Source organism: Streptomyces sp. MAI_2237, from assembly GCF_054189285.1.
This window is the reverse complement of record NZ_JAJPGQ010000001.1, coordinates 910613-1024842: the sequence shown is the minus strand read 5'-3', so window position 1 is coordinate 1024842 and position 114230 is coordinate 910613. Positions and strand designations below refer to the sequence as shown.

The following is a 114230-nucleotide window of genomic DNA, read 5'->3' as shown; positions in this document are numbered from 1 at the left end:
GTGCCCTCCATCTCCACCGGGTTCTGCGTGGCCACCACCATGAAGGGGCTCGGCAGCTCGTAGGTCTGCCCGTCGATGGTGACCTGGCGCTCCTCCATGGACTCCAGCAGCGCGGACTGGGTCTTGGGCGAGGCGCGGTTGATCTCGTCGCCGATCACGATCTGCGCGAAGATCGCTCCGGGCTTGAACTCGAAGTCGCGGCGCTGCTGGTCCCAGATCGACACGCCCGTGATGTCCGAGGGCAGCAGGTCCGGGGTGAACTGGATGCGCCGCACGGAACAGTCGATGGACCTCGCCAGTGCCTTGGCGAGCATGGTCTTGCCCACGCCGGGGACGTCCTCGATCAGAAGATGTCCCTCGGCGAGCAGTACGGTCAGCGAAAGCCGTACGACCTCGGGCTTGCCCTCGATCACTCCTTCCACCGAACTGCGGACGCGCTCCACAGTGGCAGTCAGATCACTAAGGCTCGCTCGATCGTCATAGGTCGTCACCCGGCCCTCCTCGGCCCGTTCTTTCATGGGCCGATGCTCAGCTGCTCGCCCCGGCCCACCCCGAATCACGGACACCACGCGGGAAACGTCCCGCGCGGCGCCACACCCCGCATTCTTGCTGCCGTTACCGATTCGTGTCACTCGACTGTGGACAAGTGGCCGCGATATGTCGGGTTTTACGGTGCTTGGGCTCCAGCATGCGCGCGTTGCGCGAGGAACGAGAAGGGCCGGGGACCGATCACGCAGGGTCGATCTCGCGCAGCAGGCCGGTCCTCACGTCGAAGACGAAGCCGCGCACGTCGTCGGTGTGCAGCAGGAACGGCGAGGTGCGCACCCGCTGCATGGACTGGCGGACGTCCTGGTCGACGTCGGCGAAGGCCTCCGCCGCCCAGGCGGGGCGCTGGCCGACCTCCTCCTCCAGCTCGGTGCGGAAGTCCTCGGTGATCGTCTCCATGCCGCAGCCGGTGTGGTGGATGAGGACGATGCTGCGGGTGCCGAGCTTGCGCTGGCTGATGGTGAGGGAGCGGATCACGTCGTCGGTGACCACGCCGCCGGCGTTGCGGATCGTGTGGCAGTCGCCGAGCTGCAGACCCAGCGCCTTGTGCAGGTCGATACGGGCGTCCATGCAGGCCACGACCGCCACGTGCAGCACGGGACGGGCGTCCATCCCGGGGTCGGTGAACGCCTCGGCGTAGTGTTCGTTCGCCTCGACCAGGCGGTCGGTGACCGTGCCGCCTCGTATGGCGCCTTCGGTTTCGGTGGAAACGGATGCGGAAGTCGTCATACTCATGACGTTACTGGTCACCGCCGATCTGGTCTGCGGGTGGGAGAGGGAAAAGAGCGTCATCACGGTCCTCGTGTGAGGTAACCCACACAGGTGGCGGGCGGAAAGCCGTACGGGTGATTTTCCCCGATATGCCGCTTCACATGCACCTCGGGGCGCGACGCGCAGGCCGGTTGATTGACCGCGAGACACCGTGGACTAAAGTGACGCGAAGCGGGAGGCGAGGCTCTCCCTGCTGGACTGACATCCCGGAGACCCGGCGATTTTCCGGGCTCTCCCCACGTGCGCGGCGCGTACGTACGGCTCGGCCTCCTCCCGCTCACGGCCGGCTGACGCTTCCGGCGCCGGCAGGCCTCCCCTTCACGAGCGGGCGGGGACCCGGCGGTGCGTATCGCCCAGCCGGATCTGAGAGGGCCCCTTGAGCGAGAGTCGACACGTCCCGGTGATGCTCCAGCGGTGCCTGGACCTGCTGGCGCCCGCGCTGGAGCGGCCGGGAGCGGTGGTCGTCGACTGCACCCTCGGACTCGGCGGTCACAGCGAGGCTCTTCTGCGGCGCTTCCCGGAGGCCCGGCTCGTCGCCCTCGACCGCGACAAGGAAGCGCTGCGCCTGTCCGGCGAGCGGCTCGCGCCCTTCGGCGAGCGCGCCACCCTGGTGCACGCCGTCTACGACGAACTGCCCGGCGTGCTGGACCGGCTCGGCATCGCGCGCGTGCAGGGCGTGCTGTTCGATCTCGGCGTCTCCTCCATGCAGCTCGACGAGGCCGGCCGCGGCTTCGCCTACGCCCAGGACGCCCCCCTCGACATGCGCATGGACCAGACGACCGGCATCAGCGCCGCCGAGGTCCTCAACACCTACCCGCCCGGCGAACTCGTCCGGATTCTGCGCGCGTACGGCGAGGAGAAGCAGGCCAAGCGGATCGTGTCCGCCATCGTGCGCGAGCGCGAGAAGGAGCCGTTCGACAACAGCGCACGGCTCGTCGAGCTCATCCGGGACGCCCTGCCGCAGGCCGCCAAGCGCACCGGCGGCAACCCGGCCAAGCGGACCTTCCAGGCCCTGCGGATCGAGGTCAACGGTGAGCTGTCCGTGCTGGAACGGGCGATCCCGGCCGCGGTGAAGGCGCTCGCCGTCGGCGGGCGGATCGCCGTGCTGTCGTACCACTCGCTGGAGGACCGGCTGGTCAAGCAGGTCTTCGCGGCCGGTGCGGCCACCACCGCGCCGCCCGGGCTGCCGGTGGTCCCCGAGCGGTACCAGCCCCGGCTCAAGCTGCTCACGCGCGGTGCCGAACTTCCCACCGAGGAAGAGGTCGCCGAGAACCGGCGTGCGGCACCGGCGCGGCTGCGCGGGGCCGAGCGCATCAGGGAGGACGCCGAACAATGAGGGGCGTGAGTGAGTTGGGAAACCGTACTCACTGGAGGCCGAGTGAGTAGGAAACCCGAACTGAGGGGGCGGGCCGCTCGTCTCGCCCGGCTCTTCCCCGGCCCGGGAAGCTCCGGGCAGGCGGCCCGCACGCCCTTCGTGCTCCTCGTCGTGCTTCTCCTCGGCGGCGGTCTGATCGGGCTGCTGGTGCTGAACTCCGCGCTCAGCGAGGGCTCGTTCAAGCAGGACGACCTGCAGAGGGACACCAAGAACCTCACCGACGAGGAACAGGCGCTCCAGCGGGACATCGACGCCTACTCCGCGCCCGACGCCCTCCAGCGCCGCGCCAGGGAGCTCGGCATGGTCCCCGGCGGCGACCCCGCCTTCCTCGGCCCCGACGGCAAGGTCAAGGGCGTCCCCTCGGCCGCCGCCCAGCGGTCCGCCGCCCAGATCCCGCTGGTCCTGCGCCCGCCGGAGGCCGTCGCCCAGTCGCCCGCCGACACCGTCCCGCAGGCCGGCACCCCCACGGCCTCCCTGACCCCCACGACCCCCGGCAGGTGACGGAAGTGTCCGACAGGGAACCGCCGCGCCGCCGCGTGCCCGGCCCCGCGCGTCCCGTCCGCCCCGCCGCCGGCCGGCAGCGCCCGGGCCCCGGCGCCCGCCCGGCGGCCCGCCGCCCCGCACCGGCCCGCCCGGCCGCCCCCAAGCCGCTGCGCCTGGGCAGCCCCCGTCCCCGGCTGCGCTTGGTCGGCCTGGCCCTCGCCCTCGTCCTGATCGCCTTCGTCGTACGGCTGTTGCAGGTCCAGGCCGTGGACGCGAGCACCTACGCCGCCCAGGCCGACCAGAACCGCTACGTCGGCCAGGTCCTGCCCGCCGAGCGCGGCGGCATCACCGACCGTGCCGGCGTGGCGCTCGCGACCAGCGTGGACGCCTACGACATCACCGCCGACCCCACGATGTTCACCCGCGAGCAGCTGAAGATCGACGACGGTCCCGAGCAGGCGGCCGCGCTGCTCGCGCCCATCCTCGGCGTGGACCAGGACACCCTGGTCAACAAGCTCCGGCCGAAGAACAAGGCGCTGCGCTACACCCTGCTCGCCCAGCGGCAGACGCCGCAGGTGTGGACGCAGATCAAGGACCTGAAGGCCGCGCTGGCGAAGAAGTCGGACACCGCCGACGTGCTGGCCGGCGTCCTCTCCACCCCCAGCAGCAAGCGGGTCTACCCCAACGGCGCCCTCGCCGCCGGGATACTGGGCTGGGTCAACGCCGACGGCAAGGGCGGCGGCGGCATCGAGCAGGAGCTCAACAAGGAAATGTCCGGCAAGGACGGCAAGATCCGCTACGCCCAGTCCGGCGGACGGCTGGTCCCCACCGCGGGCTCCACGGAGACCCCCGCCGTGCCCGGCAGCGACGTCGAGCTCACCATCGACCGCGACATCCAGTGGGCGGCCCAGAGCGCCATCAGCGAGCAGGTGAAGAAGTCCGGGGCGGACCGCGGTTACGTGATAGTGCAGGACACCCGCACCGGCGAGATCCTCGCGATGGCCAACTCGCCCGGCTTCGACCCCAACGACCTGTCCAAGGCGAACCCGAACGCCCTGCACAACTGGGCCGTCGAGGACGCCTACGAGCCCGGCTCCACCGCCAAGATCATGTCGATGGCCGCCGTGCTGCAGGAGAACGTGGCCACGCCGCTGACGCACGTCGTCGTGCCCAACCGGCTGCACCGCGGCGACCGCCTCTTCAAGGACGACATCGACCACAAGACCTGGGACCTCACGCTCAACGGCGTCCTCGCCAAGTCCAGCAACATCGGCACCATCCTGGCCACCGGCCAGCTCGGCAAGACGCAGGCCGAGGCCAACAGGGTCCTCTACAAGTACCTGCGCGGCTTCGGCCTCGGCAACTACAGCGGACTGGACTTCCCCGGCGAGACCAAGGGCATCCTCGCCCCGCCCGACAAGTGGTCGACCTCGCAGCAGTACACGATTCCTTTCGGCCAGGGCATGTCGCTCAACGCGCTTCAGGCGGCGTCGGTCTACTCGACGATCGCCAACGGCGGCGTCCGCGTCGCCCCCACCCTCGTACGCGGCACCAAGGGACCCGACGGACGGTTCGTACCGGCCGCGAAGCCCCGGAAGACAAGGGTCGTGAGCGCGAAGACGGCGAAGACGCTCGCCCAGATGCTGGAGTCGGTCGTGGACGACCAGGAGGGAACGGGCGCCAAGGCGCGCATCCCCGGCTACCGGGTGGCGGGCAAGACGGGTACGGCCAACCGCGTGGATCCGGCCACCGGCAAGTACCGCGGATACACGTCCTCGTTCGCCGGCTTCGCCCCTGCGGACAACCCGCGCGTGACCGTCTACTGCGCCATCCAGAACGCCACCAAGGGCAACTACTTCGGCGGCCAGATCTGCGGCCCCATCTTCAAGGAGGTGATGGAGTTCGCACTGAAGACCCTCCAGGTCCCGCCCACGGGCGCCCAGCCCGCGCGCCTGCCCGTCACCTTCACTCCCTGATCAGCGCAACCAGTCAGGAACGCTCCGTGACCATGATCACTCCCGACTCCGGCAAGCCGGACACCCCCCGCCCCTCGCTTCGCCCGCAGGCGGGTACGCCCGGTACGCTCACCGCCGTGCCACACGCTGATCAGTCCCAAACCACCCAGAAGGGCGTTTCCGTGACATACCCGGGGCCGCCACGACCGGTTCAGGTCTCCGCCACACCACTGACGGAACTCGCCGATCAGCTGGGTGCCGCCGCGCCGCAGAGCACCGCCGAGGTCACGGGCATCACCCATGACTCGCGTGCCGTCCGCCCCGGCGACCTGTACGCCGCCCTGCCGGGCGCCCGCCTGCACGGCGCCGACTTCGTGACCCAGGCCGCGGGCCTCGGCGCGGTCGCGGTGCTCACGGACCCGACCGGAGCCGAGCGCGCCGCCGCCACGGGCCTGCCGGTCCTGACCGTCGACGACCCGCGGGCCCTGATGGGCGAGCTGGCGGCGACGATCTACGGCCACCCGGGCCGGGACCTGCTCCAGATCGGCATCACCGGCACCTCCGGCAAGACCACCACCGCCTACCTCGTCGAGGGTGGTCTGAAGACCAAGAACAACACCGGCCTGATCGGCACGGTGGAGACGCGCATCGGCGACGAGCGCATCAAGTCCGAGCGCACCACCCCCGAAGCCACCGACCTGCAGGCCCTGTTCGCCGTGATGCGCGAGCGCGGGGTCGAGGCGGTCGCCATGGAGGTCTCCAGCCACGCGCTGGTCCTCGGCCGGGTCGACGGCTGCGTCTTCGACATCGGCGTGTTCACCAACCTCAGCCCGGAACACATGGAGTTCCACTCCGACATGGAGGACTACTTCCGGGCCAAGGCGCAGCTGTTCACGCCCCGCCGCAGCAGGCTCGGCGTGGTCAACGTCGACGACGAGTACGGCCGCCGGCTGACCAGGGAGGCCACCGTCCCGGTCGTCACCTACTCCGCCGAGGGCCACCCGGACGCCGACTGGCGGGCCGAGGACGTCCGGATCGGCCCGATGGACTCGACGTTCACCGTCGTCGGCCCCGCGGGCGAGCGGATCGAGGCCACCTCGCCCCTGCCGGGCGGGTTCAACGTGGCCAACACCCTCGCCGCGATCGCCGCCCTCGCCGCGGCCGGCCTCGACCCGCAGGCCGCCGCCGACGGCATCGCCGCCGTGCCGGGCGTGCCGGGCCGGCTGGAGCGCGTGGACGCCGGACAGCCGTATCTCGCGGTCGTCGACTACGCCCACAAGACGGACGCCGTCGAATCGGTCCTGCGCGCCCTGCGCAAGGTCACCGAGGGCAGGCTGCACGTCGTGCTCGGCTGCGGCGGCGACCGCGACAAGACCAAGCGGGCGCCGATGGGCGCCGCCGCGGCCCGCCTCGCCGACACCGCCGTACTGACCTCCGACAACCCCCGCTCCGAGGACCCCCTCGCCATCCTTGCAACCATGCTCGAGGGCGCCGCGTCCGTACCAGCACACGAACGCGGTGAGGTGCAGGTCTTCGAGGACCGGGCCGCCGCGATCGCCGCAGCCGTCGCCCGCGCGCAGCCCGGTGACACCGTGCTCGTCGCGGGCAAGGGCCACGAGCAGGGCCAGGACATCGCCGGTGTGGTCCGTCCCTTCGACGACCGCCAGGTGCTTCGAGAAGCCATCCAGCAGACCCAGGGATGAACTTGTGATCGCCCTCTCTCTCGCCGAGATCGCAGAAGTCGTCGGCGGGCAGACGCACGACATACCGGATCCGGCCGTCCAGGTCACCGCTCCGGTCGTCCGGGACTCCCGCCAGGTGGAGCCCGGCAGCCTGTTCGTCGCCTTCGTCGGCGAACGCGTCGACGGCCACGACTACGCCCGGCAGGTCGTGGAGGCGGGCGCGGTCGCCGTCCTCGCGTCCCGGCCCGTCGGCGTCCCCGCGATCGTCGTCGACGACGTCCAGAGCGCCCTCGGCGCCCTCGCGCGGCATGTCGTACGACGGCTCGGCGCGACCCTCGTGGCCCTCACCGGCTCGGCGGGCAAGACCAGCACCAAGGACCTGATCGCCCAGGTCCTCCAGCGCAAGGCGCCGACGGTGTTCACGCCCGGCTCGCTCAACAACGAGATCGGCCTGCCGCTCACCGCCCTGTCCGCCACCGAGGAGACGAAGTTCCTCGTGCTGGAGATGGGCGCCCGCGGCATCGGCCACATCCGCTACCTCACCGAGCTGACCCCGCCGCGGATCGGCCTCGTGCTCAACGTCGGCAGCGCCCACATCGGGGAGTTCGGCGGACGCGAGCAGATCGCGCAGGCCAAGGGCGAACTCGTGGAGGCCCTGCCGGAGGACGGCGCCGCGATCCTCAACGCGGACGACCCCTTCGTACGGGCCATGGCGTCCCGCACGAAGGCCAGGGTGGTCTTCTTCGGTGAGAGCGACGAAGCGGACGTACGCGCCGAGAACGTGCGACTCACGGACACGGGACAGCCCGCGTTCAGGCTCCACACACCCTCCGGTGCAAGCGACGTGACCATGCGCCTGTACGGTGAGCACCACGTGTCGAACGCGCTCGCCGCGGCCGCCGTCGCCCATGAGCTGGGCATGTCCGCGGAAGAGATCGCCACCGCGCTCTCCGAGGCGGACTCCCTCTCCCGCTGGCGTATGGAGGTCACCGAGCGACCGGACGGCGTGACCATCGTCAACGACGCCTACAACGCGAACCCCGAGTCCATGCGAGCCGCCCTGCGCGCGCTCGCGGCCATGGGCAAAGGACGCCGGACCTGGGCGGTGCTCGGCAAGATGGCCGAGCTCGGGGACGAGGCGCTCGCCGAGCACGACGCGGTCGGACGGCTCGCCGTCCGGCTCAATGTCGGCAAGCTCGTCGCGGTCGGGGGCAGGGAAGCGTCCTGGCTGCAACTGGGCGCATATAACGAGGGTTCGTGGGGTGAGGAGTCGGTGCACGTGTCCGACGCACAGGCGGCGATCGACCTGTTGCGCAGCGAGTTGCGCCCGGGGGACGTCGTGCTCGTGAAGGCGTCCCGGTCGGTGGGGCTCGAGAGCGTGGCGCAGGCGCTGCTCGAGACCGGTGCCGCGGGTGGGGCTGATGCCCGATGATGAAGCAGATCCTGTTCTCGGGCGTCATCGGTCTCTTTCTGACGCTGGTCGGCACCCCGCTGCTGATCAAGCTGCTGGCGCGCAAGGGCTACGGCCAGTACATCCGTGACGACGGCCCGCGCGAGCACGCCAGCAAGCGCGGTACGCCGACGATGGGCGGTATCGCCTTCATCCTGGCCACCGTCGCCGCCTACTTCCTGTCCAAGGTGATCACCGGTCAGCCGCCCACCTACTCGGGCCTGTTGGTGCTCGGCCTGATGTGCGGCATGGGTCTGGTCGGCTTCCTGGACGACTACATCAAGATCGTCAAGCGGCGTTCGCTGGGCCTGCGGGCCAAGGCGAAGATGGCCGGCCAGCTCATCGTCGGCATCAGCTTCGCGGTGCTCGCGCTGCAGTTCTCCGACGCCCGCGGCAACACCCCGGCGTCCACCAAGCTGTCGTTCATCACGGACTTCGGCTGGACCATCGGCCCGGTGCTGTTCGTGGTCTGGGCGCTGTTCATGATCCTCGCGATGTCGAACGGCGTGAACCTGACGGACGGTCTGGACGGCCTGGCCACCGGCGCCTCCGTGCTCGTCTTCGGTGCCTACACCTTCATCGGCGTCTGGCAGTTCCAGGAGTCCTGCGCCAACGCGCAGACCCTCACCAACCCGGGCGCCTGCTACGAGGTGCGCGACCCGCTGGACCTCGCGGTCATCGCCTCCGCGCTGATGGGCGCCTGTCTCGGCTTCCTGTGGTGGAACACCTCGCCGGCCAAGATCTTCATGGGCGACACCGGTTCGCTCGCCCTCGGCGGTGTCCTGACCGGTCTGGCCATCTGCTCCCGCACGGAGCTGCTGGTTGCCATCATGGGCGGTCTGTTCGTCCTCATCACCATGTCGGTCGTCATCCAGGTCGGCTCCTTCCGGCTCACCGGCAAGCGCGTCTTCCGGATGGCGCCCCTGCAGCACCACTTCGAACTCAAGGGCTGGTCCGAGGTCCTGGTCGTGGTCCGCTTCTGGATCATCCAGGGCATCTGCGTCATCGTCGGACTGGGCCTCTTCTACGCGGGATGGGCAGCGGACAAGTGACCTCCTCGGTGCCTGAAGGATCCTCGGAGTTCCAGGGCAAGCACGTCACCGTCGCCGGGCTCGGCGTCTCCGGCATCCCGGCGGCCAAGGTGCTGCACGCGCGCGGCGCGATCGTCACGGTCGTCAACGACGGCGACGACGCACGCGCGCGGGAACAGGCCGCCGAACTCGAGGCGCTGGGCGTCACCGTGCGCCTCGGCGACGGCGCGACCCTGCCCGAGGGCACCGAACTGGTCGTCACCGCGCCCGGCTGGAAGCCGGACAAGCCGCTGTTCGAGGCGGCCCGCGCGGCCGGCGTCGACATCTGGGGCGACGTCGAACTCGCCTGGCGGCTCAGGGGCCCCGACGCGGCCCCCTGGCTCGCCGTCACCGGCACCAACGGCAAGACCACCACCGTGCAGATGCTGGCGTCGATCCTGAAGGCGGCGGGCCTGCGCACGGCGGCCGTCGGCAACATCGGCGTCTCGCTGCTGGACGCGGTGCTCGGCGAGGAGCGGTACGACGTCCTGGCCGTGGAGTTGTCGAGCTACCAGCTCCACTGGGCGCCGTCCCTGCGGGCCCACTCGGCGGCGGTGCTCAACCTCGCCCCCGACCACCTCGACTGGCACGGCTCGATGGAGGCGTACGCGCGCGACAAGGGCCGCATCTACGAGAGCAATCGGGTCGCCTGCGTCTACAACGTCGCCGACAAGGCCACCGAGGACCTGGTCCGCGAGGCCGACGTCGAGGAGGGCTGCCGGGCGATCGGCTTCACCCTCGGCACCCCCGGACCCTCCCAACTCGGCGTCGTCGAAGGCATCCTGGTCGACCGCGCCTTCGTGGAGAACCGGCACAAGAACGCCCAGGAGCTCGCCGAGGTCTCCGACGTGAACCCGCCGGCCCCGCACAACATCGCCAACGCCCTTGCGGCGGCGGCCCTCGCGCGCGCCTTCGGGGTGCCCGCCAAGGCCGTACGCGACGGCCTGAGGAACTTCACGCCGGACGCGCACCGCATCGCGCACGTGGCCGACGTCGACGGGGTCGCCTACGTGGACGACTCCAAGGCCACCAACACGCACGCCGCGGAAGCCTCGTTGGCGGCCTACGAGTCCATCGTGTGGATCGCGGGCGGGCTCGCCAAGGGCGCGACCTTCGACGAGCTGGTCGCCAAGTCGGCAAAGCGACTTCGCGGCGCCGTGCTCATCGGCGCGGACCGCGCTCTCATCCGCGAAGCGCTCGCGCGACACGCGCCGGAAGTGCCCGTCGTCGACCTCGACCGGACCGACACTGGTGCGATGCTCGCGGCTGTCCAGGAGGCGAAGCGGCTCGCGGCCGAAGGCGACACGGTGCTGCTGGCCCCCGCCTGTGCCTCGATGGACATGTTCGCCAACTACAACAAGCGCGGTGACGCGTTCGCGGAGGCGGTTCGCGAACTCGGCGCCTGACCGACGTAGCGGAGGCGTCTGATGCCCAGTAGCCGTACCGGACGGCCGCCCGTGCAACGGGCCGTCCGACGCCCCGCCGGTCCCCGGCCGCCCCGCGACAACCCGGTGCTGCGCGCGTACCTCAACGCCAAGCGCGCCTGGGACCGGCCGCTGACCGCCTACTACCTGATCGCCGGCGGCAGTTTCCTGATCACCGTGCTCGGTCTGGTGATGGTCTACTCGGCCTCCCAGATCACCGCGCTGCAGATGTCCCTGCCGGGCTCCTACTTCTTCCGCAAGCAGCTCCTCGCGGCCGTCATCGGCGGCGTCCTGCTGCTGGTCGCCTCCCGGATGCCGGTCAAGCTGCACCGCGCGCTGGCCTATCCGATCCTCGCGGGCGCCGTCTTCCTGATGGCCCTGGTGCAGGTGCCGGGGATAGGGATGTCGGTCAACGGCAACCAGAACTGGATCTCGCTCGGCGGCTCCTTCCAGATCCAGCCCAGCGAGTTCGGCAAGCTCGCCCTGGTCCTGTGGAGCGCCGACCTGCTGGCCCGCAAGCAGGACAAGAACCTGCTCAACCAGTGGAAGCACATGCTGGTGCCACTCGTGCCCGTCGCCTTTCTGCTGCTCGGCCTGATCATGCTCGGCGGCGACATGGGTACGGCGATCATCCTCACGGCGATCCTGTTCGGCCTGCTGTGGCTGGCCGGGGCGCCCACCCGCCTCTTCGTCGGCGTGCTGTCGGTCGCCGCCACCCTCGGTGTGATCCTGATCAAGACCAGCCCCAACCGCATGGCCCGCCTGGCCTGCATCGGCGCCACGGAACCCAAGTCCGGGGTCGCCGACTGCTGGCAGGCCGTGCACGGGATCTACGCGCTCGCATCCGGCGGAATCTTCGGTTCCGGGCTCGGTGCGAGTGTGGAGAAATGGGGGCAACTCCCCGAGGCGCACACGGACTTCATCTTCGCCGTCACCGGTGAGGAACTGGGCCTGGCGGGGACGCTGTCGGTACTCGCCCTCTTCGCGGCTCTAGGCTATGCGGGTATCCGCGTGGCCGGACGCACGGAGGACCCCTTCGTCAGGTATGCCGCGGGAGGCGTGACCACCTGGATCACCGCTCAGGCGGTGATCAACATCGGTGCGGTGCTCGGCCTGCTGCCGATCGCCGGAGTCCCCCTCCCGCTGTTCTCCTACGGGGGATCCGCCCTGCTGCCGACCATGTTCGCCATCGGGCTGCTGATCGCGTTCGCGCGTGACGAGCCCGCTGCGCGGGCGGCGCTTTCCTTGCGGCAACCCCGCTTTGGTAGAAAGCGGGCGGGAGGCGCCGTGCGGGACCGGGGGCCTCGGAGATGGAACACGATGCGACGGCGTGCCTCGGCGGCGCGTTCGTCCGGAGAGCGGTGAATTTCGGTGCATGTCGTACTCGCCGGTGGGGGGACCGCCGGCCACATCGAGCCCGCGCTCGCCCTCGCGGACGCCCTGCGCAGGCAGGACCCGACCGTGGGGATCACGGCCCTGGGCACGGAGCGCGGCCTGGAGACCAAGCTCGTACCACAGCGGGGCTACGAGCTGGCGCTGATCCCCGCCGTACCCCTGCCGCGCAAGCCCACCCCCGAGCTGATCACCGTTCCGGGCCGGCTGCGCGGCACGATCAAGGCGACCGAGCAGATCCTCGAGCGCACCAAGGCGGACGCCGTGGTCGGCTTCGGCGGGTACGTCGCGCTGCCCGGCTACCTCGCCGCCAAGCGCCTCGGCGTGCCGATCGTGATCCACGAGGCCAACGCCCGCCCCGGCCTGGCCAACAAGATCGGGTCCCGGTACGCCGCCCAGGTGGCCGTCGCCACCCCGGACAGCAAGCTGCGCAACTCCCGCTACATCGGGATCCCGCTGCGCCACACCATCGCCACCCTGGACCGGGCCGCGGCCCGGCCCGAGGCTCGGCACATGTTCGGCCTCGACCCCAACCTGCCCACCCTGCTGGTCTCCGGCGGCTCGCAGGGCGCCCGCCGCCTCAACGAGGTCGTCCAGCAGGTCGCGCCGTGGCTGCAGCAGGCCGGCATCCAGATCCTGCACGCGGTCGGCCCGAAGAACGAACTGCCGCAGGTGCAGCAGATGCCAGGGATGCCCCCCTACATCCCGGTAAGTTACCTGGACCGGATGGACCTCGCGTACGCCGCTGCCGACATGATGCTCTGCCGCGCGGGCGCGATGACCGTCGCCGAACTCTCCGCCGTCGGGCTCCCGGCCGCCTACGTCCCGCTGCCCATCGGCAACGGCGAACAGCGGCTGAACGCCCAGCCGGTGGTCAAGGCCGGCGGTGGACTGCTGGTCGACGACGCGGAGCTGACGCCCGACTGGGTGCGGGCGAACGTCCTGCCCGTGCTCGCCGACCCGCACCGGCTGTACGAGATGTCCCGCGCCGCGGCCGAGTTCGGCCGCCGGGACGCCGACGACCTGCTCGTCGGCATGGTGTACGAGGCGATCGCCGCCCACCGTGCACAGCACTAGGACCGCATGAGCGAAGGGCAGGGAGCGTGGCCGGACCGACCACCGCCGAGCGTGGTGAACGTCAGCAGGAGTCGTCCGGCCCGCCCCTTGCCCGGCGGTTGAGGCGACTGAAGCCGCCCCGCGTTCGTACGATCATCATTCTTGCCGTGGTGCTGGTTCTTCTCGGCGCGGGCACCGTCTGGGTGTTGTACGGCTCCTCGTGGACCCGCGTGGAGCGGGTGTCCGTCTCCGGCACCCAGGTCCTGACGCCCACGCAGGTGCGCGAGGCGGCCGAGGTCCCCGTCGGGGCGCCGCTGATCTCCGTCGACACCGGCGGGATCGAGGCGAGGCTGCGCGCGAAACTGCCGCGGATCCACACGGTGGACGTGGTCCGTTCCTGGCCCCACGGAATCGGCCTGAAAGTGGTTGAGCGCACTCCGGTTCTGATTGTCCAAAAGGGCGGAAAGTTCGTCGAAGTGGACGATGAAGGTGTCCGTTTCGCCACGGTTTCCCGGGCACCGAAAAGCGTGCCGGCACTGGAATTGAGGCTCGCCCGGGGTTCCGCCGCCGCGAGCCTGCGGCGCTTCGGCGAGGCCCGTCTGGTGCGTGAGGCGGTGCGCGTCGCCGACGCCGTTCCGGCGGCCGTGGCACGCGAGACCGCGACCGTCGAAGTGCGTTCCTACGACGACATCCTGCTGCTGTTGAGCGGGGGCCGGACCGTGGCGTGGGGGAGTTCCGAGAGGGGCGCCCTGAAGGCCCGTACGCTCACCGCTCTCATGAAAGCGGCTCCGGATGCGCGGCACTTCGACGTCTCCGTTCCCACCGCCCCGGCGTCATCGGGGAGTTGACGCACATCCGCGCAGGCCAGCACCCTGGTTGGGCAGCGCTATGGCTGATCACATAGGGTGAAAAGAAAAACGGGAGGTTCGGCGTGTTCGTTGAACGTGCGCCACTTGTCGACTTAGTGTCCTGTTCGGAAGACTCCAGCGAACAGTCACACTGGTAACCCTAAACTTCAACGTTAGGGTTCGGGTCGGCGCTATGGACCGTCCCAATCGGCATCAGTCGTCGGATCGCACTCACCCGCGAAACGGCGACACGTAACTCGAGGCGAGAGGCCTTCGACGTGGCAGCACCGCAGAACTACCTCGCAGTCATCAAAGTCATCGGTGTCGGCGGCGGTGGTGTCAATGCCATCAACCGGATGATCGAGGTCGGTCTCAAGGGCGTCGAGTTCATCGCCATCAACACCGACGCGCAGGCGCTGTTGATGAGCGACGCCGACGTCAAGCTCGACGTCGGTCGCGAACTCACCCGCGGACTCGGCGCCGGAGCCAACCCGGCCGTCGGCCGCAAGGCCGCCGAGGACCACCGCGAGGAGATCGAGGAGGTCCTCAAGGGGGCCGACATGGTCTTCGTGACCGCCGGTGAAGGCGGCGGCACCGGCACCGGCGGCGCGCCCGTCGTCGCCAACATCGCCCGCTCCCTGGGCGCCCTCACCATCGGCGTGGTCACCCGCCCGTTCACCTTCGAGGGACGGCGCCGGGCCAACCAGGCCGAGGACGGCATCGCCGAACTCCGCGAAGAGGTCGACACCCTCATCGTCATCCCGAACGACCGGCTGCTGTCCATCTCGGACCGCCAGGTCTCGGTGCTCGACGCCTTCAAGTCGGCCGACCAGGTCCTGCTCTCCGGTGTCCAGGGCATCACCGACCTCATCACCACCCCCGGCCTCATCAACCTCGACTTCGCCGACGTCAAGTCGGTCATGTCCGAGGCCGGTTCGGCCCTCATGGGCATCGGCTCGGCCCGCGGCGACGACCGCGCGGTGGCCGCGGCCGAGATGGCCATCTCCTCGCCGCTGCTGGAGGCGTCCATCGACGGCGCCCGCGGTGTGCTGCTCTCCATCTCCGGCGGAAGCGATCTCGGCCTGTTCGAGATCAACGAGGCCGCCCAGCTGGTGAGCGAGGCCGCCCACCCCGAGGCCAACATCATCTTCGGCGCGGTCATCGACGACGCGCTCGGCGACGAGGTCCGGGTCACCGTGATCGCGGCCGGCTTCGACGGCGGCCAGCCGCCGGCCCGCCGGGAGACCGTCATGGGCTCGTCCTCGTCCTCCGCCCGCCGCGAGGAGCCCACTCCGGTACGGCAGCCCGAGTCCCGCCCGAGCTTCGGCTCGCTCGGCAGTGTCACGCCGAAGGAGGACCCGGAGCCCGCTCCCGAGCCGGTCGCCGACCTCCCGGTCGCCCCGCCGGTCCCGCCGTCGCGGTCGTACACCGACAGCGCCGCCGAGGAGCTGGACGTACCGGACTTCCTCAAGTGATCCTTCTGACGTGACAAAGCAGCGCGACACCGTGAGCGGCGCGCACTTCGCCTTCACCGACCGGTGGGGCGGGGTGAGCGCCGTTCCGTACGAGGAGCTCAACCTCGGCGGAGCGGTCGGCGACGACCCCGACGCCGTACGCACCAACCGGGAGCTGGCGGCGGGGTCCCTCGGCCTCGACCCGGCGAACGTGGTCTGGATGAACCAGGTGCACGGTGCGGAGGTGGCCGTGGTCGACGGACCGTGGGGCGACAGCCCCGTGCCCGAGGTCGACGCGATCGTCACCACGCGGCGCGGACTCGCCCTCGCCGTCCTCACCGCCGACTGCACGCCCGTTCTGCTCGCCGACCCGGTCGCCGGGGTCGTCGCCGCGGCGCACGCGGGCCGGCCCGGCATGGTCGCCGGTGTCGTCCCGGCCGCGCTACGCGCGATGACCGAACTCGGCGCCGACCCCGCCCGGATCGTCGCCCGCACCGGACCCGCCGTCTGCGGCCGGTGCTACGAGGTGCCCGAGCAGATGCGCGCCGAGGTGGCCGCGGTCGAGCCGGCGGCGTACGCCGAGACGAGCTGGGGCACGCCCGCGGTCGACGTGACCGCCGGAGTGCACGCGCAGCTCGACCGGCTCGGGGTGCGCGACCGGTGGCAGTCACCGGCGTGCACGCGGGAGTCGGCCGATCACTTCTCGTACCGACGCGACCGCACCACGGGGCGACTCGCGGGATATGTCTGGCTGGACTGAGGGACATGACGGACCGTAAGGACGAACTCGCCGCGAACCTGGCGAAGGTGGAGCGTCGTATCGCCGACGCCTGCGCGGCCGCCGGCCGGGCGCGGGACGAGGTGACCCTGATCGTGGTCACCAAGACCTACCCGGCGAGTGATGTGCGGATCCTGGCGGAGCTCGGCGTGCGGCACGTCGCCGAGAACCGGGACCAGGACGCCGCCCCCAAGGCCGCCGCCTGCTCGGATCTGCCGTTGACTTGGCACTTTGTTGGCCAGTTGCAGACCAACAAGGTTCGATCCGTGGTCGGTTATGCCGATATGGTGCAGTCCGTCGACCGCGCCCGGCTGGTGACCGCACTGTCCCGGGAGGCGGAGCGGCAGGGGCGGGAACTGGGCTGTCTGATCCAGGTCGCCCTGGACGCGGGGGAGAGCGGGCGCGGGGAGCGCGGGGGTGTGGGACCGGGCGGAACAGAAGAGTTGGGCGATCTCGTGGCGCGGGCGCCCGGGCTGCGGCTGGCGGGTCTGATGACCGTCGCGCCGCTCACCGGACCTTACGCGGGACGCGAACAGGCGGCGTTCGAGCGGTTGATGGATTTGTCGACCGACCTGCGCCGGGCCCATCCGGCTGCGAACATGGTCTCGGCAGGAATGAGCGCGGACCTCGAGCAGGCCGTGGCGGCCGGAGCGACACATGTACGCGTCGGCACCGCGGTACTCGGAGTCCGCGCACGGCTCGGGTAACGTCGCCAGGAAGTCGGACCACAGCAGAAAATATGGTCAATGCCGCCGAAAGGCGGGCACAACGGCCTCGTGGATCGCGGGCACTTGGCAGTCGTCAGTCGATCCACCACAGAGCGGAGGACTCAGAGCATGGCCGGCGCGATGCGCAAGATGGCGGTCTACCTCGGCCTCGTGGAGGACGATGGGTACGACGGCAGGGGATTCGACCCCGATGACGACTTCGAGCCCGAACTCGACCCCGAACCGGAGCGCGATCACCGACGGCACGAGCCGTCGCACCAGTCTCACGCCGCACATCAGTCCCAAAGGGACGAAGAGGTGCGAATCGTGCAGCCCTCCGTGCCGCGTGAACCGGTCGCCCGTTCCGCTTCGCTACCCGCGGAATCCGGCCGTCCGGCGCGCATCGCGCCCGTGGCGTCCATCACACAAGAACGCGCAAGTCTGGAGAAGAACGTACCGGTGATCATGCCCAAGGTCGTGTCCGAACGAGAGCCTTACCGGATCACCACGCTTCACCCGCGGACCTACAACGAGGCCCGTACCATCGGGGAACACTTCCGTGAGGGCACCCCGGTGATCATGAATCTGACTGAGATGGATGACACAGACGCGAAGCGACTTGTCGACTTTGCGGCCGGTTTGGTGTTTGGTCTTCACGGCAGCATCGAGCGGGTGACGCAGAAGGTGTTCCTGTTGTCGCCTGCTAACGTCGATGTCACGGCGGAGGACAAGGCCCGTATCGCAGAGGGCGGGTTCTTCAACCAGAGCTGAGACGCACGACCGGAAACAGCAGTACGAGCAGTACCCAGCAGCACGGAAACAGGGGAGAGGGAAGCACCAGCAATGAGCGTGGTCCTGCAGGTCATTTACATCGCGCTGATGTGCTTCCTGATCGTGCTCATCTTCCGGTTGGTCATGGACTACGTCTTCCAGTTCGCCCGCTCATGGCAGCCCGGCAAGGCGATGGTGGTCGTTCTGGAGGCCACCTACACTGTCACCGACCCACCGCTCAAGCTTCTGCGGCGGTTCATCCCGCCGCTGCGCCTCGGGGGCGTGGCGCTCGACCTGTCCTTCTTCGTACTGATGATCATCGTCTACATCCTGATCTCGATCGTGAGCCGGCTGTGACCGATGTGACCTACCGTCTTGCCGAATGCCGACGACTACGTTGAGGTGAAGAGATGCCGTTGACCCCCGAGGACGTGCGGAACAAGCAGTTCACGACCGTCCGCCTCCGAGAAGGCTATGACGAGGACGAGGTCGATGCCTTCCTCGACGAGGTCGAAGCCGAACTGACCCGCCTGCTCCGCGAGAACGAGGACCTGCGCGCCAAACTGGCCGCGGCGACGCGTGCTGCTGCCCAGAACCAGCAGAACATGCGCAAGCCCCCGGAGGGTCCCGGCGGTCCGCAGGACCAGCAGCAGGGCGGTATGCCCCAGCAGGGCGGCATGCCTCAGCAGGGCGGTATGCCTCAGCAGGGAATGCGAGGCCCGGGTGCCCCGGTGCCGGCCGGCATATCGGGCCCGCCGCAGCAGCAGATGGGTGGCCCCATGGGTGGTCCGCCCCAGCTGCCGAGCGGTGCGCCGCAGCTGCCCGCCGGTCCCGGCGGACAGGGCGGCCCGCAGGGTCCGGGCCCGATGGGCCAGGGTCCGATGGGTCAGGGCCCCATGGGTCAGGGCCAGATGGGTCAGGGCCCCATGGGTCAGGGCCAGATGGGCGGCCCCATGGGCCAGCCCCCCATGCAGCAGCAGATGGGTGGCCCGATGGGCGGCCCCATGGGCGGTCCGATGGGCGGCCCCGGTCAGGGCCCCGGTGGCGACAGCGCCGCGCGTGTCCTGTCGCTGGCCCAGCAGACCGCCGACCAGGCGATCGCCGAGGCCCGTTCCGAGGCCAACAAGATCGTCGGCGAGGCGCGTTCGCGTGCCGAGGGCCTCGAGCGTGACGCCCGTGCCAAGGCCGACGCGCTGGAGCGGGACGCGCAGGAGAAGCACCGCGTCGCGATGGGCTCCCTGGAGTCCGCCCGCGCCACGCTGGAGCGCAAGGTCGAGGACCTGCGCGGCTTCGAGCGCGAGTACCGGACGCGTCTGAAGTCGTACCTGGAGTCGCAGCTGCGTCAGCTGGAGACCCAGGCCGACGACTCCCTCGCCCCGCCGCGCACTCCGGCCACGGCCTCTCTCCCGCCGTCCCCGGCGCCCTCCATGGCACCGGCCGGCGCGAGCGCCCCGTCCTACGGCGGCAACCAGAGCATGGGCGGTGCGCCGAGCCCCGCTGCCCCGTCCTACGGCGGCCAGCAGCAGATGTCCCCGGCGATGACCCAGCCGATGGCTCCGGTCCGCCCGCAGGGCCCGTCCCCGATGGGTCAGGCGCCGTCGCCGATGCGCGGCTTCCTGATCGACGAGGACGACAACTGACGGCCGCGGCACGGTGAGTAGTACGCCGTAGGCGTCGGCAGCGTTCAAAAGGGGCGAGCCCCGGACTCCGGTCCGGGGCTCGCCCCTTTTACGCGGGTTGACTCGTCCGAGCGAAAGGGGCGCGGGGAGCCGAGTGATCGGCTCCCCGCGCCCCTTCGGCCGCCGTCGGCGAGGATCACACCTTCCGGAGGCGGAACGTCAGGGACAGCCCCTCGTCGGTGAAGGCGGAGCCGTACGTGTCGTCCGCCTCACCCTGCCCGAAGTCCGTGGCCAGGACCTCGTCGGCGATCAGACCCGTGTGCTCGCTCAGCGCCGCGACGACCGCGGGGTCCGTGGACGTCCAGCGCAGGGCGATCCGGTCGGCCACGTCCAGCCCGCTGTTCTTGCGGGCCTCCTGGATCAGCCGGATCGCGTCACGTGCCAGACCCGCCTGCCGCAGCTCCTCGGTGATCTCCAGGTCGAGGGCCACCGTCGCACCGGAGTCGGACGCCACCGACCAGCCCTCGCGCGGGGTCTCGGTGATGATCACCTCGTCGGGGGCGAGCGAGATCGTCTCGCCGTCGACCTCCACCGACGCCGTGCCCTCGCGCAGAGCCAGCGACAGCGCGGCCGCGTCCGCGTTCGCGACGGCCTTGGCCACGTCCTGCACCCGCTTGCCGAACCGCTTGCCCAGCGCCCGGAAGTTGGCCTTCGCGGTGGTGTCCACCAGCGAACCGCCGACCTCGGACAGCGACGCCAGCGAGGAGACGTTCAGCTCCTCGGTGATCTGGGCGTGCAGCTCGGTGTCGAGGGACTCGAACCCGGCCGCCGCGACCAGCGCCCGCGACAGCGGCTGGCGCGTCTTGACGCCCGACTCCGCGCGCGTGGCGCGGCCGAGCTCGACCAGCCGCCGGACGAGCAGCATCTGCTTCGACAGCTCGGGGTCGATCGCCGTCAGGTCCGCCTCGGGCCAGGAGGCCAGGTGCACCGACTCCGGCGCGCCCGGGGTCACCGGCACGACCAGGTCCTGCCAGACGCGCTCGGTGATGAACGGCGTCAGCGGGGCCATCAGCTTGGTGACCGTCTCCACGACCTCGTGCAGGGTGCGCAGCGCCGCCTTGTCGCCCTGCCAGAAGCGGCGGCGCGAGCGGCGGACGTACCAGTTGGACAGGTCGTCGACGAACGCCGACAGGAGCTTGCCGGCGCGCTGGGTGTCGTAGGCCTCCAGAGCCTGGGTCACCTGGTCGGTCAGCGCGTGCAGTTCGGACAGCAGCCAGCGGTCCAGGACGGGGCGGTCGGCCGGGGCCGGGTCCGCCTCACTGGGCGCCCAGTCGGAGGTGCGGGCGTACAGGGCCTGGAAGGCGACCGTGTTCCAGTAGGTGAGGAGCGTCTTGCGGACGACCTCCTGGATGGTGCCGTGGCCCACACGCCGCGCGGTCCACGGCGAGCCGCCCGCCGCCATGAACCAGCGCACGGCGTCCGCGCCGTGCTGGTCCATCAGCGGGATCGGCTGCAGGATGTTGCCCAGGTGCTTGGACATCTTGCGGCCGTCCTCGGCCAGGATGTGACCGAGGCAGACGACGTTCTCGTACGACGACTTGTCGAAGACCAGCGTGCCGATGGCCATGAGGGTGTAGAACCACCCGCGGGTCTGGTCGATGGCCTCGGAGATGAACTGCGCCGGGTAACGGCTCTCGAACAACTCCTTGTTCTTGTACGGGTAGCCCCACTGCGCGAACGGCATGGACCCTGAGTCGTACCAGGCGTCGATGACCTCGGGCACGCGCGTGGCCGTCTTGCTGCACGTGGGGCAGGCGAAGGCGACGTCGTCGATGTACGGGCGGTGCGGGTCCAGTTCGGACTGGTCGGTGCCGGTCAGCTCGGTGAGCTCGGCGCGGGAGCCGACGACCGTGAGGTGGTCGTCCTCGCAGCGCCAGATCGGCAGCGGGGTGCCCCAGTAGCGGTTGCGGGACAGGGCCCAGTCGATGTTGTTGTTCAGCCAGTCGCCGTATCGGCCGTGCTTGACGGTGTCCGGGAACCAGTTGGTGTTCTCGTTCTCCTGCAGGAGCCGGTCCTTGATGGCGGTGGTGCGGATGTACCAGGACGGCTGCGCGTAGTAGAGGAGCGCGGTGTGGCAGCGCCAGCAGTGCGGGTAGCTGTGCTCGTACGGGATGTGCTTGAAGAGGAGGCCGCGCTGCTGGAGGTCCTCGGTGAGCTTTTCGTCCGCCTTCTTGAAGAAGACGCCGCCGACGAGCGGGACGTCCTCCTCGAAGGTGCCGTCCGGGCGGACCGGGTTCACCACGGGCAGGCCGTAGGCGCGGCAGACCTTGAGGTCGTCCTCACCGAAGGCGGGGGACTGGTGGACCAGACCCGTGCCGTCCTCGGTCGTGACGTACTCCGCGTTGACCACGTAGTGCGCCGGCTCCGGGAACTCCACGAGCTCGAAAGGACGTTGATACGTCCAGCGCTCCATCTCGGCGCCGGTGAAGGACCGGCCGGTTGTCTCCCAGCCCTCGCCGAGGGCCTTCTCGACGAGCGGCTCGGCGACGACGAGCTTCTCCTCGCCGTTCGTTGCGACGACGTAGGTGACGTCGGGGTGGGCGGCGACGGCCGTGTTGGACACCAGGGTCCAGGGGGTCGTCGTCCACACCAGGAGCGCGGCCTCGCCGGCGAGCGGACCGGAGGTGAGCGGGAAACGGACGTACACGGACGGGTCGACGACCGTCTCGTAGCCCTGCGCCAGTTCGTGGTCCGACAGGCCGGTGCCGCAGCGCGGGCACCAGGGGGCGACGCGGTGGTCCTGGACCAGCAGGCCCTTGTCGAAGATCGTCTTCAGCGACCACCAGACCGATTCGATGTACTCGGGGTCCATCGTGCGGTAGGCGTCGTCCAGGTCGACCCAGTAGCCCATGCGGGTCGTCAGCTCGGTGAAGGCGTCGGTGTGGCGGGTCACCGACTCGCGGCACTTGGCGTTGAACTCGGCGATGCCGTACTTCTCGATGTCCGGCTTGCCGCTGAAGCCCAGCTCCTTCTCGACCGCGAGCTCCACGGGCAGGCCGTGGCAGTCCCAGCCGGCCTTGCGGGCCACGTGGTGGCCGCGCATGGTGCGGAACCGGGGGAAGACGTCCTTGAAGACGCGGGCCTCGATGTGGTGGGCGCCGGGCATGCCGTTGGCGGTGGGCGGGCCCTCGTAGAACACCCACTCGGGGCGGCCCTCGGACTGCTCCAGGGTCTTGGCGAAGATCTTCTGCTCGCGCCAGAAGTCGAGCACGGCGTGCTCGAGGGCGGGCAGGTCGACCTGGGCGGGCACCTGGCGGTACGTCGGCGTTGTCATCAGCGAGCTTCCTCCGGCGGACTTGCTGCCTTCCGTCCGGAGGGACGAGAGCCGAATGCTTCCCTACGCCGGTTTCGGCGCGCTCCCGCGGTACCACCCTCCTTGGCCCGCCGGCGCGGGGTATGCGCCGATGAGCCCCCTCATTGGGGTCGCGATGCCGGTTCTACGGCCGCGGCTGCGGCTTTCTTCCGGCGGCTCCGGGGTGATCTTCACGTCGCGCTCGCCCCCGGGCTTCCACCGTCCCCGGGTCGCTCTGGGCTGCGTACGCCGCTACTCGTCCCCATCCACGCTTTTCGCTCCGCCCAGTGTACGGCGCCGCGCGGACAGCGGCCGACCGGTTTTCGCAGCCCTGGTGACAGGGGTGCCGGGGGAGCGGAGATGACCCGAATGGAGCGGTACGCCTGTTCGCATTCCGGGACGCACGGTCCGGCGGATTATGCCGCGAGGAGGTGGGCACAACGGATGCAGGCTCGCGGAGCGGCATGCGCGAGCCGGGCGAATCGGGCGGTGTGCCCCGTTGCCGCGGGACTCAAGTCGATTTATCGTCCCAGCACGATTCGCGTGCAAGATCACAATATGTGAAGGGGCCGCGGCCATGGTGGCGAAGAAGACCGCCGTACAGCATTCGGCGCCCGGCAGGTCCACACAGGCCCCGGGCGGTGCGGCCAAGGATGTGAGCGGGAAGAAGAGCGCGCGGGGCGGGGCCGGCGAGCGCGCGGGCGGGGCGGCGAAGGCGGAGCAGAGCGCGGAGCCGGTGAAGAGGGTGCGGGGGGCCACTGCGGCGAAGGGTTCCGGGCCGCCACCGGAGGCCGAGCCGGCGCCCACGGGCAAGCCCACGAGCAAGCGGGCCGCGGGGAAGGCCACGGGGGCCGCGAAGGCTGCGGGAGCCGCGAAGACGGCGGGTGCCGCTAAGGCGACGGGAGCTGCGAAGACGGCGGGCGCTGCCAGGACCGCGGGGGCCGCGAAGGCGGCGGTCGCTAAGTCGGGGGCCAGGACGGCGGCGGTCGGTAAGGCGGACACCCCGAAAGCTGCGGGTACCGCGAAGGCGGCGCCCGGTGAGGCCGGTGCCGGTCGGTCGGGGGTGGGTAGGAAGGCCGCCGGGAGGAAGCCGGCGGCCAAGAAGGCCGTGCCGAAGAAGGAGACGGCGACGAAAGCGGTGGCCGGGGAGGCGGCCGGCAAGGGCGCCGCCGAGAAGGCCGCTCCGCCGAAGCGAGCCGCCAAGAGGACGGCGGCGCGTGCGGGAGGGGGCGCCGGGAAGGCGGCGGCCCCCGCGAGTGCGGGCGAGAAGAACGAGAGCACGGCCAAGAAGGCGGGCGCGGCGCAGGCCGCGGAGCAGACGGGAGCCACGACAGTGGTTGCGAAGAAGACTCCTGGCACGGCCACGGCGGCGAAGAGCGCCGTACCCAAGGCACGCCTCGCCGCGGCGGTGGAGCCGGGCGAGCTGGCGGTACGCCCCGGAGAGGACCCCTGGACGACGGAGGAGGTCGAGGAGGCGCGCGCCGAGCTGCAGTCCGAGCAGCAGCGGCTGAGCGACGAGATCTCCTCCTCCGAGGCCGCCCTGCAGGGCCTGATGCGGGACTCCGGGGACGGCGCCGGCGACGACCAGGCGGACACCGGCACGAAGAACATCACACGCGAGCACGAGATGGCGCTCGCCGCCAACGCGCGCGAGATGCTCACGCAGACCGAGCACGCCCTGCAGCGGCTGGACTCGGGCACGTACGGCCTGTGCGAGAACTGCGGCAACCCGATCGGCAAGGCCCGCATGCAGGCCTTCCCGCGGGCCACCCTGTGCGTGGAGTGCAAGCAGAAGCAGGAACGCCGGTACTGAGTGCTCACGCGCGCGTGTCGTACCCTCGTCCTCAGTCAGGTACCTAGGTCGAGGGACTCACGTGGCAGAGGCGGAGCGCATCATCGGTACGCCGGATACCCCAGAGGCGGCGGGGTCCGCATCGCGGCAGGACACGGTCGCGCGCCCCGAGGGCAGGCGCAGGATCGCCGTGCTGTTCGCGGTCGCCGCCTTCGCCTACCTCCTCGACCTCGGCAGCAAGCTGCTCGTGGTCGCCAAGCTGGAGCATCACGCCCCGATCGAGGTCGTCGGGGACTGGCTGAAGCTGGAGGCGATCCGCAACGCGGGCGCGGCCTTCGGTTTCGGGGAGGCCTTCACCGTGATCTTCACGGTGATCGCGGCGGCGGTGATCGTGGTGATCGTCCGCCTCGCCCGCAAGCTCTACAGCCTGCCCTGGGCGATCGCGCTCGGCCTGCTGCTCGGCGGTGCGCTGGGCAACCTCACCGACCGGATCTTCCGCTCGCCGGGCGTCTTCGAGGGTGCCGTCGTCGACTTCATCGCGCCCAAGGGCTTCGCCGTCTTCAACCTGGCCGACTCGGCGATCGTCTGCGGCGGTGTGCTGATCGTGCTCCTGTCCTTCCGGGGCCTCGACCCGGACGGCACCGTCCACAAGGACTGAGCCCCGGTTTTCCACAGGCACGGTCGGGGCGGCCGGCGGTGTCCGGCATACTCGACGGGTGAGCACGATTCCCGAGATCCGAACCCTGCCCGTGCCCGACGGCCTGGAGGGCGAGCGCGTCGACGCCGCCATCTCCCGCATGTTCGGCTTCTCCCGCACCAAGGCGGCCGAGCTCGCCGCGGCGGGAAAGGTCATGGTCGACGGATCGGTGGTCGGGAAGTCGGAGCGGGTGCACGGCGGCGCCTGGCTCGAGGTCGAGATGCCGCAGGCGCCCGCGCCCGTGCAGGTCGTCGCGGAGCCCGTCGAGGGCATGGAGATCGTGCACGACGACGACGACGTGGTGGTGATCGTCAAGCCGGTGGGCGTGGCCGCGCACCCGTCGCCGGGCTGGACCGGGCCGACGGTCATCGGGGGCCTCGCCGCGGCCGGCTACCGCATCTCCACATCCGGCGCCGCCGAGCGCCAGGGCATCGTGCACCGCCTCGACGTCGGCACCTCCGGTCTGATGGTCGTCGCCAAGTCCGAGTACGCGTACACCTCGCTCAAGCGCCAGTTCAAGGAACGCACGGTCGACAAGCGTTACCACACGCTCGTGCAGGGCCACCCGGACCCGACCAGCGGCACCATCGACGCGCCCATCGGCCGCCACCCCCAGCACGACTACAAGTGGGCGGTCACAGCCGAGGGCAAGCCCTCCGTGACCCACTACGACCTCATCGAGGCGTTCCGCTCCGCCTCCCTGCTCGACGTGAAGCTGGAGACCGGCCGCACCCACCAGATCCGGGTCCACATGGCCGCCCACCGCCACCCCTGCGTCGGCGACCTCACCTACGGCGCCGACCCGACCCTGGCGAAGCGGCTGCACCTGACGCGGCAGTGGCTGCACGCCGTCCGGCTCGGCTTCGAGCACCCCGGCGACGGACAGTGGGTGGAGTTCTCCAGCGACTACCCGGCCGACCTGCAGAAGGCGCTGGACCAGGTCCGCGAGGAGACCTACGGATGAGCGGCACGCCCGCGTACGCGGTGCGCGTCGCCGAGGACCCCGCCGACCTGGAGGCCTGCTTCGCCGTCCGCAAGGAGGTCTTCGTCGGCGAGCAGGGCGTGCCCGAGGACATCGAGTACGACGCGTACGACGCCGTGGCCGTACACGTGCTGGCCGTGCGGGAGGACGGGTTCACGCTCGGCACCGGGCGGCTGCTGCACGGGGAGGCGGCCGCGGCCAAGGTCGGCGGCGACCTGTCCGTGGGGTCGCTGGGGCGGCTCGCGGTCGCCCGGGAGGCGCGCGGCCTGGGAATCGGCGTCGCGCTGGTCCGGGCCATCGAGGACGCGGCCCGCGCGCGGGGGCTGACGGCCGTGGACCTGCACGCGCAGACGCACGCCCTGGGGTTCTACGAGCGCCTCGGGTACGAGGCGTACGGGCCGGAGTACCTGGAGGCGGGCATCGCGCACCGGGCGATGCGGCGCGCTCTGTAGCAGGGGGCCGAAAGCGCAGGTCGGGTCGGCGTCGTGGCAGGCTGGAGGTCTGCCCGTCGGACGTCGATCTTCCGGAGCGCTGACCGTGGATCAGTTGGCCCTGCTGTTCGTGCTGTTGCTCGGGGCCGTGCTGAGCGTGCCGGTGGGGGACCGGTTCGGGCTGCCCGCGCCGGTCCTGATGACCCTGCTCGGGATCGTCCTCGCCGTCGCCGACTTCGTGCCCGACGTCAATGTCCCGCCGGATCTGATCCTGCCCCTGCTGCTGCCCCCGTTGCTGTACGCGGCCGTGCGGCGGACCTCGTGGCGGCAGTTCGCGGCGAACATCCGGCCGATCTTCCTGCTGGCGGTGGCGCTGGTCTTCGTCACCACCGTGTGCGTGGCCGCGGTCGCGCACGCCGTCGTGCCGGGGCTGCCCGTCGCCGCCGCCGTCGCCCTGGGCGCCCTGGTCGCGCCGCCCGACCCGGTCGCCGCCACGGCGGTCGCGGGCCAGCTCGGGCTGCCGCGCCGGCTGGTGTCCATCCTGGAGGGCGAGGGCCTGTTCAACGACGTGACGGCGATCGTGCTGTACCACGTGGCGGTGGCCGCCGCCGTCAGCGGGGAGTTCCACGCGGGGCGGGCCGCGCTCGACCTCGTGCTGTCCGCCGTGGTCGCGGTCGCGGTGGGCGTGGCCCTGGGCTGGGGCGCCAACCGGCTCCTCGACCTGCTGGGCGACGCGACCCTGCAGGTCGGCCTGACGCTGCTGGTGCCGTACGCCTCGTACGTCCTGGCCGAGGAGATGCACGGCTCCGGCGTGCTCGCCGTGCTGACCACCGCGCTGTTCCTCGCCGAGTACGCCACCGACCCCGACGACGTGATGACACGGCTCGCCGGGCACACCTTCTGGGACATCGTCGACACGCTCGTCACGGGCGTCGCCTTCGGGCTGATCGGCCTGGAGCTGCACAACGCCATCCGGACGGCGTCCGGGCGGTGGGGCGAGCTACTGGCCTGGTCGGCGTTGATCCTCGGCGTGGTCGTCCTGGTCCGCCTGGTGTACCTGCTGCCTGCGACCTGGCTGACCCAGCGGCTGCACGCCAAGCGGGACCACGACGAGGACATCCCGGCGGGCTGGCGGGAGACCGTCGTCATGTGGTGGTCCGGCATGCGGGGCGTGGCCTCGGTCGCCCTGGCCCTGGCGATCCCGCTGAAGACGGACGACGGGTCGGCCTTCCCCGACCGGGACGAGATCATCTTCATCGCCTTCGGCGTGATCATGGGCACGCTGGTGCTGCAGGGGCTGACCCTGCCCTGGCTCGTGAAGAAGCTCGGCGTGCAGTCCGACACCGAGCGCGAGAAGAAGTTCGAGCGGGAGCTCGCCGTGCGGGCGGCCAAGGCGGCCAAGCGGCGGCTGCGGGAGATCGAGGAGGTCGAGGAGCTGCCGGAGGAGCTGTCCGAGCAGATGCTGCGGCGGGCCTTCGAGATCGGCGTGCGGATCAGCCCGGACCTGGGGGAGGAGGAGCGGCGCGAGGCGCACGAGATGCGGGTGCGCCGGCTGAAGCGGATGCGGCGGATCCAGGGCGAGCTGCTGAGCGCCGCCCGGCACGAGGTGCTGGCGGCGCGGAACGAGCCGGGCGCCGATCCGGAGGTCGTGGACCGGGTGCTGCGCCATCTCGACGTACGCAGCCTGCGGTGAGCGCAATGCGGTTGCGGGACGGGGGCGTCCCGTGCCTAGGGTCGGATCATGGCTCGCAACGTGGTGATCAGCGGTGGCGGTACGGGAATCGGGCTCGCGGCGGCCCGGCTCTTCGCGGCGGACGGTGACCGGGTCCTGCTGCTCGGACGGCGCGAGGAGGTGCTGAAGCGGGCCGACGTGCCCGGCGCCTCGACGTACGCCGCCGATCTCGGCGACCCGGCCGCCGTGCGCGGTGTCGCGGACTTCGTGGCGCGGGAGTTCGGGACGGTGGACGTCCTGGTCCACGGTGCCGGGGGCAACGGACAGCTGGAGCCGCCGGCCGAGAGCGCGGATCCGCTCGACGGGGTCGCCCACGCCTGGACCGTCAACTTCCGCATCAACACCCTGACCGCCGTGCTCCTGACCGAGGCCCTCAAGGACCGGCTCGCCTCTCCCGGCGGACGGGTGCTGTTCGTCAGCTCCATCGCCGCCTACCGGGGATCGGGCAGCGGGGCGTACGCAGGCGCCAAGGCGGCGCTGCATCCGTACGCCCATGATCTGGCGCGGGAGCTGGGGCCGCGCGGGATCACCGCGAACGTGGTGGCGCCGGGGTACATCGAGGACACCGAGTTCTTCGGGCCGCGGATCGACCCGGCCCGGCGCGAGCGGCTCGTCGCCGAGACCTCGAACGGGCGCGCCGGCACCCCCGGCGACGTCGCCGCGACCCTGCACTGGCTCGCGTCACCGGGGGCCGGACATGTGACCTCGCAGATCCTCCAGGTCAACGGGGGCGCCGAGCGCGGGCACTGAGCGGCGCCCCCGTGCGCCGCGCGGCCTCAGCCGCGCCCCGTGCGCGGGGTCTCGAAGGCGCGATGGCGGTGGCCGTCCTGGTGCGGCAGCAGACCCGGCGGCAGCACCGCCTCCGCCGTGTTGACGCGGGGCAGGGCGTGCGGGTGGCGTTCGTTCAGCCAGCGGACCATCTGCTCGCGGACCGTGACCCGCACCGTCCAGATGTCGTCCGCGTCCTTGGCCGTCACCAGGGCGCGGACCTGGATGGTGTTCGGCGTCGAGTCGGTGACCGTGAGGCCGTAGTCGCGTCCGTCCCAGGCGGGGCACTGGCGCAGGATGTCGCGGAGTTTGTCGCGCATCTCCTCGACCGGCGCCGAGTGGTCCAGGTGCCAGTAGACGATGCCGGTCATCTGCGGGGTGCCGCGCGACCAGTTCTCGAACGGCTTCGAGGTGAAGTACGACACGGGCATGGTGATCCGCCGCTCGTCCCAGGTCCGCACGGTCAGGAAGGTCAGCGTGATCTCCTCGACGGTGCCCCACTCGCCGTCTACCACGACCGTGTCGCCCAGGCGCACCATGTCGCCGAAGGCGATCTGCAGCCCGGCGAACATGTTGCTCAGCGTCGACTGGGCGGCGACACCGGCGACGATGCCGAGGATGCCGGCCGAGGCCAGCAGGGAGGCACCGGCCGCGCGCATCGCGGGGAACGTCAGCAGCATCGCGGCCACGGCCACCACACCGACGATCGCGGTGACCACCCGCATGATCAGCGACACCTGGGTGCGCACCCGGCGGACCCGGGCGGCGTCGTGGTGGGCACGGGCGTAGCGGGTGTACGAGGTCTCGACGATCGCCGCGGCGATCCGGATCACCAGCCAGGCAGCGGCCCCGATGAGGACCAGGGTCAGGAACTGGCCGACGGCCACCCGGTGCTCCCGCGTCAGCCGGGCCTGGTCGTAGGAGCCTCTGAGCAGGGCGGCGCACAGCACGAGCTGGTAGGGGAACCTGCCGCGCCGCAGCAGTCCCCACAGTTGTGTCTCGCTGTCACGTTCGTCGGCCTTGCGCAGCAGCAGGTCGGTGGCCCAGCCGATGAGCAGCGTGAGCAGGACCGACCCGCCGATCACGATCAGAGGGCGGAGTACGTTCTCCATGCCTGCGAACCTAACCGGCCTCGCGGGGTCATGAACATGTGACTTCCGGCGGTAAACGGGTACGGCCGCCGGACGGCGCCGGTTCTCCCGGCTGGCACCATGGCCTCATGAACATCATGCTCTTTCACTCGACCTACGGCCTCAGGCCCGCGGTGCGCGAGGCCGCGGACCGGTTGCGCGGCGCCGGACACGAGGTGTGGACCCCGGACCTCTTCGACGGGCGCACGTTCGAGACGGTCGAGGAGGGCATGGCCCACAAGGACGAGATCGGCAAGGACGAGCTGCTGAAGCGGGCGGTGCTGGCCGCCGCGCCCTACTCGGAGCGGGGCCTGGTGTACGCGGGCTTCTCGCTGGGCGCCTCGATCGCGCAGACCCTCGCGCTCGGCGACGACAAGGCCCGCGGCCTGCTGCTCCTGCACGGCACGTCGGACATCGCGCCGAACGCCGCGGTGGACGAGCTGCCGGTCCAGCTGCACGTGGCCGAGCCGGATCCGTTCGAGACGGACGACTGGCTGAGCGCCTGGTACCTGCAGATGGGCAGGGCGGGCGCGGACGTGGAGATCTACCGGTACGCGGGCGCCGGTCACCTCTACACCGATCCCGGGCTGCCGGACTGGGACGAGGAGGCCGCCGAGGCCACCTGGCGGGTGGCACTCGGCTTCCTCGAAACGCTCTAGCCGGCGGTCTCAGCCCGGGAAGCACTCCTTGGGGTTGTGCACCAGCGACTCGAAGTGCCCGGACCACACCCAGGTCTGCGGCTTGGAGTTGTAGAGCCGGAACCAGAGTGCCCCCGAGGGGGTCTTGGTGGTCGAGCACTGGATCCGCAGGGTCGTCTTGAACGGCTCCGTGCGGAACCTGGTCGACGAGGACGTGGGCTTGGCGTAGAGGGGCGCGCCGTGGATGTCCAGCACCGTCAGGTTCACGTACGCCGGTGCCGCCGAGGCTTCCTGAGCCTGGGCGGTGGCGGTGATCCCGGCGAGGGCCAGGGCGGCGCCGAGCACCGCGGTCTTCCTCAGGACACTCTGGGGGGTGGCCATGTGACTCCAATCTCTACGGAACTGACGGGCCACCAGCTCGGCGGCCCGCCAGTTTGTTCGATGGAATCAAGATCCGCTCGGTTGCTCCGGGCGCCGGATTTTCTTACACCGGGTCGTAGGTCCGCTCGACCTTCTGCGTGCCGGAGCGGGTGCGGTAGGAACGCACCCAGGTCGAGGTCGCGTTCCTGTCCGTGCGGTCGGACAGGACGTAGTAGTCCATCTGCGCGCGGTCGGCGGTGATGTCCAGGACGCCGTAGCCGTGGCGGTCGGTGTCCACCCAGTGGACGTGCCGGTTGGCGGCCCTGATGACCGGCGCTGCGATGGCGGAGACGGTGCCCTCGGGGACCTTCACGATGTCGTCGAGGTTGTCGGAGGTCACCGAGGTGACGACGAACTCCGTGGCGGCCGAGGCCGACAGCGGGTAGGTGCCGGCGTCCACCGGCACGTCGTTGGCCCACGCCATGTGGATGTCTCCGGTGAGAAAGACGGTGTTGCGGATGGCGTTGGACCGCAGATGGGCGAGGAGTTCGCGGCGGTCGTCGGTGTAGCCGTCCCACTGGTCGGTGTTGACGGCGAGGCCCTCCTGGGGCAGGCCGAGCAGCTTGGCGATCGGCTTGAGCAGGTCCGCGGAGAGCGAGCCGACGACGAACGGCGCGATCATCACCGAGTTGCCGACCAGCCGCCAGGTGGTGTCGGACGCCTTCAGCCCGGCCTTCAGCCAGTCGAGTTGGGCGCGGCCCGTGATCGTGCGGTCCGGGTCGTCCACCGAGCCGGAGCCGGAGGACGCCTGCTGCGAGCGGAAGGAGCGCAGGTCCAGCAGCGACAGGTCGGCGAGCTTGCCGAAGCGCAGCCTGCGGTAGGTGGTGCCGGCGATCGCCGGGCGGACCGGCATCCACTCGAAGTAGGCCTGCTTGGCGGCTGCCTTGCGGTCGGTCCAGGTGCCCTCGGCACCCTCGGTGTGGTTGACCGCGCCGCCGGACCAGGCGTTGTCGGCGAACTCGTGGTCGTCCCAGATCGCGACGACCGGCGCCTTCAGGTGCAGGGCCTGCAGGTCCGGGTCGGTCTTGTACTTGCCGTGCCGGGTGCGGTAGTCGGCGAGCGTGAGGATCTCGTTGGCCGGCGCGTGCGGGCGGACGACCGTGCCGCGGGCCGCGTACTCGCCGGACTTGTACTCGTAGATGTAGTCGCCGAGATGCAGCCAGGCGTCGAGGTCGCCCCGGTCCGCGAGATGGCGGTACGAGGCGAAGTAACCGCCCTCCCAGTTGGCGCAGGAGACCACGCCGAAGCGCAGGGAGGTCACGGCAGCGTCCGCCGCCGGCGCGGTGCGGGTGCGCGCCACCGGGGAGTCCGTGCCGCCGGCCGAGAAGCGGAAGTAGTAGTCGGTGGCCGGGCGCAGACCTCGTATGTCCGCCTTGACGGTGTGGTCGGAGGCGGCGGTCGCCGTGACGGAGCCCTTGGCGACGATGTTCGTCAGCGCCCGGTCCGTGGCGACGACCCAGCCGACCTCGGTGTCCGGGCCGAGCCCGGAGCCGGGCGTCGCCTCGGCGGTGGGCGTGACGCGGGTCCACAGCAGGACGCCGTCGGGCAGCGGGTCGCCGGAGGCGACGCCGTGCAGGAACTGCGGGGTCTCGGCGGCGGCCCGGGCGGGCAGGGCGGCGGCGAGCGGGCCGGCCAGGACAGCGGTCGCCGCCGCGGCCTTGACGACCGTGCGGCGGCGGGGCGAGAGCGAGTTGAGGGGCTGGGACGCCTCGGAGGTTCTGTATCGACTGGTCACGGGCGATCAGGTTACTGATCGGTACGCGCGAGAGCGGGCGAACTCCGAAAGTTCGCCCGCTCTTCACGCGGAGGTGAGATTCCCCGTGGGGGTCAGCCCTTGAGGGCCGCGCCGACCGCCTGGTTGAACGAGGCGACCGTCCACCCCTGGTTGGGGTCGGAACTCGTGAGCTGCTTGCCGTTCATGACGAAGCCCGGCGTGCCGGTCACGCCGTCCTTGTTGTTGTCGAAGGTCTTCGACATGGCCACCGCCCAGGCGTCGTAGGTGCCCTTCTTGACCGCGTTCTGGAACTGGGTGTTGTTCTTCAGCGCGGGAACGGTGTTCGCGATCTTGATGAGGTAGCTGTCGTCCTTGAACTTGTCGGTGGTCTCGTCCGGGTGCCACTTCGCCGAGTACATCGCGGACTTGTACTGGAGGAACGCCTCGTCGCTGACGTTCAACGCGGCGCCCAGGGCGCTCAGCGCGTTCTTGGAGCCCTGGCCGTTGTCCTTGTTGTCGATGAAGGTGGCGCCGATGTACTGGATCTTGTACTTGCCGCCGTCGACGTCCTTCTTCACGGTCGGACCGACGGTCTGCTCGAAGGAGGCGCAGATCGGGCAGCGCGGGTCCTCGTAGACCTTGAGGGTCTTGGCGTTCGACTTGCCGATGACCACGGTGGTGCCCTTGGTGCCCGTGGTGTGGGCCGGAGCGACGACCTTGGCGTCCTTCAGGCCCTCCCAGTAGCTGGGCTTGTTGGCCTGGACGACGGCGTAGCCTATGCCGCCGGCCGCCGCCAGCACGGCGACGATCGAGCAGGCCACGATGACCTGCCGCTTGACCTTGGCCCTCTTGGCCTGGCGCTCGCGCTCGACCCGCAGCCGCTCTCGGGCCGCCGTCTTCGCCGTCTGGCTGTTCCGCTTGCTCATGTTCGTCTACTCCATGTGGGACGCGCACACGTCGTACGCGGGATACGTGTGGGGGACTGATCGTGCTCAGGGGGTCGCTCGGGCGACCGGGACGGATCGCTCAGACCAGAGCGACCGAGCACGGCGGTCCACGCCGTCCCAGGGAGTGCGCGAGAAGCCGGTCGCGGACGACGACGGCGGGCGGGCGGGGGCGCCGGATGCGCCGCACCGCAGAGGCGGGCCGGACGGCCACCGCGGCGACGGCCAGCAGAAGCGGACGGAACGTCGTCGCGGCGACCGCGCGCACCAGCTGGGTCAGCGCCCGCTCGCCGCGGCGCAGCCAGGCGGCCGCGAGGAGGCCGACGCCGACGTGCGCGCCGAGCAGCAGCCAGGCGGTCGCCGGGTCGGCGTGGGCGAGCAGGGCCGCCAGGCGGTCGGTGCCGGTGTCGGTCACTCGGGCCAGCGGGGTGCCGACCTGGGTGCTGCTGCCGCACAGCAGGTCCCAGCCGACGGAGCGCAGGGGGCCGGCGACGGGGCCGCCCGCGCGGCCGTAGCAGACGTGCTGGCCGGTGGTGAAGACGGTGTCGGCGGCCAGCTCCAGCGGGATCAGCAGGCCGGCGATCCGCGCGAAGCCGCGCTCGCGGCTGGCCAGGGCGTAGGCGGCCGCGAACACGGCGGCGGCGACCGCGGCCACCGTGTTCACGGGCAGCGGGACCTGCGACAGCAGCACGTGCGACGCGGAGCTGAGCGTCACGACGAGTGCCGTGAACAGCGCCGCGCGTACGGCTCTGAGCTGGATCCCGGATATGTCCATAGCGGGGAGAGTGTTTCACGTGCCGCGGTAAGGGACCCCTAAAGGTTCCCTGTGAGCGGCCGGTCGGTTACAGACCCGGAATCCGTCCGTTGCGGAAGAGGTCGACGAAGATCTGGTGGTCGGCACGCGCGCGTGCGCCGTAGTCGTGCGCGAAGTCGACCAGGAGGTCCGCGAAGCCCGCCTCGTCGGCGGCGATCGCCGCGTCGATGGCCCGCTCCGTGGAGAACGGCACCAGGGACTCGCCGGAGGTGTCGTCGGCCGCCGCGTGCATGGTGGCGGTCGCACGGCCGAGGTCGGCGACGACGGCCGCGATCTCCTCCGGGTCGTCGATGTCGCCCCAGTACAGGTCGACCGCGTACGGCGAGACCTCGGCGACCAGCTGCCCCGCGCCGTCCAGCTCGGTCCAGCCCAGCCACGGGTCGGCGTGCGCCTGCAGGGCGCGCTGCGAGATCACCGTGCGGTGGCCCTCGTGCATGAAGTAGTCCCGGATCGCCGGGTCGGTGATGTGCCGGGAGACGGCCGGGGTCTGCGCCTGCTTGATGTAGATCACCACGTCGTTCTCCAGGGCGTCGCTGTGCCCCTCGAGAAGGATGTTGTACGACGGCAGACCGGCCGAGCCGATGCCGATTCCCCGGCGCCCGACCACGTCCTTGACGCGGTAGGAGTCCGGGCGGGCCAGCGAGGAGTCCGGCAGCGTCTCCAGGTAGCCGTCGAAGGCCGCGAGGACCTTGTAGCGGGTGGCCGCGTCCAGCTCGATGGAACCGCCGCCCGGGGCGAAACGGCGCTCGAAGTCGCGGATCTCCGTCATGGAGTCCAGCAGCTCGAAGCGGGTCAGCGAGCGGGCGGCGCGCAGCGCGCCCAGCAGCGGCCCCTCGGCGGTGTCCAGCGTGAAGGGCGGCACCTCGTCCCGCTTGGCGCCGGTCGCGAGCGCGTGGACGCGCTCGCGGTACGCGCCCGCGTACACCCGCACCAGCTCGGTGATCTGGTCGTCGCTGAGGGCCTTCGCGTACCCGATCAGCGCCACGGAGGCGGAGAAGCGCTTCAGGTCCCAGGTGAAGGGCCCGACGTAGGCCTCGTCGAAGTCGTTGACGTTGAAGACCAGGCGGCCGTTGGAGTCCATGTACGTGCCGAAGTTCTCCGCGTGCAGATCGCCGTGGATCCACACCCGCGAGGTGCGCTCGTCCAGGTACGGGCCGCCCCGCTTCTCGGCGTCCAGGTCGTGGTAGAAGAGGCACGCCGTGCCGCGGTAGAACGCGAACGCGGACGCCGCCATCTTGCGGAACTTCACGCGGAACGCGGCCGGGTCGGCGGCCAGGAGCTGGCCGAAGGCGGTGTCGAAGACGGCGAGGATCTCGTCGCCGCGCTGCTCGTCGTTGAGCTGGGGTACCGACATCGCGAGGTGCCTCCTGGTGCATGGATGTGTACGACAGCGTTTCTGTCGTCTCCAACGGTCGAGGGCGCGCGGAAGTGCCCGCGGCCCCCGCTGTGAAGGTACGCGGGGGAGCCCCTCGAGTGTCAGTGCCGAGGCATAGACTTCGACGCTGACCCCGGAACTGTCCCCGCGCCCGTCACCGACTGTTTTCCATGGAGGCCACACCGTGTCAAAGCCGCCGTTCACGCACCTGCACGTCCACACCCAGTACTCGCTGCTGGACGGTGCCGCGCGGCTCAAGGACATGTTCAACGCCTGCAACGAGATGGGCATGACGCACATCGCCATGTCCGACCACGGCAACCTCCACGGGGCGTACGACTTCTTCCATTCCGCGAAGAGTGCCGGGGTCACCCCGATCATCGGCATCGAGGCCTATGTCGCCCCGGAGTCCCGGCGCAACAAGCGCAAGATCCAGTGGGGCCAGCCGCACCAGAAGCGGGACGACGTGTCCGGTTCCGGTGGTTACACCCACAAGACCATGTGGGCGGTGAACGCGACGGGTCTGCACAACCTCTTCCGCCTCTCTTCGGACGCCTACGCCGAGGGCTGGCTGCAGAAGTGGCCCCGCATGGACAAGGAGACCATCTCGCAGTGGTCCGAGGGGATCGTCGCCTCCACCGGCTGCCCCTCCGGCGAGGTGCAGACCCGCCTCAGGCTCGGCCAGTTCGACGAGGCCCTCAAGGCGGCCGCCGACTACCAGGACATCTTCGGCAAGGACCGCTACTTCCTGGAGCTGATGGACCACGGCATCGACATCGAGCACCGGGTCCGTGACGGTCTGCTGGACATCGGCAAGAAGCTCGGCATCCCCCCGCTGGTCACCAACGACTCGCACTACACGTACGCGCACGAGGCGACCGCCCACGACGCCCTGCTGTGCATCCAGACCGGCAAGAACCTCTCCGACCCCGACCGCTTCAAGTTCGACGGCACCGGCTACTACCTGAAGTCCACGGACGAGATGTACGCCATCGACTCCTCGGACGCCTGGCAGGAGGGCTGCCGCAACACCCTCCTGATCGCCGAGATGGTCGACACCGCCGGCATGTTCGAGGCCAAGAACCTCATGCCGAAGTTCGACATCCCCGAGGGCTACACCGAGGTCACCTGGTTCAAGGAGGAGGTCCGCCGCGGCATGGAGCGCCGCTTCCCCGGCGGCATCCCCGAGGACCGCCAGAAGCAGGCCGACTACGAGATGGACGTCATCATCTCGATGGGCTTCCCCGGCTACTTCCTCGTCGTCGCCGACTTCATCATGTGGGCCAAGAACAACGGCATCGCGGTCGGCCCCGGCCGAGGCTCCGCGGCCGGCTCGATCGTCGCCTACGCCATGGGCATCACCGACCTCGACCCCATCCCGCACGGCCTGATCTTCGAGCGCTTCCTCAACCCCGAGCGCATCTCCATGCCCGACGTCGACATCGACTTCGACGAGCGTCGGCGCGTCGAGGTCATCCGGTACGTGACCGAGAAGTACGGCGCCGACAAGGTCGCCATGATCGGCACCTACGGCAAGATCAAGGCCAAGAACGCGATCAAGGACTCCGCGCGCGTGCTGGGCTACCCGTACGCGATGGGCGACCGCATCACCAAGGCCATGCCCGCCGACGTCCTCGGCAAGGGCATCGACCTCAACGGCATCACCGACCCCTCGCACCCCCGCTACTCGGAGGCGGGCGAGGTCCGGGCGATGTACGAGAACGAACCGGACGTGAAGAAGGTCATCGACACCGCCAAGGGTGTCGAGGGCCTGGTCCGGCAGATGGGCGTGCACGCCGCCGGCGTGATCATGTCCAGCGAGACCATCACCGAGCACGTGCCGGTCTGGGTCAGGCACACCGACGGCGTGACCATCACGCAGTGGGACTACCCGAGCTGCGAGTCGCTCGGCCTGCTGAAGATGGACTTCCTCGGCCTGCGCAACCTGACGATCATGGACGACGCCGTCAAGATGGTGAAGTCCAACAAGGGCATCGACCTGGAGCTGCTGAGCCTCCCGCTGGACGACCCCACGACCTTCGAACTGCTCCAGCGGGGCGAGACCCTCGGCGTCTTCCAGTTCGACGGCGGTCCCATGCGCTCGCTGCTGCGCCTGATGAAGCCGGACAACTTCGAAGACATCTCCGCCGTCTCCGCGCTCTACCGTCCCGGCCCGATGGGCATGGACTCGCACACCAACTACGCCCTGCGCAAGAACAAGCTCCAGGAGATCACCCCGATCCACCCCGAGCTGGAGGAGCCGCTCAGGGAGGTCCTGGACGTCACCTACGGCCTGATCGTCTACCAGGAGCAGGTGCAGAAGGCCGCCCAGATCATCGCCGGCTACTCGCTCGGCGAGGCCGACATCCTCCGCCGCGTCATGGGCAAGAAGAAGCCCGACGAACTGGCGAAGAACTTCACCATCTTCCAGGCCGGCGCCCAGAAGAACGGCTACAGCGACGAGGCCATCCAGGCGCTGTGGGACGTGCTGGTGCCCTTCGCCGGCTACGCCTTCAACAAGGCCCACTCGGCCGCGTACGGCCTGGTGTCGTACTGGACCGCCTACCTGAAGGCCAACCACCCCGCCGAGTACATGGCCGCCCTGCTGACCTCCGTCAAGGACGACAAGGACAAGTCGGCGATCTACCTCAACGAGTGCCGCCGCATGGGCATCAGGGTGCTCCCGCCGAACGTCAACGAGTCGGTGCACAACTTCGCCGCGCAGGGCGACGACGTGATCCTCTTCGGCCTGGAGGCCGTCCGCAACGTCGGCACGAACGTCGTCGAGTCGATCATCAAGTCCCGCAAGGCCAAGGGGAAGTACGCCTCCTTCCCCGACTACCTCGACAAGGTCGACGCCACCGCCTGCAACAAGCGCACCACCGAGTCGCTGATCAAGGCCGGCGCCTTCGACACCCTCGGCCACACCCGCAAGGGACTCACGGCCCAGTACGAGCCGATGATCGACAACGTGGTCGCGGTCAAGCGCAAGGAGGCCGAGGGCCAGTTCGACCTCTTCGGCGGGATGGGCGAGGAGGAGACCAGCGAGCCCGGCTTCGGCCTCGACGTGCAGTTCACCGACGAGGAGTGGGACAAGACCTATCTGCTCGCCCAGGAGCGGGAGATGCTCGGTCTGTACGTCTCCGACCACCCGCTCTTCGGCCTGGAGCACGTCCTGTCCGACAAGGCCGACGCGGGCATCGCCCAGCTCACCGGGGGCGAGCACGCGGACGGCGCGGTCGTCACCATCGGCGGGATCATCTCCGGCCTGCAGCGCAAGATGACCAAGCAGGGCAACGCCTGGGCGATCGCCACCGTCGAGGACCTCGCCGGCTCCATCGAGTGCATGTTCTTCCCGGCGACCTACCAGCTGGTGTCGACCCAACTCGTCGAGGACGCCGTGGTGTTCGTCAAGGGCCGGCTCGACAAGCGCGAGGACGTGCCCCGGCTGGTCGCGATGGAGCTCCAGGTCCCCGACCTGTCCAACGCGGGCACCAACGCGCCCGTGATCCTCACCATCCCGGCCACCCGGGTCACCCCGCCGATGGTCAGCCGCCTCGGCGAGATCCTCACCCACCACAAGGGCGAGAGCGAGGTCCGCATCAAGCTCCAGGGCCCGACGAAGACGACCGTGCTGCGGCTGGACCGGCACCGGGTCAAGCCCGACCCGGCGCTCTTCGGCGACCTCAAGGTGCTGCTCGGCCCGTCCTGCCTGGCCGGCTGATCACGGCATGGACGCGCAAGGGGCGCACCCCGTACGGAGTGCGCCCCTCGACGTGTGCTTGGGTCTCAACAACCCTTTATGCAGATGTCAGTTGTGACCGAAGCTCTTCTGCCGCCCCTTGCGGGCCATGTGGCCCGGGGTGACCTGCTGGACGTCCTGCTCGGCCGGCGACTCCATCGAGATCTGCTCGGCCGCCTGCCGACCACGCCCGGTCTGCGGCTGCTTGCGGTTCTGCTTCTTGTTCTTGGCCATGGTGATCTGCCTCCTGTGGGGGATCTAGGGGCCAGGGCCGGGACCAGATTCACATAGGCTGACAACAAGCGCATGTCGGATAATTACCGTCTGTGACACGGCTTGTCGGGGAGCGAGGACGGGGACCGCACTCCGAAACGCCACGCCGAAGATCGAGTTCGGGCCGTTAACACCTGCGTAGTCGGGCAGACTCGAAGGAAGCCCGAAGCAAACCTCCCGGAAAGAGGGTGGATCGCGTGGACCGCTGCATCGTCCTGGTGGACGCCGGGTATCTGCTGGGGGCCGCCGCCAGTCTCCTTGCCGGGGAGCCCTCCCGCTCCCGCATCACCGTCGACCACACCGCCCTCGTCCAGGGCCTGCGCGAACGCGCCGAGTCCGACACGGAACGGCCGCTGCTGCGCATCTACTGGTTCGACGGCGCCCCCGACCGGGTGCCCCAGCCCGAACACCGCCGGCTGCGGGTGATGCCCCGCGTCACCGTCCGGCTCGGCGCCCTGACCCGCAGCGACGGACGCTGGGCCCAGAAGGGCGTGGACGCGGCCATGCACGCCGAGCTCACCGAGCTGGCCCGCAACCGCGCCTGCTCCGACGTCGTCCTCGTCACCGGCGACGGCGATCTGCTGCCGGGCATGATGGCGGCCAAGGAGCACGGGGTCGCCGTGCACCTGTGGGCGGTGCAGGCCCGCCGACGGGGACTACAACCAGTCGGAGGACCTGGTCGCCGAGGCCGACGAGCGGCGGGTGCTCGACCGGACGTGGATCACCAAGGCCGTACGGCCCAAGGAACTCGGCGGGATCTGCGCGCCGCCGCCCGTGCCCCGGCCCGAGATCGCCGCCATCCTCTCCGCGCCGCTGCCGGACTCCGCGCTCACCGCCGCCGAGCGCCCCGCCGAAGAGCGCCGGCACGCACCGGCGGCCACCGTCACCGACAACGGCACGCAGGAGCGGATGCCCGCGCCCAAGGGCGTGCCCACCCCCAAGGACCTCGCCGCCCTGCGGCCCCCCGGCGTCCAGCCGAGCCCGCAACCGGCCAACGCGACCCTGCGCTGGTCCTCCGACAAAGGCTGGGTCGACCGGCCCGTCGCCGAGCCCGCGGAGGCCGCCTCGATGCCGACGCTGGCCCAGCTGACCACGGCGGAGCAGCGGTGGGCCGACCGCGAGGAGGACATCACGACCGTCGGCGGTGACCCGTTCGAGGTCGGTCAGGTGTTCGCGCGGCGCTGGATCGAGCGGCTGGGGGACCAGAGCCATCTGCAGAAGCTGTCGGGCATGTACCCGCGCATCCCGCACCGCATCGACGGCGAGCTGCTGCGGTACGCGGCCCGCTTCGGGCTGCTGGCCCACAAGGACGACCAGATCGACGAGCACGACCGCTACGCCATCCGGGCGGGGTTCTGGCGGGAGATCGACCTCCGCACGACGGCCGAGCACGCGCCCGGCGGCGAGTGAACCCGGCGCGGCGGCCCGGGGGTGACGGGCGGCCCCAAGGGCGGGTAAAGGGCCCCGACCCCGTACCCTCGTCCTTTGTGAGTACGCGCGCGGCACAGGCACATCGGCACGGTGGCGATGTGGTGTGCGCGCTGCGCGGGCTGACCAAGACCTATCCGGCCGTCCGGGGACGCAGGGGCGCCCCCGGCGTGCCCGCGGTGCGGGCCACGGACGACGTGCGGCTGGACGTGCGCCGCGGTGAGATCTTCGGGCTCCTCGGCCCGAACGGGGCGGGCAAGTCCACCCTGGTGCGGCAGCTGACCGGGCTGATGCGGCCCGACGCCGGCAGCGTCGAGATCCTCGGGCACGACATCGTGCGGCATCCCGAGCGGGCCTCCCGGATCCTCGCCTACCTCGGGCAGGAGTCGACCGCCCTCGACGAGCTGACGGTGTCGCTGGCCGCCGAGACGACCGGGCGGCTGCGCGGCCTGGAGGCGCGGCGGGCGCGGGCCGAGCGGGACGCCGTCCTGGAGGAGCTCGGGCTCACGTCCATCGCCGGACGGGCCCTGAAGAAGCTGTCCGGCGGGCAGCGGCGGCTGGCGTGCTTCGCCGCCGCGCTGGTCGGCGAGCGGCCGCTGCTGGTGCTGGACGAGCCGACCACCGGGATGGACCCCGTCGCGCGGCGGGCCGTGTGGGCGGCCGTGGACCGGCGGCGGGCCGAACGCGGGACGACCGTCCTGCTGGTCACCCACAACGTCATCGAGGCGGAGACGGTCCTGGACCGGGTCGCCGTGCTCGACCAGGGCCGGGTGATCGCCTGCGACACCCCCAGCGGGCTGAAGGAGCGGGTCGCCGACGAGGTCCGGGTCGAGCTGGTGTGGCGCGAGACGGCGCCGCTGCACGTCCCGGAGGTCGCCGCGCTGCGCGAGCGGGCCGTCGAGGCCGGGCGGCGCTGGACGCTGCGGCTCGCGCCCGAGGAGGCCCGCGCTGCCGTCGCCACCGTCACCGGCGGGGCAGCCTTCGCCGCCCTGGACGACTTCACGCTCGCGACGCCCAGCCTGGAGGACGTCTACCTGGCGCTGGGCGGCGCCGCGCGAGGGCTGGTGAAGGCGTGAGCGGGAGACCGGCCGTGTCCGTACAGGAACGAGAGAGCGCGTCCGTGGGGGACGGCGTGCGCGCCGCAGGGAAGGAGCGCAGCTCGTCGTGAGTGTCGTACCCGCCGGGATTCTGCCCGGCGCCGTCGCCGACGAGGACGACGCCGCGCGCGGGGCCGCCGAGCTCGGACCGCGCGCACGGATGTGGCCGTCGCTCGTCGCCATTTACCGGGCGCAGCTGTCGCGGGCCCGGGTCGCGCGGATCCCGCTGCTGTTCGTGGCGACGTTCCAGTCGGTCGGCATCCTGGTGATGATGCGCGGGGTCGTGGACTCGGGCGGCCACGACGCCCGGTTCGTGGTCGCCGGGTCCTCCGTGCTGGTCGTGGCCTACGTCGGCCTGAACCTGCTCGCCCAGTACTTCGGGCAGCTGCGGGGCAGCGGCGGGCTCGACCACTACGCGACGCTGCCGGTGCCGCCCGCGGCGGTCGTACTGGGGGCGGCGGGGGCCTACGCCTCCTTCACCGTGCCCGGGACCGTGGTGACCGCTGTCTTCGGCGGGGTGCTGTTCGGGCTGCCGCTGTCGCACCTGTGGGTGCTGGCGGCGGTGATCCCGCTCGCGGGTGCCGCCCTGTCCGGGCTGGGAGCGGCCCTCGGGCTGCTCGCCCCTCGGCCCGAGCTGGCCACGCTGCTGGGGCAGCTGGGGATGTCGGCCGCGCTGCTGCTGGGGGTGCTGCCCGCCGACCGGATGCCCGAGGCCGTACGGTTCACGCGGGACCTGCTGCCGTCGACGTACGGCGTCGAGGCCTTCGCGCGGACCTTCGGGCCGCATCCCGACTGGGCGTTCGTGGCCGGTGACCTCGCCGTGTGCGCCGGTGTGGGCGTCGCCTCGCTGGCCGTGGCCACCTGGGCGTACCGCCGGGCGGCCGTCCGGTGACGCGCCGCACAGGCGGGCCTGGCACGATGTCAGGGTGACCGCACCGTTGACTCCTCCTCCGCCGCCGCACGAACAGTCCGCGCAGAACGCGTGGCAGCCCCCGGCCGCCGGGCATGCGGCGCCCGCGCCGCAGGACGCCGCCTGGCACGGTACGTACGGACAGGACGGGCCCGGAATGAAGACGGAAGTGCGCGAGGCCGCCGTCGTCACGGTGGCGGTGGCGCTCGGCGGTGTGCTGCTCGGGCTGCTGTGGTGGTGGCTGGCGCCGCACGTGCCGCTGGTCGGCGACATCGTCGACAAGAGCTGGGTGGTCTACCTCGCGGACAGTGAGGGGGAGCAGGCCATCGGGGTGGACGGAACGTTCACGCTGCTCGCGCTCGCCTTCGGCGTCGTCAGCGCTCTGGCGGTCTTCCTGTGGCGCCGGCGCGGCGGAGTGCCGCTGGTCGTGGCCCTGGGCGTCGGAGGGCTGCTCGCCTCCCTGCTGGCCTGGCGGATCGGCGTGTGGCTCGGCCCCCAGCAGGACGTCATCGCCCACGCCCGGCAGGTCGGCAAGGGAGTGACGTTCTCGGCTCCGCTCAAGCTGGGCGCGAAGGGCGCGCTGCTGACCTGGTCGCTGGCCGCGCTGATCGTGCACGTCGGCCTGACCGCGCTGTTCGGCCCCCGGGACCCGGAGCCGTACCCGCAGGGCCCCCTCCCGAAGGACCCGTACGGGGCCCCGCTGTCGTAGAAGACCCCGGGACCCCGCTGTCGTAGGGACTTACGCCGGACGGTGGCCGTGGTTCGAGCGGCCCTTCTTCATGCGCCACTTGCGTTTGCGGGTTTTCTTCGACATGTCCCTCGTTCTTAACCGAGCGGGGGACGGGCGTCGAGGGGTCACGCACGCCCGACGGGGGCCACCACCGCTTCGGTGAGCTTCGCCAGGTCCTCGGGGGAGAGTTCGACCTCCAGGCCGCGGCGCCCCGCCGAGACGCAGATCGTTGCGTGGGCGGAGGCGGAGGAGTCCAGGACCGTGGGCAGCCTCTTGCGCTGGCCGAGCGGCGAGATGCCGCCGCGGACGTAGCCCGTGGTGCGCTCGGCGAGGGCCGGGTCCGCCATCGCCGCCCGTTTGCCGCCCACCGCGGCCGCCAGCGCCTTGAGGTCCAGGCTGCCCGCCACCGGGACCACCGCCACGGTCAGGGTCCCGTCCACGTCGGCCACCAGCGTCTTGAAGACACGGTCGGGGGAGACGCCCATGGCCTCCGCGGCCTCCTCGCCGTAGGAGGGGTGGGCGGGGTCGTGCTCGTAGGCGTGGACCGTGAACGCCACGCCCGCGGCGGTCAGCGCCACCGTCGCCGGCGTGCCGCCCTGCTGCTGCTTCTTCGACTTCTTCGCCATCCCGGCCCTCGCAGTGACGTCAGTTGAGGCTCGTGCGGCCGCGGGTCAGGTCCGCCGCCGGCAGTGACGGCAGGTTACGGATGATGGCCGTCTCGGAGCGAAGGAGTTTCAGTTCGTCGCGCAGCCGGGACGCGGTGTCCGGCGCCTGGAGGAGGCGCTGCTTGGTGGGCGTGTCCAGCATCATGGCCGCCGCGACCAGGTAGGAGACCACGGAGGGCTCGTCGGGGAGTTCCGCGCCGGTCGACAGGGAGCGTTCGCGCGCGCCCGCCAGCCGCTTCTGGTACTGGCGGAAGGCCCGCAGCACGCCCTCGGCGAGCGCGCCCGCCTCCTCGCCCGGCTCCTCGGTGAGCCCCTCCAGCTCGGCGGTGAGGAACGGGCCCGAGGTGTCCACCGACAGCAGCCGCACCCGGGTCGTGCCGGTGGCCAGCACCTCGAAGGTGCCGTCCTCCCGCTCCCGGATCGTCGCGGCGTCCGCCACGCAGCCCACGGCGTGGAAGGAGGCCGTCGGGTCGGCGCCGAAGCCGGCCGCCGGGCCGATGTCGGGCACGGACGTGGGATCCGGCATGCCGGGGGCGCTCGGGGCCACCTCGTGGCCGTCGCGGATCGCCACGACGGCGAACCGGCGCGACTCCTCCTCGGGGGTCTTCAGCAGCTCACGCATCATGGCGCGATAGCGCTCCTCGAAGACGTTGAGCGGCAGTACCAGCCCGGGGAACAGCACCGAGTTCAGGGGGAAGAGGGGAAGACGGACGGTGGTCACGGCGCAAGAGCCTAATGGTCGCCGGAGCCGGCGCGTCCGCCGCGCTCGCTTCGTGGATCGCGCGGCACCGTCACGGACCCGGCCGGGCACCGTCCGACGACGTCGGAACGCACCTTCAGGAACAGGGCCAGCGGGTCGTCCGACAGGTGGTCCCAGGGGAAGGACGTGGCGTACGGGCCGATGAGGCGCAGCTGGCCGAGGGCGTCCGGCCAGCGCTCCAGGCCGACGAGGACGTACGTCAGCTTGTTGCGGATCTCGGCCGGCCACGGGGTGGCCGCCGGGAAGCGGGCCGAGAACGCGATCGCCCGGTCGGCGGCAGCGTGCAGCCGCTCCGGCGGTACGGCCGTGCCGGCGCCGCCGGTGAGGCACGCGAGGGCCGCCCGTGACGGCAGTGCCTGGAGGAGCGAGTCGGCGGGCGCGTCCTGCGCGGCCCGATCGGCGAAGTCGAAGCACTCGGCGTACGAGCCCTGCCAGGAGGTGGCCAGATAGCGCAGGGCGGCCACATGGCAGCCGTAGTGGTGCGGGGCGCGGCGCAGCGCCGCCTCCCACAGTTCGCCGAAGTACTTGTGGCCGGCGCCGGCGCCGCGCGCGTGGTCCAGCGCGATCCGCCAGGGCACCGGGTCGGGGTCGGCGGCCCGTGCGGCGGCCGTGATCAGGGAGCTCACCTCACGCAGCAGCTCGGCGCGGGCCGGGGAGTCCCAGGCCCGGTCCACCGCGAGCTGGGCCCGCAGCAGCAGCACGTCCGGGTCCCGCGGCGCGTCGGCGTACCACCGCTCCAGCCACTCGACCCGGGCCCGGGCGAAGGCCGACAGCCGTCCGGCGTACCGGTCGCGGTACTCCCACTCGGCATGCGCGCGGGTGCCCGCGAGCAGTGCGGCCGCCGGTGCGTACTCGCCGTGGGCCGCCGCGACGAGCGCCGGTCCGAGGCGGTCGTCGGGCGCGTCGAGCAGCACCTCGCCGTCGGCGGGCAGGCCGGAGCCGGCGGGCGGCCCTGAGCCGTCCGCGAGCGGCGCGGTGGGGGAGTGCGGCGCGGAGCGGGTGGTCCGGGCCGCGCGGTTGAACAGCGGTGCCATGGTGTCGACCATTGAAAGGCCGCAGGTCAGGCGGGCGCCAGCCGGAGGGGACAAGTCATGGAAAGTTGTACGCCGGGCGGTCAAGAGCCTGTAAAAGTCGAATGTTGAACGAGTGGCCGAAGCGTGCGCGTCCTGTGATGATCAGTTGCGGCGCAGCATGCGCGTCGCCCCGGCCGCCACCGTCGTCGCCAGCACCCAGCCCAGGAGGACCATCACCGCGGCCAGCCACTGCCAGCCGCCGCTCAGCTGCCAGACGCCGACCTGGCCCAGGTCGATGACCGGTAGCAGCAGGTCTAGGGCGAACAGGGCCGGGTTCCACGGCGGATGCGCCGCCCCCGGCTGCAGCGGCGGGTGGCTCGCGTGCGCGAAGGCCAGTGAGCCCGCCGCCCACAGCACCGCCATCCACACCGCGGCCCGCCCCGGCCGGTACCCGTAGGCCACCGTCCAGTCCTGCGCGTACCCCCACAGCTTCGCGGCGATCGGCAGGCTCTCGCGCCGCCGCCGCTGCTTGGCCAGCAGCACCTCGCGCGCGTCCTCGTCCTCGCCGCCGGCCCGCAGCACGGCGGCCAGGCGCTCGTACGGCTCCGGGTTGTACTCGGCGGTCGCCGCGGCCACCCAATCCAGCCGCTCCGCCAGCGGGAAGGGCCCGAGCGGTACGAGGTTCTCGTACTGGAAGCCGCCCATGTGCAGGTTGCCCGGGCCCGGCCAGGCGCTCGCCCGGTCGACCAGGTTGACCACCCGCGCGCCCGACAGGGCGACCTTGCCGCGCTGCGGCCGCTCGCCGAGGAAGCGCAGCTCCGGCGTCTGCACCCGGCGCAGCGACAGCTCCTGGTCGTCGGTGAGGACGAACCGCGCCCGCTCCAGGTCGACCGCGTCCCCGAACCGCCCGTCGTCCAGCCGCACCCCGCCCCGGCACTCGAACCGCTGGATCCGGGTCCCGCGCGCCGGAGTCGCCCCGCTCGGCGTGGACGCCCCGACGCCCGCCGGGGTCAGGTACAGGGTGCGCCCGACGGTCAGCTGGGGCGCGTTGAGCGCGTGCCGGGTGCCGGAGCTGGTCAGCCGGGCGCCGCGCAGGCTCAGGCTGACGCCCACCTTGGCGCTGCGCAGGCTCAGCTCGCCCTCCGCCTCCAGCAGCTCGGCCTGCAGGTCCTGGCCGACCGTCATGCCGTCCGCGGCGATCGAGCGGCCGGCGCGGTCGGGGTGGACGATCGCCTGGCTGAGCATCAGGTCGGTGCCGATGTGGGCGTCGGTGAGCCGCACGCCGCCCGGGAACCGGCAGCGCGGCAGGTGCAGATCGCCCTCGGTGTGCACCCGGGCCGCCTCCAGGCGCGGCACCGAGCAGTCCACCAGCCGCACGGTGGTGAAGCGGGCCTCCGGCAGCAGCAGCTCCCGCTCGAAGCGGCAGCCGCGCATCTCCACGTACGGCACCACGATCCCGCCGGAGAGCTCCAGGGAGCCGCTGATCAGCACCCCGCGCAGTTTCAGCGCGGAGACGCGGCCCGCGAGGGCCGGCGGGCCGTCCAGCAGCAGCCAGGCCACGATGCGCGCCCGCACGGTCCGCTCGGGCCCCCAGGAATGCCGGCCGTGCGGATCGTCGACGGCCGCGTCACCGCTGCTGAGGTCGTACGTGCTGCCGTTGCGGAAGGCCTGCCACATGCCGGCCTCGGCCGCGCTCAGGTCGTCCGGCAGGTCTCCGGCGTGGATGCCGGCCCCCTCGGTCACAACTCCTCCACTCCTGTGTTCGCACAACTGTTCATGCCCGGTGCGTCACACCCGAATCACCAGACGTGACGGCGATCTTCCGGGTTCCGGGGCGGTTCTGTATCAGCCATTGATACGCGCGGACGACGGCTGACCCGGGTCTGAGAGAATTGACCCCGTGATCTCCCGAATCGATCTGCGCGGCGACGCCCTTCCCGAGGGCCCCGCCCTGCGCGACCTGCTGCCCCGAGCCGACTTCGACGTCTCGGCCGCCCTGGAGAAGGTGCGTCCGATCTGCGAGGCCGTGCATCATCGGGGCGACGCGGCGCTGATCGACTTCGCCGAGAAGTTCGACGGCGTCCGGCTGGAGCAGGTGCGGGTGCCCGCCGAGGCCCTCGCCAAGGCCCTCGACGAACTCGACCCGGCGGTCCGCGCGGCCCTGGAGGAGTCCATCCGGCGCGCCCGGCTAGTCCACCGCGAGCAGCGCCGTACGACCCGCACGACCCAGGTGGTGCCGGGCGGCTCCGTGACCGAGAAGTGGGTGCCCGTCGAGCGCGTCGGCCTGTACGCGCCGGGCGGCCGGTCGGTCTACCCGTCCTCCGTGATCATGAACGTCGTCCCGGCCCAGGAGGCCGGCGTCGAGTCGATCGCCCTCGCCTCCCCGGCGCAGGCCGAGTTCGGGGGCCTGCCGCACCCGACGATCCTCGCCGCCTGCGCCCTGCTCGGCGTCGACGAGGTGTACGCCGCCGGCGGCGCCACGGCCGTCGCGATGTTCGCCCACGGAACCGAGTCCTGCCTGCCCGCCAACATGGTGACCGGCCCCGGCAACATCTGGGTCGCCGCCGCCAAGCGCTACTTCACCGGCAAGATCGGCATCGACGCCGAGGCCGGGCCGACCGAGATCGCGATCCTCGCCGACGACACGGCCGACCCGGTGCACGTCGCCTCGGACCTGATCAGCCAGGCCGAGCACGACCCGCTCGCCGCCGCCGTCCTCGTCACCGACTCCCTCGCCCTCGCGGACGCCGTCGAGAAGGAGCTCGAGCCGCAGGTCGCGGCCACCAAGCACATCGAGGACCGGATCCGCCCGGCGCTCGCGGGCCGGCAGTCCGCGATCGTCCTCGTCGACGGCGTCGACGAGGGCCTGCGGGTGGTCGACGCCTACGGTGCCGAGCACCTGGAGATCCAGACCGCCGACGCCGCCGCGGTGGCCGACCGGGTGAAGAACGCGGGCGCGATCTTCATCGGCCCCTGGGCCCCGGTCTCGCTCGGCGACTACGCGGCCGGCTCCAACCACGTGCTGCCGACCGGCGGGTGCGCCTGCCACTCCTCGGGCCTGTCCGTGCAGTCCTTCCTGCGTGGCATCCACATCGTCGACTACACCGAGGACGCGCTGGCCGAGGTCGCGCACCACGTGGTCACGCTGGCGGAGGCGGAGGACCTCCCGGCGCACGGCGCGGCGATCAAGGCCCGGTTCGGATGGAAGGTTCCCCAGAGCAAGTGACCGGCATCGACGACCTTCCCGTACGGGACGAGCTGCGCGGCAAGTCCCCTTACGGCGCGCCCCAGTTGGACGTCCCCGTACGGCTGAACACCAACGAGAACCCCTACCCGCTGCCCGAGCCGCTGGTCGAGCGCATCGCCGAGCGCGTCCGTGAGGCCGCCCGGAACCTCAACCGCTACCCGGACCGGGACGCGGTGGAGCTGCGCACGCGGCTCGCCGCGTACCTGACGGACACCTCCGGCCACGAGGTCGGCCCGGCCAACGTCTGGGCGGCCAACGGCTCCAACGAGGTCATCCAGCAGCTGCTGCAGACCTTCGGCGGACCGGGCCGCACGGCGATCGGCTTCGAGCCGTCGTACTCGATGCACGCGCTCATCGCGCGCGGCACCGGCACCGGCTGGATCTCCGGTCCCCGCAACGAGGACTTCACCATCGACCTCGCGGCGGCCGAGAAGGCCATGGCCGAGCACCGGCCGGACGTCGTCTTCGTCACCACCCCCAACAACCCCACCGGCAACGCCGTCCCTCCCGAGACGGTCCTCGCCCTGTACGAGGCCGCGCAGGCGGCCAAGCCGTCCATGGTGATCGTGGACGAGGCGTACATCGAGTTCAGCCACGGCCGCTCGCTGCTGCCGCTGATCGAGGGCCGGCCCAACCTGGTCGTCTCCCGGACGATGTCGAAGGCGTTCGGCGCGGCGGGCCTGCGCCTGGGCTACCTCGCCGCGCACCCGGCGGTCGTCGACGCCGTCCAGCTCGTACGGCTGCCGTACCACCTCTCCTCGGTCACGCAGGCGACCGCGCTCGCCGCCCTGGAGCACACCGACACGCTGCTGAAGTACGTCGAGCAGCTCAAGGCGGAGCGGGACCGGCTGGTCGCCGAACTGCGCGCCGCCGGCTACGAGGTCGTGGAGTCCGATGCCAACTTCGTGCAGTTCGGGCGGTTCGAGGACTCCCACGCGGCCTGGCAGGAGATCCTCGACCGGGGTGTGCTGGTCCGCGACAACGGCATTCCGGGGTGGCTGCGGGTGTCCGCCGGTACCCCGGAGGAGAACGACGCGTTCCTCGACGCGGTCCGTGCAATGAAGAAGGAGCAGAGTTCATGAGCCGCGTGGGACGCGTGGAGCGAGTCACCAAGGAGACGTCGGTGCTCGTCGAGATCGATCTCGACGGCAGCGGCAAGGTCGACGTGTCGACGGGCGTCGGCTTCTACGACCACATGCTCGACCAGCTCGGCCGGCACGGTCTGTTCGACCTCACCGTGAAGACCGAGGGCGATCTGCACATCGACTCCCACCACACCATCGAGGACACCGCCCTCGCGCTCGGCGCCGCCTTCAAGCAGGCGCTCGGCGACAAGGTGGGCATCTACCGCTTCGGCAACTGCACGGTCCCGCTGGACGAGTCCCTCGCCCAGGTCACCGTCGACCTGTCCGGCCGCCCCTACCTCGTGCACACCGAGCCCGAGAACATGGCGCCGATGATCGGCGAGTACGACACCACGATGACGCGGCACATCCTGGAGTCCTTCGTGGCCCAGGCCCAGATCGCGCTGCACGTGCACGTGCCGTACGGCCGCAACGCGCACCACATCGTGGAGTGCCAGTTCAAGGCGCTGGCACGGGCTCTGCGCTACGCCTCCGAGCGCGACCCGCGCGCGGCCGGCATCCTCCCCTCCACGAAGGGCGCGCTGTGAACGGCCTGTCGACCCTCCTGATCGTCGTCGGCCTCTTCCTGGTCGGCGGCATCATCTCCTTCGTCAAGCAGGGCATGCCCAAGCAGCTCGTCGTGCTGCTGTCGATCGGCGCCGCGATGTGCCTGGTCGCGGGGATCATGAGGCTGGAGGTGTGGAATTGAGCGCCCCCAAGAAGGTCGTCGTCTTCGACTACGGCTTCGGCAACGTCCGTTCCGCCGAGCGCGCCCTCGCGCGCGCGGGCGCGGACGTCGAGATCACGCGTGACTTCGACCGGGCCATGAACGCCGACGGCCTGCTGGTGCCCGGTGTCGGCGCCTTCGCCGCCTGCATGAAGGGCCTGAAGGAGGCCCGCGGCGACTGGATCATCGACCGGCGGCTGTCCGGCGGGCGCCCGGTGATGGGCATCTGCGTCGGCATGCAGATCCTCTTCGCGCGCGGCATCGAGCACGGCGTGGAGACCGAGGGGATGGACGAGTGGCCCGGCACGGTCGAGCCGCTGCAGGCCGAGATCGTGCCCCACATGGGCTGGAACACCGTCGAGACACCGGCCGGCTCCGAGCTGTTCGACGGCCTGGACGCGGACGCCCGCTTCTACTTCGTGCACTCCTACGCCGTCCACGACTGGGCGCTGGAGACGCACAACCCGACCCTGCTCGCCCCCAAGGTGACCTGGGCGACGCACGGCAAGCCGTTCGTGGCCGCCGTCGAGAACGGCGCCCTGTGGGCCACGCAGTTCCACCCCGAGAAGTCCGGCGACGCCGGAGCCCAGCTCCTCACCAACTGGATCGGAACACTGTGAGCAAGCTCGAACTCCTCCCCGCCGTCGACGTGCGCGACGGCCAGGCCGTCCGCCTCGTGCACGGCGAGTCCGGCACGGAGACCTCGTACGGCTCCCCGCTGGAGGCCGCCCTCGCCTGGCAGCGGTCGGGTGCCGAGTGGCTGCACCTGGTCGACCTGGACGCCGCGTTCGGCACCGGCGACAACAGGGCGCTGATCGCCGAGGTGACCGGGGCCATGGACATCAAGGTGGAGCTGTCCGGCGGCATCCGCGACGACGACACCCTCGCCGCCGCCCTCGCCACCGGCTGCACCCGGGTCAACCTCGGCACGGCCGCCCTGGAGACCCCGGAGTGGGTCGCCAAGGTCATCGCCGAGCACGGCGACAAGATCGCGGTGGGCCTGGATGTACGCGGCACGACCCTGCGCGGCCGCGGCTGGACCCGCGACGGCGGCGACCTGTACGAGACGCTGGAGCGCCTCAATCGGGAGGGCTGCGCCCGGTACGTGGTGACGGACATCGCCAAGGACGGCACGCTGCAGGGCCCGAACCTGGAGCTGCTGCGGAACGTCTGCGCCGCGACGGACCGCCCGGTCGTGGCCTCCGGCGGCGTGTCCTCGCTCGACGACCTGCGCGCCATCGCCGAACTGGTCCCCCTCGGTGTCGAGGGCTCCATCGTCGGGAAGGCCCTGTACGCGAAGGCGTTCACCCTGGAAGAGGCCTTGGAGGTTGTGTCGTCATGAGCGATGCCGTACGGCGTGTGCAGAGCGGAACTCCCTGGGAGGAGTCCTTCGGTTTCGCGCGTGCCGTCGCGGCGGGCGACCGCGTGCTGGTGGCGGGCACGACGTCCTTCAAGGGCGATGTGCTGTACGGGGAGGGCGACCCGTACGAGCAGGCCAAGGTGGCCTTCACCAGCGCGATCGAGGCGATCGGCGAGTTCGGGCTCGGGGTCGGATCGGTGATCCGGACCCGGATGTTCCTGACCCACGCGCGGGACGTCGACGCCGTCGGCCGCGCTCACAAGGAGCTCTTCGACACGGTGCGGCCGGTGTCGACCCTGCTGGTCGTGGAGGGCTTCGTCGACCCGCGCATCCTGGTCGAAGTGGAACTAGAGGCATTCAGAGGAGCCGTGGATTCATGACCCTGGCGGTCCGAGTCATCCCCTGCCTGGACGTGGACAACGGCCGGGTCGTCAAGGGCGTCAACTTCCAGAACCTGCGCGACGCGGGCGACCCGGTCGAGATGGCCAAGGTGTACGACGCCGAGGGCGCCGACGAGCTGACGTTCCTGGACATCACCGCGTCGTCCGGCAACCGCGAGACGACGTACGACGTGGTGCGCCGCACGGCCGAGCAGGTGTTCATCCCGCTGACCGTGGGCGGCGGCGTGCGCACCGCCGAGGACGTGGACAAGCTGCTGCGGGCCGGCGCCGACAAGGTGGGCGTCAACACCGCCGCGATCACCCGTCCCGACCTGATCCGCGAGATCGCCGAGCGGTTCGGCCGGCAGGTGCTCGTGCTCTCCGTCGACGCGCGCCGCACGCCGGAGGGCACCTTCGAGGTCACCACCCACGGCGGCCGGCGCGGCACCGGCATCGACGCCGTCGAGTGGGCGCACCGGGCGGCCGAGCTGGGCGCCGGCGAGATCCTGCTGAACTCGATGGACGCGGACGGCACCAAGGACGGCTACGACCTGGAGATGATCGCGGCCGTCCGCAAGCACGTCACCGTCCCGCTGATCGCCTCGGGCGGCGCCGGCAGGCTGGCAGACTTCCCGCCGGCCGTCGCGGCGGGCGCGGACGCGGTGCTGGCCGCGTCGGTGTTCCACTTCGGGGACCTGCGGATCGGCGAGGTGAAGCAGACGCTGAAGGAGGCGGGCCACCCCGTGCGCTGAGGCGCCGCGGCCCGTCGTGAGCCCCGGTCACCTGGTGACCGGGGCTCCTTCATGGGCAGATGCGAAAGAGAAGTTGCGCAAAATATATTGTGCAATTTCTCTTTCCTTTCTAGCGTGGGGGCATGGCAGACAGGGAGAGAGACCGCCGTATCCAGGACGTGGGCACCCTCAAGGCCCTCGCCCACCCTCTGCGGATGCAGCTGTACCGGTGCCTGACCATCGCGCGCGCGGCGACGGCCTCACATCTGGCCGAGCAGGTCGACGAGGCCGTCTCCCTGGTCAGCTACCACCTGCGCAAACTCGCCGAGCACGGCCTCGTCGAGGAGGCCGAGCCCCGGAGTGCGGACGGCCGGGAGCGCTGGTGGCAGCCCGCCTCCGACGGCGTCAGCGTCCGCGACGAGGACTTCCGCGACGCCCCCGAGAAGGCCGCCGCGCACACCGCGGCCAGCCGCCTGTTCTTCGAGCAGCGCGCCGACATGTACCGCCGCTTCCTCGACGAGCGTGCCCACTGGAGCGCCGCCTGGGCCACCGCCCACGACTCCTCGGAGTGGCTGCTCAAACTCACCCCGGAGGAACTGACCGCTCTGTCCAAGGAGATGCACGCCCTCGTCCGCAGGTACGAGGAGCGCGGCCGCGCCGCCGACGCGGCGGGCGACACCGAGGGCCGCGAGAACGTCGCGGTGCACACGTACGGCTTCCCCTTCCGCGTCTGAGAGGACGGACCGCGTGCCCACCACGCTCGCCCCCACGGCCGACCCGCTCGCCGGCCCGGCCCACCGCGACGCCAACGTCCTGCGCTGGCTCGGCGCGTACGTCTCGTCCGCGATCGGCGACAACGTCTACTACATCGCCCTGTCCTGGGCCGCCGTCCAGTCCGGCACCCCGGCCCAGGCCGGCCTGGTCACCGCGGCCGGCGCGCTGCCGCGCGCCCTGCTGATGCTCGGCGGAGGCGTGATCGCCGACCGCTACGGACCGCGCCCGACCGTCCTGGTCTGCACCGCGGCACGCACCGTCCTCGTCCTGACCGCGGCGGCCCTGCTGCTCGCCGCCAGCCCCGGGCTGTGGCTGCTGGGCGCGGTCGCCGTGGTCTTCGGTCTCGTCGACGCCGTCTTCCTGCCCGCCGCGGGCGCCCTGCCCGCCCGGATAACCGGGCGCGGCCAGCTCGCCCGCGTCCAGGGCATGCGCGGCCTGGCCGTCCGGCTCGCCAACGTCCTCGGCGGCCCGCTGGGCGGCCTCGGCGTCGCCCTCGGCGGCACGGCGGGGGCGTTCGGGCTGGCCGCGCTGCTGGTCGGGGCGTCCCTGCCGCTGCTGCTGACCGTCCGGGTGGGCACGCCGGCCCCGGACGACGTTCCCGAACGGGCCTCGGTCCTGGCCGAACTGCGCGCCGGGCTGCGTCATGTCCGACAGGACAAGGTGCTGCGCCCGCTGGTGGTCGCCGCGGCCCTGAGCGACCTCGGGTTCGTCGGCCCGATGAACCTCGGCCTGACCCTGCTCGCCCAGGACCGCGGCTGGGGCTCCTCCGGCATGGGCTGGGTGCTGGCCGGATTCGGCACCGGCGCCGGAGCCGCCTCGCTGCTGCTCACCTGGCGCGGCCGGGTGCCCCGGGCCGGCCTCGTGACCGCGGTCACGAACCTTCTGAGCGCCGTGGCCATCGGCTCGCTCGCCCAGACCTCGACCGTCGCCGCGGGGACCTTCGTGGCCGTGTGCATCGGGCTGCTCGCCGGGCTGGCGGGAGCCGTGACCGGGGCGCTCATACAGAGCGCGGCGGGTCCGGCCTACGTCGGCCGGGTCACCGCCGCCTCCACGCTCGTCGGCTTCGGCGTCGCACCGCTCACCTTCCCCGTGGTCGGCTGGGCGGCCGACCTGTGGGGTACCGGGCCCGTCTTCGCGGTGTGCGCCGCGGTCTGCGCTCTCGGCGGTGTGGTGGCGCTGTGCTCCGGCTCCCTGCGCCGCGCCGAGCTGCCCCGGTGACCGGACCGGCGCAGAGGCCGATCCGGTGACCGGACCGGCTCAGAGGCCGAGCTGCTTGGCCTCGTGCAGCTTGCTGATGGCGTCCTTGTCGCCGTCCAGCTCCACCGTGGCGGTGCTCTGCCGCCCCATGGAGAACAGCAGAAGCTCCGACGGCTCCCCGGTCGCCGTCACCACGGGCGTGCCGCGGTGCGCGACCACCGTCTGCCCGTCGGGCCGGCGCAGCACCAGCCCGGTGGGGATGTTGCGGCCCATCAGACGGGCGGTGCGCTCCAGCCGCGACCAGAGGGCGTCCTGGAAGACCTGGTCGAGCTCGCGCGGCGTCCAGTCCGGCTGTGCCCGGCGGACGTCCTCGGTGTGGACGTAGAACTCGACCGTGTTCGACATCTCGTCGACCTGCTTGAGCTGGAACGGCGAGAAGCGCGGCGGGCCGGTGCGGATGAGCTGGATCAGCTCCTCGTACGGCTTCGCGGCGAACTCCGCCATCACCCGTTCCAGGCGGGGCGCGAGCTGCTTGATCAGGATGCCGCCGGCGGCGTCCGGGCGGCGCTCGCGCACCACCACGTGCGCGGCGAGGTCACGGGTGCGCCAGCCCTCGCAGAGGGTCGGGGCGTCCGGGCCCTCCGCCTCCAACAGGTCGGCGAGAAGAAGTCGTTCACGCTTGGCGAATGTCGACATGCAGCCAGCCTACGACCGGACCACGGGTCCGCGTAGTGGACACCACGCCGTCACTGTCCGTGGCGCACGGCACAATGGCCCCATGACCGGTACGCCTCCGCACAGCCCCCTCGACCCGGAGATCGCCGCGCGCCTGAAGCGCAGCCCCGACGGCCTCCTCCCCGCCATCGCCCAGCAGTACGACACCGGTGAGGTGCTGATGCTCGGCTGGATGGACGACGAGGCGCTGCACCGCACCCTCACCACCGGCCGCTGCACCTACTGGTCGCGCAGCCGCCGGGAGTACTGGGTGAAGGGCGACACCTCCGGGCACTTCCAGTGGGTCAAGTCGGTCGCCCTGGACTGCGACGCCGACACCGTGCTGGTCAAGGTCGACCAGGTCGGCGCCGCCTGCCACACCGGCGCCCGCACCTGCTTCGACGCGGACGTCCTCCTCGAGGGCGCCGACTCCGGTGTCCCGGCCGCGGGTCAGTAAGGTCATCCGCCATGGACCTCGAGACCTTCCGCAAGCTCGCCGCCGACCGCCGTGTCATCCCGGTCACGCGCAAGCTCCTCGCCGACGGCGACACCCCGGTCGCGCTCTACCGCAAGCTCGCCGCCGAGCGGCCCGGCACCTTCCTGCTGGAGTCCGCCGAGAACGGCCGCTCCTGGTCCCGCTACTCCTTCGTCGGCGTCCGCTCGGCCGCCACCCTCACCGCCCGCGACGGCCAGGCCCACTGGCTGGGCACCCCGCCCGTCGGCGTCCCCGTCGACGGCGACCCGCTCGCCGCCCTGCGCGCCACCATCGAGGCGCTGCACACCCCGCACCAGGAGGACCTGCCGCCCTTCACCGGCGGCATGGTCGGCTACCTCGGCTACGACATCGTGCGCCGCCTGGAGCGGATCGGCCCCGGCGAGCGCGACGACCTGCGGCTGCCCGAGCTGACCATGCTGCTCACCAGCGACCTCGCCGTGATGGACCACTGGGAGGGCTCGGTCCTGCTGATCGCCAACGCGATCAACCACAACGACCTCGACACGGGCGTGGACGAGGCCCACGCGGACGCCGTGGCCCGGCTCGACGCGATGGAGGCGGACCTGTCCCGGGCCGTCCCGCAGCCGCCCGCCGTGCTGCCGCCCTCCGAACTCCCCGAGTACACGGCCCTGTGGGGCGGCCCCGACTTCCAGGACGCGGTCGAGGACATCAAGGAGCGCATCCGCGCGGGCGAGGCCTTCCAGGTCGTCCCCTCGCAGCGCTTCGAAACGCCGTGCACGGCGAGCGCGTTGGACGTCTACCGGGTCCTGCGGGCGACCAACCCCTCCCCGTACATGTACCTGTTCCGCTTCGACGGCTTCGACATCGTCGGCTCGTCCCCCGAGGCCCTGGTCAAGGTCGAGGCCGGACGCGCCATGGTCCATCCGATCGCCGGCACCCGGCACCGCGGGGCCACCCCGCAGGAGGACCAGGCCCTCGCCGACGAGCTGCTCGCCGACCCCAAGGAGCGCGCCGAGCACCTGATGCTGGTCGACCTCGGCCGCAACGACCTGGGGCGGGTCTGCGAGCCGGGCTCCGTCGAGGTGGTCGACTTCATGTCGGTCGAGCGGTACTCGCACGTGATGCACATCGTCTCGACCGTCACCGGCAGAGTGGCCGCCGGCCACACCGCCTTCGACGTCCTGACGGCGTGCTTCCCGGCGGGCACCCTCTCGGGTGCCCCCAAGCCCCGCGCGATGCAGATCATCGACGAACTGGAGCCGTCCCGGCGCGGGTTGTACGGCGGCTGCGTCGGCTACCTGGACTTCGCGGGCGACTCCGACACCGCCATCGCCATCCGCACGGCCCTGCTGCGGGACGGCACCGCGTACGTGCAGGCCGGAGCCGGCATCGTGGCCGACTCCGACCCGGTCGCGGAGGACCAGGAGTGCCGCAACAAGGCGGCCGCGGTCCTCCGCGCGGTGCACACCGCGAACAGGCTGGGCGGGTAGGGCCGTTCAGCCGGTGAAGGCGGCGGTCCCGTTCGGCACGCCGCGGCCGGACGGCCCGTCGTAGCCGATGGTGCCGGTGCACAGGTAGGTGCCGCCGCAGCTGCCGTTGGAGCCGCCCGCCAGCGCGTAGGTCGCCGCGATCAGCGGGGCCGAGGCGCTGGTGCCACCGAAGACCATCCAGCCGGTGGCCTGCCGGTAGCTGTCGTACACCGCGACGCCGGTGTTGGGGTCGGCGACCGCGGAGACGTCGGCGACGGTCCGCTCGGCGCAGCCGCTGTCGGTCTGCCAGGCCGGCTTGGCGTCGTAGCCGGAGCAGCCGGAGCCGGCCCCGCTCCACACCGTGTCGGTCCAGCCGCGGGAGTTCGACGCGGTCTTCAGCGAGGTGCCGCCCACCGCCGTCACGTACCGGGAGGAGGCGGGGTACTCCACGCCGTAGCCGTTGTCGCCGGAGGAGACGGTGATGGCGACGCCCGGGTGGTCGAAGTAGCTGGAGTCGTACGTCGCGTCGCCGGCGGACTCGGAGCCGCCGTAGCTGTTGGAGACGAACTTGGCGCCGAGCCGGACCGCGGTGTTCAAAACGGTTCTGCGCAACGTACTTCCTCCGAGAGGCTGGTGAACCATGGGGAGACATGCGGGTGCGCCGATCGGTCCGCGAGCCGGTTCGCCCGTGGACCGGCGTGAACCTAAATGTGGCTGGAACACGTCAACAAGAAGATCGTTGAAGCCGTGACCATCCTTTGCCCCTCCTGGGCGTGCCATCCGGCCCGCCTGAGGTGTCCATGGCGGAACCATGATCCGGCCATGGGTTGACAGCCCCGGGTGACGCGTCCGACCGAAGGCAGGCGATAGTGGAGTACGTGACTGCCGTACCGCACCCCCGTTCCCAAGCCGCAGGACCCGCCCGGGCCGGCCGCGTCTCCCTCGCCGTGGCTCTGTCCGCCGGCGCGCTCGGCGCGGCTGTGACGCTGCTGGCCACCCGGCAGCGCTGGGCGGAGGGCACCGCGACCGTGGCCGGCGCCCCCTTCTCGCTGACCGCGAAGGGCAGCGACGTCACGGGCGTCCCCGCGGCGCTCGCCATAGTGGGGCTCGCCGCGCTCGTCGCCGTCTTCGCGGTCCGCGGGGCCGGCCGCGCGGTGGTCGCGGCCCTGCTCGCGCTCTGCGGCGCCGGCACCGTCGCCGCCGCCCTGCTGGGCGTCTCCGACAGCTCCGCGCTCGACGAGGAGGCCGCGCGGGCCGCGGGCGACACCTCGGCGACCGTGCACGCCCTCTCCCACACCGCCTGGCCCTACGTCGCGGCCGTCGGCGGCGCGCTGATCCTGCTGGCCGGGCTGCTGGCCCTGCGCTACGGGCGTCACTGGCCGGCGATGTCCGGCCGCTACGAGCGCAGCGGGGCGCCCCGGCCGCGCCGGACGGCCGCCAAGGGCGTCGACCCCGACCGGCCCGAGGAGCTGTGGAAGGCGCTGGACCGCGGCGAGGACCCCACGGGGGCGTAGCGTTCCCCGCACGCCCCGCCGCGCCGGGGCCGCCGCGCCCCACCGGGGCCGACCCCGCTGGAGCCACCCCCGAGACGCGCACGTGTGCGCGTGCGGGACAATGAGGTGGAGCATCCGGCTCAGACACGTAAACAGCAACGAGGAGCAAGTCATGGCGGGCAGCAGCCACGGTCACACCCCGGCCGCCTGGACCGGTGTCATCATCGCCTTCATCGGTTTCTGCGTTTCGGGTGCCTTCATGGTGATGGCTCAGCCCGTGGGCTTCTGGGCCGGCATGGCGCTCGTGGTGATCGGCGGCATCGTCGGCTGGGTCATGAGCGCCATGGGCCTCGGCCAGCCCAAGGACACCCACGCGAAGTTCCAGGAGGAGCTGGCCGCCAGCCAGGCCACCGCGGCCGCGAAGGGCTGACGCGCGCGAGAGTCCGTCCACCGGACCCAGGGAGGGGCGATCCGCATCCGGATCGCCCCTCGCGCGTGCGTGGCGGCCCGACGGGGGGAGAATGCGAGACGTGAACGCCGAGAGCCAGACCGTCACACCGTCCCGCACCGGATCGCCGGTCGCGCGCCTCGCCGTGCCCGCCGGAATCATGGCGGCCGTCGCCGGAGCCTTCGCCTACGTGGGCGCGGTGAACCCCGACGAGCCCGGCCACTACCCCGTCTGCCCCCTCTACGCGGTCACCGGCCTGTACTGCCCCGGCTGCGGCGGCCTGCGCAGCGCGCACGCCTTCGTCCACGGGGACCTCGCGGCCGCGCTGCACGACAACGCCCTGGCCACCGTCGGCTACCCGCTCTTCGCCGTCCTGTGGACCGTATGGGTGGTGCGCGCGGCGCGCGGGCGCCCGCCGCGGCTCACCCCCGGGCCGGCGCACCTGTGGGCGCTGGGGGCGTTGCTGCTGGTCTTCACCGTTGTCCGGAACCTGCCGTTCGGTGGCTGGCTGCGTCCTTGATCAACCGGTGGGCGTCCAGATAGAGGGACCGGCGTCAACCGGATGCGAGGCCTACGCCCTGCTGCGGATACCATCGCAGTGACCACCGGGTTTCCGCCGGTCCGAAGCTTCAACTGTCAACCGTCTGGAAGGGGGCCGCTCGCGTGAGTGTGCTCGACGAGATCATCGACGGAGTACGTGCCGACCTCGCGGAGCGGCAGGCGCGCGTCAGCCTCGACGAGCTCAAGGAGCGCGCGGCGAAGGCACCCGCGGCCAAGGACGGGGTGGCCGCCCTGCGGGGCGACGGCGTCAAGGTGATCTGCGAGGTCAAGCGCTCCAGCCCCTCCAAGGGCGCGCTGGCCGCGATCGCCGACCCGGCCGGCCTCGCCGCGGACTACGAGGCGGGCGGCGCGGCCGTCATCTCCGTCCTCACCGAACAGCGCCGCTTCGGCGGCTCGCTGGCCGACCTCGAGGCCGTCCGCGCGCGGGTGGACATCCCGGTCCTGCGCAAGGACTTCATCGTCACGTCGTACCAGCTCTGGGAGGCCCGCGCGTACGGCGCCGACCTCGCGCTGCTGATCGTCGCGGCCCTCGAACAGCCCGCCCTGGAATCCCTCATCGAGCGCGCCGTCTCCATCGGCCTCACCCCGCTCGTCGAGGTGCACGACGAGGACGAGGTCGAGCGGGCGGTGGACGCGGGCGCCAAGATCATCGGCGTCAACGCGCGCAACCTCAAGACCCTGGAGGTCGACCGCGGCACCTTCGAGCGGGTGGCCCCGGAGATCCCCGACCACCTCGTCAAGGTCGCCGAGTCCGGCGTCCGCGGTCCCCACGACCTCATCGCCTACGCCAACGCCGGCGCCGACGCCGTCCTGGTCGGCGAGTCCCTGGTCACCGGCAAGGACCCGAAGACCGCGGTGTCCGACCTGGTGGCGGCGGGCGAGCACCCGGCTCTGCGCCACGGACGCGGCTGAACCTTCGGTAGGCTGACGCCGATGACTCTCACCGTGACGACCGTGGACCGGTACGCCCGCCTGGCGCGCGGCTGCCGCCCTCGTGGCTGCCGCGCCCCGGCCCGCCGCGTGCACGGCCGCCGTGTCCGCTACGTCATCGGTGACGAACCCGGGCAGGTCAACGGCCGCCGATGGCAGCGCGCCCTCTAGGGGCGCGGGGAACTGCGCGACACGCCACGGACGGCCTTTCGCCGTCGAACAAGCCCCGCCCCCACGGCGATCAGGTTTTTCCAAACTCACCGTGAGGTTCAGTCATGCCCAGCGAGTTCTTCATCCCCGACCCCGAGGGTCAGGTACCGAGCGCCGAAGGCTACTTCGGCGCCTTCGGCGGCAAGTTCATCCCGGAGGCCCTCGTCGCCGCCGTCGACGAGGTGGCCGTCGAGTACGACAAGGCCAAGCACGACCCCGAGTTCGCTCGCGAACTCGACGACCTGCTGGTCAACTACACCGGCCGGCCCAGCTCCCTGACCGAGGTGCCGAGATTCGCCGAGCACGCCGGCGGAGCGCGGGTCTTCCTCAAGCGGGAGGACCTCAACCACACCGGCTCCCACAAGATCAACAACGTGCTCGGCCAGGCCCTGCTCACCAAGCGCATGGGCAAGACCCGGGTCATCGCCGAGACCGGCGCCGGTCAGCACGGCGTGGCCACCGCCACCGCCTGCGCCCTGTTCGGCCTCGAGTGCACGATCTACATGGGTGAGATCGACACCCAGCGCCAGGCTCTGAACGTGGCCCGTATGCGCATGCTCGGCGCCGAGGTCATCGCCGTGAAGTCGGGTTCGCGCACCCTCAAGGACGCCATCAACGAGGCGTTCCGCGACTGGGTCGCCAACGTCGACCGCACCCACTACCTCTTCGGTACGGTCGCGGGCCCGCACCCCTTCCCGGCCATGGTCCGCGACTTCCACCGGGTCATCGGCGTGGAGGCCCGCCGCCAGCTGCTGGAGCGCACCGGCCGCCTCCCGGACGCCGCGATCGCCTGCGTCGGCGGCGGCTCCAACGCCATCGGCCTGTTCCACGCCTTCATCCCGGACGCGGGCGTCCGCCTCATCGGCTGCGAACCGGCCGGCCACGGCGTCGAGACCGGCGAGCACGCGGCCACCCTCACCGCGGGCGAGCCCGGCATCCTGCACGGCTCCCGGTCCTACGTCCTGCAGGACGAGGAGGGCCAGATCACCGAGCCGTACTCGATCTCGGCCGGCCTGGACTACCCGGGCATCGGCCCGGAGCACTCGTACCTCAAGGACAGCGGCCGCGGCGAGTACCGCGCGGTCACCGACGACGCGGCGATGCAGGCCCTGCGCCTGCTGTCGCGCACCGAGGGCATCATCCCGGCCATCGAGAGCGCCCACGCCCTCGCGGGCGCCCTGGAGGTCGGCAAGGAGCTGGGCAAGGACGGCCTGATCGTCGTCAACCTCTCCGGCCGCGGCGACAAGGACATGGACACCGCCGCGCGCTACTTCGGCCTGTACGACACCGACGCCGAGGTCGCGGCCAACGCCGCCGACACCGCGGAGATCGAGGGGGACGCCAAGTGAGCGGGAACATCCAGCTGCTGTCCGACACCCTCGCCGGTGCCAAGGCCGAGGGCCGCGCCGCGCTCATCGCCTACCTCCCGGCCGGGTTCCCGACCGTGGACGGCGGCATCGAGGCGATCAAGGCCGCCCTCGACGGCGGTGCGGACGTGGTCGAGGTCGGCCTGCCGCACAGCGACCCCGTCCTCGACGGTCCCGTCATCCAGACCGCCGACGACATCGCCCTGCGCGGCGGCGTCAAGATCGCGCACGTCATGCGCACGGTCAGGGAGGCCCACCAGGCCACCGGCAAGCCGATCCTGGTCATGACGTACTGGAATCCCATCGACCGCTACGGCGTCGAGCGCTTCACCGCCGAACTCGCGGAGGCGGGCGGTGCCGGGTGCATCCTGCCCGACCTGCCCGTCCAGGAGTCGGCGCTGTGGCGGGAGCACGCCGAGAAACACGGCCTCGCCACGGTCTTCGTGGTCGCGCCCAGCAGCAAGGACGCGCGGCTCGCCGAGATCACCGCGGCCGGCAGCGGCTTCGTGTACGCCGCCTCGCTCATGGGCGTCACCGGCACCCGCGAGTCCGTGGGCGCGCAGGCCCACGATCTGGTCGAACGCACCCGCGCCACCGGCAGCGGCCTGCCCGTCTGCGTCGGGCTCGGCGTCTCCAACGCCCAGCAGGCCGCCGAGGTGGCCGGCTTCGCCGACGGCGTGATCGTCGGGTCCGCCTTCGTGAAGCGGATGCTCGACGCGCCGGACGAGGCGGCCGGCCTGGAGGCCGTGCGCGCACTCGCCGGCGAGCTCGCGCAGGGCGTACGCCGGCAGGCGTAATCCGTCCGGAACAGAACGCAAGGGATCGTTCGGTCACCCGAACGGGTGGACCTGGGACCGGGGAGGCGCGCTGCGCCTCCCCGGTTCGTTCCCTGGGTGTGAGCGAGAAGAACCATAAGGGAAAGCGCGCCGCCCGGGAGCGGCTGGCGGCCGAGCGCGAGAAGCAGAAGACCGCCGAGAAGCGGCGGCGGGCCCTGATCGTCGGCGCGAGCGTGGTCTGCGTGCTCGGCCTCGCGGCGGTGATCGGCGTGGTTGCCGCCAACGCGGGCAAGGACAAGGGCTCCAAGAGTTCCGGCCCGGCCACCGCCCCGTCGGGGGCCCAGGGCAAGGACGGCCTGGCGGTCCCGGTCGGCAAGGACGGCGCCAAGTCCACGCTCACCGTCTGGGAGGACTTCCGCTGCCCGGCCTGCAAGGCCTTCGAGACGGCTTACCGCCCCACGCTCCACGAACTGGCCGACTCCGGACAGCTCAGGATCGAGTACCACCTGGTCAGGCTCATCGACGGCAACCTCGGCGGCACCGGCTCCCTGCGCGCGGGCAACGCCGCGGCCTGCGCCCAGGACGCGGGCAGGTTCCGCGACTACCACGACGTGCTCTACGACAACCAGCCCGAGGAGACCAACGACGCCTTCGGCGACAACACCAAGCTCATCGCGCTGGCCGGCAAGGTGGGCGGGCTCGACACGACGGCCTTCCGCGCCTGCGTCGACAAGGGCACGCACGACGCCTGGGTGGACAAGTCGAACGCCGCGTTCAAGTCGAGCGGCTTCACCGGCACCCCGACCGTGCTGCTGAACGGCAAGAACATCTACCAGGACCAGTCGATGACCCCGGCGAAGCTGAAGCAGCTGGTCCAGCAGGCCGACAAGGGGTAAGGCGCGGCGGGCGTATTCACACCCGCCCGTTATGGACCCGTAGCCGGGCTGCCTGCCGTGGGCCCGGTCCGGCACGGTAGCGTCGACCCTGCCATGGAAGAACTTGCCTACATTCCGAGCCCGTCACGCGGGGTGCTGTATCTCGGCCCCATTCCGCTGCGCGGCTATGCCTTCTGCATCATCATCGGCGTCTTCGTCGCGGTCTGGCTCGGCAACAAGCGCTGGATCGCCCGCGGCGGGCGGGCCGGAACGGTGGCCGACATCGCTGTCTGGGCGGTGCCCTTCGGCCTCGTCGGCGGCCGGCTCTACCACGTCATCACGGACTACGAGCTGTACTTCAGCCAGGGCCGCGACTGGGTGGACGCCTTCAAGGTGTGGCAGGGCGGCCTCGGCATCTGGGGCGCGATCGCGCTCGGCGCGCTGGGCGCCTGGATCGGCTGCCGCCGGCGGGGCATTCCGATGCCCGCGTACGCCGACGCGGTCGCCCCCGGCATCGCCCTCGCGCAGGCCTGCGGCCGCTGGGGCAACTGGTTCAACCAGGAGCTGTACGGCAAGGAGACGCACGTTCCCTGGGCGCTGCACATCACGTCCTCGACGGACGGCCGCGTGCCCGGGTACTACCACCCCACCTTCCTTTACGAGTCCCTGTGGTGCATCGGCGTGGCACTGCTGGTCATCTGGGCCGACAAGCGCTTCAACATGGGGCACGGGCGGGCGTTCGCCTTGTACGTCGCCGCGTACTGCGTGGGCCGGGCCTGGATCGAGTACATGCGGGTCGACGACGCGCACCACATCCTGGGGCTGCGGCTGAACGACTGGACCGCGGGGATCGTGTTCCTGCTGGCGGTGGCGTACATCGTGATCTCGGCGAAGAAGCGGCCGGGGCGGGAAGCGGTGGTCGAGCCGGGTGCCTCCGGTGGTGAGGAGGCCTCCGGCGGTGAGGCCGACGTCGAGGTGAAGGACGAGGCGTCCGACGAGGTCAAGGACGAAGACGAGACCGAGGCCAAGGACGACGCCGAGTCGGCCAAGAAGAGCTGAGCCGTTCGTTCGACGGCGGGTTCCGGTGGGTTTGGCAACGCCGGGGCCCGCCGTCGTGGTTCTCGCCGTCGCGGCGCAAGGACATGGGTCAGCGGCGGTTCGTCAGGGACAGGGTGCGGTGGGCTGCCGCCACCACCGCCGCGTCGATGAAGCGGCCGTCCGGGAGGGCCTGGGCGCCCTTTTCGCGGGTTGCCGCCTTCACGATCGTCTCCGCCTCCTCGATCTCCCGCTGGGTGGGGAGGTAGGCGCGTTCGATGATCGGGAGCTGGCGGGGGTGGATGGCGGCGCGGCCCAGGAAGCCGAGGCCGCGGCCGCGGGTGCACGAGGCGGCCAGGCCCTCCAGGTCGCGGATGTCGGGGTGGACCGACTGGGGCGGCGGGGGCAGTCGTGCCGCCCGCGCCGCGACGATCACCCGGGAACGGGACCAGTCGAGACCCGCGTCCTCGCGTACGCCGAGGTCGGCGCGGAGATCCGACTCGCCGAGGGAGATGCCGCGCAGGGACGGGTGGGCGGCGGCGATGGCGTAGGCGTGCTCCACGCCCAGGGCCGTCTCCAGCAGGGCGTACAGGCCGGGGGCCGCCCCGGAGACCGAGGCGCGGGCGATGGCCGTGGCGATGCGGGGGACGTCACCTTGGGCAGCCGTAGACCCGCGAGGCCGGGGAGCGGCGCGATCGCCTCCAGGTCCCGGGCCGCGAGGGGGCCGTCCAGGGCGTTCACGCGGACGTGGACCGGGACGGGCTGGCGGCAGGACAGCAGGTCGGCGGTGGCCTCCCGGGCGTAGGCCTTGCGCTCCGGGGCGACCGCGTCCTCCAGGTCGACGATGACGACGTCGGCGCCGGAGACCAGCGCCTTGGCGACCACGCGGGGCCGGTCGCCCGGCACGTACAGCCAGGTCAGCGTGGTCGGTGGCGTCATACCGCGCCCTCCTCGCGCAGGGCCGCCAACTCGGCCGTCGTCAGGCCCAGTTCGGTGAGGACCTCCGTCGTGTCGGCGCCGTGGGCGCGGCCCGCCCAGCGGATGGCGCCGGGTGTCTCGGAGAGCCGGAAGAGGACGTTCTGCATGCGCAGCGGGCCCAGGTCGGGGTCGTCGAGGGTGGTGACGGTGTCGAGGGCCTGGTACTGCGGGTCGGTCAGCACGTCCCGTACGTCCTGGATGGGGGCGACCGCCGCCTCCGCCTTCTCGAAGGCCGCCAGCACCTCGGTGCGGGTGCGGGCGGCGATCCAGGCGCCGACCGCCTGGTCGAGGAGGTCGGCGTGCGCGGCGCGGCCGGCGCCCGTCGCGAACCACGGCTCGTCGATCAGGTCGGGTCTGCCGACCAGCGTCATCAGCCGTTCCGCGATCGACTGGGCCGAGGTGGAGACGGCGACCCAGGTGCCGTCGGCCGTGCGGTAGGCGTTGCGTGGGGCGTTGTTGGCGGAGCGGTTGCCGGTGCGCCGCTGGACGTAGCCGAGCTGGTCGTACCAGGTCGGCTGGGGACCGAGGACGGTCAGGATCGGTTCGATGATCGCCATGTCGACGACCTGGCCCTCGCCGGTGCGCTCGCGGGCGGCCAGGGCCGTCATGACGGCGTACGCCGTCGCCAGACCCGCGATGTTGTCGGCGAGGCCGAAGGGCGGCAGCGTCGGCGGGGCGTCGGGCTCGCCGGTGATCGCGGCGAAGCCGCTCATCGCTTCGGCGAGGGTGCCGAAGCCGGGACGGTGGGCGTAGGGCCCGAACTGGCCGAAGCCGGTGACGCGGGTGAGGACCAGACGGGGGTTGGCGGCGGAGAGTTCCGGCCAGCCGAGGTCCCATTTCTCCAGGGTGCCGGGGCGGAAGTTCTCGATCAGTACGTCGGCCTCGGCCGCCAGCCGCAGCAGCGTGGCGCGGCCGCCCCTCTTGGACAGGTCGAGGGTGATCGTGCGCTTGTTGCGGCCGAGGATCTTCCACCACAGGCCGATGCCGTCCTTCGACGGGCCGTGCCCGCGTGACGGGTCGGGCTTCCCGGGGTGCTCGACCTTGATCACCTCCGCGCCGAAGTCGCCGAGCATGGTGGCGGCGAGGGGACCGGCGAAGAGGGTGGCGAGGTCGAGGACCCGCAGACCGGTGAGCGGGGCGGTGCGGGGGGCGGGGGCTGTGGTCATGACGTGTACTGGGCCTCGATCTCTGAGCGGTACGGCATCGACGCGGAGGCGCCCGGCCGCTGGACGGAGAGGGCCGCCGCGGCGGCTGCCCACCGCAGGGCCTCGCGGATCGGCCGCTCCTCGCCGAGGGCCGTGGCGAGCGCGCCGACGAAGGTGTCGCCCGCGCCTGTGGAGTCCACGGCGGTCACCTGCGGCGCGGGAACGGCGAGCGGTTCGGCGCCGCGCGCGACGTACAGGCTGCCCGCCGCGCCGAGCGTGACGACCACCGCCGGGACGCTGTCCAGCAGGGCGATGGCCGCCTCGACGGCGTCGGTCCTGCCGGTGAGGGTGATCGCCTCGTACTCGTTGGGCACCAACAGGTCCACGGCGGCGAGGAGTTCGGTCGGCAAAGGCTGGGCGGGCGCGGGGGTGAGGACGGTGCGGACGCCGTGGGCTCGGGCGGCCCGCGCGCCCGCGACGACCGCCGGCATCGGGACCTCCAGCTGGAGGAGCAGGGTGTCGGCGGAGGCGATCAGGGCTTCGTCGCCGGGGCCGAGGTGGTCGACGGTGCCGTTAGCCCCGGGGATCACGACGATCGCGTTGCCGCCCTCGTCGTCCACGACGATGTGGGCGGTGCCGGAGGGCCCCTCGATGGTGCGGAGCAGGTCGGTGTCGACACCGCAGTGTTCGAGGGTGGCGCGCAGGCGGGGGCCGTAGGAGTCGGTGCCGACGGCGCCGATCATCGAGACGGTGGCGCCCGCGTGGGCCGCGGCGATGGCCTGGTTGGCGCCCTTGCCGCCGGGGATCGTGCGGAACTCCCGTCCCGTCACGGTCTCTCCGCGCTGCGGCGCCTTCTCGACGTAGGTGACGAGGTCCATGTTCGTGCTGCCCAGCACGACGATGTGGGTCATGGGCGGGATGCCTCCCGATGGGTCAGGTGGGCCAGGGTGTCGAAGCCGACGCCGTGGAAGTCGCCGACGGAGGTGGCGAGCCGGTTCTTCAGGGGGGCCGTCCAGTGGTGGGGGAGCGCGGTGGGGGTGCCGGCGAGGAGGGCGGCGATGCCGCCGGCGGTGGCGCCGTTGCTGTCGGTGTCCCAGCCGCCGCCCACCGCGCGGGAGACGGAGCCCGTGAAGTCGCCGTCGGCGTGGGTGAGGGCGGCGGCGATCAGGGCGGTGTTGGGGACGGCGTGGACCCAGTGGTGGGTGGCGTCGTAGGTGGCGTGGAGTTCGTCCACGACGGTGTCGAAGTCGGCGTGTTCGTGGGCGAGTCGGACGGCGTGGCGGATCGCCTCGGACAGCCGTGAGCGGGGTGGGATCACGGTGAGGCCGGTGCGCAGGCAGCTGTGGACGTCGTGGGTGCCGGTCGCCGCGCAGGCGATGGTGGCGGCCGTGAACATGGCCGCGTAGACGCCGTTGGCGGTGTGGGTGAGGGTGGCGTCGGTGTGGGCCTGTTCCGCCGCGGCGGCCGGGTCGCCGGGGTTGGTCCAGCCGTGGACGTCGGCGCGGATGAGGGCGCCGATCCACTCCCGGAAGGGGTTGCGGTGGCGGGCGGTGTGCGGGGGTTCGATGCCGCTGAGCAGGTTGCGGTAGGCGATGCGCTCGGCCGTGAAGGTGCGGCCGGCCGGGAGCTCGTCGAGCCAGAGCCGTGCCACGTCGTCGAGGGTGAAGCGGCGTCCGTGGCGTTGCAGCAACAACAGGTTCAGCAGGGGGTAGTTGAGGTCGTCGTCCTCCGGCATGCCGTCGATGTTCTCGGCGAGTGAGGTGGGGGCGGAGCGGCGGTTCCAGGGGTGGGCGCGCAGGAGGTCCTCGGGGACGGCCTCGGCCGTGAAGTAGGTGCCGAGCGGCCAGTTGCCGGTGGACCGGGCCAGCGCGCGGACGGCTTCGAGGGGGAGTTTCTCCACGGGCTTGCCCAGGAGGCAGCCGACCGCACGTCCCAGCCAGGCGGCTTCCAGGCCGGCCGGTGTGGGGGTCAGGTCGCTCACCGGCATCGGCCAGTTCGGGCACAGCGCCTTGATCCGCGCGAGGTCCGTCGGCTCGGACTCCGCCAACCGGTCCGGCAGATCGGCGAGTTCGTCGAGCAGGTCCTCCGCGAGTTGCCGCAGGTAGCGCGAGGGCCGGCCGGCCGACGCGCCCGCCGCGGCCGGGGCGTCCGGGCCGCCCGCCGCCCGCCACCGCGCCGCGATCGCCGCGGGCTCCCGGCCGTCCAGCCGTGCCTGGCGCAGTTCGTGGCCGAGCAGGTCCTCCGGCTGGACCCAGGTCAGTCGGAGCATCTCCGGCCCCCGATCTCGGTGAACGCCGACTCGTGGGCCCGGCGGCGGCGCACGTCCCGTTCGAAGACCTCCCGTGCGACGTCGGTGAGGGTGGCGGCCGGCTCCCACAGGTCCAGGCGGCTCGCCTCCGCCACCGTCTTCGACCAGTCCTGAGGCACAGGCGAGCCCAGGGCGCCGGTCAGCGCGCCCGCCATCGTCGCGATGGAGTCGCAGTCGCGACCGTAGTTGACGGCACCGAGGACCGCGTGCCGGTAGTCGCCGCCGGACACCAGCAACATGCCCAGCGCCACGGGGAGTTCCTCGATGGCGTGCAGACGGGAGGGGCGGCGAGCGCCGAGGGAGGGCCGTCGGTAGTCGGGGCCGACGGTGTCGTACGGGGTGACCGCCTCGCGGAGGGGGCCCAGGGCGGACTCGAAGTCCGTGTGGTGGGAGGCCACTTCGCAGACCTGCTCGATCGCCGCGCGGGTGCCGTCCTTCGCCAGCGACAGGGCGGCGGCGACGATCGAGTCCGGGGTCGCGTCCGGGGCGCAGGCGGCCGCCACCGCCGCCGCGAACACGCCCGCCGCCTCCCGGCCGTACGACGACTGGTGGGCGCCCGCGACGTCGATCGCCTCGGCGTAGGCGCCCTGCGGGTTGGCCGCGTTGACCAGGCCGACCGGGGCCATGTACATCGCCGCGCCGCAGTTGACGATGTTGCCCACGCCGGCCTCGCGGGGGTCCGCGTGGGCGTAGTGGAGGCGGGTCACCAGCCACTTCTCGGCGAGGAAGAGGCGGTGCAGGGGGAGGGCCTCCTGCTCCAGTTCCGGGATCCAGCGGGGGTTCGTCATCAGGTCCGGGACCAGGTGGTCGGCGATGGCGTAGGCGTCCAGGTGGTCGCGGACGGTCGCGTAGACCCGTACCAGGGCGTGGGTCATCAAGGTGTCGTCGGTGACGTGGCCGTCGCCCTTGTGGTACGGCGCCAGGGGGCGGGCCGTGCGCCAGGCGTCGCCGTTCCACGGGCCGACGACGCCGTGGACGCGGCCGCCGTGGCGTTCGAGGATCTGGGCGGGGGAGTAGCCCTCGACCGGGCCGCCCAACGCGTCGCCCACCGCCGCGCCCACCAGGGCTCCGGAGATGCTGTCCTCTAGGTTCTTTTCTGGGTGTTTGGGTGTCATGACCCGAATCATCCACCCGGCGGGGCCGGTTGTACGGCTTCCAGCAGTTCGGCGAGTTCCACCAGGTCGGTGCCGGTGAGGCGGGGCAGCGCGCAGCCGGAGAGCGTGCGGCAGGCGTCGCGCCAGCTCGCGGGGATCGACGCGCCGCCGCCCAGTGCGCCGGTCAGGGCGCCCGCCAGGGCCGGGGCGGAGTCGGCGACCCGGGACAGACAGGCCGCGGCCGGTACGGCCTCGGTGATACGGCCCCGGGCGGCGACGGTCAGGGCCAAGGCCACCGGGACCGTCTCGGCCGCCGCGATGCCGTAGCTGTAGACGTGGTCGACGATCTGGTGTTCCAGGAGGGGGACCAGGGCGAACGCCGATTCGGTGTCGTGGGCCAGCTTCAGGGCGTGGCGGGCGTTGCGGCCGATCTCGGTGCCCTCGGGGAGCTGGGCCAGGGCCGCCGAGACGCAGGTGTCCGCGTCCGCGCCGGTCAGGGCCAGGGAGACGGCCGCCGCCATCGCGCGGGCGCCGTGTACCCCGTCGCCGTCCTGGGTGTAGCGGGCGTCGAACTCGGCCAGGGCCGCGGCGAGTCGGGGGTCGCCGGGGTGGGCGACGGCGAGGACGCAGGCCCTGACGCAGGCCGCGTCGTCGAAGTAGTGGGGGTTGTCGTGGCCGGTGGCGGGTGGGCGCAGGCCGGCGGCGAGGTTGCCGAGGCCGGCGCGGACGGAGATGCGGGCACGGAGGGGGAGGACGGCGGACTCGACCTCGGGGGCGCGTTGTGCCGCGGCGGCGACCTCGCCGGCCAGGGCGTTCCAGGTGAGGTCGATGGCCGCTCTCGTACGGCGTTCCCGGCCGAGGTCGGCGAGGACGGTGTCGTCGCCGGCGCGCAGGAGGGCCTCCGCTGCGAAGGCCGCCCATTCCGCGTCGTCGGAGGGGCCGAGGTGGAGCGGTTCGGGGGGCTGGTTGAGGGCGAGGGGGACGGGGAGGGTGGTCGTGGCGTTGGTCTCGGCGAAGGTGTCGAGTTCACGGGTGAGGCGACGGGTCCAGTCGGGCATGCGGGCGGCTCTGTGGCGGGCGGCGGGCCAGCCTGCGGCGTCGCCCGCGGCGAGGCCCAGGAGGAGGCCGACGGTTCGCTGGGTGCCGGGGTACGCCTCGGCTTCGTCTTCGGCGGATCGGCACCCACCCGCACCACCCGTGCGGGCGTCCTCGGGTGCGGGTGGCCCCTGTGGATCGTCCCCGCCGTCGGCGACCGCGGGCTCGAGAAGCGTCGCGAGCGTCGGCTCGGTGGTGGTCGTGCCCTCGTCCCAGGGGAGGGGTGGTGTCATGGGGTGGCCTCCGTGAGGGTCGTCGTCAGCAGGTCGGCCACCTGCAGGACGTGGTGTCCTGCCATCGCCGGCAGGCAGGTCCCCCGGGCCGGGCCGATCGCGGACGCCCACTCCCGCGGGATCTCCGCCTCGCCCCGTGTCGCTCCGGCCAGCGCGCCCGCGACCGCGGCCGTGGTGTCGGCGTCGCGGCCCATGTTCACGGCGGTCAGGACCGCGTCGCGGAAGTCGCCGTCGGCCGCCGCGTACGCGCCGAAGGCCAGCGCCACGGCCTCCGGGGCCAGGTCGGTCCAGGGGTAGCCGCCGATGACGACCGCCGAGCGGACCGCCCGTTCGCCGCGGTGGGCCACCGTGACCGCGCGGCGCAGGGAGCGGGCCGTCCAGGAGTCGTCGGGGACGACCGCGAGGGCCGAGGCGACCACGGCGGTCGGCGCAGCGCCCGCCATCGCCGCGGCCACTCCGGCCGCCACCGCCTGGCCGCCGTAGATGCCCTCGCCCTCGTGGCTCACCGAGCCGTCGATCGCCGCCAGCCGGGCCGCCTCGGCGGGGCGGCCCGCCGCGAAGACGCCGAAGGGGGCCGCGCGCATGGCCAGGCCGTCGCTCCAGGCGTGCCGGTGCTGGGCCGAGATGGGGGCCGCGAGACCGCGGCGGAGGTTCTGCAGGGTGCCGCGTTCGCTGAAGCCCGCCCCGCGAAAGGGGCCCTCCGCGCGGTCCGCGATCCACTCGTGCCAGGCCGCCTCCACATGGGCCGGGGTGAGGGCCGAGCCGTGGCGGGCCAGCAGCAGGCCGGAGAAGATCGCGTACTCCGTGTCGTCCGTGCCGGCCGGCTCGTCCGCGACGTAACCGGTGATACGGCCCCAACGGGCCCTGATCTGCGACGGTCTCAGGTTCTCGGCGGGGGCCCCGAGGGCGTCCCCGACCGCCAGACCGAGCAGTGCGCCGCGTGCGCGTTCGCGGATCGATGGCATACGGGGCCTCTCCGGGAGGGGGGCCGTACAGGGCGCGGGCCCCTTAGTCCGTCAAGGGCGCGAAACCCTTTGCGGATAAGTCCCACCATCGGCGGTTGACCTCAGCCTCGAAGGGCCTCATGTCACCCGGTCGACACCACGAAAGCGCAGGTTAGCCCAGCCTTTCCTTGCTGGCGGACGGGAATGCGAAGGCGTAGGTTCCGTGTTGTCGAAGAGTAGACATTGTCCAAAGTTAGCTTTGGCTTAGCTTCCCTGGGGGACCCCCGCTATGGCGATCATCGAGACCGAGGCCACGCTCCACGAGGCGCACCGTGACAACCACACGCACCGGGACGTCAACGGGGGCTGGCTGCGGCCGGCCGTGTTCGGGGCCATGGACGGGCTGGTCTCCAACCTGGCGCTGATGACCGGTGTCGCCGGCGGGGCCGTGAGTCCGAACACCCTCGTGCTGACCGGCCTCGCCGGACTCGCCGCGGGTGCCTTCTCGATGGCCGCCGGAGAGTACACCTCCGTCGCCTCGCAGCGCGAGCTCGTCGAGGCCGAGCTGGCCGTGGAGCGTGCCGAGCTGCGCAAGCACCCGGCCGATGAGGAGGCCGAACTGGCGGCCCTGTACGAGGCCCGGGGCGTCGAGCCCGCGCTGGCCCGCGAGGTCGCCCGGCAGCTGTCACAGGACCCCGAGCAGGCCCTGGAGATCCACGCCCGCGAGGAGCTCGGGATCGACCCGAGCGACCTGCCCTCGCCGCTCGTCGCCGCCGTCTCCTCGTTCGGCTCCTTCGCGCTGGGCGCCCTACTGCCCGTACTGCCGTACCTGCTCGGTGCGACCGCGCTGTGGCCGGCCCTGCTGCTCGCGCTGTTCGGGCTGTTCGCCTGCGGTGCGGTGGTGGCCCGGGTGACCGCGCGCAGCTGGTGGTACAGCGGTCTGCGCCAGCTCGCTCTCGGTGGTGCCGCGGCGGGTGTGACGTACGCCCTGGGCAGCTTCTTCGGAACGGCCGTAGGATAAGGCGTCTGGTACTTATGCGTCGGGCCGCATAAGTAGCCGTTACTCGCTGGTTTCGAATGGTTGACCACCGGGCATGAGCCGTACGCGCTGCAGGCAATGAGGCCTGCCGCGCATCCGCGGGAAGGGCGACGCAGCTCTCCCCGCCTTTCGGGTCGGCGGACATCGATCTGTCCCGTTCGGCCCCCATAGCTTCCACCGCAGGCGCGGCACCCGCGCCGCAGCCGCGCGGTGTCCGCATGTTGGAACGGGATATCCCGGTTCCCGAGAATCGCTCCATCATGTAACCTGCACGAAATTTTGCACTCCGCAGAGGGCCAACGTCGTCCCTCGGCAATATGCATGCCACTTGAGACGACGACGGGAGAGCCGATGCGTACGCCGCGCCAGCCGTCCCAGCATTCCGCGAATGGCCAGAACTGGTCCTTCATGGATGCTCGCCCTGCTGCGCAGGGTATGTACGACCCCCGCTTCGAGCACGACGCGTGCGGCGTCGGCTTCGTGGCCACCCTCACCGGCGAGGCGTCCCACACCCTGGTCGAACAGGCCCTGACCGTCCTGCGCAACCTGGAGCACCGCGGTGCCACCGGCTCGGAGCCGGACTCCGGCGACGGCGCCGGCATCCTCTCCCAGGTGCCCGACGCCTTCTTCCGCGACGTGGCCGGATTCGACCTGCCCGAGGCGGGGCGCTACGCCGTCGGCATCGCCTTCCTCCCCGAGGACGGGACCGCCGAGGCCGTCTCACGCATCGAGACGATCGCCGCCGACGAGGGCCTCACCGTGCTGGGCTGGCGCGAGGTCCCGGTCGCCCCCGAACTGCTGGGTGCCACCGCCCGTTCGACGATGCCCGCCTTCCGGCAGATCTTCGTCACGGACGGCGCGTCGCAGGGCATCACCCTCGACCGCAAGGCGTTCGCGCTGCGCAAGCGCGCCGAGCGCGAGGTCGGCGTCTACTTCCCGTCGCTGTCGGCCCGCACCATCGTCTACAAGGGCATGCTGACCACCGGCCAGCTGGAGCCCTTCTTCCCGGACCTGTCCGACCGCCGTTTCGCCTCGGCCATCGCCCTGGTCCACTCGCGCTTCTCCACGAACACCTTCCCGTCGTGGCCGCTCGCGCACCCCTACCGGTTCGTCGCCCACAACGGTGAGATCAACACCGTCAAGGGCAACCGCAACTGGATGGTCGCCCGCGAGTCGCAGCTGGTCTCCGACCTGTTCGGGGACAAGGGCCTGGAGCGGATCTTCCCGATCTGCACGCCGGACGCCTCCGACTCCGCCTCCTTCGACGAGGTGCTCGAACTCCTGCACCTGGGCGGCCGTTCGCTGCCGCACTCCGTGCTGATGATGATCCCGGAGGCGTGGGAGAACCACGACTCCATGGACCCGGCCCGGCGCGCCTTCTACCAGTTCCACTCCACGATGATGGAGCCCTGGGACGGCCCGGCCTGTGTCACCTTCACCGACGGCACCCAGGTCGGCGCGGTCCTCGACCGCAACGGCCTGCGCCCCGGCCGCTACTGGGTCACCGACGACGGCCTCGTCGTCCTCGGTTCCGAGGTCGGCGTCCTCGACATCGACCCGGCCAAGGTCGTCCGCAAGGGCCGCCTGCAGCCCGGCCGCATGTTCCTCGTCGACACCGCCGAGCACCGCATCATCGAGGACGACGAGATCAAGGCCGGCCTCGCCGCCGAGCACCCGTACGCCGAGTGGCTGGAGGCCGGGGAGATCGAGCTCTCCGACCTGCCCGAGCGCGAGCACATCGTGCACACGCACGCCTCGGTCACCCGCCGCCAGCAGACCTTCGGCTACACCGAGGAGGAGCTGCGCGTCATCCTGGCGCCGATGGCCAAGGCCGGTGCCGAGCCCATCGGTTCCATGGGTACGGACTCGCCGATCGCCGCGCTGTCCTCGCGCCCGCGTCTGCTCTTCGACTACTTCACCCAGCTGTTCGCGCAGGTCACCAACCCGCCGCTGGACGCGATCCGCGAGGAGCTCGTCACCTCGCTGCGCTCCTCCCTGGGCCCGCAGGGCAACCTGCTCGACCCGACGGCCGCCTCCTGCCGCTCGGTCACCCTGCCCTTCCCGGTGATCGACAACGACGAGCTGGCCAAGCTCATCCACATCAACGCCGACGGCGACATGCCCGGCTTCAAGGCCGCGACGCTCTCCGGCCTGTACCGGGTCTCCGGCGGCGGCGACGCCCTCGCCGCCCGCATCGAGGAGATCTGCGCCGAGGCCGACGCGGCCATCGACAACGGCGCCCGCCTGATCGTCCTGTCGGACCGCCACTCCGACGCCGAGCACGCGCCGATCCCCTCGCTGCTGCTGACCGCGGCCGTCCACCACCACCTCATCCGCACCAAGCAGCGCACCCACGTGGGCCTGCTGGTCGAGGCCGGCGACGTCCGCGAGGTCCACCACGTCGCCCTGCTCATCGGCTACGGCGCCGCGGCCGTGAACCCGTACCTGGCGATGGAGTCGGTCGAGGACCTGGTCCGCGCCGGCACCTTCCTGTCGGACATCGAGGCCGAGCAGGCCATCCGCAACCTGATCTACGCCCTCGGCAAGGGCGTGCTGAAGGTCATGTCCAAGATGGGCATCTCGACCGTCGCCTCCTACCGCGGCGCGCAGGTCTTCGAGGCCGTCGGCCTCGACGACGCCTTCGTCGGGAAGTACTTCAACGGCACCGCCACCAAGATCGGCGGCGTCGGCATCGACGTCATCGCCAAGGAGGTCGCCGCCCGCCACGCCAAGGCCTACCCTGCCTCCGGCATCGCTCCCGCGCACCGCGCGCTGGACATCGGCGGCGAGTACCAGTGGCGCCGCGAGGGCGAGCCGCACCTGTTCGACCCGGAGACGGTCTTCCGCCTCCAGCACTCCACGCGCACCGGCCGCTACGACATCTTCAAGAAGTACACCGAGCGCGTGAACGAGCAGTCCGAGCGCCTGATGACGCTGCGCGGCCTGTTCGGCTTCAAGTCGGACCGGCAGCCGATCTCCATCGACGAGGTCGAGCCCGTCTCCGAGATCGTCAAGCGCTTCTCCACCGGCGCCATGTCGTACGGCTCCATCTCGCGCGAGGCGCACGAGACCCTCGCCATCGCCATGAACCAGCTGGGCGGCAAGTCCAACACCGGTGAGGGCGGCGAGGACCCGGACCGCCTCTACGACCCGGCCCGCCGGTCCGCCATCAAGCAGGTCGCCTCCGGCCGCTTCGGCGTCACCAGCGAGTACCTGGTCAACGCGGACGACATCCAGATCAAGATGGCCCAGGGCGCCAAGCCCGGCGAGGGCGGCCAGCTGCCCGGCCACAAGGTCTACCCGTGGGTCGCCAAGACGCGGCACTCGACGCCGGGCGTGGGCCTGATCTCGCCGCCGCCGCACCACGACATCTACTCCATCGAGGACCTGGCCCAGCTGATCCACGACCTGAAGAACGCGAACCCGCAGGCGCGGATTCACGTCAAGCTGGTCTCCGAGGTCGGCGTCGGCACGGTCGCGGCGGGTGTGTCCAAGGCGCACGCGGACGTCGTGCTGATCTCCGGCCACGACGGCGGCACCGGCGCCTCCCCGCTGACCTCGCTGAAGCACGCGGGCGGCCCCTGGGAGCTCGGTCTCGCCGAGACCCAGCAGACCCTGCTGCTCAACGGCCTGCGCGACCGCATCGTGGTGCAGACCGACGGCCAGCTCAAGACCGGCCGTGACGTCGTCATCGCCGCGCTGCTCGGCGCCGAGGAGTTCGGTTTCGCGACCGCGCCGCTCGTCGTCTCCGGCTGCGTCATGATGCGCGTCTGCCACCTGGACACCTGCCCGGTCGGCATCGCCACCCAGAACCCGGTCCTGCGCGACCGCTTCTCCGGCAAGGCCGAGTACGTCGTCAACTTCTTCCAGTACATCGCCCAGGAGGTCCGCGAGATCCTCGCCGAGCTCGGCTTCCGCACCATCGAGGAAGCCGTCGGCCACGCCGAGGCGCTGGACGTGACCCGCGCGGTGAACCACTGGAAGGCACAGGGCCTGGACCTGGCGCCGCTGTTCCACGTGCCCGAGCTGTCCGAGGGCGCGGTGCGCCACCAGCTGATCGAGCAGGACCACGGCCTGGCGAAGGCGCTCGACAACGAGCTCATCAGGCTCGCCGCCGACGCGCTGGCCGCGGACTCCGCGACCGACGCCCAGCCGGTGCGCGCCCAGGTCGCGATCCGCAACATCAACCGCACGGTCGGCACCATGCTCGGCCACGAGGTGACGAAGAAGTTCGGCGGGGCCGGTCTCCCCGACGACACCATCGACATCACCTTCACCGGCTCCGCGGGCCAGTCCTTCGGCGCCTTCCTTCCGCGCGGTGTCACGCTGCGCCTGGAGGGCGACGCCAACGACTACGTCGGCAAGGGCCTGTCCGGCGGCCGGGTCATCGTGCGCCCGGACCGGGCCGCCGACCACCTCGCCGAGTACTCGACGATCGCGGGCAACACCATCGCCTACGGCGCGACCGGCGGCGAGCTGTTCCTGCGCGGCCGTACCGGTGAGCGGTTCTGCGTCCGCAACTCCGGCGCGACGGTCGTCTCCGAGGGCGTGGGCGACCACGGCTGCGAGTACATGACCGGCGGTCACGCGGTGGTGCTCGGCCCGACGGGCCGCAACTTCGCGGCCGGCATGTCCGGCGGCATCGCCTACGTCATCGACCTCGACCGCGACAACGTCAACGTCGGCAACGTCGGCTCCGTCGAGGCGCTGGACGACACCGACAAGCAGTGGCTGCACGACGTCGTGCGCCGGCACCAGGAGGAGACCGGCTCCACGGTCGCCGAGAAGCTGCTGGCCGAGTGGGACACCGCCGTGGACCGCTTCAGCAAGATCATCCCCAGCACGTACAAGGCAGTGCTCGCCGCCAAGGACGCCGCCGAGCAGGCGGGACTCTCCGAGTCCGAGATCACCGAGAAGATGATGGAGGCGGCGATCAATGGCTGACCCGAAGGGCTTTTTGAACCACGGCCGCGAGGTCGCCAAGTCCCGTCCCGTCGAGGAGCGCGTCAAGGACTGGAACGAGGTCTACGTCCCCGGCTCCCTGCTGCCGATCATCAGCAAGCAGGCCGGCCGGTGCATGGACTGCGGCATCCCGTTCTGCCACAACGGCTGTCCGCTGGGGAACCTGATCCCCGAGTGGAACGACTACGCCTACCGCGAGGACTGGACGGCGGCCTCCGAGCGCCTGCACGCCACGAACAACTTCCCGGAGTTCACGGGCCGTCTGTGCCCGGCCCCGTGCGAGTCGGCGTGCGTGCTCGGCATCAACCAGCCGGCCGTCACCATCAAGAACGTCGAGGTCTCGATCATCGACAAGGCGTGGGACGCCGGCACGGTCGCCGCGCAGATCCCCGAGCGCCTGTCGGGCAAGACGGTCGCCGTCATCGGCTCGGGCCCGGCCGGCCTGGCCGCCGCCCAGCAGCTGACCCGGGCGGGCCACACGGTCGCCGTGTACGAGCGGGCCGACCGCATCGGCGGCCTGCTGCGCTACGGCATCCCCGAGTTCAAGATGGAGAAGCGGCACATCAACCGCCGCATCGAGCAGATGCGCGCGGAGGGCACCCGCTTCCGTACCGGTGTCGAGATCGGCCGCGACCTCAAGGCGACCGACCTGAAGAAGCGGTACGACGCGGTCGTCATCGCCGCCGGCGCCACCACCGCCCGTGATCTCCCCGTCCCCGGGCGGGAGTTGAAGGGCGTCTACCAGGCGATGGAGTACCTGCCGCTGGCCAACAAGGTCCAGGAGGGCGACTACGTCACCGCCCCGATCTCGGCCGAGGGCAAGCACGTCGTGGTCATCGGCGGCGGCGACACCGGTGCCGACTGCGTGGGCACCGCCCACCGCCAGGGCGCGGCCTCCGTCACGCAGCTGGAGATCATGCCCCGCCCGGGCGAGGAGCGGAACAACGTCACCCAGCCGTGGCCGACCTTCCCGATGCTGTACAAGGTGACCTCCGCGCACGAGGAGGGCGGCGAGCGGGTCTACTCCGTCTCCACGACCCACTTCGAGGGCGACGAGGACGGCAACGTCCAGTGGCTGCACCTCACCGAGGTGGAGTTCGTGGAGGGCAGGCTGACCCCGAAGCCGGGCACCGAGCGCAAGATCCCCGCCCAGCTGGTGACGCTGGCCATGGGCTTCACCGGCACCGACCGGGAGAACGGCCTGGTCGAGCAGTTCGGCCTGGAGCTCGACGAGCGCGGCAACATCGCCCGCGACGCCGACTTCCAGACCAACGTGCCGGGCGTCTTCGTCGCCGGTGACGCCGGCCGCGGCCAGTCGCTCATCGTGTGGGCGATCGCCGAGGGCCGCTCCGCCGCCCGCGGCTGCGATCGGTTCCTGACCGGTGCCAGCGACCTGCCGGCCCCGATCCGCCCGACGGACCGCTCCCTGATGGTCTGACGGCCGGTCATCAAGCGTCCCGTACAAAGGCGTACGGAACACAGATGGCGCCTGCCCAGTCCCCGACCGGACTGAGGGCAGGCGCCATCGCCTTTCTCATCCCGAACTCGCCTTCAGGGCCGAGGAGGTGCCGCGGGAGAAGTGGGGGCCCTGAGCCGGGCGCTCAGATCGTCAGCTCCGCGACCTTCGCCATCGCCAGGATCACCAGCAGCGCCAGCAGGGCGAGGCAGGCGCCCGCCTGGACGAGGGTGCGGCGGCTGTCGCGCGGGGCGTAGGCGTAGGCCAGGGTCACCAGGCCGCCCGCCAGCAGACCGCCGAGGTGGCCCTGCCAGGAGGTGACCCAGGCGGAGATCACCAGCCACAGCAGCAGGCCCGCCATGAAGCGGTTGACGGCGTCCATGTCGGCACCCAGGCGGCGGGCCATGACGTAGTACGCGGCCCCGAGCCCGAAGATCGCGCCGGACGCGCCCAGCGTGGGCGTGGTCGGCGCGATCAGCAGCACGAGGACCGAACCGCCCAGCGCCGACAGCAGGTACAGGGCGAGGTAGCGGACCCGGCCGAGCTGCATCTCGACCACCCGGCCGATGTTCCACAGCGACACCATGTTCATCACGATGTGCAGGATGCCGAAGGTGCCTCCGGTGGGCGGCAGATGCAGGAACGCGCCGGTCAGCAGGCGGTACCACTCGCCGTGGGCGACCCCCTCGGGAAGGTAGCCGGGCGGCACGGTGCCCAGCATGTCGAACCGGTCCACGACCGAGGGCCGCACCATCTCCGCCAGATACGCCAGGACGTTCAGCGCGATGAGGATGTACGTCACCGTCGGCGCCGAGGTGATCTGGCCGCCGAATGCCGTCCGGGCCTGTCGTACCGACCGGGCCCCCTCCCGCACGCACTCCGGGCATTGGTGGCCGACGGCCGCCTCCCGCATGCAGTCGGGGCAGATGTACCGGTCGCAGCGGGTGCAGCGGACGTGGGACTCCACCTTGGGATGGCGGTAGCAGGTGGTGACGGTGGACTCGGACTCCACGGCCGGCTCCTCGAAGCGCGATGGGACGGATGGTGAGCCGGTGGGGTCGGCGGCGAACAAAATAACGAACAGCTGTGGAGGGTGGGAGAGTAGGGGCCATGGTTGCGATCAGTCTGAAGAAGGTCGAGGAGACCGCCCCCGCCCTGGTCAGCCTCTACAAGAGCGCCGGGGTGTCGCTGCAGAAGCACGGGCTGGGCGGGCTGCGGGCCGCGGTGTACCTCGTGGTCGACTACTCCGGGTCGATGAAGCCGTACTACAAGGACGGCAGCGTGCAGGCCCTCGCCGACCGGGTGCTCGGCCTGTCCGCGCACCTCGACGACGACGGCCGGGTCCCCGTCGTCTTCTTCTCCACGGACGTCGACGCCGAGACCGACATCGCGCTCGACCGCCACCAGGGCCGGATCGACGAGATCGTCGCCGGGCTCGGGCACATGGGCAAGACCAGCTACCACCTGGCCATGGACGCGGTCATCGACCACTACCTCGACAGCGGCTCGACCGACCCCGCCCTGGTCGTCTTCCAGACCGACGGCGGCCCGATCAACAAGCTCGCCGCCGAGCGGTATCTGTGCAAGGCGGCCAGGCTGCCGCTGTTCTGGCAGTTCGTGGGCTTCGGGGACCCGGGCAGCAAGCAGTTCGACTTCCTGCGCCGGCTCGACGAGCTGGCGGTGCCGCACAAGCGGGTGGTGGACAACGCCGGGTTCTTCCACGCGGGGGCCGATCCGCGGAAGGTGTCGGACGCGGAGCTGTACGACCGTCTCGTGGCCGAGTTCCCGCAGTGGCTGGCGGCCGTACGGGACCGGGGGATTCTGCCGCGGGCCTGACCGCACCGTTGGCCCGGCCGGGTCCGGCGTGCCACTCTGAGGATGATCCGACGGGGAGGCGACGAACGTATGGACGGCGCACGTGCGGACAACGACAGGGCTTCCGCCGGCCGGGGGCCCGCGGGCAAGGGCGAGAAGGTCGCCGACTGGGCCGACGGGCGGCTCGGCCTCTACGCGCTGGCCAAGGCCAACATGCGCAAGGTCTTTCCGGACCACTGGTCCTTCATGCTCGGCGAGATCTGCCTGTACAGCTTCATCATCCTGATCCTCACCGGGATCTACCTGACCCTGTTCTTCGAGCCCAGCGGCGTCGAGGTCGTCTACCACGGCTCGTACGTGCCGCTCAACGGCGTCAGCATGACGCGGGCCTACGAGTCCACACTCGACATCAGCTTCGACGTGCGCGGCGGACTGCTGATCCGGCAGATCCACCACTGGGCGGCGCTGGTCTTCGTCACCGGCATGCTGGTGCACATGATGCGGGTGTTCTTCACCGGCGCCTTCCGCAAGCCCCGCGAGGTCAACTGGCTGTTCGGCTGGACCCTGCTGATGCTCGGCATCATCACCGGCCTGACCGGCTACTCGCTGCCCGACGACCTGCTCTCCGGCACCGGCATCCGCTTCGCCGACGGCGCGATCCTGTCGATCCCGATCGTCGGCACGTATCTGTCGATGTTCCTGTTCGGCGGGGAGTTCCCGGGCCACGACATCATCTCGCGGCTCTTCCCGGTCCACGTCCTGCTGCTGCCCGGGCTGATGCTGGGACTCGTGGTCGCCCACCTGATCCTGGTCTTCTACCACAAGCACACCCAGTACCCGGGGCCCGGACGCGACCAGAGGACCGTGGTCGGCATGCCCTTCCTGCCGGTCTACATGGCCAAGGCCGGCGGCTTCTTCTTCCTGGTCTTCGGCGTGCTGGCGGTCATGGGCGGCATCGCGAGCATCAACCCCGTGTGGGCCTTCGGCCCCTACCGCCCGGACCTCGTCACCACGGGCGCCCAGCCCGACTGGTACCTCGGCTTCTCCGAGGGCCTGATCCGGGTGATGCCGGGATGGGAGATCAACGCCTGGGGCCACACCCTGGTGCTGGGCGTCCTCATCCCCTTCTCGCTCTTCCCGCTGCTCCTGCTCGCCCTGGGCCTGTATCCCTTCGTCGAGGCGTGGATCACCGGTGACCGGCGCGAGCACCACATCCTGGACCGGCCGCGCAACACGCCCGTGCGCACCGGGCTGGGCGTGGCCTGGCTGGCGCTGTACGTGGTGCTGCTGATCGGCGGCGGCAACGACATCGTGGCCACGCATCTGCACCTGTCCATCAACGCGATCACCTGGTTCGTGCGGGTCGCCTTCTTCCTGGCGCCGGTCGTCGCGTTCGTCGTCACCAAACGGGTCTGCATGGGCCTGCAGCGCAAGGACCGGGACAAGGTGCTGCACGGCAGGGAGACCGGCACCATCACCCGGCTGCCGCAAGGCGAGTTCGTCGAGGTGCACGAGCCGCTGCCGCAGGACCAGATGTTCACCCTCACCCAGCACGAGCAGAACCCGCCCTACGAGATCGGGCCGCGTGTGGACGCCAACGGGGTGCGCCGGCCGGTGACCGTCTCCCAGCGGGTCCGGGCCCAGCTGTCCCGCGCCATGTTCGGGCCCGGGGCGCGGATCGAGAAGCCGACGCGGGAGGAGTACCGGGAGCTCACCAGCGGCGACCACCACCACTGACGACCAGCTCCCGGCACTCCCGGGGGCCGCCCCAGGCGGTGCGCAGCGCGCGGGCCTTGGTGAGCCACAGGGACAGATCGCACTCGGCTGTGTACCCGATCGCGCCGTGCAGCTGGAGGGCCGTGCGGGCGGTGGCGTACGCCGCCTCGCACGCGCCGACCTTGGCGGCGGCGATGTCGGCAGGGTCCAGGGTGAGCGCGGCCCCGAACAGCAGGGGGCGCGCGAACTCCAGCGCGATCTTCGCGTCCGCCAGCCGGTGCTTGACGGCCTGGAAGGAGCCGACGGGGACGCCGAACTGGGTGCGCTGCCCGACGTAGGCCACGGTCCGGTCGAGGAGGGCGAGACCGACACCGAGGGCCTGGGCGGCGGTGGTCAGGCGGGCGTGGTCGACGGCGGGGCCGAATCGGGCGCCCGCGCCGCCGAGGAGTTCACCGCCCTCGGGCAGGGGGGTGAGGCGGCGGGCGGGATCGAGGGAGCGGCTCACCGGGCCGTGACCGGCGGCGAGACGCACACCGTCGTGGGCCAGGGCGAGGCGGATGTCCGCCACTTCACCGTCCAGCGCGTACGACCCCTCGGACGCGACCGTCACCATCGTCTCCCCGCAGGCCAGCGCGGGGAGCAGATGCTTGGCGGGGCCGGTGTCCTCCAGACCGGCGAGCAGCACGGCCGCCGCGACGGTCTCCGCGAGCGGGCCCGGCACCGCGTGCCGGCCCAGCTCCACGAAGGCGACGACCAGTTCGACGGGCCGCGGGCCGACTCCGCCGTGCTCCTCGGGTACCGCGAGGCCGAAGACGCCCGCGTCGGCGATCCGGCGCCACAGCGCGCGCCCGCTCCCGTGCTCACCCCGGCTCCAGTCGCGTACCACCGACGGCGTGTCCGCGGCCGTCAGCAGGGCGTCCAGGGACGCGGCGAACGCGCGCTGCTCGGCGTCGAGGAGGAAGCGCATCAGCGGCGTCCCTTCGGCAGGCCCAGCAGGCGCTCGGCGACGATGTCGCGCTGGATCTCGTTCGTGCCCGCGTAGATCGGGCCGGCGAGGGAGAAGACGTACCCCTCGGACCAGGCGGTGTCCGCCAACTCGCCCTCCTCATCCAGCAGATCGAGTGCCGTCTCGTGCAGCGCGATGTCGTACTCGGACCAGAACACCTTGTTCATGCTGGACTCCGCTCCGAGGGAGGCGCCCTCCAGGAAGCGGCAGGCGGCGGCGTGGGTGAAGAGCTGGTAGGCGCGGGCGCCGATCAGGGCGTCGGCCACCCGGTCGCGCGCGTGCGGCGGGGCGCCCCGCTCCTGCCACAGCCCGAGGAGACGGCGGGCCGAGGCGAGATAGCGCCCGGGGGAGCGCAGCATCAGCCCCCGTTCGTTCCCGGCCGTCGCCATCGCGATCCGCCAGCCCTCGCCGGGCTCCCCGATCACGTCCTCGTCGGGCACGAACACCTCGTCCAGGAACAGCTCCGCGAAGGCGGGTCTGCCGTCGAGCCGTCCGATCGGGCGGACGGTGACCCCGGGGGCCCGCAGGTCGAACATCAGGTACGTCAGGCCCTGGTGCGGCTTCGGGGTGTCCGGGGCGCTGCGGAACAGCCCGAAGGCACGGTCGGCGAAGGCGGCCCGCGACGACCACGTCTTCTGCCCGCTCAGCCGCCAGCCGCCGTCCGCCCGCACGGCCCGGGACCGGAGGGAGGCCAGGTCCGAGCCCGCCTCCGGCTCCGACCACGCCTGCGCCCAGACCACCTCGCCGCTCGCCATCGACGGCAGCACCCGGGCCCGCTGCTCCGGCGTGCCGTGCGCGAAGAGGGTCGGCGCGAGCAGGCTGACGCCGTTCTGGCCGACCCGGCCGGGCGCGCCCGAGGCCCAGTACTCCTCCTCGAAGGCCAGCCAGCGGATCAGGCCCGCGTCCCGTCCGCCGTACTCCGCGGGCCAGTCGACGACCGACCAGCGGTCCGCGGCCAGTTCGGCCTCCCAGGCGCGGTGGGCCGCGAAGCCCTCCTCCGTCTCCAGGGACGGCAGGGGCTCGCGCGGCACATGGGCCGCCAGCCAGGCCCGCGCCTGGGCGCGGAAGGCCTCGTCGGCAGGCGAAGCGGTGAGGTCCACGGTCGTCACGCTCCTTCCCTAACAAGCATTTGGTAGATTAGCGTGGCCCTATGACAACGGTCGAGACTCCGGCCTACGTGCCCGGGCACGGGCTGCTGAAGGGCCGCACCGCCGTCATCACCGCCGCGGCCGGCGCCGGCATCGGCGGCGCGACCGCGCGGCGCTTCCTGGAGGAGGGCGCGCGCGTGCTGATCAGCGACGCGCACGCACGCCGGCTGAAGGAGCACGAGGCCGAGCTGGCCGCGGAGTTCGGTGCCGATGCGGTCGGCGCGGCCGTGTGCGACGTGACCGACGAGACGCAGGTGCGGGCGCTGTTCGACACCGCCGTGCGCCGGCACGGACGGCTGGACGTCGTCGTCAACAACGCCGGTCTGGGCGGCACCTCGGACCTCGCCGACATGACCGACGAGCAGTGGTCGAGGGTGCTGGACGTGACGCTGAACGGCACGTTCCGGTGCACCCGGGCCGCCCTGCGCATCCTGCGCGCCCAGGGCGCCGGCGGGGCCGTCGTCAACAACGCCTCCGTCGTGGGCTGGCGCGCCCAGGCCGGGCAGGCGCACTACGCCGCCGCCAAGGCCGGGGTGATGGCGCTGACCCGATGCGCGGCGATCGAGGCCGCCGAGTACGGCGTGCGGGTCAACGCGGTCTCGCCGAGCCTCGCCATGCACCCGCACCTGGTGAAGGTGACCACGCCCGAGCTGCTCGACGAGCTGACCTCCCGCGAGGCCTTCGGGCGGTACGCCGAGCCCTGGGAGGTGGCCAACGTGATCGTGTTCCTGGCGTCCGGCTACTCCTCGTACATGACCGGCGAGGTCGTCGCCGTCAGCAGCCAGCACGCCTAGGACGAGAATGTACCCGTGCCGACCAAGAAGAAGCCCCAGGTGACCGCCGCTGCCGAGCGGCGCCGCGAACTCCTCGGCACCGCCGCCGAGGTGTTCGCCGAACAGGGCTACAACGCGACGACCGTACGCAAGATCGCCGACCACGCGGGCATGCTCGCGGGCAGCCTCTACTACCACTTCGACTCCAAGGAATCGATGCTGGAGGAGATCCTGCGCACCTTCCTCGACGAGCTGTGGGCCGGCTACGACGCCGTCCTCGAAGCCGAGTCGGGGCCGCGGGAGACGCTGGAGGCCCTGGTCACGGAGTCGTTCCGGGAGATCGACCGGCATCGCGCCGCGGTCGCGATCTACCAGAAGGAGAGCCGGCAACTGGTGGCGCAGGAGCGGTTCGCGTTCCTCGCCGAGTCCCAGCGCAGGTTCGAGAAGGCGTGGCTGTCCACGCTGGAACGCGGAGTCGCCGCCCGGGTGTTCCGGGCCGACCTCGACGTCCGTCTGACCTACCGGTTCGTGCGCGACACCGTGTGGGTCGCCGCGTCCTGGTACCGGCCGGGCGGACAGCACAGCCCGGAGGAGATCGCCCGGCAGTACCTGTCGATGGTGCTGGACGGGATCGCCGTACGCACCTGACCCAATGGGGAGTCGCCATGGCCGAGGCCTACATCGTCGAAGCGGTCCGAACGCCCGTGGGGCGGCGCGGAGGGGGGCTGAGCGGCGTCCACCCGGCCGATCTCGGCGCGCACGTGCTCAAGGAGCTGATGACGCGCGCGGGCGTGGACCCGGCCGCCGTCGAGGACGTCGTCCTCGGCTGTCTGGACGCCGTCGGGCCGCAGGCCGGGGACATCGCGCGGACCTGCTGGCTGGCGGCCGGACTGCCCGAGGAGGTGCCGGGCGTCACCGTCGACCGGCAGTGCGGCTCCTCGCAGCAGGCCGTGCACTTCGCGGCGCAGGGCGTGCTGTCCGGCACCCAGGACCTGGTGGTCGCGGGCGGGGTGCAGAACATGTCGATGATCCCCATCGCCTTCGCCACCCGGCAGGCCGCCGAGCCCCTCGGACTCACCCAGGGCCCCTTCGCCGGCAGCGAGGGCTGGCGGGCCCGGTACGGCGACCAGCCCGTCAACCAGTTCGTGGGCGCCGAGATGATCGCCGCGAAGTGGGGGATCACCCGGCGCGACCAGGAGGAGTTCGCCCTGCGCTCGCACCGGCGGGCGCTGCGCGCCATCGACGAGGGCCGGTTCGAGCGGGAGATCGTGGCGCTCGGCGAGGCCGCCGTCGACGAGGGGCCGCGCCGGGACACCTCGCTCGAGAAGATGGCCGGGCTGAAGCCGGTCCTCGACGGCGGCACCATCACCGCCGCCTGCTCCTCCCAGGTCTCCGACGGCGCCGCCGCGATGCTGCTGGCCTCGGAGCGGGCGGTGCGCGAGCACGGACTGACGCCACGCGCGCGCGTGCACCACCTCTCCGTGCGCGGCGAGGACCCGATCCGGATGCTGTCCGCGCCCATCCCGGCCACCGTCCATGCCCTGAAGAAGACCGGCATGACCCTCGACGACATCGACCTCGTCGAGATCAACGAGGCCTTCGCGCCGGTCGTCCTGGCCTGGCTGAAGGAGACCGGCGCCGACCCGGACAAGGTCAACGTCAACGGCGGCGCGATCTCCCTCGGCCACCCCCTCGGCGCGACCGGCACCCGCCTGATGACGACCCTGCTGCACGAACTGGAGCGCACCGGCGGTCGGTTCGGCCTGCAGACCATGTGCGAGGGCGGCGGACAGGCCAACGTGACGATCATCGAGAGGCTGTGAGCCGCTCCCGCACCCCGTCGGCCTCCTTCATGATCCGCTCCACCACTTCGGCGCACGACGGCAGGTCGTCGATCACCCCGGCGACCTGCCCGGCCGCCATCACCCCGAGGTCCGTACGGCCGTCCACCATCGCGGCCTTCAGCAGCATCGGGGTGTTCGCGGCGAGCAGCACCTGACTCCAGGACAGCTCCTTGCCGTGCTTCAGGGCGAACCCGTCGCGCACCATCCGCCGCCAGGTCAGCCCGGACAGCTTCCGGAAGCCGGCCGCCCGCCGGACCGCGTGGAACAGCGCCCGCGCCCGCCCGGCCTCCTCCAGCTCGCCCACCAGCTCCGTCCGCAGCATCCGGTGCGGCAGCCCGTCCACGGCCCTGGTCACGGTGACGTCCTTGACGCTCGCCGCCAGATACCGCGCCTTCACGCCGTCGGGCACGGTCGAGTCGGAGGTGAGCAGGAACCGCGTGCCCATCGCGACCCCCGCCGCCCCGTACGCCAGCGCCGCGACCAGCCCCCGCCCGTCGAAGAAGCCCCCCGCCGCCACGACCGGTATCCGTACGGCGTCCACCACCTGCGGCAGCAGGACCGTCGTCGCCACCTCGCCGGTGTGTCCGCCGCCCTCGCCGCCCTGCACGATCACGGCGTCCGCTCCCCAGGCGGCGACCTTCTCCGCGTGCCGCCGCGCGCCGATGGAGGGGATGACGAGAACGCCCGCCTCCTTCAGCTCGGCGATCAGCACGGGGGAGGGCGCGAGGGCGAAGGAGGCGACCCGGACGCCCTCCTCGATCATGACGCGGACCCGGTCGCCCGCGTCCGCCGCGTCGGCCCGCAGATTCACCCCGAACGGCGCGTCCGTCCGGGAGCGGACCTCGCGCACCGCCTCCCGCAGCCGGTCGACGGTCATGGTCGCGGAGGCCAGGATGCCGAGCGCGCCCGCGTTCGCCGTGGCGGCGACCAGACGGGGGCCGGCCACCCAGCCCATGCCGGTCTGCACGATCGGATGCCGGACCCCGACCAGCCGGGTGAGCGCGGTGTCCATCGTCAGGAGACCTCCCTGGCGCGGGCGCCCGTCTGGTCCAGCACCTCGCGGACGAGTCGCAGCTCCTCGGCGGTGGGCTCGCGTGTGGGCGGTACCTCGTCCGGGACGGCCAGGGCGAACGAGGTCGCCTCCCTGACCTCCGCCACCGTGACCCCCGGATGCAGCGAGGCCAGCCGCATCGAGTGGTCCGGGGTGGCGAAGTCGAAGACGCCCAGGTCGGACACGACCCGCGGGATCCGGTGGAAACGCGCGCCGCCCGCGTGGTCGTACCCCACCCCGCACACCATGTCGACCTTCTCGACGAAGACCCGGCGCGAGTGCCGCGGGACCCAGTAACTGGTCGGATTGTTCAGGGTGTTCACGGGCGCTCCCCGCACCCCGAGCAGCTGGCGCTTGGGCCGCGCCCAGTCGCCGACGCAAGAGATGTTCTGGTTGCCGAACCGGTCGATCTGGCTCGCGCCCATCATCACGTGCCGCCGGCCGCCGGTGACGAACTCCAGGTGCCGCGGGTACGGCAGCCAGCCCTCCGGCGTCCCGTCCGGGCGGACCAGCATCGCCTCGCCGTCGGTCAGCAGCAGGTCCGGCGCGAAGGTGAGCCGCGCCAGCCGGGCGCCGAGCGCCGGGATCAGGCCCATCGGACTGGCCAGCACCTCGCCGTCGCCCCGCCAGGCCTCGGCGCACGCGATCACGCAGTACTCGGCACGGGTGACGGTCATGAACCCTCCCTCGCGGGCGAGTCGAGCAGGCGTCGGGCGTACTCCGGCCAGGGCGTGGTGGCGTACTCCCGTTGCGCGGCCTCGTCCCGGCCGTAGTCCGGCGCGCAGGAGGTGAAGTGCGCGCCGCCCGGGGCCTCGACGACACCGGTGACGGTGTGCCGTCCGATCAGCAGCGTCTGCGGCGCCGCCTCCTTGGTCAGCTCGGCGGTGTCCACGATCCGCTCGCACGACACGTACGCCTCGTCCGCCGCCTCGCAGAACAGGTCGTCGAAGTACGGGTCCGGGCCCAGGTACTGCCCGTTGCCCAGCCGGTCGGCGCGGTTGACGTGCACCAGGGCCGCGTCCAGGCGCAGGGCGGGCATCGCCACGAACGTCTCGCCGTCGCCGTAGGGCGAAGTGACCGTGCGCAGGCCGGGGTTGACCCGCATCACGTCCGAACCGAGTCCGGCGCGCACCGGCAGGAAGGGCAGCCGGTTCGCCGCCGCGCGCAGCCCCCACAGGAACATCGCCTCGTCGATCTCCATGAGGTCGAACGCCCCGCGCTCGCGGGCCGCGCGGTAGTGCGGTTCGAGGGGGATGGAGTCCAGGGTGACGAACGCGGCGACCAGCTTCCGGACCCGCCCGGCGGCCGCCAGCATGCCGACGTCGGGACCGCCGTAGGAGACGACCGTCAGATCCCTGACGTCGGACCGCAGCAGCGCCCTGACCAGGGCCATCGGTTTGCGGCGTGAGCCCCAGCCGCCGATGCCGAGGGTCATGCCGCTGCGCAGCCGCCCGACCGCCTCGTCCGCGGTCATGGTCTTGTCGCCCACTCAGCCGCCCTCCTTGCCGAACCTGTCCCGGACCCGGTCGGCGACCCCGACCGTGCTCGCCTCGTACGTGAAGCCCTGCTCGAAGCGGTAGCTGCGGCGCACGTCGACGGGGTCGATGCCGTTGATGGCGGCCTTCGCCAGCCGCAGCAGCTCCCCGTCCTTGGCGGCGATCTCCCGCGCCAACTCCATTGCAGTGGAGTGGAGTTCGCCGCGTGGCACCACCCGCCACACCGAGCCGTGCGCGTGCAGCTCCGCCGCGGTCGCGGTGCGCGAGGTGTAGTACAGGGCGCGCATCAGGTGCTGCGGGACCAGCCGGGACAGGTGCGTGGCGGCGCCCAGGGCACCCCGGTCCAGCTCGGGCAGCCCGAAGGTGGCGTCCTCGCTCGCCACGATCACGTCCGCGTTCCCGACGAGTCCGATGCCGCCGCCCAGGCAGAACCCGTGCACGGCCGCCACCACCGGCACCTCGCACTCGTAGACCGCGGCGAACGCCTCGAAGCAGCCCCGGTTCGCGCCCGCCAGCGCGCCCGGGCCTTCCGCCTGGATCTCCTTGACGTTCACGCCCGCGTTGAAGCCCCGCCCCTCGGCCGTGAGCACCACGCACCGCACCCGCGGGTCGCGCCCGGCCGTGCGCACGGCGTCCGCCAGGGCGAACCAGCCCCGCACCGGCAGGGCGTTCACCGGCGGGAAGTCGACCGTGACGACGGCGATCGCGTCGTCGTCCGGTCCCCTTGCATCTTCCGGCCCCTTTTCCGGGGACGAGGTGGAGACACCCATGGAAGCATCAGCTACCTTTCCACCAAACGTTTGTTAGGTGGAGGGTAGCGGCGAATGGAGTGGGACGGGAAGGTCGCGGTCGTCACCGGCGGCACGCGCGGCGTCGGCGCCGGGATCGCGCGGGCCTTCGCCGAGGCCGGCGCACAGGTCGTGGTCTGCGCCCGCAGGCCGCCCGAAGTGCCGGTCGAGGGAGCCGTGTTCATGCCGCTGGACCTGCGCGACGCGGACGCCGTGCAGGACTTCTTCGCCGCGCTCTCCCGCGTCGACGTCCTCGTCAACAACGCGGGCGGCACGCCCTACCGGCGGCTGACGGCAGGGGACGCCCGGCGGCACGCGCGGGTGATCGAGCTGAACCTCCTCGCCCCGCTGACGGCGTCCCTCGCCGCGTACGGGCAACTGCGGCGCAGCGGAGGGTCGGTGGTGATGATCGGCAGCGTGAGCGGCGGCCGGCCCTCGCCCGGCTCGGCCGCCTACGGGGCGGCCAAGGCGGGCCTGGAGAGCCTCGCCCGCTCGATGGCCGTGGAGTGGGCACCCGAGGTGCGCGTCAACACCCTCGTCGTCGGCATGGTCCGCACCGAACTGTCCCCTCTGCACTACGGCGGCGAGGAGGGCGTCGAGGCCGTCGCCCGGACGGTGCCGCTCGGCCGCCTGGCCACACCCGCCGACGTCGGTGCCGCGGCGGTCTTCCTGGCCTCCGACGCCGCCGCCTACATCACCGGCGCGAGCCTGCTGGTGCACGGGGGCGGGGAGCGGCCCGCCTTCCTCGACGCCGCGACCGCCAACAAGGAGACGTGAGATGAGCGGAATCTGTCAGGGCCGGGTCGTCGCCGTCACCGGGGCCGGACGCGGCCTCGGGCGGGCGCACGCGCTGGCGTTCGCGGCGGAGGGCGCGCGGGTCGTCGTCAACGACCTGGGAGTCGGCCTGGACGGCACGCCGGGCCCCGACAGTCCGGCGGGGCGGGTCGTCGACGAGATCCGGGCGGCGGGCGGTGAGGCGGTCGCCCACGCCGGCGACATCGCGACCACCGAGGGCGCGGCCTCGCTCGTCGCGACCGCCCTGGAGGCCTACGGCCGTCTCGACACCCTCGTCAACAACGCGGGGTTCCTGCGCGACCGGATGCTGGTCAACCTCGGCGAGGACGACTGGGACGCCGTGCTGCGCGTGCACCTCAAGGGGCACTTCCTGCCGCTCAGACATGCCGCCGCGCACTGGCGGGCGGAGGCGAAGGCGGGCCGGACCCCGGTGGCCAGGGTCGTCCACACCAGCAGCGGGGCGGGCCTGCTGGGGTCGGTCGGGCAGGGCAACTACAGCGCCGCGAAGGCCGGCATCGTCGGTCTGACGCTGGTCGCCGCGGCCGAACTCGCCCGCTACGGCGTCCAGGTCAACGCGATCGCCCCCGCCGCCCGCACCCGCATGACGGAACGGACGTTCGCCGCGACGATGGCCGCCCCCGACGCCGGTTTCGACGCCATGGCCCCCGAGAACGTCGCCCCCCTCGTCGTCTGGCTCGGCTCCGCCGCGAGCGCCGGCGTGACGGGCCGGGTGTTCGAGGCGGAGGGCGGCCGGATCACCGTGATGGAGGGCTGGCGGCCGGGTCCGAGCGCCGACAAGGGGGCGCGGTGGAGCCCGGCGGAGGCGGGGGAGACGGCGCTGAAGCTGCTCGCGGAGGCCGAGACGCCGGGGGCGGTGTACGGCGCGTGACGGGGGCCTGCCCTAGGTGTCGCACTCCAGCACGGTCCTGCACAGCCCGCACCGCGCCCGCACCCGCCCCTTCACCGGCACCCTGATCCGCTGGTGGCAGGTCGGGCAGGGGAACGACACCCGCAGGGGGCCGTGCCCGTCGGGGGTGAAGCTGTACGGGACCTCCGGATGAGGGGTGCCGGCCCGGTCCTGGGCGTGGCGGCGGTCGCGGGCGTAGCGGCGGCGGCCCGCCCAGCCGGCCGCCGTCAGCGGGGGCTGCTGCTCGTCGCGGCGGGCCCGGACCATGCCCAGGGTGTAGGCCTCGTAGGCCTGGGGGCTGGTGAACCACACGGACGGGTCCTCGCCGAAGACCAGGGCCCGCTTCGCCAGGACGTAGCCGAACTCCTCCGGGGTGAGGTAGCCCAGCTTCTGCGAGGAGGCGGCGTCCTCCCGGTAGGCGTCCAGCAGCAGCCAGCCCGCGCCCAGGTAGGTCGCCGCCGTGTCCGTGAGGATCTCGTTCTCGCGGATGCCCGGGAAGGACAGGTCCAGGCGGTGCAGATACACGTGCATGATCTCGTGGGCCAGGGCGGCCCCGATGTCCCGGCGGTGCGTGCGGAAACGGTCGTTCAGTTCCACGAAGTACTCGGGGCCCGCGGCGAGTTCGACGTTCGCCGCGTGCGTCATCTCGCGGAAGCCGACGATCATCCGGGCGTCCGGGAGACGGTAGTGGCGCACCAGCTCGCGGGCCACGCGCTGGGTGCCCAGATGGAGGTCGTCGGTGTCGCAGAAGGCCACGTCGGCCGGGAGCACGCTGGCCGAGAAGGTGTGGATGGTGTCGTAGGACAACCGCTTGTAGAGCGCGGTGATGGCGGCCCGCACCGTCTCCAGGTGTGGGTAGCCGTGCTCGACCGGTCCGCCGTTCGCCACGCCTGAACCCCCAAGACGCCCTGAACCCGATTCCACTCTACGGGCAGGAGAGCGGATTTTCGCTGGTCGGGTTCCCGGCGCCGGGCGGCGGGACCGGGCGCAGCCGTACGGCCTCCGCGGACGCCTCCTCCAGGTCCAGCAGCCACACCTCGTTCTCGCCCTCGCGCAGCACCGGCCCCGGCACGTACAGCGATCGCTGCGGGCCGGCCGACCAGTAGCGACCCAGGCAGAAGCCGTTCAGCCACGCGAAACCCCGGGTGCGGCCCGGCAGTTCGAGCAGCGCGTCCCCGGCGCCGCGCACCGTGACGGTGCCCCGGTACAGGCCGCGGGCGCCGTCCTCGGCGTACGGCCGGAAGGGCACGTCCCCGATGTCGTCCAGCGCGTCCAGCCGCAGGCCACGCGCGCGTACCCCGTGCAGGTACTGCCGCTCGTGCAGCAGCCCGCCGGTGATGCCCTTGGGCTCACCGCTGCGGGGCCCGTAGTTGACCCGGCCCAGGGACTCCACCCACAGCTCCACGCGCGCGTGCCCGGCGACGGGCTCCTTGAGCTGCTCGTCGCCCTCGGCGAGCACCCCGGCCCGCTCCCCGTCGACGTACACCACGGCGAGGTCGCGCAGACCGCGCGCGATCAGCGGGTGGGGCTGCCGGGGCCCCGGGATCGTCGCCGCGTACCGCACCAGGCCGCGGTCCACGTCCAGCTCCTCGAAGGAGGGCGGCACGGGCGCCGTCGTCTCCGGGCCGCCGCGGGCCTCCAGTACGGCGTCCAGGGACGCCCGGCCGGTCAGCCGCACCTCGGCCGGCGCGCCCAGCGCCGGGGGAGCGGGCGGCACCTCGGGCAGCGGGCCCCCGGCGTACGCGGCGAGCACCTCGCGGAACCGCCGGAACTTCTCGGTCGGGCGGCCGCACTCGTCGACGGGGGCGTCGTAGTCGTAGGAGGTCGTGTCCGGCTCCAGCGGACCGTCGTGCAGGGCGCCGCCGCCCCGGTTGGCGCCCGCCCAGCCGCCGAAGCTGGTGCCGCCGTGCGCCATGTAGAGGTTGACGGAGGCGCCGTACTCCAGGATCTCGCGCAGCGCGGCCGCCGCGTCCTGGGCGTCCCGGGTGACATGGGGGCCGCCCCAGTGGTCGAACCAGCCGCACCAGAACTCCATGCACATCAGCGGCCCCGCGGGACGCCGGCGGCGCAGGGCCGCGAACGCCTCGCGCGCCTGGGAGCCGAAGTTCACGGTGGCGAGGACGCCCGGAACCGAGCCGCCGGACAGCATGTGGTCCTCGGGGCCGTCGGAGGTGCACAGCGGAACCGTGACGCCGAGCTCGCGCAGCAGCTCGGTCAGCCGGCGCAGATACACGGCGTCCGAGCCGTAGCTGCCGTACTCGTTCTCGACCTGGACCATGATCACGGGCCCGCCGCGGTCGATCTGCCGGGACGTGATCTGCGGCAGCAGCGCCGTGAACCAGCGCCGCAGATGCTCCAGGAACCGCTCGTCCCGCGTACGCACGCGCGTGCCCAGCTCGCCCGTCAGCCAGTGCGGCAGCCCGCCGTTCTCCCACTCGGCGCAGATGTACGGCCCCGGCCGCACGACCGCCCACAACCCCGCCTCCCGGGCCGCGTCCAGGAACCGGCCGACGGCGGCCACGTCGTCGTGGACACCCGGCCCCGGCTCGTGCAGGTTCCACGGCACGTACGTCTCCACGCAGTTCAGGCCCATCGCCCGCAGCATCGCCAGCCGGTGACCCCAGTGCGCCTCGTGCACCCGGAAGTAGTGCAGCGCCCCGGAGAGCACCCGCACCGGCCGCCCGTCCAGCAGGAAGTCCGATTCCCCCACCGTGAACTCGCTCATGCGCCCCAGCCTCACCCCTGGCGGCGATCACGTCCATGGACAAAGATCGGCGCTGCTTGGACGAAAACGACGCCGGCGGGCAGGGGGAAAGGAGCAGCGCGCCGATGTACCACACCTGGATGCGGTTCTTCAGCCCCGGCCCCGCCCACCACCGCCTCGGCCTGGTCTGCCTGGGCGTCGGCCTGCAGTACGGCGCGCTGCCCACCGTCGGCCCCCGCACCCTCGGCCACCACGTCGCCGTCGTCATCAACGCCGGCACCGGCTGGTACCGCGCCCCCGACGGACGCCGTACGACCGTCACCGCGCCGGCACTGCTGTGGCTCACCCCCGGAGTGCCGCACCACTACGCGCCCGACCCCGACGGCGGCTGGGACGAGGGCTTCGTCGACTTCGCCGGACCCGCCACCGCCACGTACACCGAACTCGGCTACATCGAGCCGCACCGCCCCGTGGTGCCCCTCTCCGACGCCACCGGACCGCGCGCCGTCATCGGCCGCATGGCCCGCGCCGCCCGCCGCGGGAACCCTCTCCTGGAGGTCGAGACCGGCGCCGCCGTCCACGAACTCCTCGTGGCGCTGCGCCGTGCCCGCGCCGACCTCGCCCCGGACGGCGACGACGTCCTCAGGGCCCTCGCCCGCGACGCCTGTCTGCCGCTGAGCGTCGCCGACCACGCGGCCCGGCACGGCATGACCCCCGCCGAGCTGCGCACCGCCGTCCGGCGCGGCGCCGGATGCAGCCCCAAGGACTACCTGCTCGGCATCCGCCTCGGCCGCGCCAAGGAACTCCTCGCCGCCACCGAACTGCCCGTCGCCGCCGTCGCCCGCCGCGTCGGCTACGACGACCCGGCCTACTTCTCCCGCCTGTTCACCCGCCGCGTCGGCACCGCGCCGGTCCGCTTCCGCGCGCAGCAGTACCGCGCCGTCCCCGGCGGCTGGAGCGACCGGGTGCCCGACCCCGACGATCCGCCCATGATCGGGCCCGCGCCCGCCCCGTAGGCTGTGCGCCCATGACCACCAGCAACAACGCGGCCGGAGGCGTCGACCCGGCCGTCCTCGCCGAACTGGCCCGGCTGCGCGACAGCATCGACAACATCGACGCGGCCGTCGTGCACATGCTCGCCGAACGCTTCAAGGCCACCCAGCAGGTCGGCCACCTCAAGGCCGCCCACCATCTGCCGCCCGCCGACCCGGCCCGCGAGGCCCGCCAGATCGAGCGCCTGCGGGGCCTGGCCGAAAGCGCCAAGCTCGACCCGGCGTTCGCTGAGAAGTTCCTGAACTTCATCATCGCCGAGGTCATCCGCCACCACGAGCGCATCGCGGAGGACGCCGTCAACGGCAGCGCGAAAACGGCGAATTGACCTCGGCGGATGCGGCAAATGAGGTGACAGGGCGGTCGCCGGGGAGCATGCTGCGCTGTGCACTGATCGTCAGCTGACGGACACGCCCCGTCAGTGGTTCGGTCATAAGCTGGTTGTCCCACGCGGGAGGGACGTCGGGCCATGCCGGATGCCAAGATCCTGATCGTCGACGACCACGAGGACACGCTGTACGCGCTGGAGAGCGCCCTGGTCCCGCTGGGCTACCAGCTGGGCCGCGCCACCAGCGGCGACGAAGCCCTCAAGCAGGTGCTTCGCGGGCAGGTCGGCCTCCTGGTCCTCGACGTCCGCATGCCCCGGGTCGGCGGCCTGGAGGTGGTGCGCTACATGCGCCGCGTGGAACAGACCCAGCACATCCCGGTCGTCCTGGTCACCGGTTTCGGCCCCGACCACGAACTGACCTCCGCCGCCTTCGGCCTCGGGGTCGCCGACCTCGTCATGAAACCCGTGGACCCCTGGGTCCTGCGCACCAAGGTCCGCTACCTCTACGACGCCCGCCGCCGCCAGCTCGCCCTGGAACAGGAGATCCGGGAACTGCGCGCCCTGGTCAAGGAGCATCCCGGCGCCACCGGAACGGACGAGCCCGGCCCCCGCGCCGCCCTGCCCCACCCGGACACCCGGGTGCCCCCGCAGCGGGCGTCCGAGGCGCACGACGGGGAGCTCGAGCAGGACCGGACATAGGCCGCGTACCGATCCGCCTCTGTGCCGTGTCAGCGGCATCGGGCAGCATTACCCGCATGTCCGTACTGACGCGCGACGAAGCGCAGACCCGTGCCAGGCTCCTCGACGTCCACCGCTACTCGATCGAGCTCGATCTGACCACCGGCGACGAGACCTTCGACTCCCGCACCGTCATCCGCTTCAGCGCCCGCACGGACGCCACCACCTTCGTCGAGCTCAAGCCCGCCGAGCTGCGCGCCGCCACCCTCGACGGCATGCCCCTGGACCCGGCGAGCCTCGACGGCAACCGCCTGCCCCTGGAGAACCTCACCGCCGGCGAGCACGAGCTGCGCGTCGAGGCCGCCATGCGCTACTCCCGCACCGGCGAGGGCATGCACCGCTTCACCGACCCCACCGACGGCGAGACCTACGTCTACACCCAGCTGTTCCTGGACGACGTCCAGCGCGTCTTCGCCGCCTTCGACCAGCCCGACCTGAAGTCCGTCTTCGAACTGACCGTGACGGCCCCCGACGGCTGGACGATCCTCGCCAACGGCATCACCGAGCGCCTCGACGACGGCCGCTGGCAGGCCGCCCCCACGCCCCTGATCTCCACCTACCTCGTCGCCGTCGCCGCCGGCCCCTGGCACTCCGTGCGCACCGAGCACCGCGGGCTGCCCTTCGGCCTGCACTGCCGCCGCTCGCTCGCCCCCTACCTGGACCCGGACGCCGACGAGCTGTTCGAGATCACCCGGCAGTGCTTCGACCGCTACCACGAGAAGTTCGAGGAGCCCTACCCCTTCGACTCCTACGACCAGGCGTTCGTCCCCGAGTTCAACGCCGGCGCCATGGAGAACCCGGGCCTGGTCACCTTCCGCGACGAGTTCGTCTACCGCTCCGCCGTCACCGACACCGAGCGCCAGACCCGCGCCATGGTCGTCGCCCACGAGATGGCCCACATGTGGTTCGGCGACCTGGTCACCCTGCGCTGGTGGGACGACATCTGGCTGAACGAGTCCTTCGCCGAGTACATGGGCTACCAGACCCTCACCGAGGCCACCCGCTTCACCGACACCTGGACCGACTTCGGCGTCGCCCGCAAGGCCTGGGGCTACGACGCCGACCAGCGCCCCTCCACCCACCCCGTCGCCCCCGAGAACGTCGACGACACGGCCTCCGCCCTGCTCAACTTCGACGGCATCTCCTACGCCAAGGGCGCCTCCGTGCTGCGCCAGCTCGTCGCCTGGCTGGGCGAGAAGGACTTCCTGGCCGGCATCAACACCCACTTCGCCCGCCACCGGTTCGCCAACGCCGGCCTCGCCGACTTCATCGACTCCCTCGCCTCCGCCACCGAGCGCGACGTCCACGCCTGGGCCGACGCCTGGCTGCGCACCACCGGCGTCGACACCCTCAGGCCCGTGGTGACCCGCGCCGACGAGGGCACGTACACCCTTCGAATCGAGCACACCGGCAGCCGCCCGCACCGCGTCGCCGTCGGCCTCTACGACCAGGACGTCGCCGACGAGAGCCGCCACCTGGTGCTGCGCCGGCGCCTCGACCTCGACGTCCCGCTTCCCGAGCCCCACTCCCTCGGCAAGCGCCCCGCCCTGCTCGTGCTCAACGACGGCGACCTCACCTACGCCAAGATCCGCTTCGACGCGGAGTCCTTCGAGACGGTGCGGGCCAACCTGTGCGGCCTGCCCGACCCGCTCACCCGCGCGGTCGTCTGGAACGCCCTTCGCGACAGCGTCCGCGACGGCGAACTGGCGCCCACCGCCTACCTGGAGACGGCCCGCGCCCACCTCCCGCACGAGACCGACCTCGCCCTCGTCCAGGGCGTCCTCGCCTTCGCCACCGCCCAGGTCGCCGGCCGCTACATCGCCCCCGAGGGCCGCCCCGCCGCCCTGGCCACCCTCTCCTCCCTGTGCCGCGACCTGATCCGCCGCACCGAGGACGGCGACAACCCCGGCCTGCGCCTGATCGCCGTGCGCCACTTCATCGACGTCGCCGCCCAGCCCGACACGATCGCCGCCTGGCTCGCCGACGGCACCGTCCCCGGCGGCCCGGAACTCGACCCCGAGCTGCGCTGGCGGGTCCTGGCCCGCCTCGCCGTCCTCGGCGCCGTCGACGAGGCGGAGATCGCCACCGAACTCGACCGCGACCTGTCGGCCACCGGCCAGGAGGGCGCCGCCCGCTGCCGGGCCGCCCTGCCGGACGAGGCGGGCAAGGCCAAGGCGTGGGAGGCCATGTTCGGCGGCGACGACCTGTCCAACTACCTCTTCATCGCCACCGCCCAGGGCTTCTGGCAGCCCGAACAGGCCGACCTGGTCGGCCCGTACGTGGCCCGTTACTACGAGGACGCCGTCGCCGTCTCCGCCCGCCGCGGCCCCGCCATCGCCGACGCCGCCGGCCGCTCGGCCTTCCCGGTGCACGCCGTCGACACGGAGACGCTGCGGCTGGGCGAGGCGTGCCTGCGCGACGCCGACCTCATCCCGGCCCTGCGCCGCAAGCTCGTCGACCAACTCGACGACCTGCGCCGCGCGCTGCGGGTGAGGGAGGGCTAAAGGCACAGCCCAGAACTCCGGGGCTGTGCCAGGACGCCGGGGCCGTTGCGCCCGTCGCCATCGCGACGGACCGCAGCGGCCCCGACACGTCTTCCCCGCACGGCAGTACCCCCTTTCGGGTTCCGATCGTTGAACTTTTCGGGCACGCGCGCCCATCCGCGTACAAGCTGGAACTCCCTCTGCTCGCGCGTCCCGGAGGAACCCATGAGCACACCGAGCCTCGCCTCGGGCCCGGCCGGCCCGAACGCCCTGCGCCCCCTGCTCGCGACCGTGCTCGACGCCCTCGCCCTCGGCACACGGGAACGCGGCGGCCCGTTGCCCCCCGGAGGACCCGACGCCGTCGCCGCGCGCACGCGGGCCGCCGTGGGCGACGTACTGCCGCACGACGGCGACCCGGACGCCCTGCGCACCCTCGTGCACGCCCTCGCCGCGGGCGCCGCCGACCCGGCCGATCCCCTCTGCGCCGGCCATCTGCACTGTCCGCCGCTCGCCGTTGCCGTCGCCGCCGACCTCGCCGCGAGCGCGCTCAACCCGTCCCTGGACTCCTGGGACCAGGCGCCGGCGGCCTCGGAACTGGAAGCCCTCGTGACCCGGGCACTGGCGAGGGAGGTCTACCAGGGCACGCGCCCGGCGGAGGACGCCGACGCCCTGGTCACCACCGGCGGCACGGAGTCCAACCAGCTCGCCCTGCTCCTCGCCCGCGAGACCCTCGGCGCCGGGGTCCGCCTCGTCTGCGGGGCCGACGCCCACCACTCGCTGCCCCGTGCCGCCCGGCTGCTCGGCCTGCCCGAGCCGGTGATCGTGCCCGCCCCCGCCGGCACCCTCGACCCGGCCGCCCTGGACGAGGCCCTCAGCACCGTCCCCGGACCGTGGCTCGTCGCCGGCACCGCGGGCACCACCGACGCCGGCCTCGTCGACCCGCTGCCCGAGATCGCGGGCCTGTGCCGGGCGCACCACGCCCGGCTGCACGTCGACGCCGCCTACGGCGGGGGCCTGCTGTTCAGCGCTCGCCACCGCGACCTGCTCACCGGCCTGGCGGACGCCCACACCGTCACCCTCGACCTGCACAAGCTCGGCTGGCAGCCGGTCCCCGCCGGCTTCCTCGCCGTCCGCGACGCCCGCGACCTCGACGTCCTGCGCCAGCGCGCCGACTACCTCAACGCCCCCGACGACATCGAGGCGGGCCTTCCCGACCTCCTCGGCCGCTCCCTGCGCACCTCCCGCCGCCCGGACGTCCTGAAGACCGCCGTCACCCTCAAGGCCCTCGGGCGCACGGGCCTGGGCGCCCTGGTCGACCAAGTCTGCGCGCGCGCCCAGGAGTTCGCGGAGCTCGTCCACCGCGAACCCGGCTTCGAGCTCTACGACCGCCCCACCATCAGCACGGTCCTGTTCCGGCCCGCCCAGGCCCCCGACGACACGGTGGCGGCCGTCCGCAGGCGCCTCCTCGAGCGGGGCCGCGCCGTCCTCGGCCGGGCCCGCCTCGACGGCCGCCTCTGGCTCAAGGCGACGTTCCTCAACCCCCACACCCGACCGGCCGACCTGACCACCCTGCTCACGGCCGTCGCGGAAGCCCTCCGAGCAGGAGAAGCACGCCAAGAACGCGCGCAGGACCTCGTGGAAGGAAACACCCGCCGATGAGCACCGCCCCCACCCCCCACCCCCCGCACCACGAGCCCGACGCCCCCCGCGACCTGGTCGGCATCGGCATCGGCCCCTTCAACCTCTCCCTCGCCGCCCTCGCAGAGCCCCTCACAGGGCTCGACGCGGTCTTCTACGACCAGCGCCCCTCCTTCGACTGGCACCCGGGCCTGCTCATCGACGGCGCCCGCATCCAGGTCCCCTTCCTCGCCGACCTGGTGACCCTCGCCGACCCCACCAGCCCGTGGACCTTCCTCAACTACCTCAGGGACCGCGGCCGCCTGTTCCCCTTCTACTTCGCCGAGCGCTTCCACATCCAGCGCGCCGAATACGACGCCTACTGCCGCTGGGTCAGCGAGCGGCTGCCCGGCCTGCGCTTCGGCCACCAGGTCGACGCCGTGCGCTGGAACCCCGAACGCGACCTGTTCGAGGTGGACTTCACCCAGCTCGACAGTGACGGGGAGGCCGAAGCCCTGGGCCGCACCTACACGCGCAACGTCGTCCTGGGCATCGGCACCGAGCCGTACGTGCCCGACCCGCTCAGGCCGCTCGTCGAGGCGCCGGCCGTCCCGGTGTTCCACGCCGCCGACTACCTCGCCCACCGCGACACGATCCTCGCCGCCGGCCACGTCACGGTGATCGGCGCGGGCCAGTCCGGCGCCGAGATCTTCCTCGACCTGCTGCGCACCCGCCCCGCGGGCCGCGAACGGCTGCACTGGCTCGGCCGTACCGAGGCCTTCGCGCCGATGGAGTACTCCAAGCTCGGCCTCGAACACTTCACGCCCGACTACACCAGCTACTTCCACGCCCTGCCCGAGGGCGTCCGCGACCGCCTGGTCACCACCCAGTGGCAGCTGCACAAGGGCATCGACGCCGGCACCCTGGCCGCCATCCACGACGAGCTCTACCGCCGCACCCTGCACGGCGGCTGGCCCGACGCCGTCCTCACCCCCGGCGTCCGCGTCCGCACGGCGGGCCGGATCGCGACGACCAAGGTCGAACTCCACCTGGAGCACACCCAGCAGAGCACGCGGTCCCGCCTCACCACCGACGCCGTCGTGCTCGCCACCGGCTACCGTGAGCGCCCCCTCGACCGCATGCTCGCCGGCCTCGACCCCTACCTGCGCCGCGACAGCCGCGACCGCCCCCGGGTCGACGAGTCCTTCCGCCTGGTCTGCGATCCCTCCGTCACCGGCTCGGTGTACGTCCAGAACGCCGGACGCCACACCCACGGCGTCGGCACCCCCGACCTGGGCCTCGCCGCCTGGCGCAGCGCCGCCATCCTCAACACCCTGAGCGGCGAGGACGTCTACCCGCTGCCCGGGCGAACCGCCTTCACCACCTTCGGACTCGACGAACAGCGGCCGCCCGCGCCCGTCGTGCCCCAGGCACGACAGGCGCAGGTCCTCACCCCGCTGGTGGACGGCAGGCAGGAGAGCTTCCGGACGACGATCTAGAAGACCGGCGTGCCGTTCCTCGTCAGCTTCCAGTCCACCGACGCGAAGTCCTTCGGGTCCAGCACGCCCTTCGCCGTCACCCACTCCGCGATCCGCGTACGGATCTCCGTCGACTCCGACCACAGCTCCTGCGCGGTCGCCACGTACGGGAAGGCGCCGCCGCCGTTGGCCCGGTAGTTGTTGACCGCGAACACGAACTGCCGCGCGTCGTCCAGCGCGGCCCCGCCGAACGTGAGGTTCTTGATCCGCGAACCGGCCGGCTGGGCGATGTCGATGTCGTACGACAGCCCCGACACGTAGTCGTAGTTGTAGTCCGGGCGGTTGTTCGCGTTGGTCAGCTTCTCCACGTCGACGGCCGCGTCCGGTGCGGTCTGCACGAAGTACTCCGCCGAGTACTCCAGGTAGGCCCGGATCTGGGCGCCCGTCAGCAGCTTGGCGACCAGCGTGTTGTCGTACACGTACAAGGACGACAGGTCCCGGATGGTGACGTCGCCGGCCGGGATCTCGGACGTCCGCGAGAACGGCGAGGCCTGGGCGATCACCGGCAGCGAGGCGTACTGCGTGCCCGCCAGCGCCGCCTTGACCACGTCCTCCTGCACCTTGGTGATCAGGTCGATGATCGGTGCGTCCTGGTAACGGGCCTCGACGGTCGTCAGCGTCTCGGTCGCCCGACCGACGACCTGGTTGACGTACTCGACGACCTTCGCGTGCTCGTCCGCCAGCAGCTTGGTGATCTTCGGGTCGTCGGCGACCGTGTTGGAGTTCAGCACCTTCGACGACACCGACTCCACGGTCCACCGCCCCTTGGCGAAGACCAGCTCGACGTCGAACACCGACAGCCGCTCCGCGTACGCCAGCGGCTCCGACAGCACCACCGGCTTCCCGGTCTTGGTGTTGGTGACCTTCAACTCCGGGATCTCCACGTGCGCGTGGCCCACCAGGATCGCGTCGATGTCCGGCACCTGCTGCGCGACCAGCGCGGCCGAGTTCTCGACGTAGGGCACCTGGTCGCCGTAGGAGGACGTGCCGGACGAGCCGCTGTGCGCGGACACGATCACCACGTCCGCGCCCATCGACTTCAGCTTCGGCACCCACTTGGCGGCCTGCTCCTCCAGCCCCGGGAACTGGAGCTTGCCCTGCACATAGGCCTTGTCCCAGATCGCGATGCCCGGGTTCGTCAGACCGAGCACCGCGACCTTCACCGGCGGCGCCCCCGGCACCCGGAACTTCTTGATGAAGTAGGGCGGGAAGGCGGGCTTCTGGGTCTTGGCGTCCAGCGCGTTCGCCCCGAGCAGCGGGAAGCGCAGCTGCTCCTCGAACTTCCGCAGGGTCTCGATGCCGTAGTTGAACTCGTGGTTGCCCAGGGCCGCCGCGTCGTACCCGATCGCGTTCATGGCCTGCGCCATGGGGTGCACCGGGCCGCCCTCGGCGGTGATCGGGTCCACCTTCGCGTAGTAGTACGTCAGCGGGGTGCCCTGGATCGTGTCGCCCGCGTCCAGCAGCAGGGTGTTGCAGCGGCCCTTCTCCTCGCGCAGCCGGTTCACGAGCGTCGAGATGCGGGCCAGGCCCTGCGCGTTGCCGGCCTTGTCGGTGTACTCCGCGTCCTTGAAGTAGTCCCAGTTGAAGACGTGCCCGTGCAGGTCGGTGGTGCCCATGACGGTGAGCGAGTACCGCTTGGCGGGCCTCTTCCCCGGCGTCTCGGGCGCCGCCTGCGCCGACGGAGCCGCCGCCGCGCTCGCGATCGCCACCCCCGCTCCGGTCGCGGCCGACTTCTTCAGGAACTTCCGCCGGTTCAAGGGCATGTCTGGATCTCCTCGGGAAACGGTCAACAACGCGCGTAGATTCTGACCCGAGCATGGCAACCGGCAACAGACCCGCCAGGTTGCGATCCGGTGACCTCTCTCGCGCCGACCCGCCCCGGCGCCCGGTCGGGGAGTGACAGAGTGGGGCGTATGACCACCCCCGCATCGGACGACCCGCGCCCTGCCCCCTACGGCACCCCGGACGCCCCCCGCATCGCCGTCCGCGGCGAGGCCCACCTCGAAGTCGACCCCGAGATCGCCCGCATCGGCGTCACCGTCGCCTCCCGCGGCAGGGACCGCCGGGCCGCCCTCGACGACCTCACCCGCCGCAACGCCGCGGCCCTGGAACTCATCAAGTCCTACGGCGAGGCCGTGGAGCACGTCGAGACCGGCGCCCTGTCCGTCAGTCCCGAACTGAAGGACAAGGGGCGCGGGGAGCGTGTCCACGCCTACCACGGGCGCGTCCACATCACCGCCGAGCTCACCGACTTCACCGCCCTCGGTGAACTGACCACCCGACTGGCCGACTTGGAACTGACCCGGGTGGACGGTCCGTGGTGGGCGCTGCGCCCCGGCTCCCCTGCCCACCGGGAGGCCCGGCAGCAGGCGGTGCGGGAGGCGGTCCAGCGGGCCAGGGAGTACGCCGAGGCGCTCGGCACCTCGCTCGTCGCCCTCGTGGAACTGGCGGACATCGGCGCCGAGGACGCCCAGCCCTACCGCGCCCGGATGCGCTCCATGGCCTACGGGGCGGGTGCCGAGGACGCGCCCGCCGCGCTCGACCTCGAACCCCAGCGGCAGACCGTCCAGGCTGCGGTGAACGCCCGGTTCACCATGGCTCCGCCGGCCCTCTAGGAAATCGCGGAATGCTCATAGGAGCACCCCCGCGCACAATTCATTACTTGTCAACAGCCTTTCACTCAGAGGTTGTTGAGTAGTCATTCACGACCAATTCCCTACCCGCCGGTAAGCCCTAGGGTCGAATCATGCGCCGAGCAAAGATCGTCTGCACTCTGGGACCCGCGACCGACTCGTACGACCAGATCAAGGCCCTGGTCGAAGCGGGAATGGACGTCGCCCGACTCAACCTCAGCCACGGCACGCACGCCGAGCACGAGGAGCGGTACCGGCGCGTCCGCAAGGCCGCCGACGAGACCGGCCGCAGCGTCGGCATCCTCGCCGACCTTCAGGGCCCGAAGATCCGGCTCGGCCGTTTCGCCGAGGGTCCCGTACTCCTTGAACGCGGCGACACCTTCACCATCACCGTGGAGGAGGGCGCCGAGGGCGACGGCCACTCCTGCGGGACCACCTACGCCGGCCTCGCCGCCGACGTCACTGCCGGTGAGCGCATCCTCGTCGACGACGGCAAGGTCTGCCTGGAGGTGACCGCCGTCGACGGCCCCCGCGTGCGCACCAGGGTCGTCGAGGGCGGAATGGTCTCCGACCACAAGGGCCTCAACCTCCCCGGCGTCGCCGTCTCCGTGCCCGCCCTGTCCGAGAAGGACGAGGAGGACCTGCGCTGGGCGCTGCGCACCGGCGCCGACCTCATCGCGCTGTCCTTCGTCCGCAGCGGCCGGGACATCGAGGACGTGCACCGCATCATGGACGAGGAGGGGCGCCGCCTGCCCGTCATCGCCAAGGTGGAGAAACCGCAGGCCGTGGACGCCATCGACGACATCGTCGCCGCCTTCGACGGGGTCATGGTCGCGCGCGGCGACCTGGGTGTCGAGATGCCCCTGGAGCAGGTCCCGATGGTCCAGAAGCGGGCCATCGCGCTCGCCCGGCGCAACGCCAAGCCGGTGATCGTGGCGACGCAGATGCTGGACTCGATGATCGACAACTCCCGCCCGACGCGTGCGGAGGCCTCGGACGTCGCCAACGCGGTCATCGACGGCACGGACGCGGTGATGCTCTCCGGCGAGACCAGTGTCGGCAAGTACGCCGTCGAGACGGTCCGGACGATGGCGCGGATCGTCGAGGCCGCGGAGGAGGACGTCCTCGCCAAGGGACTGTCGCCGCTGACCGAGAGCAGCAAGCCGCGCACCCAGGGCGGCGCGGTGGCCCGCGCGGCCGCCGAGATGGGCGACTTCCTGGGCGCCCGGTTCCTGGTCGCCTTCACCCAGTCCGGCGACACCGCCCGCCGCCTGTCCCGCTACCGCTCGCCGATCCCGCTGCTGGCCTTCACCCCGGAACCGGCCACCCGCTCCCAGCTCAGCCTGACCTGGGGCGCGGAGACCTTCCTCGGTCCCCACGCGGACTCCACGGACGCCATGGTCCACCAGGTGGACGAACTTCTGCTGAAATACGGCCGCTGCGAAAAGGGCGACATCGTGGTGGTCACCGCGGGTTCACCGCCCGGAATTCCGGGCGCGACGAACATGGTGCGGGTTCACCACATCGGAGAGGACGACCGGCCCAAGTGAAAAGCCGCCGAAAAGGCGACCTTGGAAGAGAAGGAAAAGTACCCCGGGTCGGATTCGAACCGACGCTGGATGGTGTTTGAGACCATTGCCTCTACCGCTGGGCTACCGGGGCTCCCTGTGAAACAAAGGTCGGCGGTCACCCGCCGTGCCCCCACCTTACCGCAGCTGGGTACGCTCTTGTCAGCAGTACCCCTGCCCTGAACAAGGAGCCCCCGTGACCTCCCCCGAGTCGCCCCAGCCCGTAGACGCGCCCGACGACGACAAGTCGCACGTGCCTCCGCTGACGACCCGTGTCGTCATCGCCGAGGACGAGGCCCTCATCCGGCTCGACCTCAAAGAGATGCTGGAGGAAGAGGGTTACAGCGTCGTCGGCGAGGCCGGCGACGGCGAGCAGGCCATCGAACTCGCCCGCGAGCACCAGCCCGACCTCGTCATCCTCGACGTGAAGATGCCCAAGCTCGACGGCATCTCCGCCGCCGAGAAGATCGCCGAGGAGCGGATCGCCCCGGTCCTGATGCTCACGGCCTTCTCGCAGCGGGACCTGGTCGAGCGGGCCCGGGACGCCGGCGCCATGGCCTACCTCGTCAAGCCCTTCAGCAAGAGCGACGTCGTCCCGGCGATCGAGATGGCCGTGTCCCGGTTCACCGAGCTGAAGGAGCTGGAGAAGGAGGTCGCCGACCTCACCCAGCGCCTGGAGACCCGCAAGCTCGTCGACCGCGCGAAGTCGATCCTGCAGACCGAGTACGGCCTGACCGAGCCGGCCGCGTTCCGGTGGATCCAGAAGACCTCCATGGACCGCCGGATGTCCATGCAGCAGGTCGCCGAGGCCGTCATCCAGGACGCCGACGAGAAGAAGGCCGGCAAGGCCTGACCTCCCGTACGACAGCAGTGAGGCCCGCGTCCCCGGAGAACCGGGGGCGCGGGCCTCGTCGTACCGCCCGAGGACTCAGTCCTCGCCGAGGTAGGCCTTGCGGACCGACTCGTCGTGCAGCAGGTTCTGCCCGGTGCCGGACAGGACGATGCTGCCGACCTCCATGACATGACCGTGGTCGGCGAGCGAGAGCGCCGCCTGGGCGTTCTGCTCGACCAGCAGGATGGTCGTGCCCTGGGACTTCAGCTCGGCGATCGTCGCCATGATCTTCTGCATCATGATCGGCGACAGACCCATGGAGGGCTCGTCGAGCATCAGCAGCTTCGGCTGGGACATCAGGGCCCTGCCCATGGCGAGCATCTGCTGCTCACCGCCGGAGAGGGTGCCCGCGGCCTGCTTGCGGCGCTCTCCCAGGATCGGGAAGAGGTCGTAGGCGCGCTGGATGTCCTTCTCGATGCCCGCCCGGTCGCTGCGCAGGAACGCGCCGAGACGCAGGTTGTCCTCGATCGTCATGCGCGGGAAGATGTGCCGCCCCTCGGGGGAGTGCGCGAGGCCGAGGGAGACGATCTGGTGGGCGGGGGTCTTCTTCAGCGACTTGCCGTTGAACCTGATCTGGCCGCCCACCGGCTTGAGCAGCCCGGACAGGGTGCGCAGCGTGGTGGTCTTGCCGGCGCCGTTGGTGCCGATCAGGGTGACGACCTCGCCCGCCTCGACCTTGAAGGAGATGCCCTTCACGGCCTCGATCTTGCCGTAGGCGACGCGGAGGTCCTCGACCTCCAGGAGTGCGGTCATCGGTCGTTCTCCTTGCCGGGCGCGGCGTCCCTCGGGGCGTCGGCGTGGACTTCGGCGGCGTCGACCTCTGCGGCCTCGTCGTCGCCGGGCGAGCCGTCGAAGGGCTCGCCGAGGTAGGCGGCGATCACCCGCTCGTCGCCCTGCACGGTGGCGCTGTCGCCCTCGACGAGCTTCTCGCCCTGCACGAGCACGGCGACGCGGTCGCAGAGGTTGAAGATGAACCGCATGTCGTGCTCGATGACGAGGACGGCGATGCCCATGTCACGGATGGCGAAGACGAGTTCCTCCGTGGCCCGCGTCTCCTGCGGGTTCATGCCGGCGGTCGGCTCGTCGAGCAGGAGCAGGCCCGGCTCGCTCGCGAGGGCGCGCGCGATCTCCAGCTTGCGCTGCTCGCCGTAGGGGAGGTTGCGGGCCAGGTGGTCGGCCTTGCTCGCGAGGCCGACGAACTCCAGCAGCTCCATGGCCCGCTCCCGCGAGGCGTTCTCCGCCCGGTGGAAGCCGGGGAGGCGCAGGACGGCGGACCAGAAACCTTCCTTCGTCCGGGTGTGGCGGCCGACGAGCACGTTCTCCAGGACCGTCATGTTGGCGAACAGACGGATGTTCTGGAAGGTGCGCGCGATACCGGCCGCGGTGACCTTGAAGGACTTCGGAGGCAGGACCGCGTCCTTGTAGCGGACCTCGCCCTCGGTGGGGATGTAGAGGCCGGTCAGGCAGTTGAAGAAGGTCGTCTTGCCGGCGCCGTTGGGGCCGATGAGGCCGACGATCTCGCCGCTGTTGACGGTCAGGTCGACATTGCGCACGGCGGTCAGACCGCCGAAGCGCATCGTCACGCCGCGGGCGTCGAGGACGACCTGGCCGGGGGCGGTGGCGCCCGGGGTGGTGCCCTGGGTGGTGGTGTCGGTGGTCATGTGTGGTCAGGCCCCTGTCTTGCTGAGGACTGTGGGCGCTTCGGCCTCTTCGTGGAACTCCAGCTGGCGGCGCCGGTTGGCGACGAGGCCCTCCGGGCGGAAGCGCATCAGCAGGATGAGCGCGACACCGAAGGCGAACAGCTGGTAGTCGCCGAGGAACTGGAGCTTGTTCGGGATCAGGTAGAGCAGGGAGGCGCCGATCAGCGGACCGCCGATGGTGCCCATGCCGCCGAGGACGACCGCGGCGAGCAGGAAGGCGGAGTTCGGCGGGATGGGCCCGGCGAACTGGTACTGCTCGGGGGTGACGGTGTAGGTCACGTGCGCCTGCACCGTACCGGCGAGACCCGCGAGGGAGGCGCCGACGGCGAACGCGATCAGCTTCACCCTGAAGCCGTTGATGCCCATGGCCAGCGCGGCGGTCTCGTCCTCGCGGATGGCGACCCAGGCGCGGCCGATACGGGAGTCGCCGCTGCGCCGGAAGACGAGGACGACGACGGCCGTGATCAGCAGCATCAGCAGGAAGTAGTTGGCGAACCGGCCGATGGTGAAGCCCGCGATGGTGTGCGGCGCGCCGAGGTCGAACCCGAGGATGGTGAGGTTCGGGATCGAGGAGATGCCGTTGGAGCCGTTGGTCAGGCTCGGACCGGAGGTGCCGTCGAGGTTGTTGGCGGTGATGCGGAAGATCTCACCGAAGCCGAGCGTCACGATGGCCAGGTAGTCGCCGCGCAGTCGCAGGGTCGGCGCGCCGATGAGGACACCGAAGACCAGCGAGGCCGCGGCGCCGACGAGGACGGCCGCCCAGAAGGGGAAGTGAACCCCGAACGGCGAGCTGGGGGAGCCGGAGACCAGGGCCGCGGCGTAGGCGCCGACACCGAGGAAGGCGACGTAACCGAGGTCGAGGAGGCCGGCGAGGCCGACGACGATGTTCAGGCCCAGGGCGACGGTGGCGAAGATCAGGATGTAGACGCCGATGGTCGCGTACTGGTCGTCGGTCTGCGTGAAGGGGAACAGGGCCGCCGCGATGAAGGCGCCCCAGACGGTGATCGTCTGGTGCCGCGAGGTGATCTCGGTGGCCTGGGCGACGAGACCGGACTTGTTCAGGGCGGCGAAGCCGAAGCCGGCCGTGATCAGGAAGCCGACGAACAGCTCGTCGTACTGGGTGCCGATGCCGTACGTGAAGACCAGCAGGCCGAGCGCCATGACGACGGCGATGACCAGGATCTCGACGTAGGTCGGGAGCTTGCCGACGGACCGCGGCGGACGCGCGGAGAAGGCGGCCTTGACGGTCTCCCACTTGTGCGAGGACCGGTTCTTGAACTGCTCCCACGCGTCGTCGTCGGGGTCGATCGGGTCGGGCGCGGGGTGCTCGAAGGGCAGCGCCAGGGCGCCGACGAAGGCCGCCAGCGTGGCGATCGCCACGATGTAGCCGCCCGGGTCGAGGTTGACGACGCCGCCGAGCTCGACGCTGATCGCGATGACCGTGTACCAGGCGGTGGCGAAGGCGGCCAGCGCGGCGAACTTCAGCGCCGCGTCACCGCCGGAGGGGACGACGTACTTCAGGCCCTTGACGCCGTAGCCGGCCAGCGCGAAGAGGGTGGTCAGCACGCCGCCGATGAGGACGAGGACCTGCAGGCCGCCCGGGTAGCCGTAGACCGTGAGGTCGCCGGGGAAGGCGGACGTCCAGGTCCACGACATGAAGGTGGAGATGATGGTCAGCACGCCGCCGCCGACGGCGAGCGCGCGACCGACGTGCGGCGGGATG

Annotated in this window: 101 protein-coding genes, 1 tRNA gene and 3 pseudogenes (2 of these 105 running past the window's edge); 68 read left to right on the top strand and 37 right to left on the bottom strand. The window is 71.7% G+C overall.

Going from position 1 to position 114230, the window contains the following annotated elements; all coding sequences use genetic code 11:
- Window positions 1-491: the beginning of an AAA family ATPase gene (locus tag LN251_RS04780; protein WP_383679254.1), read on the bottom strand. Its footprint begins 547 nt before the window's first position; the window shows 491 of its 1038 coding nt (coding positions 1-491); it begins with the start codon at window positions 489-491; the stop codon falls past the left edge of the window.
- A 238-nt stretch (window positions 492-729) separates the two neighbouring features.
- The gene (locus tag LN251_RS04775) at window positions 730-1338 is read right to left on the bottom strand and encodes a beta-class carbonic anhydrase (RefSeq protein WP_458243227.1); all 609 of its coding nucleotides are present in this window, start codon (window positions 1336-1338) and stop codon (window positions 730-732) included.
- 355 nt (window positions 1339-1693) lie between these two features.
- On the opposite strand from LN251_RS04775, the gene rsmH reads away from it, so the two are divergent.
- From rsmH to LN251_RS04695, 16 genes are all read left to right on the top strand, one after another.
- Complete coding sequence (gene rsmH / locus LN251_RS04770; protein WP_383679248.1) at window positions 1694-2653, top strand: 16S rRNA (cytosine(1402)-N(4))-methyltransferase RsmH; 960 nt, start codon at window positions 1694-1696, stop codon at window positions 2651-2653.
- A gap of 42 nt (window positions 2654-2695) precedes the next feature.
- Window positions 2696-3193: a hypothetical protein gene (locus LN251_RS04765; protein ID WP_458243226.1), complete on the top strand. Its 498-nt coding sequence runs from the start codon at window positions 2696-2698 to the stop codon at window positions 3191-3193.
- Between the two features lie 5 nt (window positions 3194-3198).
- A complete protein-coding gene (locus tag LN251_RS04760; protein WP_458243225.1) occupies window positions 3199-5151 on the top strand; it encodes a peptidoglycan D,D-transpeptidase FtsI family protein in 1953 nt (650 codons plus the stop codon).
- Between the two features lie 26 nt (window positions 5152-5177).
- A complete protein-coding gene (locus tag LN251_RS04755) occupies window positions 5178-6833 on the top strand; it encodes a UDP-N-acetylmuramoyl-L-alanyl-D-glutamate--2,6-diaminopimelate ligase (RefSeq protein ID WP_458243224.1) in 1656 nt (551 codons plus the stop codon).
- Window positions 6834-6837: 4 nt separating this feature from the next.
- Complete coding sequence (locus tag LN251_RS04750; protein ID WP_458243223.1) at window positions 6838-8244, top strand: UDP-N-acetylmuramoyl-tripeptide--D-alanyl-D-alanine ligase; 1407 nt, start codon at window positions 6838-6840, stop codon at window positions 8242-8244.
- Window positions 8241-9314, top strand: a complete 1074-nt coding sequence (gene mraY / locus LN251_RS04745) for a phospho-N-acetylmuramoyl-pentapeptide-transferase (protein ID WP_174267309.1) — start codon at window positions 8241-8243, stop codon at window positions 9312-9314. The genes LN251_RS04750 and mraY overlap by 4 nt, the downstream gene beginning before the upstream one ends.
- On the top strand, window positions 9296-10738 hold the full coding sequence (gene murD / locus LN251_RS04740) for a UDP-N-acetylmuramoyl-L-alanine--D-glutamate ligase (protein ID WP_458243222.1): 1443 nt from the start codon (window positions 9296-9298) through the stop codon (window positions 10736-10738). Before mraY ends, murD begins: the two co-directional genes overlap by 19 nt.
- A gap of 21 nt (window positions 10739-10759) precedes the next feature.
- Entirely contained in the window at window positions 10760-12121 is a 1362-nt protein-coding gene (gene ftsW, locus LN251_RS04735; protein WP_458243221.1) for a putative lipid II flippase FtsW, read from the top strand.
- A 6-nt stretch (window positions 12122-12127) separates the two neighbouring features.
- Window positions 12128-13225: an undecaprenyldiphospho-muramoylpentapeptide beta-N-acetylglucosaminyltransferase gene (murG, locus tag LN251_RS04730; protein ID WP_058925842.1), complete on the top strand. Its 1098-nt coding sequence runs from the start codon at window positions 12128-12130 to the stop codon at window positions 13223-13225.
- 26 nt (window positions 13226-13251) lie between these two features.
- On the top strand, window positions 13252-14052 hold the full coding sequence (locus LN251_RS04725; RefSeq protein ID WP_458243220.1) for a cell division protein FtsQ/DivIB: 801 nt from the start codon (window positions 13252-13254) through the stop codon (window positions 14050-14052).
- A 278-nt stretch (window positions 14053-14330) separates the two neighbouring features.
- Window positions 14331-15527 (top strand): cell division protein FtsZ, encoded by a 1197-nt coding sequence (gene ftsZ, locus LN251_RS04720; protein ID WP_058925844.1) that lies wholly within the window; start codon window positions 14331-14333, stop codon window positions 15525-15527.
- 10 nt (window positions 15528-15537) lie between these two features.
- Complete coding sequence (gene pgeF, locus LN251_RS04715) at window positions 15538-16266, top strand: peptidoglycan editing factor PgeF (RefSeq protein ID WP_458243219.1); 729 nt, start codon at window positions 15538-15540, stop codon at window positions 16264-16266.
- Window positions 16267-16271: 5 nt separating this feature from the next.
- Window positions 16272-16991 (top strand): YggS family pyridoxal phosphate-dependent enzyme, encoded by a 720-nt coding sequence (locus LN251_RS04710; RefSeq protein WP_458243218.1) that lies wholly within the window; start codon window positions 16272-16274, stop codon window positions 16989-16991.
- A 129-nt stretch (window positions 16992-17120) separates the two neighbouring features.
- Window positions 17121-17762, top strand: coding sequence for a cell division protein SepF (locus LN251_RS04705; RefSeq protein ID WP_458243217.1), 642 nt, complete (start codon window positions 17121-17123; stop codon window positions 17760-17762).
- 72 nt (window positions 17763-17834) lie between these two features.
- Window positions 17835-18119, top strand: a complete 285-nt coding sequence (locus LN251_RS04700; protein ID WP_058925847.1) for a YggT family protein — start codon at window positions 17835-17837, stop codon at window positions 18117-18119.
- A 53-nt stretch (window positions 18120-18172) separates the two neighbouring features.
- Window positions 18173-19402, top strand: coding sequence for a DivIVA domain-containing protein (locus tag LN251_RS04695; protein ID WP_458243216.1), 1230 nt, complete (start codon window positions 18173-18175; stop codon window positions 19400-19402).
- 175 nt (window positions 19403-19577) lie between these two features.
- Here the strand turns inward: LN251_RS04695 and ileS are convergent, their stop codons facing one another.
- Window positions 19578-22715: an isoleucine--tRNA ligase gene (gene ileS, locus LN251_RS04690; protein ID WP_458243215.1), complete on the bottom strand. Its 3138-nt coding sequence runs from the start codon at window positions 22713-22715 to the stop codon at window positions 19578-19580.
- Window positions 22716-23310: 595 nt separating this feature from the next.
- Between ileS and LN251_RS04685 the strand changes: the two genes are divergently transcribed.
- From LN251_RS04685 to LN251_RS04660, 6 genes are all read left to right on the top strand, one after another.
- Window positions 23311-24546, top strand: a complete 1236-nt coding sequence (locus LN251_RS04685) for a TraR/DksA C4-type zinc finger protein (protein ID WP_458243214.1) — start codon at window positions 23311-23313, stop codon at window positions 24544-24546.
- Window positions 24547-24607: 61 nt separating this feature from the next.
- Window positions 24608-25183 (top strand): signal peptidase II, encoded by a 576-nt coding sequence (lspA, locus tag LN251_RS04680; protein WP_362989194.1) that lies wholly within the window; start codon window positions 24608-24610, stop codon window positions 25181-25183.
- A gap of 58 nt (window positions 25184-25241) precedes the next feature.
- Window positions 25242-26186, top strand: coding sequence for an RluA family pseudouridine synthase (locus LN251_RS04675; RefSeq protein ID WP_058925852.1), 945 nt, complete (start codon window positions 25242-25244; stop codon window positions 26184-26186).
- Entirely contained in the window at window positions 26183-26656 is a 474-nt protein-coding gene (locus LN251_RS04670) for a GNAT family N-acetyltransferase (protein WP_458243213.1), read from the top strand. The genes LN251_RS04675 and LN251_RS04670 overlap by 4 nt, the downstream gene beginning before the upstream one ends.
- Before the next feature lie 85 nt (window positions 26657-26741).
- Complete coding sequence (locus tag LN251_RS04665) at window positions 26742-28328, top strand: Na+/H+ antiporter (RefSeq protein ID WP_458243212.1); 1587 nt, start codon at window positions 26742-26744, stop codon at window positions 28326-28328.
- Window positions 28329-28376: 48 nt separating this feature from the next.
- Window positions 28377-29117 carry an SDR family NAD(P)-dependent oxidoreductase gene (locus LN251_RS04660; protein ID WP_404158445.1) on the top strand — a complete coding sequence of 247 codons (741 nt, stop codon included), beginning with the start codon at window positions 28377-28379 and terminating at the stop codon, window positions 29115-29117.
- Window positions 29118-29143: 26 nt separating this feature from the next.
- On the opposite strand, the gene LN251_RS04655 is transcribed toward LN251_RS04660, so the two are convergent.
- On the bottom strand, window positions 29144-30247 hold the full coding sequence (locus LN251_RS04655; protein WP_458243211.1) for a mechanosensitive ion channel family protein: 1104 nt from the start codon (window positions 30245-30247) through the stop codon (window positions 29144-29146).
- Between the two features lie 107 nt (window positions 30248-30354).
- On the opposite strand from LN251_RS04655, the gene LN251_RS04650 reads away from it, so the two are divergent.
- Window positions 30355-30924: a dienelactone hydrolase family protein gene (locus LN251_RS04650; protein ID WP_249834773.1), complete on the top strand. Its 570-nt coding sequence runs from the start codon at window positions 30355-30357 to the stop codon at window positions 30922-30924.
- A 9-nt stretch (window positions 30925-30933) separates the two neighbouring features.
- Here the strand turns inward: LN251_RS04650 and LN251_RS04645 are convergent, their stop codons facing one another.
- From LN251_RS04645 to LN251_RS04625, 5 genes are all read right to left on the bottom strand, one after another.
- Window positions 30934-31284 carry a hypothetical protein gene (locus LN251_RS04645; protein ID WP_458243210.1) on the bottom strand — a complete coding sequence of 117 codons (351 nt, stop codon included), beginning with the start codon at window positions 31282-31284 and terminating at the stop codon, window positions 30934-30936.
- Window positions 31285-31387: 103 nt separating this feature from the next.
- Window positions 31388-33058 carry an alkaline phosphatase D family protein gene (locus LN251_RS04640; protein WP_458243209.1) on the bottom strand — a complete coding sequence of 557 codons (1671 nt, stop codon included), beginning with the start codon at window positions 33056-33058 and terminating at the stop codon, window positions 31388-31390.
- A 92-nt stretch (window positions 33059-33150) separates the two neighbouring features.
- On the bottom strand, window positions 33151-33963 hold the full coding sequence (locus LN251_RS04635; RefSeq protein WP_458243208.1) for a thioredoxin domain-containing protein: 813 nt from the start codon (window positions 33961-33963) through the stop codon (window positions 33151-33153).
- Between the two features lie 100 nt (window positions 33964-34063).
- The gene (locus LN251_RS04630) at window positions 34064-34756 is read right to left on the bottom strand and encodes a hypothetical protein (protein ID WP_458243207.1); all 693 of its coding nucleotides are present in this window, start codon (window positions 34754-34756) and stop codon (window positions 34064-34066) included.
- 67 nt (window positions 34757-34823) lie between these two features.
- The gene (locus LN251_RS04625; RefSeq protein WP_458243206.1) at window positions 34824-36149 is read right to left on the bottom strand and encodes a DUF2252 domain-containing protein; all 1326 of its coding nucleotides are present in this window, start codon (window positions 36147-36149) and stop codon (window positions 34824-34826) included.
- Between the two features lie 205 nt (window positions 36150-36354).
- On the opposite strand from LN251_RS04625, the gene dnaE reads away from it, so the two are divergent.
- A complete protein-coding gene (dnaE, locus tag LN251_RS04620; RefSeq protein WP_458243205.1) occupies window positions 36355-39894 on the top strand; it encodes a DNA polymerase III subunit alpha in 3540 nt (1179 codons plus the stop codon).
- A gap of 87 nt (window positions 39895-39981) precedes the next feature.
- Here the strand turns inward: dnaE and LN251_RS04615 are convergent, their stop codons facing one another.
- Window positions 39982-40146, bottom strand: a complete 165-nt coding sequence (locus LN251_RS04615) for a hypothetical protein (protein ID WP_458243204.1) — start codon at window positions 40144-40146, stop codon at window positions 39982-39984.
- A gap of 236 nt (window positions 40147-40382) precedes the next feature.
- On the opposite strand from LN251_RS04615, the pseudogene LN251_RS04610 reads away from it, so the two are divergent.
- The 4 genes and pseudogenes from LN251_RS04610 (at window position 40383) to LN251_RS04595 (ending at window position 44329) form a co-directional block, all read left to right on the top strand.
- Window positions 40383-41595: pseudogene (locus LN251_RS04610) on the top strand (NYN domain-containing protein).
- A gap of 122 nt (window positions 41596-41717) precedes the next feature.
- On the top strand, window positions 41718-42689 hold the full coding sequence (locus LN251_RS04605) for an ABC transporter ATP-binding protein (protein WP_458243266.1): 972 nt from the start codon (window positions 41718-41720) through the stop codon (window positions 42687-42689).
- Window positions 42690-42777: 88 nt separating this feature from the next.
- Entirely contained in the window at window positions 42778-43602 is an 825-nt protein-coding gene (locus tag LN251_RS04600; protein ID WP_458243203.1) for an ABC transporter permease, read from the top strand.
- A 34-nt stretch (window positions 43603-43636) separates the two neighbouring features.
- A complete protein-coding gene (locus LN251_RS04595) occupies window positions 43637-44329 on the top strand; it encodes an AAA family ATPase (RefSeq protein ID WP_458243202.1) in 693 nt (230 codons plus the stop codon).
- A gap of 146 nt (window positions 44330-44475) precedes the next feature.
- On the opposite strand, the gene ybaK is transcribed toward LN251_RS04595, so the two are convergent.
- The 4 genes from ybaK to LN251_RS04575 form a co-directional block, all read right to left on the bottom strand.
- Window positions 44476-44976 (bottom strand): Cys-tRNA(Pro) deacylase, encoded by a 501-nt coding sequence (gene ybaK, locus LN251_RS04590; RefSeq protein WP_458243201.1) that lies wholly within the window; start codon window positions 44974-44976, stop codon window positions 44476-44478.
- 19 nt (window positions 44977-44995) lie between these two features.
- A complete protein-coding gene (locus tag LN251_RS04585; protein ID WP_458243200.1) occupies window positions 44996-45736 on the bottom strand; it encodes an LON peptidase substrate-binding domain-containing protein in 741 nt (246 codons plus the stop codon).
- Between the two features lie 11 nt (window positions 45737-45747).
- Window positions 45748-46821, bottom strand: coding sequence for a hypothetical protein (locus LN251_RS04580; protein ID WP_458243199.1), 1074 nt, complete (start codon window positions 46819-46821; stop codon window positions 45748-45750).
- Between the two features lie 129 nt (window positions 46822-46950).
- Window positions 46951-48531, bottom strand: coding sequence for an oxidoreductase (locus LN251_RS04575; RefSeq protein WP_458243198.1), 1581 nt, complete (start codon window positions 48529-48531; stop codon window positions 46951-46953).
- A gap of 157 nt (window positions 48532-48688) precedes the next feature.
- Here LN251_RS04575 and hisD point away from each other — a divergent pair, with 157 nt between their 5' ends.
- The 10 genes from hisD to LN251_RS04525 all read left to right on the top strand — a co-directional run bounded on the left by hisD (window position 48689) and on the right by LN251_RS04525 (window position 56349).
- Window positions 48689-50014 (top strand): histidinol dehydrogenase, encoded by a 1326-nt coding sequence (gene hisD, locus LN251_RS04570; protein ID WP_458243197.1) that lies wholly within the window; start codon window positions 48689-48691, stop codon window positions 50012-50014.
- The gene (locus tag LN251_RS04565) at window positions 50011-51117 is read left to right on the top strand and encodes a histidinol-phosphate transaminase (RefSeq protein WP_458243196.1); all 1107 of its coding nucleotides are present in this window, start codon (window positions 50011-50013) and stop codon (window positions 51115-51117) included. The genes hisD and LN251_RS04565 overlap by 4 nt, the downstream gene beginning before the upstream one ends.
- On the top strand, window positions 51114-51707 hold the full coding sequence (hisB, locus tag LN251_RS04560; protein ID WP_030932889.1) for an imidazoleglycerol-phosphate dehydratase HisB: 594 nt from the start codon (window positions 51114-51116) through the stop codon (window positions 51705-51707). Before LN251_RS04565 ends, hisB begins: the two co-directional genes overlap by 4 nt.
- Window positions 51704-51868 (top strand): hypothetical protein, encoded by a 165-nt coding sequence (locus LN251_RS04555; RefSeq protein ID WP_058925873.1) that lies wholly within the window; start codon window positions 51704-51706, stop codon window positions 51866-51868. Before hisB ends, LN251_RS04555 begins: the two co-directional genes overlap by 4 nt.
- Window positions 51865-52506, top strand: coding sequence for an imidazole glycerol phosphate synthase subunit HisH (gene hisH, locus LN251_RS04550; protein WP_458243195.1), 642 nt, complete (start codon window positions 51865-51867; stop codon window positions 52504-52506). The genes LN251_RS04555 and hisH overlap by 4 nt, the downstream gene beginning before the upstream one ends.
- Window positions 52503-53228, top strand: coding sequence for a bifunctional 1-(5-phosphoribosyl)-5-((5-phosphoribosylamino)methylideneamino)imidazole-4-carboxamide isomerase/phosphoribosylanthranilate isomerase PriA (priA, locus tag LN251_RS04545; protein ID WP_458243194.1), 726 nt, complete (start codon window positions 52503-52505; stop codon window positions 53226-53228). Before hisH ends, priA begins: the two co-directional genes overlap by 4 nt.
- On the top strand, window positions 53225-53626 hold the full coding sequence (locus LN251_RS04540; RefSeq protein ID WP_458243193.1) for a RidA family protein: 402 nt from the start codon (window positions 53225-53227) through the stop codon (window positions 53624-53626). Before priA ends, LN251_RS04540 begins: the two co-directional genes overlap by 4 nt.
- A complete protein-coding gene (hisF, locus tag LN251_RS04535; protein WP_458243192.1) occupies window positions 53623-54378 on the top strand; it encodes an imidazole glycerol phosphate synthase subunit HisF in 756 nt (251 codons plus the stop codon). The genes LN251_RS04540 and hisF overlap by 4 nt, the downstream gene beginning before the upstream one ends.
- Window positions 54379-54500: 122 nt before the next feature.
- Window positions 54501-55091 carry an ArsR/SmtB family transcription factor gene (locus tag LN251_RS04530; protein WP_458243191.1) on the top strand — a complete coding sequence of 197 codons (591 nt, stop codon included), beginning with the start codon at window positions 54501-54503 and terminating at the stop codon, window positions 55089-55091.
- 13 nt (window positions 55092-55104) lie between these two features.
- The gene (locus LN251_RS04525; RefSeq protein ID WP_458243190.1) at window positions 55105-56349 is read left to right on the top strand and encodes an MFS transporter; all 1245 of its coding nucleotides are present in this window, start codon (window positions 55105-55107) and stop codon (window positions 56347-56349) included.
- Between the two features lie 39 nt (window positions 56350-56388).
- On the opposite strand, the gene LN251_RS04520 is transcribed toward LN251_RS04525, so the two are convergent.
- Complete coding sequence (locus LN251_RS04520) at window positions 56389-57024, bottom strand: TIGR03085 family metal-binding protein (RefSeq protein WP_249834746.1); 636 nt, start codon at window positions 57022-57024, stop codon at window positions 56389-56391.
- Window positions 57025-57106: 82 nt separating this feature from the next.
- Between LN251_RS04520 and hisI the strand changes: the two genes are divergently transcribed.
- Together hisI and LN251_RS04510 are read left to right on the top strand one after the other, a co-directional pair.
- On the top strand, window positions 57107-57499 hold the full coding sequence (hisI, locus tag LN251_RS04515; RefSeq protein ID WP_458243189.1) for a phosphoribosyl-AMP cyclohydrolase: 393 nt from the start codon (window positions 57107-57109) through the stop codon (window positions 57497-57499).
- 11 nt (window positions 57500-57510) lie between these two features.
- The gene (locus LN251_RS04510; RefSeq protein ID WP_458243188.1) at window positions 57511-58989 is read left to right on the top strand and encodes an anthranilate synthase component I; all 1479 of its coding nucleotides are present in this window, start codon (window positions 57511-57513) and stop codon (window positions 58987-58989) included.
- A 6-nt stretch (window positions 58990-58995) separates the two neighbouring features.
- Here the strand turns inward: LN251_RS04510 and LN251_RS04505 are convergent.
- Window positions 58996-59571: pseudogene (locus LN251_RS04505) on the bottom strand (S8 family serine peptidase); the annotation flags it as partial.
- A gap of 266 nt (window positions 59572-59837) precedes the next feature.
- Between LN251_RS04505 and LN251_RS04500 the strand changes: the two are divergent.
- The 9 genes from LN251_RS04500 to lgt all read left to right on the top strand — a co-directional run bounded on the left by LN251_RS04500 (window position 59838) and on the right by lgt (window position 66687).
- Window positions 59838-60482, top strand: a complete 645-nt coding sequence (locus LN251_RS04500) for a TIGR02234 family membrane protein (protein ID WP_458243187.1) — start codon at window positions 59838-59840, stop codon at window positions 60480-60482.
- Window positions 60483-60633: 151 nt separating this feature from the next.
- Window positions 60634-60891, top strand: a complete 258-nt coding sequence (locus tag LN251_RS04495; RefSeq protein ID WP_058925885.1) for an HGxxPAAW family protein — start codon at window positions 60634-60636, stop codon at window positions 60889-60891.
- A 91-nt stretch (window positions 60892-60982) separates the two neighbouring features.
- Entirely contained in the window at window positions 60983-61429 is a 447-nt protein-coding gene (locus LN251_RS04490) for a DUF2752 domain-containing protein (RefSeq protein WP_458243186.1), read from the top strand.
- 143 nt (window positions 61430-61572) lie between these two features.
- Window positions 61573-62382 carry an indole-3-glycerol phosphate synthase TrpC gene (gene trpC, locus LN251_RS04485; RefSeq protein ID WP_249834741.1) on the top strand — a complete coding sequence of 270 codons (810 nt, stop codon included), beginning with the start codon at window positions 61573-61575 and terminating at the stop codon, window positions 62380-62382.
- A gap of 21 nt (window positions 62383-62403) precedes the next feature.
- Entirely contained in the window at window positions 62404-62571 is a 168-nt protein-coding gene (gene trpM / locus LN251_RS04480) for a tryptophan biosynthesis modulator TrpM (protein WP_189947481.1), read from the top strand.
- A gap of 104 nt (window positions 62572-62675) precedes the next feature.
- Complete coding sequence (gene trpB, locus LN251_RS04475) at window positions 62676-63959, top strand: tryptophan synthase subunit beta (protein WP_458243185.1); 1284 nt, start codon at window positions 62676-62678, stop codon at window positions 63957-63959.
- Window positions 63956-64774 (top strand): tryptophan synthase subunit alpha, encoded by an 819-nt coding sequence (gene trpA, locus LN251_RS04470; RefSeq protein ID WP_458243184.1) that lies wholly within the window; start codon window positions 63956-63958, stop codon window positions 64772-64774. The genes trpB and trpA overlap by 4 nt, the downstream gene beginning before the upstream one ends.
- A gap of 98 nt (window positions 64775-64872) precedes the next feature.
- On the top strand, window positions 64873-65649 hold the full coding sequence (locus LN251_RS04465) for a DsbA family protein (protein ID WP_458243183.1): 777 nt from the start codon (window positions 64873-64875) through the stop codon (window positions 65647-65649).
- A 93-nt stretch (window positions 65650-65742) separates the two neighbouring features.
- On the top strand, window positions 65743-66687 hold the full coding sequence (gene lgt / locus LN251_RS04460) for a prolipoprotein diacylglyceryl transferase (protein ID WP_458243182.1): 945 nt from the start codon (window positions 65743-65745) through the stop codon (window positions 66685-66687).
- Window positions 66688-66775: 88 nt separating this feature from the next.
- Here lgt and LN251_RS04455 read toward each other — a convergent pair.
- The 7 genes and pseudogenes from LN251_RS04455 to LN251_RS04425 all read right to left on the bottom strand — a co-directional run bounded on the left by LN251_RS04455 (window position 66776) and on the right by LN251_RS04425 (window position 74481).
- Window positions 66776-67602, bottom strand: a pseudogene (locus tag LN251_RS04455) (HpcH/HpaI aldolase/citrate lyase family protein).
- Entirely contained in the window at window positions 67599-68807 is a 1209-nt protein-coding gene (locus tag LN251_RS04450; RefSeq protein ID WP_458243181.1) for a CaiB/BaiF CoA transferase family protein, read from the bottom strand. Before LN251_RS04450 ends, LN251_RS04455 begins: the two are co-directional and overlap by 4 nt.
- On the bottom strand, window positions 68804-69697 hold the full coding sequence (gene rbsK / locus LN251_RS04445; protein ID WP_458243180.1) for a ribokinase: 894 nt from the start codon (window positions 69695-69697) through the stop codon (window positions 68804-68806). The genes LN251_RS04450 and rbsK overlap by 4 nt, the downstream gene beginning before the upstream one ends.
- On the bottom strand, window positions 69694-71055 hold the full coding sequence (locus tag LN251_RS04440) for an ADP-ribosylglycohydrolase family protein (RefSeq protein ID WP_458243179.1): 1362 nt from the start codon (window positions 71053-71055) through the stop codon (window positions 69694-69696). The genes rbsK and LN251_RS04440 overlap by 4 nt, the downstream gene beginning before the upstream one ends.
- On the bottom strand, window positions 71043-72209 hold the full coding sequence (locus tag LN251_RS04435; RefSeq protein ID WP_458243178.1) for an ADP-ribosylglycohydrolase family protein: 1167 nt from the start codon (window positions 72207-72209) through the stop codon (window positions 71043-71045). Before LN251_RS04435 ends, LN251_RS04440 begins: the two co-directional genes overlap by 13 nt.
- Before the next feature lie 8 nt (window positions 72210-72217).
- Window positions 72218-73516: an ADP-ribosylglycohydrolase family protein gene (locus LN251_RS04430; protein ID WP_458243177.1), complete on the bottom strand. Its 1299-nt coding sequence runs from the start codon at window positions 73514-73516 to the stop codon at window positions 72218-72220.
- Window positions 73513-74481: an ADP-ribosylglycohydrolase family protein gene (locus LN251_RS04425; RefSeq protein ID WP_458243176.1), complete on the bottom strand. Its 969-nt coding sequence runs from the start codon at window positions 74479-74481 to the stop codon at window positions 73513-73515. The genes LN251_RS04430 and LN251_RS04425 overlap by 4 nt, the downstream gene beginning before the upstream one ends.
- Before the next feature lie 268 nt (window positions 74482-74749).
- Between LN251_RS04425 and LN251_RS04420 the strand changes: the two genes are divergently transcribed.
- The 3 genes from LN251_RS04420 to LN251_RS04410 all read left to right on the top strand — a co-directional run bounded on the left by LN251_RS04420 (window position 74750) and on the right by LN251_RS04410 (window position 81899).
- Window positions 74750-75481, top strand: a complete 732-nt coding sequence (locus tag LN251_RS04420) for a VIT1/CCC1 transporter family protein (protein ID WP_458243175.1) — start codon at window positions 74750-74752, stop codon at window positions 75479-75481.
- A 369-nt stretch (window positions 75482-75850) separates the two neighbouring features.
- Window positions 75851-80443, top strand: a complete 4593-nt coding sequence (gltB, locus tag LN251_RS04415; RefSeq protein ID WP_458243174.1) for a glutamate synthase large subunit — start codon at window positions 75851-75853, stop codon at window positions 80441-80443.
- The gene (locus LN251_RS04410; RefSeq protein ID WP_249834726.1) at window positions 80436-81899 is read left to right on the top strand and encodes a glutamate synthase subunit beta; all 1464 of its coding nucleotides are present in this window, start codon (window positions 80436-80438) and stop codon (window positions 81897-81899) included. The genes gltB and LN251_RS04410 overlap by 8 nt, the downstream gene beginning before the upstream one ends.
- A 163-nt stretch (window positions 81900-82062) precedes the next feature.
- Here the strand turns inward: LN251_RS04410 and LN251_RS04405 are convergent, their stop codons facing one another.
- Window positions 82063-82929: a rhomboid family intramembrane serine protease gene (locus tag LN251_RS04405; RefSeq protein ID WP_458243173.1), complete on the bottom strand. Its 867-nt coding sequence runs from the start codon at window positions 82927-82929 to the stop codon at window positions 82063-82065.
- Window positions 82930-83027: 98 nt separating this feature from the next.
- Here LN251_RS04405 and LN251_RS04400 point away from each other — a divergent pair, with 98 nt between their 5' ends.
- Together LN251_RS04400 and qcrB are read left to right on the top strand one after the other, a co-directional pair.
- Entirely contained in the window at window positions 83028-83753 is a 726-nt protein-coding gene (locus tag LN251_RS04400) for a VWA domain-containing protein (protein WP_458243172.1), read from the top strand.
- A gap of 69 nt (window positions 83754-83822) precedes the next feature.
- Complete coding sequence (qcrB, locus tag LN251_RS04395) at window positions 83823-85469, top strand: cytochrome bc1 complex cytochrome b subunit (RefSeq protein ID WP_458243171.1); 1647 nt, start codon at window positions 83823-83825, stop codon at window positions 85467-85469.
- Here the strand turns inward: qcrB and LN251_RS04390 are convergent.
- Both LN251_RS04390 and LN251_RS04385 read right to left on the bottom strand, forming a co-directional pair.
- A complete protein-coding gene (locus tag LN251_RS04390) occupies window positions 85444-86415 on the bottom strand; it encodes an acyl-CoA dehydrogenase family protein (RefSeq protein WP_458243170.1) in 972 nt (323 codons plus the stop codon). The genes qcrB and LN251_RS04390 overlap by 26 nt on opposite strands.
- Window positions 86415-87554 (bottom strand): acyl-CoA dehydrogenase family protein, encoded by a 1140-nt coding sequence (locus LN251_RS04385; protein WP_458243265.1) that lies wholly within the window; start codon window positions 87552-87554, stop codon window positions 86415-86417. Before LN251_RS04385 ends, LN251_RS04390 begins: the two co-directional genes overlap by 1 nt.
- A 50-nt stretch (window positions 87555-87604) precedes the next feature.
- Here LN251_RS04385 and LN251_RS04380 point away from each other — a divergent pair, with 50 nt between their 5' ends.
- Genes LN251_RS04380 through LN251_RS04370 form a run of 3 tightly spaced genes read left to right on the top strand, consistent with a single transcriptional unit; the run spans window position 87605 to window position 90198 of the window.
- On the top strand, window positions 87605-88396 hold the full coding sequence (locus LN251_RS04380; RefSeq protein ID WP_458243169.1) for an SDR family oxidoreductase: 792 nt from the start codon (window positions 87605-87607) through the stop codon (window positions 88394-88396).
- A gap of 15 nt (window positions 88397-88411) precedes the next feature.
- Entirely contained in the window at window positions 88412-89023 is a 612-nt protein-coding gene (locus tag LN251_RS04375) for a TetR/AcrR family transcriptional regulator (RefSeq protein ID WP_058925909.1), read from the top strand.
- A gap of 17 nt (window positions 89024-89040) precedes the next feature.
- The gene (locus LN251_RS04370) at window positions 89041-90198 is read left to right on the top strand and encodes an acetyl-CoA C-acetyltransferase (protein ID WP_458243168.1); all 1158 of its coding nucleotides are present in this window, start codon (window positions 89041-89043) and stop codon (window positions 90196-90198) included.
- Here the strand turns inward: LN251_RS04370 and LN251_RS04365 are convergent.
- Genes LN251_RS04365 through LN251_RS04350 form a run of 4 tightly spaced genes read right to left on the bottom strand, consistent with a single transcriptional unit; the run spans window position 90182 to window position 93536 of the window.
- Window positions 90182-91231 (bottom strand): NAD(P)H-dependent flavin oxidoreductase, encoded by a 1050-nt coding sequence (locus LN251_RS04365; protein ID WP_458243167.1) that lies wholly within the window; start codon window positions 91229-91231, stop codon window positions 90182-90184. The two genes, LN251_RS04370 and LN251_RS04365, sit on opposite strands and share 17 nt — an antisense overlap.
- A 2-nt stretch (window positions 91232-91233) precedes the next feature.
- On the bottom strand, window positions 91234-91947 hold the full coding sequence (locus LN251_RS04360) for a CoA-transferase subunit beta (RefSeq protein WP_458243166.1): 714 nt from the start codon (window positions 91945-91947) through the stop codon (window positions 91234-91236).
- Window positions 91944-92759 (bottom strand): CoA transferase subunit A, encoded by an 816-nt coding sequence (locus tag LN251_RS04355; RefSeq protein ID WP_458243165.1) that lies wholly within the window; start codon window positions 92757-92759, stop codon window positions 91944-91946. Before LN251_RS04355 ends, LN251_RS04360 begins: the two co-directional genes overlap by 4 nt.
- Window positions 92760-93536: an enoyl-CoA hydratase family protein gene (locus LN251_RS04350; protein WP_458243164.1), complete on the bottom strand. Its 777-nt coding sequence runs from the start codon at window positions 93534-93536 to the stop codon at window positions 92760-92762.
- A gap of 54 nt (window positions 93537-93590) precedes the next feature.
- Between LN251_RS04350 and LN251_RS04345 the strand changes: the two genes are divergently transcribed.
- Both LN251_RS04345 and LN251_RS04340 read left to right on the top strand, forming a co-directional pair.
- The gene (locus tag LN251_RS04345; RefSeq protein WP_458243163.1) at window positions 93591-94331 is read left to right on the top strand and encodes an SDR family oxidoreductase; all 741 of its coding nucleotides are present in this window, start codon (window positions 93591-93593) and stop codon (window positions 94329-94331) included.
- A 1-nt stretch (window position 94332) separates the two neighbouring features.
- Window positions 94333-95238 carry an SDR family oxidoreductase gene (locus tag LN251_RS04340; RefSeq protein WP_458243162.1) on the top strand — a complete coding sequence of 302 codons (906 nt, stop codon included), beginning with the start codon at window positions 94333-94335 and terminating at the stop codon, window positions 95236-95238.
- Window positions 95239-95250: 12 nt separating this feature from the next.
- On the opposite strand, the gene LN251_RS04335 is transcribed toward LN251_RS04340, so the two are convergent.
- Together LN251_RS04335 and LN251_RS04330 are read right to left on the bottom strand one after the other, a co-directional pair.
- Window positions 95251-96144 carry a hypothetical protein gene (locus LN251_RS04335; RefSeq protein ID WP_458243161.1) on the bottom strand — a complete coding sequence of 298 codons (894 nt, stop codon included), beginning with the start codon at window positions 96142-96144 and terminating at the stop codon, window positions 95251-95253.
- A gap of 37 nt (window positions 96145-96181) precedes the next feature.
- Window positions 96182-97981, bottom strand: coding sequence for a glycoside hydrolase family 35 protein (locus tag LN251_RS04330; RefSeq protein ID WP_458243160.1), 1800 nt, complete (start codon window positions 97979-97981; stop codon window positions 96182-96184).
- A gap of 104 nt (window positions 97982-98085) precedes the next feature.
- Here LN251_RS04330 and LN251_RS04325 point away from each other — a divergent pair, with 104 nt between their 5' ends.
- The 6 genes from LN251_RS04325 to LN251_RS04300 all read left to right on the top strand — a co-directional run bounded on the left by LN251_RS04325 (window position 98086) and on the right by LN251_RS04300 (window position 105675).
- Window positions 98086-98976 (top strand): helix-turn-helix domain-containing protein, encoded by an 891-nt coding sequence (locus LN251_RS04325; protein WP_458243159.1) that lies wholly within the window; start codon window positions 98086-98088, stop codon window positions 98974-98976.
- An 11-nt stretch (window positions 98977-98987) separates the two neighbouring features.
- Complete coding sequence (locus LN251_RS04320; RefSeq protein ID WP_058925918.1) at window positions 98988-99338, top strand: chorismate mutase; 351 nt, start codon at window positions 98988-98990, stop codon at window positions 99336-99338.
- Between the two features lie 141 nt (window positions 99339-99479).
- Window positions 99480-100037 (top strand): response regulator, encoded by a 558-nt coding sequence (locus LN251_RS04315; RefSeq protein WP_458243158.1) that lies wholly within the window; start codon window positions 99480-99482, stop codon window positions 100035-100037.
- A 56-nt stretch (window positions 100038-100093) separates the two neighbouring features.
- Window positions 100094-102580, top strand: coding sequence for an aminopeptidase N (pepN, locus tag LN251_RS04310; protein WP_458243157.1), 2487 nt, complete (start codon window positions 100094-100096; stop codon window positions 102578-102580).
- A 204-nt stretch (window positions 102581-102784) separates the two neighbouring features.
- Entirely contained in the window at window positions 102785-104218 is a 1434-nt protein-coding gene (locus LN251_RS04305) for a pyridoxal phosphate-dependent decarboxylase family protein (protein WP_458243156.1), read from the top strand.
- Window positions 104215-105675: a lysine N(6)-hydroxylase/L-ornithine N(5)-oxygenase family protein gene (locus LN251_RS04300; protein ID WP_458243155.1), complete on the top strand. Its 1461-nt coding sequence runs from the start codon at window positions 104215-104217 to the stop codon at window positions 105673-105675. The genes LN251_RS04305 and LN251_RS04300 overlap by 4 nt, the downstream gene beginning before the upstream one ends.
- On the opposite strand, the gene LN251_RS04295 is transcribed toward LN251_RS04300, so the two are convergent.
- Window positions 105672-107477: a bifunctional metallophosphatase/5'-nucleotidase gene (locus LN251_RS04295; RefSeq protein ID WP_458243154.1), complete on the bottom strand. Its 1806-nt coding sequence runs from the start codon at window positions 107475-107477 to the stop codon at window positions 105672-105674. The genes LN251_RS04300 and LN251_RS04295 overlap by 4 nt on opposite strands.
- Window positions 107478-107627: 150 nt before the next feature.
- On the opposite strand from LN251_RS04295, the gene LN251_RS04290 reads away from it, so the two are divergent.
- The gene (locus LN251_RS04290; protein ID WP_458243153.1) at window positions 107628-108329 is read left to right on the top strand and encodes an SIMPL domain-containing protein; all 702 of its coding nucleotides are present in this window, start codon (window positions 107628-107630) and stop codon (window positions 108327-108329) included.
- A gap of 131 nt (window positions 108330-108460) precedes the next feature.
- Window positions 108461-109897 (top strand): pyruvate kinase, encoded by a 1437-nt coding sequence (gene pyk / locus LN251_RS04285; protein WP_458243152.1) that lies wholly within the window; start codon window positions 108461-108463, stop codon window positions 109895-109897.
- 39 nt (window positions 109898-109936) lie between these two features.
- Here the strand turns inward: pyk and LN251_RS04280 are convergent.
- A tRNA-Leu gene (locus LN251_RS04280) sits at window positions 109937-110009 on the bottom strand.
- Between the two features lie 102 nt (window positions 110010-110111).
- Between LN251_RS04280 and LN251_RS04275 the strand changes: the two genes are divergently transcribed.
- Window positions 110112-110768 carry an ANTAR domain-containing response regulator gene (locus LN251_RS04275; protein ID WP_249834702.1) on the top strand — a complete coding sequence of 219 codons (657 nt, stop codon included), beginning with the start codon at window positions 110112-110114 and terminating at the stop codon, window positions 110766-110768.
- A gap of 75 nt (window positions 110769-110843) precedes the next feature.
- On the opposite strand, the gene LN251_RS04270 is transcribed toward LN251_RS04275, so the two are convergent.
- The 3 genes in view from LN251_RS04270 to LN251_RS04260 are tightly spaced (at most 6 nt apart) and all read right to left on the bottom strand, a layout consistent with a single transcriptional unit that may run on beyond the window.
- A complete protein-coding gene (locus LN251_RS04270; protein ID WP_458243151.1) occupies window positions 110844-111560 on the bottom strand; it encodes an ABC transporter ATP-binding protein in 717 nt (238 codons plus the stop codon).
- Window positions 111557-112468 carry an ABC transporter ATP-binding protein gene (locus tag LN251_RS04265; protein ID WP_458243150.1) on the bottom strand — a complete coding sequence of 304 codons (912 nt, stop codon included), beginning with the start codon at window positions 112466-112468 and terminating at the stop codon, window positions 111557-111559. The genes LN251_RS04270 and LN251_RS04265 overlap by 4 nt, the downstream gene beginning before the upstream one ends.
- Before the next feature lie 6 nt (window positions 112469-112474).
- Window positions 112475-114230, bottom strand: the 3' portion of a protein-coding gene (locus LN251_RS04260; protein WP_458243149.1) for a branched-chain amino acid ABC transporter permease. It continues 71 nt past the right edge of the window; 1756 of the gene's 1827 nt are visible here — the last part of the coding sequence; its start codon lies beyond the right edge, outside the window; it ends in the stop codon at window positions 112475-112477.

Bases quoted from the DNA above. Each gene is read 5' to 3' on its own strand.
- LN251_RS04325 (WP_458243159.1), top strand. From the start codon at position 98,086: ATGTACCACACCTGGATGCGGTTCTTCAGCCCCGGCCCCGCCCACCAC.
- ftsW (WP_458243221.1), top strand. From the start codon at position 10,760: ATGCCCAGTAGCCGTACCGGACGGCCGCCCGTGCAACGGGCCGTCCGA.
- LN251_RS04540 (WP_458243193.1), top strand. From the start codon at position 53,225: ATGAGCGATGCCGTACGGCGTGTGCAGAGCGGAACTCCCTGGGAGGAG.
- LN251_RS04660 (WP_404158445.1), top strand. From the start codon at position 28,377: ATGGCTCGCAACGTGGTGATCAGCGGTGGCGGTACGGGAATCGGGCTC.
- LN251_RS04650 (WP_249834773.1), top strand. From the start codon at position 30,355: ATGAACATCATGCTCTTTCACTCGACCTACGGCCTCAGGCCCGCGGTG.
- LN251_RS04450 (WP_458243181.1), bottom strand. From the start codon at position 68,807: ATGACCACAGCCCCCGCCCCCCGCACCGCCCCGCTCACCGGTCTGCGG.
- trpB (WP_458243185.1), top strand. From the start codon at position 62,676: ATGCCCAGCGAGTTCTTCATCCCCGACCCCGAGGGTCAGGTACCGAGC.
- LN251_RS04520 (WP_249834746.1), bottom strand. From the start codon at position 57,024: ATGTCGACATTCGCCAAGCGTGAACGACTTCTTCTCGCCGACCTGTTG.
- LN251_RS04410 (WP_249834726.1), top strand. From the start codon at position 80,436: ATGGCTGACCCGAAGGGCTTTTTGAACCACGGCCGCGAGGTCGCCAAG.
- LN251_RS04270 (WP_458243151.1), bottom strand. From the start codon at position 111,560: ATGACCGCACTCCTGGAGGTCGAGGACCTCCGCGTCGCCTACGGCAAG.
- LN251_RS04420 (WP_458243175.1), top strand. From the start codon at position 74,750: ATGGCGATCATCGAGACCGAGGCCACGCTCCACGAGGCGCACCGTGAC.
- mraY (WP_174267309.1), top strand. From the start codon at position 8,241: ATGATGAAGCAGATCCTGTTCTCGGGCGTCATCGGTCTCTTTCTGACG.
- LN251_RS04490 (WP_458243186.1), top strand. From the start codon at position 60,983: ATGCGAGACGTGAACGCCGAGAGCCAGACCGTCACACCGTCCCGCACC.
- hisI (WP_458243189.1), top strand. From the start codon at position 57,107: ATGACCGGTACGCCTCCGCACAGCCCCCTCGACCCGGAGATCGCCGCG.
- LN251_RS04700 (WP_058925847.1), top strand. From the start codon at position 17,835: ATGAGCGTGGTCCTGCAGGTCATTTACATCGCGCTGATGTGCTTCCTG.
- gltB (WP_458243174.1), top strand. From the start codon at position 75,851: ATGCGTACGCCGCGCCAGCCGTCCCAGCATTCCGCGAATGGCCAGAAC.
- LN251_RS04635 (WP_458243208.1), bottom strand. From the start codon at position 33,963: ATGAGCAAGCGGAACAGCCAGACGGCGAAGACGGCGGCCCGAGAGCGG.
- LN251_RS04705 (WP_458243217.1), top strand. From the start codon at position 17,121: ATGGCCGGCGCGATGCGCAAGATGGCGGTCTACCTCGGCCTCGTGGAG.
- hisB (WP_030932889.1), top strand. From the start codon at position 51,114: ATGAGCCGCGTGGGACGCGTGGAGCGAGTCACCAAGGAGACGTCGGTG.
- LN251_RS04305 (WP_458243156.1), top strand. From the start codon at position 102,785: ATGAGCACACCGAGCCTCGCCTCGGGCCCGGCCGGCCCGAACGCCCTG.
- LN251_RS04530 (WP_458243191.1), top strand. From the start codon at position 54,501: ATGGCAGACAGGGAGAGAGACCGCCGTATCCAGGACGTGGGCACCCTC.
- pepN (WP_458243157.1), top strand. From the start codon at position 100,094: ATGTCCGTACTGACGCGCGACGAAGCGCAGACCCGTGCCAGGCTCCTC.
- LN251_RS04290 (WP_458243153.1), top strand. From the start codon at position 107,628: ATGACCACCCCCGCATCGGACGACCCGCGCCCTGCCCCCTACGGCACC.
- LN251_RS04320 (WP_058925918.1), top strand. From the start codon at position 98,988: ATGACCACCAGCAACAACGCGGCCGGAGGCGTCGACCCGGCCGTCCTC.
- LN251_RS04630 (WP_458243207.1), bottom strand. From the start codon at position 34,756: ATGGACATATCCGGGATCCAGCTCAGAGCCGTACGCGCGGCGCTGTTC.
- LN251_RS04370 (WP_458243168.1), top strand. From the start codon at position 89,041: ATGGCCGAGGCCTACATCGTCGAAGCGGTCCGAACGCCCGTGGGGCGG.
- LN251_RS04330 (WP_458243160.1), bottom strand. From the start codon at position 97,981: ATGAGCGAGTTCACGGTGGGGGAATCGGACTTCCTGCTGGACGGGCGG.
- LN251_RS04685 (WP_458243214.1), top strand. From the start codon at position 23,311: ATGGTGGCGAAGAAGACCGCCGTACAGCATTCGGCGCCCGGCAGGTCC.
- LN251_RS04695 (WP_458243216.1), top strand. From the start codon at position 18,173: ATGCCGTTGACCCCCGAGGACGTGCGGAACAAGCAGTTCACGACCGTC.
- LN251_RS04300 (WP_458243155.1), top strand. From the start codon at position 104,215: ATGAGCACCGCCCCCACCCCCCACCCCCCGCACCACGAGCCCGACGCC.
- LN251_RS04345 (WP_458243163.1), top strand. From the start codon at position 93,591: ATGGAGTGGGACGGGAAGGTCGCGGTCGTCACCGGCGGCACGCGCGGC.
- hisF (WP_458243192.1), top strand. From the start codon at position 53,623: ATGACCCTGGCGGTCCGAGTCATCCCCTGCCTGGACGTGGACAACGGC.
- qcrB (WP_458243171.1), top strand. From the start codon at position 83,823: ATGGACGGCGCACGTGCGGACAACGACAGGGCTTCCGCCGGCCGGGGG.
- LN251_RS04400 (WP_458243172.1), top strand. From the start codon at position 83,028: ATGGTTGCGATCAGTCTGAAGAAGGTCGAGGAGACCGCCCCCGCCCTG.
- LN251_RS04510 (WP_458243188.1), top strand. From the start codon at position 57,511: ATGGACCTCGAGACCTTCCGCAAGCTCGCCGCCGACCGCCGTGTCATC.
- LN251_RS04340 (WP_458243162.1), top strand. From the start codon at position 94,333: ATGAGCGGAATCTGTCAGGGCCGGGTCGTCGCCGTCACCGGGGCCGGA.
- LN251_RS04360 (WP_458243166.1), bottom strand. From the start codon at position 91,947: ATGACCGTCACCCGTGCCGAGTACTGCGTGATCGCGTGCGCCGAGGCC.
- LN251_RS04670 (WP_458243213.1), top strand. From the start codon at position 26,183: ATGAGCGGCACGCCCGCGTACGCGGTGCGCGTCGCCGAGGACCCCGCC.
- LN251_RS04495 (WP_058925885.1), top strand. From the start codon at position 60,634: ATGGCGGGCAGCAGCCACGGTCACACCCCGGCCGCCTGGACCGGTGTC.
- trpM (WP_189947481.1), top strand. From the start codon at position 62,404: ATGACTCTCACCGTGACGACCGTGGACCGGTACGCCCGCCTGGCGCGC.
- LN251_RS04615 (WP_458243204.1), bottom strand. From the start codon at position 40,146: ATGGCCAAGAACAAGAAGCAGAACCGCAAGCAGCCGCAGACCGGGCGT.
- lgt (WP_458243182.1), top strand. From the start codon at position 65,743: ATGGAAGAACTTGCCTACATTCCGAGCCCGTCACGCGGGGTGCTGTAT.
- LN251_RS04655 (WP_458243211.1), bottom strand. From the start codon at position 30,247: ATGGAGAACGTACTCCGCCCTCTGATCGTGATCGGCGGGTCGGTCCTG.
- ileS (WP_458243215.1), bottom strand. From the start codon at position 22,715: ATGACAACGCCGACGTACCGCCAGGTGCCCGCCCAGGTCGACCTGCCC.
- murD (WP_458243222.1), top strand. From the start codon at position 9,296: ATGGGCAGCGGACAAGTGACCTCCTCGGTGCCTGAAGGATCCTCGGAG.
- LN251_RS04775 (WP_458243227.1), bottom strand. From the start codon at position 1,338: ATGACGCTCTTTTCCCTCTCCCACCCGCAGACCAGATCGGCGGTGACC.
- LN251_RS04380 (WP_458243169.1), top strand. From the start codon at position 87,605: ATGACAACGGTCGAGACTCCGGCCTACGTGCCCGGGCACGGGCTGCTG.
- LN251_RS04580 (WP_458243199.1), bottom strand. From the start codon at position 46,821: ATGGTCGACACCATGGCACCGCTGTTCAACCGCGCGGCCCGGACCACC.
- LN251_RS04625 (WP_458243206.1), bottom strand. From the start codon at position 36,149: ATGTCGGTACCCCAGCTCAACGACGAGCAGCGCGGCGACGAGATCCTC.
- LN251_RS04365 (WP_458243167.1), bottom strand. From the start codon at position 91,231: ATGGACACCGCGCTCACCCGGCTGGTCGGGGTCCGGCATCCGATCGTG.
- pyk (WP_458243152.1), top strand. From the start codon at position 108,461: ATGCGCCGAGCAAAGATCGTCTGCACTCTGGGACCCGCGACCGACTCG.
- LN251_RS04295 (WP_458243154.1), bottom strand. From the start codon at position 107,477: ATGCCCTTGAACCGGCGGAAGTTCCTGAAGAAGTCGGCCGCGACCGGA.
- LN251_RS04315 (WP_458243158.1), top strand. From the start codon at position 99,480: ATGCCGGATGCCAAGATCCTGATCGTCGACGACCACGAGGACACGCTG.
- rbsK (WP_458243180.1), bottom strand. From the start codon at position 69,697: ATGACCCACATCGTCGTGCTGGGCAGCACGAACATGGACCTCGTCACC.
- LN251_RS04390 (WP_458243170.1), bottom strand. From the start codon at position 86,415: ATGCGCTTCCTCCTCGACGCCGAGCAGCGCGCGTTCGCCGCGTCCCTG.
- LN251_RS04645 (WP_458243210.1), bottom strand. From the start codon at position 31,284: ATGGCCACCCCCCAGAGTGTCCTGAGGAAGACCGCGGTGCTCGGCGCC.
- LN251_RS04265 (WP_458243150.1), bottom strand. From the start codon at position 112,468: ATGACCACCGACACCACCACCCAGGGCACCACCCCGGGCGCCACCGCC.
- LN251_RS04430 (WP_458243177.1), bottom strand. From the start codon at position 73,516: ATGACACCACCCCTCCCCTGGGACGAGGGCACGACCACCACCGAGCCG.
- LN251_RS04435 (WP_458243178.1), bottom strand. From the start codon at position 72,209: ATGACACCCAAACACCCAGAAAAGAACCTAGAGGACAGCATCTCCGGA.
- LN251_RS04350 (WP_458243164.1), bottom strand. From the start codon at position 93,536: ATGGGTGTCTCCACCTCGTCCCCGGAAAAGGGGCCGGAAGATGCAAGG.
- LN251_RS04710 (WP_458243218.1), top strand. From the start codon at position 16,272: ATGACGGACCGTAAGGACGAACTCGCCGCGAACCTGGCGAAGGTGGAG.
- LN251_RS04425 (WP_458243176.1), bottom strand. From the start codon at position 74,481: ATGCCATCGATCCGCGAACGCGCACGCGGCGCACTGCTCGGTCTGGCG.
- LN251_RS04440 (WP_458243179.1), bottom strand. From the start codon at position 71,055: ATGCTCCGACTGACCTGGGTCCAGCCGGAGGACCTGCTCGGCCACGAA.
- ybaK (WP_458243201.1), bottom strand. From the start codon at position 44,976: ATGGCGAAGAAGTCGAAGAAGCAGCAGCAGGGCGGCACGCCGGCGACG.